The sequence below is a fragment of the Acetobacter aceti genome (assembly GCF_002005445.1).
Classification (GTDB): Bacteria; Pseudomonadota; Alphaproteobacteria; order Acetobacterales; family Acetobacteraceae; genus Acetobacter; species Acetobacter aceti_B.
Window position 1 is genome coordinate 1152865 of sequence record NZ_CP014692.1, and the last position, 115343, is coordinate 1268207.

General features: G+C 56.1%; 91 protein-coding genes, 1 other RNA gene and 3 pseudogenes (2 of these 95 only partly in view). 59 read left to right on the forward strand and 36 right to left on the reverse strand.

What is annotated here, in order from left to right; genetic code table 11:
• From A0U92_RS05275 to A0U92_RS05310, 8 genes are all read left to right on the forward strand, one after another.
• Positions 1-232, forward strand: the 3' portion of a protein-coding gene (locus A0U92_RS05275) for a GatB/YqeY domain-containing protein (protein WP_077812319.1). The gene continues 230 nt to the left of window position 1, outside the view; the window shows 232 of its 462 coding nt (coding positions 231-462); the start codon falls outside the window, past its left edge; it ends in the stop codon at positions 230-232.
• Positions 233-243: 11 nt separating this feature from the next.
• Positions 244-2127 (forward strand): DNA primase, encoded by a 1884-nt coding sequence (dnaG, locus tag A0U92_RS05280; protein WP_077812320.1) that lies wholly within the window; start codon positions 244-246, stop codon positions 2125-2127.
• A 171-nt stretch (positions 2128-2298) separates the two neighbouring features.
• Entirely contained in the window at positions 2299-4293 is a 1995-nt protein-coding gene (rpoD, locus tag A0U92_RS05285; RefSeq protein ID WP_077812321.1) for an RNA polymerase sigma factor RpoD, read from the forward strand.
• A 4-nt stretch (positions 4294-4297) separates the two neighbouring features.
• Positions 4298-4858 carry a GNAT family N-acetyltransferase gene (locus A0U92_RS05290; protein ID WP_077812322.1) on the forward strand — a complete coding sequence of 187 codons (561 nt, stop codon included), beginning with the start codon at positions 4298-4300 and terminating at the stop codon, positions 4856-4858.
• Between the two features lie 217 nt (positions 4859-5075).
• Entirely contained in the window at positions 5076-5537 is a 462-nt protein-coding gene (gene rpsF, locus A0U92_RS05295) for a 30S ribosomal protein S6 (protein ID WP_077812323.1), read from the forward strand.
• A 6-nt stretch (positions 5538-5543) separates the two neighbouring features.
• Complete coding sequence (rpsR, locus tag A0U92_RS05300; RefSeq protein ID WP_077812324.1) at positions 5544-5819, forward strand: 30S ribosomal protein S18; 276 nt, start codon at positions 5544-5546, stop codon at positions 5817-5819.
• Positions 5820-5830: 11 nt separating this feature from the next.
• Positions 5831-6406: a 50S ribosomal protein L9 gene (gene rplI, locus A0U92_RS05305; RefSeq protein WP_077812325.1), complete on the forward strand. Its 576-nt coding sequence runs from the start codon at positions 5831-5833 to the stop codon at positions 6404-6406.
• A 545-nt stretch (positions 6407-6951) separates the two neighbouring features.
• The gene (locus A0U92_RS05310; protein ID WP_077812326.1) at positions 6952-8169 is read left to right on the forward strand and encodes an SAM-dependent methyltransferase; all 1218 of its coding nucleotides are present in this window, start codon (positions 6952-6954) and stop codon (positions 8167-8169) included.
• 320 nt (positions 8170-8489) lie between these two features.
• Here A0U92_RS05310 and ubiG read toward each other — a convergent pair whose 3' ends face one another.
• A complete protein-coding gene (gene ubiG / locus A0U92_RS05315) occupies positions 8490-9284 on the reverse strand; it encodes a bifunctional 2-polyprenyl-6-hydroxyphenol methylase/3-demethylubiquinol 3-O-methyltransferase UbiG (protein WP_077812327.1) in 795 nt (264 codons plus the stop codon).
• Between the two features lie 270 nt (positions 9285-9554).
• Between ubiG and A0U92_RS05320 the strand changes: the two genes are divergently transcribed.
• From A0U92_RS05320 to A0U92_RS05350, 7 genes are all read left to right on the forward strand, one after another.
• Positions 9555-10808: an aspartate kinase gene (locus A0U92_RS05320; protein WP_077814264.1), complete on the forward strand. Its 1254-nt coding sequence runs from the start codon at positions 9555-9557 to the stop codon at positions 10806-10808.
• A 63-nt stretch (positions 10809-10871) separates the two neighbouring features.
• The gene (locus A0U92_RS05325; protein WP_236748342.1) at positions 10872-11915 is read left to right on the forward strand and encodes an NAD(P)H-dependent flavin oxidoreductase; all 1044 of its coding nucleotides are present in this window, start codon (positions 10872-10874) and stop codon (positions 11913-11915) included.
• 39 nt (positions 11916-11954) lie between these two features.
• Positions 11955-13241, forward strand: a complete 1287-nt coding sequence (locus A0U92_RS05330) for a helix-turn-helix domain-containing protein (RefSeq protein ID WP_236748283.1) — start codon at positions 11955-11957, stop codon at positions 13239-13241.
• Positions 13242-13419: 178 nt separating this feature from the next.
• Positions 13420-14580, forward strand: a complete 1161-nt coding sequence (gene ispG, locus A0U92_RS05335; RefSeq protein WP_077812330.1) for a flavodoxin-dependent (E)-4-hydroxy-3-methylbut-2-enyl-diphosphate synthase — start codon at positions 13420-13422, stop codon at positions 14578-14580.
• A gap of 124 nt (positions 14581-14704) precedes the next feature.
• The gene (gene hisS / locus A0U92_RS05340; RefSeq protein ID WP_077812331.1) at positions 14705-15961 is read left to right on the forward strand and encodes a histidine--tRNA ligase; all 1257 of its coding nucleotides are present in this window, start codon (positions 14705-14707) and stop codon (positions 15959-15961) included.
• Positions 15958-17016 (forward strand): peptide chain release factor 1, encoded by a 1059-nt coding sequence (gene prfA / locus A0U92_RS05345; protein WP_077812332.1) that lies wholly within the window; start codon positions 15958-15960, stop codon positions 17014-17016. Before hisS ends, prfA begins: the two co-directional genes overlap by 4 nt.
• Before the next feature lie 106 nt (positions 17017-17122).
• Positions 17123-20119 (forward strand): ligand-binding sensor domain-containing diguanylate cyclase, encoded by a 2997-nt coding sequence (locus tag A0U92_RS05350; protein WP_149026381.1) that lies wholly within the window; start codon positions 17123-17125, stop codon positions 20117-20119.
• Positions 20120-20403: 284 nt separating this feature from the next.
• Here A0U92_RS05350 and A0U92_RS05355 read toward each other — a convergent pair whose 3' ends face one another.
• Positions 20404-20832, reverse strand: a complete 429-nt coding sequence (locus A0U92_RS05355) for a DUF4167 domain-containing protein (RefSeq protein ID WP_077812334.1) — start codon at positions 20830-20832, stop codon at positions 20404-20406.
• 641 nt (positions 20833-21473) lie between these two features.
• Here A0U92_RS05355 and A0U92_RS05365 point away from each other — a divergent pair.
• The 3 genes and pseudogenes from A0U92_RS05365 to A0U92_RS05375 all read left to right on the forward strand — a co-directional run bounded on the left by A0U92_RS05365 (position 21474) and on the right by A0U92_RS05375 (position 25427).
• Positions 21474-22231, forward strand: a pseudogene (locus A0U92_RS05365) (IS5 family transposase).
• A gap of 1051 nt (positions 22232-23282) precedes the next feature.
• Positions 23283-24779: a carbohydrate porin gene (locus A0U92_RS05370; RefSeq protein ID WP_077812335.1), complete on the forward strand. Its 1497-nt coding sequence runs from the start codon at positions 23283-23285 to the stop codon at positions 24777-24779.
• A gap of 147 nt (positions 24780-24926) precedes the next feature.
• Entirely contained in the window at positions 24927-25427 is a 501-nt protein-coding gene (locus A0U92_RS05375; RefSeq protein ID WP_077812336.1) for a DUF2721 domain-containing protein, read from the forward strand.
• Positions 25428-25550: 123 nt separating this feature from the next.
• Here A0U92_RS05375 and A0U92_RS05380 read toward each other — a convergent pair whose 3' ends face one another.
• On the reverse strand, positions 25551-26021 hold the full coding sequence (locus A0U92_RS05380) for a DUF3465 domain-containing protein (protein WP_077812337.1): 471 nt from the start codon (positions 26019-26021) through the stop codon (positions 25551-25553).
• Between the two features lie 93 nt (positions 26022-26114).
• Positions 26115-27095 (reverse strand): N-acetylmuramoyl-L-alanine amidase family protein, encoded by a 981-nt coding sequence (locus A0U92_RS05385; protein ID WP_077814265.1) that lies wholly within the window; start codon positions 27093-27095, stop codon positions 26115-26117.
• A 561-nt stretch (positions 27096-27656) separates the two neighbouring features.
• Here A0U92_RS05385 and A0U92_RS05390 point away from each other — a divergent pair.
• Together A0U92_RS05390 and uvrB are read left to right on the forward strand one after the other, a co-directional pair.
• Positions 27657-30464, forward strand: coding sequence for an Rne/Rng family ribonuclease (locus A0U92_RS05390; RefSeq protein ID WP_077812338.1), 2808 nt, complete (start codon positions 27657-27659; stop codon positions 30462-30464).
• A 105-nt stretch (positions 30465-30569) separates the two neighbouring features.
• Entirely contained in the window at positions 30570-32783 is a 2214-nt protein-coding gene (gene uvrB, locus A0U92_RS05395; protein ID WP_077814266.1) for an excinuclease ABC subunit UvrB, read from the forward strand.
• A gap of 400 nt (positions 32784-33183) precedes the next feature.
• On the opposite strand, the gene A0U92_RS05400 is transcribed toward uvrB, so the two are convergent.
• Both A0U92_RS05400 and recG read right to left on the reverse strand, forming a co-directional pair.
• Positions 33184-34860, reverse strand: a complete 1677-nt coding sequence (locus tag A0U92_RS05400; RefSeq protein WP_077812339.1) for a GGDEF domain-containing phosphodiesterase — start codon at positions 34858-34860, stop codon at positions 33184-33186.
• A gap of 150 nt (positions 34861-35010) precedes the next feature.
• A complete protein-coding gene (recG, locus tag A0U92_RS05405) occupies positions 35011-37137 on the reverse strand; it encodes an ATP-dependent DNA helicase RecG (RefSeq protein WP_077814267.1) in 2127 nt (708 codons plus the stop codon).
• A gap of 116 nt (positions 37138-37253) precedes the next feature.
• On the opposite strand from recG, the gene A0U92_RS05410 reads away from it, so the two are divergent.
• The 4 genes from A0U92_RS05410 (at position 37254) to mfd (ending at position 43447) form a co-directional block, all read left to right on the forward strand.
• Positions 37254-37565 (forward strand): FAD assembly factor SdhE, encoded by a 312-nt coding sequence (locus tag A0U92_RS05410; protein ID WP_077812340.1) that lies wholly within the window; start codon positions 37254-37256, stop codon positions 37563-37565.
• 372 nt (positions 37566-37937) lie between these two features.
• Entirely contained in the window at positions 37938-38699 is a 762-nt protein-coding gene (locus tag A0U92_RS17690) for a Tle-like phospholipase domain-containing protein (protein ID WP_475638753.1), read from the forward strand.
• Positions 38690-39541: an ankyrin repeat domain-containing protein gene (locus A0U92_RS05420; RefSeq protein ID WP_077812342.1), complete on the forward strand. Its 852-nt coding sequence runs from the start codon at positions 38690-38692 to the stop codon at positions 39539-39541. Before A0U92_RS17690 ends, A0U92_RS05420 begins: the two co-directional genes overlap by 10 nt.
• A 414-nt stretch (positions 39542-39955) precedes the next feature.
• On the forward strand, positions 39956-43447 hold the full coding sequence (mfd, locus tag A0U92_RS05425; protein ID WP_077814268.1) for a transcription-repair coupling factor: 3492 nt from the start codon (positions 39956-39958) through the stop codon (positions 43445-43447).
• A 104-nt stretch (positions 43448-43551) separates the two neighbouring features.
• Here mfd and A0U92_RS05430 read toward each other — a convergent pair whose 3' ends face one another.
• Complete coding sequence (locus A0U92_RS05430) at positions 43552-45627, reverse strand: TonB-dependent hemoglobin/transferrin/lactoferrin family receptor (protein ID WP_236748284.1); 2076 nt, start codon at positions 45625-45627, stop codon at positions 43552-43554.
• Between the two features lie 447 nt (positions 45628-46074).
• On the opposite strand from A0U92_RS05430, the gene A0U92_RS05435 reads away from it, so the two are divergent.
• The 5 genes from A0U92_RS05435 to hmuQ are packed head-to-tail and all read left to right on the forward strand — an operon-like array spanning position 46075 to position 49514.
• Positions 46075-46395, forward strand: coding sequence for an antibiotic biosynthesis monooxygenase family protein (locus A0U92_RS05435; protein ID WP_077812343.1), 321 nt, complete (start codon positions 46075-46077; stop codon positions 46393-46395).
• Positions 46396-46422: 27 nt separating this feature from the next.
• A complete protein-coding gene (locus A0U92_RS05440) occupies positions 46423-47358 on the forward strand; it encodes a heme/hemin ABC transporter substrate-binding protein (RefSeq protein ID WP_077814270.1) in 936 nt (311 codons plus the stop codon).
• Entirely contained in the window at positions 47355-48380 is a 1026-nt protein-coding gene (locus A0U92_RS05445) for a FecCD family ABC transporter permease (RefSeq protein ID WP_077812344.1), read from the forward strand. The genes A0U92_RS05440 and A0U92_RS05445 overlap by 4 nt, the downstream gene beginning before the upstream one ends.
• Positions 48377-49177, forward strand: a complete 801-nt coding sequence (locus A0U92_RS05450) for an ATP-binding cassette domain-containing protein (protein WP_077812345.1) — start codon at positions 48377-48379, stop codon at positions 49175-49177. Before A0U92_RS05445 ends, A0U92_RS05450 begins: the two co-directional genes overlap by 4 nt.
• A gap of 16 nt (positions 49178-49193) precedes the next feature.
• Complete coding sequence (hmuQ, locus tag A0U92_RS05455) at positions 49194-49514, forward strand: heme-degrading protein HmuQ (protein WP_077812346.1); 321 nt, start codon at positions 49194-49196, stop codon at positions 49512-49514.
• A gap of 326 nt (positions 49515-49840) precedes the next feature.
• On the opposite strand, the gene A0U92_RS05460 is transcribed toward hmuQ, so the two are convergent.
• Positions 49841-50644, reverse strand: coding sequence for an SDR family NAD(P)-dependent oxidoreductase (locus A0U92_RS05460; RefSeq protein WP_077812347.1), 804 nt, complete (start codon positions 50642-50644; stop codon positions 49841-49843).
• 184 nt (positions 50645-50828) lie between these two features.
• On the opposite strand from A0U92_RS05460, the gene A0U92_RS05465 reads away from it, so the two are divergent.
• Positions 50829-51632 (forward strand): carbon-nitrogen hydrolase family protein, encoded by an 804-nt coding sequence (locus A0U92_RS05465; RefSeq protein WP_077812348.1) that lies wholly within the window; start codon positions 50829-50831, stop codon positions 51630-51632.
• Positions 51629-53062, forward strand: coding sequence for an APC family permease (locus tag A0U92_RS05470; protein WP_077812349.1), 1434 nt, complete (start codon positions 51629-51631; stop codon positions 53060-53062). Before A0U92_RS05465 ends, A0U92_RS05470 begins: the two co-directional genes overlap by 4 nt.
• Positions 53063-53068: 6 nt before the next feature.
• Here the strand turns inward: A0U92_RS05470 and A0U92_RS05475 are convergent, their stop codons facing one another.
• The 4 genes from A0U92_RS05475 to A0U92_RS05495 form a co-directional block, all read right to left on the reverse strand.
• Positions 53069-53878: an IS5 family transposase gene (locus tag A0U92_RS05475; protein WP_077812350.1), complete on the reverse strand. Its 810-nt coding sequence runs from the start codon at positions 53876-53878 to the stop codon at positions 53069-53071.
• A 44-nt stretch (positions 53879-53922) separates the two neighbouring features.
• Positions 53923-54701, reverse strand: a protein-coding gene (locus tag A0U92_RS17195) for an IS5 family transposase (protein WP_222927851.1) whose coding sequence is annotated in 2 segments (ribosomal slippage) — positions 53923-54374 and positions 54374-54701 — 780 coding nt in all. Because the reading frame shifts where the segments join, the coding sequence is not laid out codon by codon here.
• A 342-nt stretch (positions 54702-55043) separates the two neighbouring features.
• Positions 55044-55652 carry a YceI family protein gene (locus A0U92_RS05490; protein WP_077812353.1) on the reverse strand — a complete coding sequence of 203 codons (609 nt, stop codon included), beginning with the start codon at positions 55650-55652 and terminating at the stop codon, positions 55044-55046.
• Between the two features lie 28 nt (positions 55653-55680).
• Positions 55681-56496, reverse strand: a complete 816-nt coding sequence (locus A0U92_RS05495) for a DODA-type extradiol aromatic ring-opening family dioxygenase (protein WP_077814271.1) — start codon at positions 56494-56496, stop codon at positions 55681-55683.
• A gap of 107 nt (positions 56497-56603) precedes the next feature.
• Between A0U92_RS05495 and A0U92_RS05500 the strand changes: the two genes are divergently transcribed.
• Positions 56604-57515: a LysR family transcriptional regulator gene (locus tag A0U92_RS05500; protein ID WP_077812354.1), complete on the forward strand. Its 912-nt coding sequence runs from the start codon at positions 56604-56606 to the stop codon at positions 57513-57515.
• A gap of 213 nt (positions 57516-57728) precedes the next feature.
• Here A0U92_RS05500 and A0U92_RS05505 read toward each other — a convergent pair whose 3' ends face one another.
• From A0U92_RS05505 to pdxH, 3 genes are all read right to left on the reverse strand, one after another.
• The gene (locus A0U92_RS05505) at positions 57729-58607 is read right to left on the reverse strand and encodes a universal stress protein (protein ID WP_077812355.1); all 879 of its coding nucleotides are present in this window, start codon (positions 58605-58607) and stop codon (positions 57729-57731) included.
• Between the two features lie 263 nt (positions 58608-58870).
• Positions 58871-59317: a GNAT family N-acetyltransferase gene (locus A0U92_RS05510; RefSeq protein WP_077812356.1), complete on the reverse strand. Its 447-nt coding sequence runs from the start codon at positions 59315-59317 to the stop codon at positions 58871-58873.
• 28 nt (positions 59318-59345) lie between these two features.
• Complete coding sequence (pdxH, locus tag A0U92_RS05515) at positions 59346-59984, reverse strand: pyridoxamine 5'-phosphate oxidase (RefSeq protein ID WP_077812357.1); 639 nt, start codon at positions 59982-59984, stop codon at positions 59346-59348.
• Positions 59985-60109: 125 nt separating this feature from the next.
• On the opposite strand from pdxH, the gene fabI reads away from it, so the two are divergent.
• The 7 genes from fabI to A0U92_RS05550 all read left to right on the forward strand — a co-directional run bounded on the left by fabI (position 60110) and on the right by A0U92_RS05550 (position 68968).
• Positions 60110-60946, forward strand: a complete 837-nt coding sequence (gene fabI / locus A0U92_RS05520; protein ID WP_077814272.1) for an enoyl-ACP reductase FabI — start codon at positions 60110-60112, stop codon at positions 60944-60946.
• An 18-nt stretch (positions 60947-60964) separates the two neighbouring features.
• Positions 60965-62041: a chorismate synthase gene (gene aroC, locus A0U92_RS05525; RefSeq protein WP_077812358.1), complete on the forward strand. Its 1077-nt coding sequence runs from the start codon at positions 60965-60967 to the stop codon at positions 62039-62041.
• A 132-nt stretch (positions 62042-62173) separates the two neighbouring features.
• Positions 62174-63838 carry an NAD(P)/FAD-dependent oxidoreductase gene (locus A0U92_RS05530; RefSeq protein ID WP_077812359.1) on the forward strand — a complete coding sequence of 555 codons (1665 nt, stop codon included), beginning with the start codon at positions 62174-62176 and terminating at the stop codon, positions 63836-63838.
• 89 nt (positions 63839-63927) lie between these two features.
• Positions 63928-64950: a zinc-binding alcohol dehydrogenase family protein gene (locus A0U92_RS05535; protein WP_077812360.1), complete on the forward strand. Its 1023-nt coding sequence runs from the start codon at positions 63928-63930 to the stop codon at positions 64948-64950.
• A 147-nt stretch (positions 64951-65097) separates the two neighbouring features.
• On the forward strand, positions 65098-66048 hold the full coding sequence (locus A0U92_RS05540) for a glycosyltransferase family 2 protein (protein WP_077812361.1): 951 nt from the start codon (positions 65098-65100) through the stop codon (positions 66046-66048).
• Positions 66049-66094: 46 nt separating this feature from the next.
• Positions 66095-67507: a DUF2142 domain-containing protein gene (locus A0U92_RS05545; RefSeq protein WP_149026384.1), complete on the forward strand. Its 1413-nt coding sequence runs from the start codon at positions 66095-66097 to the stop codon at positions 67505-67507.
• 90 nt (positions 67508-67597) lie between these two features.
• Positions 67598-68968, forward strand: a complete 1371-nt coding sequence (locus tag A0U92_RS05550; RefSeq protein WP_077812363.1) for a DUF2142 domain-containing protein — start codon at positions 67598-67600, stop codon at positions 68966-68968.
• A 111-nt stretch (positions 68969-69079) separates the two neighbouring features.
• Here A0U92_RS05550 and A0U92_RS05555 read toward each other — a convergent pair whose 3' ends face one another.
• From A0U92_RS05555 to A0U92_RS05570, 4 genes are all read right to left on the reverse strand, one after another.
• Positions 69080-70153, reverse strand: coding sequence for an alkene reductase (locus tag A0U92_RS05555; protein WP_077814273.1), 1074 nt, complete (start codon positions 70151-70153; stop codon positions 69080-69082).
• A 120-nt stretch (positions 70154-70273) separates the two neighbouring features.
• The gene (locus A0U92_RS05560; RefSeq protein ID WP_236748285.1) at positions 70274-71278 is read right to left on the reverse strand and encodes an aspartyl protease family protein; all 1005 of its coding nucleotides are present in this window, start codon (positions 71276-71278) and stop codon (positions 70274-70276) included.
• A gap of 3 nt (positions 71279-71281) precedes the next feature.
• Positions 71282-72241 carry a prolyl aminopeptidase gene (gene pip, locus A0U92_RS05565; protein WP_077812364.1) on the reverse strand — a complete coding sequence of 320 codons (960 nt, stop codon included), beginning with the start codon at positions 72239-72241 and terminating at the stop codon, positions 71282-71284.
• Positions 72241-73212, reverse strand: a complete 972-nt coding sequence (locus A0U92_RS05570; RefSeq protein WP_077812365.1) for a tyrosine recombinase XerC — start codon at positions 73210-73212, stop codon at positions 72241-72243. Before A0U92_RS05570 ends, pip begins: the two co-directional genes overlap by 1 nt.
• 60 nt (positions 73213-73272) lie before the next feature.
• On the opposite strand from A0U92_RS05570, the gene A0U92_RS05575 reads away from it, so the two are divergent.
• Positions 73273-75513, forward strand: coding sequence for a primosomal protein N' (locus A0U92_RS05575; protein WP_077812366.1), 2241 nt, complete (start codon positions 73273-73275; stop codon positions 75511-75513).
• Between the two features lie 595 nt (positions 75514-76108).
• Here the strand turns inward: A0U92_RS05575 and A0U92_RS05580 are convergent.
• Together A0U92_RS05580 and A0U92_RS05585 are read right to left on the reverse strand one after the other, a co-directional pair.
• Positions 76109-76996 carry a response regulator gene (locus A0U92_RS05580; RefSeq protein WP_077812367.1) on the reverse strand — a complete coding sequence of 296 codons (888 nt, stop codon included), beginning with the start codon at positions 76994-76996 and terminating at the stop codon, positions 76109-76111.
• Complete coding sequence (locus A0U92_RS05585) at positions 76993-80340, reverse strand: hybrid sensor histidine kinase/response regulator (protein WP_149026385.1); 3348 nt, start codon at positions 80338-80340, stop codon at positions 76993-76995. Before A0U92_RS05585 ends, A0U92_RS05580 begins: the two co-directional genes overlap by 4 nt.
• Positions 80341-80498: 158 nt before the next feature.
• Between A0U92_RS05585 and urtA the strand changes: the two genes are divergently transcribed.
• The 6 genes from urtA (at position 80499) to A0U92_RS05615 (ending at position 86743) form a co-directional block, all read left to right on the forward strand.
• Complete coding sequence (gene urtA, locus A0U92_RS05590; protein ID WP_077812369.1) at positions 80499-81824, forward strand: urea ABC transporter substrate-binding protein; 1326 nt, start codon at positions 80499-80501, stop codon at positions 81822-81824.
• Complete coding sequence (urtB, locus tag A0U92_RS05595; RefSeq protein WP_077812370.1) at positions 81817-83475, forward strand: urea ABC transporter permease subunit UrtB; 1659 nt, start codon at positions 81817-81819, stop codon at positions 83473-83475. The genes urtA and urtB overlap by 8 nt, the downstream gene beginning before the upstream one ends.
• Positions 83472-84596, forward strand: coding sequence for an urea ABC transporter permease subunit UrtC (gene urtC, locus A0U92_RS05600; RefSeq protein ID WP_077812371.1), 1125 nt, complete (start codon positions 83472-83474; stop codon positions 84594-84596). Before urtB ends, urtC begins: the two co-directional genes overlap by 4 nt.
• Positions 84593-85333, forward strand: coding sequence for an urea ABC transporter ATP-binding protein UrtD (gene urtD / locus A0U92_RS05605; RefSeq protein ID WP_077812372.1), 741 nt, complete (start codon positions 84593-84595; stop codon positions 85331-85333). Before urtC ends, urtD begins: the two co-directional genes overlap by 4 nt.
• A 12-nt stretch (positions 85334-85345) precedes the next feature.
• Positions 85346-86041, forward strand: a complete 696-nt coding sequence (gene urtE, locus A0U92_RS05610; protein ID WP_077812373.1) for an urea ABC transporter ATP-binding subunit UrtE — start codon at positions 85346-85348, stop codon at positions 86039-86041.
• Between the two features lie 126 nt (positions 86042-86167).
• Complete coding sequence (locus tag A0U92_RS05615) at positions 86168-86743, forward strand: hypothetical protein (RefSeq protein WP_077812374.1); 576 nt, start codon at positions 86168-86170, stop codon at positions 86741-86743.
• Between the two features lie 482 nt (positions 86744-87225).
• Here the strand turns inward: A0U92_RS05615 and A0U92_RS05620 are convergent, their stop codons facing one another.
• On the reverse strand, positions 87226-89790 hold the full coding sequence (locus A0U92_RS05620; RefSeq protein ID WP_077812375.1) for a TonB-dependent receptor plug domain-containing protein: 2565 nt from the start codon (positions 89788-89790) through the stop codon (positions 87226-87228).
• 448 nt (positions 89791-90238) lie between these two features.
• On the opposite strand from A0U92_RS05620, the gene A0U92_RS05625 reads away from it, so the two are divergent.
• The 3 genes from A0U92_RS05625 (at position 90239) to A0U92_RS05635 (ending at position 92587) form a co-directional block, all read left to right on the forward strand.
• Positions 90239-91090: a 23S rRNA (adenine(2030)-N(6))-methyltransferase RlmJ gene (locus A0U92_RS05625; protein WP_077812376.1), complete on the forward strand. Its 852-nt coding sequence runs from the start codon at positions 90239-90241 to the stop codon at positions 91088-91090.
• Positions 91087-92052, forward strand: a complete 966-nt coding sequence (locus A0U92_RS05630; protein ID WP_077812377.1) for an NAD(P)H-dependent glycerol-3-phosphate dehydrogenase — start codon at positions 91087-91089, stop codon at positions 92050-92052. The genes A0U92_RS05625 and A0U92_RS05630 overlap by 4 nt, the downstream gene beginning before the upstream one ends.
• Before the next feature lie 94 nt (positions 92053-92146).
• Positions 92147-92587: a hypothetical protein gene (locus A0U92_RS05635; protein WP_187668874.1), complete on the forward strand. Its 441-nt coding sequence runs from the start codon at positions 92147-92149 to the stop codon at positions 92585-92587.
• 125 nt (positions 92588-92712) lie between these two features.
• Here A0U92_RS05635 and A0U92_RS05640 read toward each other — a convergent pair whose 3' ends face one another.
• From A0U92_RS05640 to A0U92_RS17695, 5 genes are all read right to left on the reverse strand, one after another.
• Positions 92713-93303, reverse strand: coding sequence for an IMPACT family protein (locus A0U92_RS05640; RefSeq protein ID WP_077812378.1), 591 nt, complete (start codon positions 93301-93303; stop codon positions 92713-92715).
• A 6-nt stretch (positions 93304-93309) separates the two neighbouring features.
• Positions 93310-93864 (reverse strand): 16S rRNA (guanine(966)-N(2))-methyltransferase RsmD, encoded by a 555-nt coding sequence (rsmD, locus tag A0U92_RS05645; protein WP_236748286.1) that lies wholly within the window; start codon positions 93862-93864, stop codon positions 93310-93312.
• Positions 93864-94640: a pseudouridine synthase gene (locus A0U92_RS05650; protein ID WP_077812380.1), complete on the reverse strand. Its 777-nt coding sequence runs from the start codon at positions 94638-94640 to the stop codon at positions 93864-93866. The genes rsmD and A0U92_RS05650 overlap by 1 nt, the downstream gene beginning before the upstream one ends.
• The gene (locus tag A0U92_RS05655; protein WP_077812381.1) at positions 94634-95389 is read right to left on the reverse strand and encodes a gamma-glutamyl-gamma-aminobutyrate hydrolase family protein; all 756 of its coding nucleotides are present in this window, start codon (positions 95387-95389) and stop codon (positions 94634-94636) included. Before A0U92_RS05655 ends, A0U92_RS05650 begins: the two co-directional genes overlap by 7 nt.
• 68 nt (positions 95390-95457) lie before the next feature.
• A complete protein-coding gene (locus tag A0U92_RS17695; protein WP_187668875.1) occupies positions 95458-95598 on the reverse strand; it encodes a hypothetical protein in 141 nt (46 codons plus the stop codon).
• A 279-nt stretch (positions 95599-95877) separates the two neighbouring features.
• Here A0U92_RS17695 and A0U92_RS05660 point away from each other — a divergent pair, with 279 nt between their 5' ends.
• Both A0U92_RS05660 and A0U92_RS05665 read left to right on the forward strand, forming a co-directional pair.
• Positions 95878-96312, forward strand: coding sequence for a nucleoside deaminase (locus A0U92_RS05660; RefSeq protein WP_077814275.1), 435 nt, complete (start codon positions 95878-95880; stop codon positions 96310-96312).
• 332 nt (positions 96313-96644) lie between these two features.
• Positions 96645-98189 carry a trypsin-like peptidase domain-containing protein gene (locus A0U92_RS05665; RefSeq protein WP_408736100.1) on the forward strand — a complete coding sequence of 515 codons (1545 nt, stop codon included), beginning with the start codon at positions 96645-96647 and terminating at the stop codon, positions 98187-98189.
• Positions 98190-98268: 79 nt separating this feature from the next.
• Here A0U92_RS05665 and A0U92_RS05670 read toward each other — a convergent pair whose 3' ends face one another.
• From A0U92_RS05670 to A0U92_RS05705, 8 genes and pseudogenes are all read right to left on the reverse strand, one after another.
• Positions 98269-98718, reverse strand: coding sequence for a hypothetical protein (locus tag A0U92_RS05670; protein WP_077812382.1), 450 nt, complete (start codon positions 98716-98718; stop codon positions 98269-98271).
• Between the two features lies 1 nt (position 98719).
• Positions 98720-99454 (reverse strand): hypothetical protein, encoded by a 735-nt coding sequence (locus A0U92_RS05675; protein WP_077812383.1) that lies wholly within the window; start codon positions 99452-99454, stop codon positions 98720-98722.
• Positions 99423-99755, reverse strand: a pseudogene (locus tag A0U92_RS17700) (DUF6525 family protein). Before A0U92_RS17700 ends, A0U92_RS05675 begins: the two are co-directional and overlap by 32 nt.
• A gap of 39 nt (positions 99756-99794) precedes the next feature.
• Positions 99795-100676: pseudogene (locus A0U92_RS05685) on the reverse strand (GTP-binding protein); the annotation flags it as partial.
• A gap of 178 nt (positions 100677-100854) precedes the next feature.
• A complete protein-coding gene (locus A0U92_RS05690) occupies positions 100855-102045 on the reverse strand; it encodes an MFS transporter (RefSeq protein WP_077812384.1) in 1191 nt (396 codons plus the stop codon).
• A gap of 133 nt (positions 102046-102178) precedes the next feature.
• Complete coding sequence (locus A0U92_RS05695) at positions 102179-102418, reverse strand: hypothetical protein (protein WP_077812385.1); 240 nt, start codon at positions 102416-102418, stop codon at positions 102179-102181.
• On the reverse strand, positions 102411-103319 hold the full coding sequence (gene thyX, locus A0U92_RS05700) for an FAD-dependent thymidylate synthase (RefSeq protein WP_077814277.1): 909 nt from the start codon (positions 103317-103319) through the stop codon (positions 102411-102413). The genes A0U92_RS05695 and thyX overlap by 8 nt, the downstream gene beginning before the upstream one ends.
• Before the next feature lie 616 nt (positions 103320-103935).
• Positions 103936-104874 (reverse strand): AraC family transcriptional regulator, encoded by a 939-nt coding sequence (locus A0U92_RS05705; protein ID WP_187668876.1) that lies wholly within the window; start codon positions 104872-104874, stop codon positions 103936-103938.
• A gap of 654 nt (positions 104875-105528) precedes the next feature.
• On the opposite strand from A0U92_RS05705, the gene A0U92_RS18480 reads away from it, so the two are divergent.
• The 5 genes from A0U92_RS18480 to A0U92_RS05735 all read left to right on the forward strand — a co-directional run bounded on the left by A0U92_RS18480 (position 105529) and on the right by A0U92_RS05735 (position 110602).
• Entirely contained in the window at positions 105529-107082 is a 1554-nt protein-coding gene (locus A0U92_RS18480) for a globin-coupled sensor protein (protein WP_149026386.1), read from the forward strand.
• Between the two features lie 227 nt (positions 107083-107309).
• Positions 107310-107636, forward strand: a transfer-messenger RNA (tmRNA) gene (ssrA, locus tag A0U92_RS05720).
• 175 nt (positions 107637-107811) lie between these two features.
• Positions 107812-108342 (forward strand): SspB family protein, encoded by a 531-nt coding sequence (locus A0U92_RS05725; protein WP_077812389.1) that lies wholly within the window; start codon positions 107812-107814, stop codon positions 108340-108342.
• 42 nt (positions 108343-108384) lie between these two features.
• Complete coding sequence (locus tag A0U92_RS05730) at positions 108385-110076, forward strand: fumarate hydratase (protein WP_077812390.1); 1692 nt, start codon at positions 108385-108387, stop codon at positions 110074-110076.
• Between the two features lie 133 nt (positions 110077-110209).
• A complete protein-coding gene (locus A0U92_RS05735; protein WP_077812391.1) occupies positions 110210-110602 on the forward strand; it encodes a VOC family protein in 393 nt (130 codons plus the stop codon).
• A gap of 103 nt (positions 110603-110705) precedes the next feature.
• Here the strand turns inward: A0U92_RS05735 and A0U92_RS05740 are convergent, their stop codons facing one another.
• On the reverse strand, positions 110706-111035 hold the full coding sequence (locus A0U92_RS05740) for a DMT family transporter (RefSeq protein WP_077814278.1): 330 nt from the start codon (positions 111033-111035) through the stop codon (positions 110706-110708).
• A 149-nt stretch (positions 111036-111184) separates the two neighbouring features.
• Between A0U92_RS05740 and A0U92_RS05745 the strand changes: the two genes are divergently transcribed.
• The 3 genes in view from A0U92_RS05745 to A0U92_RS05755 are tightly spaced (at most 13 nt apart) and all read left to right on the forward strand, a layout consistent with a single transcriptional unit that may run on beyond the window.
• Complete coding sequence (locus A0U92_RS05745; protein ID WP_077812392.1) at positions 111185-112573, forward strand: replication-associated recombination protein A; 1389 nt, start codon at positions 111185-111187, stop codon at positions 112571-112573.
• A gap of 13 nt (positions 112574-112586) precedes the next feature.
• Positions 112587-113561 carry an RluA family pseudouridine synthase gene (locus tag A0U92_RS05750; RefSeq protein WP_077812393.1) on the forward strand — a complete coding sequence of 325 codons (975 nt, stop codon included), beginning with the start codon at positions 112587-112589 and terminating at the stop codon, positions 113559-113561.
• Between the two features lie 2 nt (positions 113562-113563).
• A protein-coding gene (locus tag A0U92_RS05755) for an AsmA family protein (RefSeq protein WP_236748288.1) crosses the window boundary here: on the forward strand, positions 113564-115343 show its 5' portion. 386 nt of this gene lie beyond the right edge of the window; 1780 of the gene's 2166 nt are visible here — the first part of the coding sequence; its start codon is at positions 113564-113566; its stop codon lies off the right edge, out of view.

Below are 115343 nucleotides of genomic sequence, written 5' to 3' on the forward strand. Positions count from 1 at the left end.
CGAAGAGCTTGCGGCCAAGGAAGAAGCGGAAATCGAAGTCATCCGTGAATTCCTGCCGCCGGAAATGGACGAAGCGGCTCTCGAAGCTGCTGTCAAAGCTGCTGTCTCCGAGACCGGCGCGGCCACCATGAAGGACATGGGCAAGGTCATGGGCGCTCTTAAAACGAAATTCGGCGCATCCCTCGATCTCGGTCGCGCAAACGGTCTCGTCAAGGCCGCTCTCTCCGCCTAAATCATGGTTGTATGAGCCTTGATGCCGCCTTCCTCGACGAACTCCGCGCGAGAACCCCGCTCGCGCCCCTGATCGGACGTCGCGTCAAGCTCACGCGCTCAGGACGCAACTGGAAGGGGTGCTGCCCCTTCCACGGCGAGAAAACCCCGTCTTTCTACGTCTACGATGACCATTTCCACTGCTTCGGGTGCGGTGCGCACGGCGACGCCATCTCTTTCGTCATGCAGATCGAAGGAAAAGCTTTCCCTGAGGCCGTGGATACCCTCGCCGCCGAAGCCGGGCTCACTGTGCCCAGGCCCAGTCCTCAGGCGCGTGAGGAGGCGGCCCGTCAGAGAACCCTCGGCGACGTGCTCGAAGCCGCCCAGCGCATCTACACCCACGACCTGCATCAGCCTGCCGGACGCCCGGGCCTCGACTACCTCCGTCGACGCGGCCTTACCGATGAGACCATCGCCGCCTTCGGCCTCGGCTGGGCCAGCGATCGCCGCAACGCGCTGGTGGATGCTCTCAAGCCCCACGGCATCACACCCGAAGCCATGGCGGAAGCCGGACTCATGCGCTTTGACGAGCAGGGGCATCCCAAAGGCGAACTGTTCTGGAACCGCGTGACATTCCCTATCCGGGACCGGCGCGGCGACCTCGTCTCCTTCGGCGGTCGCATTCTCGGCGACGGACAGCCCAAATACCTCAACGGCCCCGAAACCGCGCTCTATTCCAAACGCCGTCTCCTGTTCGGTTTCGACCGCGCCCGTCCGGCCTTGCGCGCCGCCCGTCCCAAGGGCGCGCCACCAGTCGAGGCTCTGGTCGTCGAAGGCTATATGGACGTGATCGCGTTGCATCAGGCAGGTTTCACGGGCGCGGTGGCCCCGCTTGGGACCGCCATGACGCCCGAGCAACTCGAAATCCTCTGGCAGGCCACTTCATCCCCCATTCTCTGCTTCGACGGTGATGCCGCCGGTCGTCGGGCCGCCATTCGCGCCGCCGAAACCGCGCTACCCCTCATCTCCGCCGAACGCGGCCTGCGGATATGCCTCCTCCCCGAAGGTGAGGACCCCGACAGTCTGCTCCAGCATCGTGGCCGTGAGGCTGTCGCCACTCTCTTCGATCAGGCGCGTCCGTTGGCGGAGATGCTCTTCGATCTGCTCGCGGAAGGAACGCCAGCGCAGCCGACTCCCGAGCAGCGGGCTGCTCTCCGTGGCCGCCTCACGCAGGCCGCTGCGAAGATCGAGGACAAGACCCTTGGTTCCGAATACCGCTCCTCCTTGCTGGACAGGTTCTTTCAGACCTATCGGCAGAAGCGCCCGTCGTATGGCGGCGGCAAAGCATATGGCGGAGGCAGGTCAGGGAAGGCCGGTCCCGCTCTTCCTGACATCAGTCTCGGAGCACGGGCAGAGATACCTTTCAGTGGCGATCGGGGAAGTCTGGAGAAGCTGACCGATCTGGTGCTGCGTTATCCCTGGCTGGCCGAGCATGTCGGGGATGCCTGGTGTCGCCTGGCGCTCCCGGAGGATCTCACTGATCTGCGGTCTGCGATCATGATGTTTGTGGAGGAAGATCTGGATGCTGAAGGGCGATTCCATCCGGAAGACATGCATGTAAGGCTGATGCAGGTTCTGGCGATTCAGGGGCTCAGCGAGAAAGCGGACGTTGTGATCAGGGCTTCCTGCAGCCCGACAGCAGAACGCCGGCCAGATCCCGCAACGTCCGATGAGTCGCCCGAAATGCAATGGTGGCATTTCTATGCTAACGTGAATCGAGCGGAATTTGAGGCTGATGTCGTGCGGGATACCGAGGCCTGGACAAGAAATGGTATGGACCCTGAAGAATGGGACAGGCTGAAATCCCGAATCGATGCGCTCTCCGGATTGCGTCGGATGGAGGACGGGTCCAGTTGAAAAATCGTGCGTTACGGATACAACGCACAGACAACTTGCCTGTTTGTTGGTGAAGTAGCCTTGACTTCCGGGGTTGGATCGACCACCTCCACGCTGCCTTATTCTTTATGTATGCATTGAGCTGCCTTGTCTTCCTTCTTCAGGGAGCGAGCAGAGGGAGACTATCCAGGGATGGCGACTAAGACTGCAGCCGGGACGACCCCAACGTCTGGTGAACAGGACGGAGATAACGCACTCCTCGACACCCGCTCCGGCGCCGTTAAACGTCTGATAGCCAAGGGCCGTGAGCGTGGGTACATCACGTTCGATGAACTGAATGCGGTTCTCCCGCAGGATCAGATGTCTTCCGAGCAGATCGAGGATGTCATGGCCATTCTCTCTGAGATGGGCATCCAGGTCGTGGAAAACGAAGACAACGACGAAACCGATACAGCGGCTGAAAAGCCTGCTGAAGGTGAGGAAGAGGAAGAGGAAGAGGAGGCCGAAGCCGAGACTGAGGCTGGAGCCGAAAGCGCTACCGGAAATGTCAGCGAAAATCTTGGTCGCACGGATGATCCGGTCCGGATGTATCTGCGTGAGATGGGATCGGTGGAGCTCCTCTCCCGTGAAGGCGAAATCGCCATCGCCAAGCGCATCGAGGCCGGTCGGGATGAGATGATCGGTGGCCTCTGCGAGAGCCCGCTGACTTTCCGCGCCATTATCTCCTGGCATGAGCGCCTCAAGGTCGGCGACATGCTGCTGCGCGACATTGTCGATCTTGAAGCCATGCAGGCCGACCAGAACGGCCCGGAAGGCGTGCCTGCCGAGGGTGAGGACGGCGAAGAGAACAGCGAAGACGACGCGGAAGAGACGGAAGAGGCAGAGGAAGCCGATGGCGCCGAAGGGGAGGGCAGTGGTCTTTCCCTGTCAGCTCTTGAAGAGAAGCTGAAGCCCGACATTCTCATACAGTTCGACGAGATCGAGCCGCTCTATGAAAAACTGCAGAAGATGCAGAACAAGCGTCTTGATGCGCTCGTTGCCGGTGAAGAGACCACCGACAGGATCGAAGCTGACTATCAGGCGCTGCGGCTGGAACTGGTGGCGAAGGTTGAGCAGGTTCATCTGCACAACAACCGGATCGAAGAGTTGGTCATGCAGCTCAAGGAGCTGTTCCAGAGCCTGAACGCCTTTGAAGGCAGAATGCTCCGGTTGGCGGAAAGCTGCAAAGTTTCCCGTGACGACTTCCTGCTGAAATATCGTGGGCACGAGCTTGAGCCGGGCTGGATGGACATGATCACGACGCTTCCGGGCAAGGGCTGGAAAAACCTTGTCACGAAGCACACCGACACCATGAATGACCTGCGGACGCAGGTTGCCGAACTGGCGCAGGACACCGGTCTGTCTGTTGGTGAGTTCCGTCGCGTCTATGCCACTGTCGCCCGTGGCGAGCGTGATTCAGCCCGCGCCAAGAAAGAGATGATCGAGGCCAACCTGCGTCTCGTGATCTCCATCGCGAAGAAATACACCAACCGTGGTCTTCAGTTCCTCGACCTGATTCAGGAAGGCAATATCGGCCTGATGAAGGCGGTGGACAAGTTCGAGTATCGTCGCGGCTACAAGTTCTCCACATATGCGACATGGTGGATCCGTCAGGCCATCACGCGGTCCATTGCGGATCAGGCGCGCACGATCCGTATTCCGGTGCATATGATCGAGACGATCAACAAGCTGGTTCGCACGTCGCGTCAGATGCTGCATGAGATCGGTCGTGAGCCTGCGCCGGAAGAGCTGGCTGAGAAGCTGGGTATGCCGCTGGAGAAGGTTCGCAAGGTTCTCAAGATCGCCAAGGAGCCTATCTCCCTCGAAACACCGATCGGTGACGAGGAAGACAGCCATCTCGGTGACTTCATCGAGGACAAGACGGCCATCATCCCGCTGGACGCCGCCATCCAGACCAATCTGCGTGAAGCGACGACCCGCGTGCTCGCCTCTCTCACCCCGCGTGAAGAGCGTGTCCTGCGTATGCGCTTCGGTATCGGCATGAACACCGATCACACGCTGGAAGAAGTCGGGCAGCAGTTCAACGTGACCCGTGAACGTATCCGTCAGATCGAAGCGAAGGCGCTGCGCAAGCTCAAGCATCCAAGCCGTAGCCGCAAACTTCGGTCCTTCCTCGACGACAACTGAGGCCATGGAGCCTGTTGATCGGGTTGTGGTGGACGTCACCTTTCTGGAGATGATCCACCCCCCGAGGTTTTCTGCGCAGTCTCTGCCACCGGGTTTCCGGATCGAACAGGAGCATGTGCCGACTGTAGCGTTGTATCGCTGGTTACATACGGAAATAGGCGGGAAGCATTGCTGGTGGATGCGTCGGGTTAAATCCGACGAAGAACTGGCGGCTATTCTTGCCGAGCCGAGGCGATCACTCTTTCTGTTGAAAGAGAATGGTGCCGTCCGTGGTTTCTTCGAGTTTGAACTGCACCCCCACAAGACAGTCAATCTCGCTTATTTCGGTCTCGTGCCGAGTATGATCGGCAGGGGAATAGGACGCGTCTTTCTCGCGCAGGTCATTGAAATGGCATGGTCTGCGAACCCGCTTCGCGTGACGGTCAATACATGCACGGCAGATCACCGCAGGGCCCTCCCTTCCTATCTGGCGATCGGCTTTCGCGTGCTGGGCGTCGTGCGGGAAGAGTGGGATATCCCCGTTCGTCTGGGATTGCCCGTGCCGGAGCACCTCGCCAGACTCTGAGGGGCTGCCTGTCGGGCCGTCTGTCCGCATGATGGAAAAGCTGGTGTAAGTACGAAAAACCTTGCTTTTCACGCCTGATCGTGTTTCATCGCCCCTCTTCCCTGCCGGGCGCGTGGCATCGTGTCCGGCTATACCCGTGCGTTGAAGGCTTTCGTGGCCACGCAACATTGTCGGAACGGTTCGCAATGTTTGGGTTGAAGCAATCCGGAGGGACTGCATGCCATTGTACGAAACCGTGCTTATTGCACGTAATGATATCAACCAGCAGCAGGTTGAAGCTGTTGCCGAAGTGATCAAGGGTCTCCTTGAAGCTGACGGTGGCTCCATCAAGAAGCAGGAATACTGGGGTCTGCGTTCACTCGCTTACCGTATCAAGAAGAACCGCAAGGGCCATTACATGCTCCTCGGTCTTGACGCGAAGCCCGAGACCCTGCGTGAAGTTGAGCGTCAGCTGAGCCTGAACGAAGACATCCTGCGCGTCCTGACCCTGCGTGTTGAGGAAATCGACGAGAACCCGTCCCCGGTTCTGTCCCGCAAGGGCGATGACCGTGGTGAGCGTGGCTTCCGTGGTCCGAAGCCTTCCGGTCGCTTTGAAAGCGGTCGTTCCTCACGCCGTTCTTATGACGATCGCGAAGAGTATCGCGCTCGTGACGAGAACGTCGAACCGGCAGCGGAGTAAGGTCGAATGTCCGAAAGCAACGAAATCAATCCGGGCGCCCGTCGCGTAGCTGTTGGTGCGCGTCGTCCGTTCTACCGTCGTCGCAAGGCTTGCCCGTTCTCCGGGGCGAACGCGCCGAAGATCGACTACAAGGACGTCCGTCTGCTGAGCCGCTTCCTCTCGGAGCGTGGCAAGATCGTCCCTAGCCGTATCACGGCCGTGTCCGCGAAGAAGCAGCGTGAACTGGCTCAGGCCATCAAGCGCGCCCGCTTCCTTGCCCTGCTGCCCTACGTTGTGGGCTGAGGGAGAAGATCATGGCTGCAACTGAAGTTATCCTGCTCCAGCGCGTCGAGCATCTCGGCCAGATGGGTGACCTTGTAAAGGTGAAGCCGGGTTACGCCCGTAACTTCCTCCTGCCGCAGGGCAAGGCGATCCGTGCCAATGCTGCGAACCGCGAGCGCTTCGAGCGTGAGCGTATCCAGCTTGAGGCCCAGAATATCAAGCGTCGCGAAGAGGCCGAGCGCCTTTCCGAGCGTATGGAAGGCCTCACCGTTGTCCTGATCCGTCAGGCTGGTGACGGTGGCAACCTTTACGGTTCAGTCTCCACCCGTGACATCGCTCAGGCGACGACCGAGGCTGGTCTGACGATCTCCCGTAATCAGGTGTTCCTCTCGCACCCGATCAAGTCACTGGGGCTGTATGACGTTCGCGTCGCACTGCACCCGGAAGTTTCCATCGCTGTACGCATCAACGTGGCTCGTACGGTTGAAGAGGCTGAGCGTCAGGCTCGCGGTGAAGTGATTGGCGCCGAGGAAGAGACACCCGTTCTCGAACTCGCCGAGGAAGAGACTGCTTCCGAAGCTCCGGCTGAAGAAGAAGCTTCTGCATAAGGCCCTTTGGTCTTATTCGGACTCTGGAAGAAGGCCGGGATGGTTTGCCATCCCGGCCTTTTCTTTTGACCGGACGTCTGATGAAATTCGGACGATTGATACTTGCATAATGTCTGTTTTCGGTTGCTTCAATCAGACTGCAAGACAGGAATGGCATGTCCGGGATCTTCTTTAGGGAGTGGCTGAAAGGTTGATCCATAAATCTGCTGATGGAATTTCCATTAAATCATCAGGAAATTTCGGGAATGTCGTTGTTTTGAAAAAGAATGAAATTAAAATCATTTTTTTATCAGTGGATTGATCTGAAAATACTTTGATGTTGTGATGAGTTTCTGAAAAGCGCGCTGACGTTAACATGGCTCTTCTATGGAAGTATGCGGCCCGTTTCCAGGGCCATATCCATTCTGTCGTGAAGAAAAACAGATCAGATACGTCATGTCGGAACGAGATAAGATATACAGGATAAGGTATAGGAAGAGCCGACCTGTTCGGGATGTGATGTATGGGATTGACGACCGGACATTTTGTTTTGGGAGAGACGATGCATGAAAATCCTACTTATTCCCCTTCTCCGGCGTTTTATTTCAGTGGGCTCTCTGGGTGTTGTCTTTGCTGATGGCTCTTCCACTCTCTTCAAGGGCGCACAGGCGGGCCCTCACGCTGCATTTCGTTTCACAAACTCGGATGCTGAAAAACGTCTGTTGATCAATCCTGGTCTGGGGTTTGGTGAAGCCTATATGGATGGCGGAATACAGCCTGACGGCTGCACACTTTATGATCTTCTGAATGTCATGATGATCAACGCCATGAAGCCGGGCGGTCATATCGGGGAGGCTGTTTCTGCGGCAACACGTTATGCCAGACGGAGCTGGATTCAGTTTAATCCTGAAAGTCGGTCACGCAAAAACGTCGCGCATCATTATGATCTCGATACACGCCTGTATGACCTGTTTCTGGACAAGGATCGTCAGTATTCCTGTGCTTATTTCAGAACAGGAAAAGAAACGCTGGATGAGGCGCAGGAAGCCAAGAAGCGCCATATAGCCTCAAAGCTTTTGCTCGATCGACCGGGGCTGGAAGTGCTCGATATCGGGTGTGGTTGGGGCGGAATGGCTCTGACGCTGGCGCGTGATTACGGCGCGCAGGTAACGGGCGTCACGCTTTCGATCGAGCAGTTGAAGATCGCCCGAGCGCGAGCGCAGGAATCCGGGCTTTCCAGTCAGGTGCGGTTCGAACTGCTTGATTACAGGCATGTTCAGACACGGTATGATCGCATTGTCTCTGTCGGTATGTTTGAGCATGTGGGCATTGGGCACTATGAGGCTTTTTTCAGGAAAGTGCGTGAGTGTCTGAAAGACGACGGTGTCGCCCTGCTGCATTCCATTGGCCGCAGCGATGAACCCGGAACGACCAACCCCTGGATTGATAAATATATCTTCCCCGGAGGTTATTCACCCAGCCTGAGCGAAACATTCGCTGCTATTGAAAAGACGGGATTGTGGGTAACGGATTGTGAAATCCTCAGACTCCACTATGCGAAAACGATATCCATATGGCGGGAGCGTTTTGCGGAGCAGCGTGAAAAAGCCAAAGCTCTGTATGATGAGCGTTTCTGCCGTATGTTCGAATTCTACCTTGCCGGCGCGGAACTTTCCTTTGAAGTGCAGGGACACATGAATTTTCAGATTCAGCTCACTCGCGACATCAATGCAGTTCCACTGACGCGAGATTACATGTTTGAAGCGGAAAGATCACTGAAGTAGCTAAAGCGAGATTTATGCTCGCTTTTCAGCGGTATTGAAAAACTAAAACTATGAATGGAGTGAAAAATTCCAGTATCGCTTTCTCCTCATTGCGAGGTGGAGGGTTTTTAGAACCCTCCAGGTGACGGTGTCACCTCTTTACTGGCTGCTGATGTCAGAGCTGTTTCCAATGCGTGTGCGTGGTGCTCTCATGGGATTGTCCGTGTCTGTATAATGGTTTTTCAATGAAACGGTTTCTTTTCTTTTTCCCGTGCTCCTCCATGCCTCCAGAAAACCAGTTTTTGATCTGATGGTCTTCTCAGCATGCCGCGGCGACCCATTCAGCCTCGTGTAAACGCTCCAATATAATTCACACCCAGATCACGACTTTCCCGCCAGCCGTTGCCCAATAGCGAAGGAGTCATGCCGGCAATATCCTCCAGCCTCAGACCGGCCTGTCGTCCGTACTGTCCCAGTTCGGAAGGTGTCACGAACTTGCGCCAGTCATGCGTGCCGACAGGAAGAAGTCGCATGATATATTCAGCCCCGACTTTCGCGAAGGCGAAGGCGCGCGTGGTGCGGTTCATCGTGGAGACGAAAACCCAGCCGCCCGGTTTCACCAGACTGGCGAGCATCGACATGAAAGCAGTGGGGTCCGTGACATGCTCGATGATTTCAAGGGCCACAACGGCGTCGAACGTCACGCCTTCGGTTACAAGCGCTTCAGCGCTGCCGATGCGGTAGGCGAGGGAGCCGGCCCCTGCGGGTAGCGGGTTTTCCTCAAGATGCTTGCGGGCGGCGGCAATGCCTTCGGCGGACGCATCCATTCCCAGCACGTCGTGCCCCGCCTTCGCCAGAGCCTCGCTGGCCAGTCCTGCGCCGCACCCGAGGTCGAGCACGGTCAGCGGTGACTGTTTTCTGCTTCTCAGCGGCAGATGACGGTCGATCCAGCCTATGCGGAGAGGGTTCATGGCATGCAATGGACGCATTGGTCCGGTCGGATCCCACCATTCACGGGCAATCGCGCCGAAGCGGGCGATTTCTTCAGGCGAAACAGAGGCAGCCGACGCATTGGCCTGTCCGGTTGCTGTTTCCGGCTCTGTTGTCTGCCAGTCACTGTCATGAGCAGAATGCATGAAACGACACCTTTCAGCTGCGTTCCCGGCTGGACGTAAGCCAAGGGCGAGGTTATGTGACGCGGCTTGCACGCCTTGGCAATGGCTCGTCATGCAGTGGATGATCGGCTGATATTTATCAGCCATTCCTATTTGTACACAGACAAACCATCGGCCGGACGTAAGAGATAACACAAGACACGCAGGGTTCAGGTGGCGTTTCTGGCATCTGAACGCCTGTGTGAAAAGAGCAGACCTCCGTACAGACGGGGGATGGAGACAGGTCAGACCATGGAGCGCACTCCACCACGGATTGTCATGAAGTTCGGCGGCACGTCAGTGGGCGACCTCGATCGGATCCGTGCGGTCGCCAGGCGGGTTCAGGCGCAGATCAATGCCGGTTGCGAAGTGGCTGTCGTCGTCTCCGCCATGTCCGGAGAGACCAACAGGCTGGTCGGTTTCTGTGAAAGCCTGTCGCCACTTTATGACCCGCGCGAATATGACGCAGTGGTCGCTACTGGCGAGGAAGTCACCAGTGGTCTGCTGGCGCTCGCCCTGCAGGCGCTGGGAGTGAACGCCCGGTCCTGGCAGGGATGGCAGGTGCCGATCCGCACAGACAGCGCTCATGGCAAGGCCCGGATCGACTCCATCGACGGCGAGGCGCTGTCCGCCTGCATGAAGGAGGGGCAGGTGCCGGTCATTGCCGGATTCCAGGGTGTATCGCCGGAAGGGCGCGTGACGACACTGGGACGTGGCGGTTCCGATACGTCCGCTGTGGCCATTGCGGCCGCCATCAAGGCTGATCGCTGCGACATCTATACGGATGTGGACGGCGTTTATACGACCGATCCGCGGATTGTGCCGAAAGCCCGCAAGCTCGCCAAGATCACCTATGAAGAGATGCTGGAACTGGCATCCGTCGGCGCGAAGGTGCTGCAGACCCGCAGTGTCGAACTCGCCATGAAAGAGCGCGTGCGTGTGCAGGTGCTTTCCAGCTTCGCTGACGAAGCTCCCGCAGAAAATGGCCACCTGCCCGGGTCGCTTGTGGTTGATGAGGACGAAATCGTGGAACAGGAACTCGTTACCGGCATCGCTTACTCTCGCGACGAAGCCAAGATCTCGATGCGCCGCATTCCGGACCGTCCCGGTATCGCGGCCGCCATCTTCGGCCCGCTGTCCGAGAACAACATCAATGTCGACATGATCGTCCAGAGCACGGGCGAAGACGGCATGACCAACATGACCTTCACGACCAGCAAGACTGATCTTGCCCGCGCCATGGCGGTGATCGAGACGGCGCGTCCGGGTATTCAGTATGGTGAGGTCATCACTGACGACGCCGTAGTCAAAATCAGTGTGGTGGGTGTGGGTATGCGCTCGCACGCCGGCGTCGCCAGCACGATGTTCCGCACCCTGTCTGAGCGTGGAATCAACATTCAGGTTATTTCCACCAGTGAGATCAAGGTGTCCGTGCTGATTCCGGCAGACTATGCGGAACTGGCCATCCGCGCGCTGCATACAGCCTACGGGCTCGACGCAGCGTAAGCTGCTTCTACTTTTGACGCGATGATGGAGCCTGCCGCTGTGACGCCCGACTTATCCTCTGACATGACGGCAGTTGCTGTTCAGACCGCCCGTAAGGAACTTGACCAGCTCTGGTCACGCGGTACCGAGTTTCTGGGCACTGAATACGCCATTCTCGCTGGCGCCATGTCCTGGGTGAGTGAGCGCAATCTTGTCGCGGCCATCTCCAACGCGGGCGGTTTTGGCGTGATCGCCTGTGGCGCCATGACACCGGAGTTGCTGGAGAAGGAAATTGCGGGCACGCAAAGTCTGACCAGCAAGCCGTTCGGCGTGAATCTCATCACCATGCATCCCCAGCTTGATGATCTGGTTCAGGTCTGTCTCAGGGCGGGCGTAGGCCACATTGTTCTGGCTGGCGGCATTCCTCCCTCAGCCGCGATTCGTGCCGCAAAGGACGGTGGAGCGAGAGTCGTCGCATTTTCTCCGGCGCTTGTGCTGGCCAAACGTCTGATCCGCATGGGCGTCGATGCGCTGGTGATTGAAGGGGCAGAAGCGGGGGGGCATGTCGGGCCGGTCTCCCTGACCGTTCTGGCTCAGGAGATTCTGCCGCATGTCACGGACGTGCCTGTGTTCGTGGCAGGTGGTATTGCCCGTGGCGATGCGATCGTCGGCTTTCTTGAGCAGGGTGCGTCCGGCGCACAGTTGGGGACGCGTTTTGCGGCGGCGGCAGAGAGCATTGCCCATCCGCGTTTCAAGGAAGCATTTGTCCGGGCTGCTGCCCGGGATGCGATGACTTCCGTACAGCTTGATCCGCGGTTTCCTGTCATTCCGGTCCGTGGACTGGTGAACGAGGGCAGCAGGAGCTTTCTTGTGCATCAGGCTGAAACGCTTCGACGGTTTCAGTCTGAAGAATTGACCAAGGAAGAGGCTCAGCTTGAGATTGAGCATTTCTGGGCTGGCGCATTGCGCCGCGCCGTGATTGACGGTGATGTCGAGAACGGATCGGTCATGGCCGGACAGTCGGTTGGCATGGTAAAGAGTATCCAGCCGGTGAAGGACATTATTGAAGAACTCGTCGGGCAGGCGGTTGGCGCTCTGGTAAAACGGGGCGCTCGTCGGGGAGAGTGAATGGGCGTGGAGACCTCGAAGCGAATCGAGGAAAACACAATGGGAAAGGACGAACCACAGGACACTGCGCAGGTTCCTGATCAGAACACTGATCAGACTGCGGAGGCCTCCCGTGCGTGGTCCAGCCCATTACCTGACTTTCACTCTCTTGGCGTAGGACATGCGCTCAAAATAAGGCGTGAGACCCTTGGCTGGTCCTTGCCCGATGTCGCGGCATGGCTCTGCATCAAGCACTCTTATCTTGAATCCCTGGAACATGATCGGGCGGACAGTATTCCCGCCGGCGCCTATGCGCTGGGCTTTCTTCGCACTTACGCCGCTGCGCTGGGTTTTCCCGCCGAAGCGATGGTCACCCGCTTCAAGCGGGAAGACCGCAATGTCGCGAAAAAGCCCGAGCTGACATTTCTGACTCCCGAGCCCGAACGGACAGTCCCCGCGAGCGCTTTCGTGCTGGCTGGTCTGTTCGTCATCGTGCTGGCCTACGCAGGCTGGTATGAAATGGGTGGTCATGAACCGGTGCATCTGGAAACAGTACCATCAGTCGCCAGTGTGATGCCGGGTGTGAACAGCTCGGCATCACCCTCTCCGCAGATTGCGACGGTGATGCCTGATGCGGCGCCTTCGATATTGAGTGGCAACAAATCTCCCGCACTTCCGACGACGCAGGGTGATTCAGCAGCCGGCCATGTCGGTGCGGATGAATTTGCAAAAGCGGTCAGTATGCTGCCGGAGCAATCCGCCGGAGCCGCGCCCGGATCAGCGGGCTCAGTGTCGCCGGAATCGGCAGTGCCGGGTGCTCCGCCCGCTGTCAAGGAACTCGCTGCCCCTGAGATTGCCGCCATACCGAAAGCGGCGCAAATCAAGGCTACAGCCAAAAGCTGGATTCAGGTCAAGGCTGCTGACGGCAAGGTCGTATATGACCATATCATGGAGCCGGAGGAGGCGTGGGAGTTTCCGAAGGAGGGGGCTCCGTTCACTCTGACCGTGGGAAATGCGGGTGGTGTGGTTCTGGCTGTTGATGATGTGATGACCCAGCCGCTGGGGCGGGATGGGGCTGTCAGGCGCAACATTCCTGTGAGCGAAGAGGCAATCCGTGACGGCAGCGTGGCGGGACTCGCTCCGAAAGCAGCCGATGGTGCGACTGCTGCTCCGGTGGCGTCAGGTGATGATGGCTTTGGGGAAGAGAAAACACCGTTTCCCCTTCCGCCGCCACCTGTGGTAAAGCCACGGGTCACACGCCCCAAACCAGTGCCCCCGGAAGACAAAGAGCTTTCCGCGGATGATCTGAATGCGCGCCAGTTGAAGACTATGGGCGATCCACGTTGATGCGCCTCACAGGAAACAACCTGCCTGTTGTTGTAATGGAATGCGTTCTGCATTCCGGTCCGGGCTTGCGCTCTGGCTTTCGGATGACAAATTTGGCAGGAATACCCGAAACCGAACGGACATTCCCCGAGGCATGCTCTTTCAGCCTCGACCTTCGTCCCGACAGGAGGATTGAACGATGAGTGGCTACAGGCCTTATCAGTATATTGAGCGCCGCAAGTCGCGTCAGATTCACGTCGGCAAGGTCGCGGTCGGTGGGGACGCGCCGATTTCGGTCCAGACGATGACCAATACCCTGACCAGCGATGCGCAGGCGACGATCGAACAGATCCGTCGCGCCGAACTGGCCGGAGTGGACATCGTGCGTGTGTCCTGCCCTGATGAGGAAAGCACGGCGGCTCTTCATGAGATCGTGCGTGAAGTGAATGTTCCCATCGTTGCGGATATCCACTTCCACTACAAACGCGCCATTGAAGCTGCGAAAGCGGGTGCGGCCTGCCTGCGTATCAACCCTGGCAACATCGGCAGCGCCGAGCGTGTCCGTGAGGTTGTGAACGCCGCGAAGGATTATAACTGTTCCATCCGCATCGGCGTGAACGCCGGTTCGCTTGAGAAGCATCTGCTCGAAAAATATGGTGAGCCTAATCCTGATGCGCTGGTCGAAAGCGCTCTGGAACACGCCAAGATCCTTGAGGATCATGACTTCCACGAGTTCAAGATCAGCGTGAAGGCGTCGGACGTCTTTCTCGCGGTAGCGGCCTATCAGCAGCTTGCCGATGCGTGCGACCACCCGCTGCATATCGGTATCACCGAAGCCGGCAGCCGCCGCGCCGGAACGGTGAAGTCCTCCATCGGTCTTGGAAACCTGCTGTGGGCCGGTGTGGGCGATACGATGCGCGTTTCCCTCTCGGCTGAGCCGGAAGAAGAAGTGCTGGTTGGCTGGGATATCCTGAAGTCCCTCGGCCTGCGTCATCGTGGTGTGAAGATCATTTCCTGCCCGTCCTGCGCCCGTCAGGGTTTCAACGTCATCCAGACGGTGCAGACGCTGGAAGATCGCCTTGCGCACATCAAGACGCCGCTGACCCTCTCCATCATCGGTTGCGTGGTGAACGGTCCGGGTGAGGCGCTGATGACCGATCTCGGCGTGACAGGCGGCGGCTCGGGCCGTCACATGGTCTATTCGGCAGGCAAGCAGGATCATACGGTGCCGGGTGACTCGATGATCGAGCATATTGTCGGTCTTGTTGAGGACCGCGTGTCGAAGATCGAGGCGGAGGAAGCCAGGGAAAAAGCGGAAGGCATTACCCTGCCGCTGCCTGACCTCGCCAGCGCGAAATAAATTAATCAGGTCTCGGAGGCTCCTGCCTTCGGGACAGTCTATGAGAGACCCAGTCGCGGCCATCAGGCATTCTCGTCTGATGGCCCGATGGCGTCCTGAGCCAATCTGTCGGAGTCCTGTCCTTATGAGCGCCATCAGACCCGTTCGCGGTACCCATGATCTGATTGGAGAGGACCAGCGTCGTCACGCCCATGTCGTTGAGACGGCCAGACGGGTGACGGCCCTGTATGGCTTTGAGGAATGGACGACGCCTGTTTTTGAGGAGACAGGCGTTTTCTCCCGCTCTCTGGGCGACACGTCGGATGTCGTTTCCAAGGAAATGTACACCTTCGAGGATCGAGGCGGGGATTCCCTGACGCTCCGCCCTGAGGGAACGGCCGCCATCTGCCGGGCGCTTGTCACCAATGGCCTGACACAGTCGCTGCCGCAGAAGGTGTTCTATACGGGGCCGATGTTCCGTTACGAGCGGCCGCAGAAGGGGCGCTACCGCCAGTTTCATCAGATTGGCGCGGAACTGATCGGTCCCGGTGAACCGATCGCGGACGCCGAAGCCATCGCCATGGGACGCGACGTTCTGGCGGCTCTCGGCATTATGGATAATGTCGTTCTTGAGCTGAATACGCTCGGTGACGCGGAAAGCCGCTCTGTCTGGCGTGAAGCTCTGGTGGCTTATTTTTCGGACTTCCGTGATCGTCTTTCCGAAGACAGCCGTAACCGTCTGGAGCGCAATCCGCTGCGCATTCTCGACAGCAAGGCGCCGGAAGACCGCGAGCTTCTGGCGGATGCGCCGATGCTGGCTGCCAGCCTGAATGATGCGTCGCGTCGATTCTGGGATGACCTGCGTGACGGACTCCAGATGTTTGGCGTCGCCTATACGGAAAACCCCCGAATTGTGCGGGGACTGGATTATTACAGTCATACGGCCTTCGAGTTTGTCACAACCAATCTTGGCACACAGGGGACCGTTCTTGCTGGCGGGCGGTATGACGGTCTCGTGGCGGAAATGGGCGGACCTCAGACACCTGCCATAGGCTGGGCTGGTGGCATTGAGCGTCTGGCCATGTTGCTGGAAACCACTCCTCCCGTGCGGCAGCCTGTCGCGGTAATCCCGGTAGGAGAGGTGGCGCAGGAAGCGGCCGTTCGTGCTCTTTCGGCGCTACGTGCTGGTGGTGTCCGGACTGAGATGGCCTACCGTGGCAATCTGAAAAAGCGCATGGAACGCGCCAACAAGACCAATGCGTCCCATGTCGTGATCATTGGAGAAACTGAAGTGGCCAGTGGAACGGTTCAGTTGCGTAATCTCGCCACCGGCCTGCAGGATGAAGTGGCGGCGACTGCGCTGGTTCAGGCCGTCAGGCAGTCAGGAGAAGTCAGCGCGTGAATCTTGACGACCGGCTTGATCGTATTGTTGCCCGGAGTGAGGAACTCGAGGCCCTTCTTGCAAGCGGCGTAACGGGCGAGGACTTTACGCGGGCTTCCCGTGAGTATGGGGAAATCGAGCCTCTGGTTGCGAGGGTGAATGCTCTGCGGGCTGTGCAGGCCGAGGAGCAGGATCTGAAGCTGCTTCTCGATGATCCGGAAATGAAGGCACTGGCCGAAAGCGAACTTCATGAAGTGAAGGATCGCATCGGAGCGCTTCAGCAGGATGTCCGTCTGGCGATGCTGCCCAAGGACGCAGCGGATGAGCGAAGCGCCATCCTTGAAATACGGCCTGCTGCCGGAGGGGATGAAGCGGCGCTGTTCGCTTCGGAGCTGTTCGGGGCGTATCGACGGTATGCTGACCTTCGTGGCTGGAAGTTCGAAGTCATGGAATATGACGAAAGCGAGCTTGGTGGCCTGCGCGAAGGCATTGCGACGATCAGTGGCAAAGGTGTTTTTGCTCGTCTGAAATATGAATCCGGCGTTCATCGTGTTCAGCGTGTGCCGGCGACGGAGAGTCAGGGGCGTATTCATACCTCCACCATCACCGTCGCTGTGCTGCCGGAAGCGGAGGAGGTCGATGTGCAGATTGATGAAAAAGATCTGCGTATCGATGTTTACCGCGCCTCTGGCGCTGGTGGGCAGCACGTCAACAAGACCGAAAGTGCTGTGCGGATCACGCATCTTCCAACCGGCGTTGTCGTGGCGATGCAGGAGGAGAAAAGCCAGCACAAGAACCGTGCGAAGGCGATGAAGATTCTCCGGGCCCGGCTTTATGAACAGCAGCGAGCGAGCCTTCATGAGTCCCGCGCGGCCGATCGGAAGTCACAGGTGGGAACGGGAGATCGCTCCGAACGTATCCGGACTTACAATTTTCCTCAGGGCCGGGTGACCGATCATCGTATCGGGCTGACCCTTCACAAGATTGACCGTGTGATGCTGGGGGAGTTGGATGAGATTGTTGATACGCTGCTTCAGGAAGATCAGGCAGCGCAACTCGCAGCGGCTGGATTATAACCTTAAGAAATCTTTATTGTTTTGCAACAAAAGTCTGATTTAACTCAATACTAACCACTCAGGTCTTAATCTCCTGCATCAGGGTTCATAAAGCAGGTTGATTTCGTTGCGATATTTTACTTGCATGTCAGTAATGCAATTTCAGAAGAAATCCGGTTATTTTCTGTTTTCTTTTACACCAAAGCCGGTTTTCCGGAAGAGCAGAGGGCTGCCTGCCAAACTTTATGGCGTGCTGGTTGCTGCGGTGATCGGTTTTTCCGGGCTCTATCCGGCCTCTGCTCAGGCGCAGACAGTCCGGTTCTTCAATGGCCAGAATGGTCTTTCCGATGCTTCTCTGAACATTTTCGCCCAAAACTCTGAAGGGTTTTTGTATATCGGGAATAAAACGGGACTGTATGTCAGTTCCGGCGGAGAGTTTACACGCGTCGACAAACCCGATGGCTTGCCTTTCAGGCATACGGCTGCGATTGCGGCCGGAACTGACGGCAGTATTCTCATCGCTGCTGATAAGGAATTGTGGCTGAAAACCAGAAGCGGTTTTGAAAAAATGCCGTTCCAGTATGATGGCAGGATATCTCTTGCCGCCTATGGAATGGATTTCATAGTGCTGTCTGGTGAAGGACCCGCTCGAAATGGAGGGATCTGGAGGCTGTTTCGTCACCAGGAGGCAAAGCCTGCATTTACGCCTCTGGTGAAAGACCATACTGACAGCCAGATATCTTCAAGAAACCCTCTGAATGCAGAAGTCTTGTCCGTAATGGTTTCTCAGGAAAAAACGGTCTGGATAGGATGCGGCACAGCGCTTTGCCGCTATCGCGATGGGGGGGTGGATAAATTTGACGAGCGGCAGGGGGTGCCGAGAGAGGTCTGGCACGCTCTGGTCATCTGTCAGGATGGCGCTCTGATTGCCCGAAGCGACAGAAAGCTGGTCATCATTGCTGCTAATGGCGGAGTTCATGTGGAAGAGATTCCATATGAAATTCCAGACTATTTCAGAAAAAACCCATCTGAAATTTTTATGCTTCGGATGGCTGATGGATCTTTGATGACCCCGGGCCATAATTCGCTTGTTGGCCGATCCTCAGCAGGACACTGGGATGAGATGGATTGGCCGTCTGGCTATTCCCCGCAGATGATTTCCAGTGCGTTTATCGATAGGGAATATGGCGTCTGGCTGGATAGTCCAGGGCGTGGTCCTGTCCGTATCGCGGGTTTCCCTTTCTGGAAAAGCTTTCTCCCAGGAAACGATATATCACCGATGCATGTCTCCGATGTAAGGCATGATGTTGCTGGTAATTTATGGATTGCAGCAGAAAATGGCCTGTTCGAATATGCTGCGTCGTCATCTGGTCGTGATGCTGCGCACCTTCTGAAGCATCTGGAACTTGAGAATATCAGCTCTTTGATCCGTACGGGAGATGGGGCGCTGTGGACTGCGGAAAAAGGAAAAGGATTGATCCGGATTGACCCCGTGAGTGGTCAGGTCAGAAAGCTTCCTTCCCCTGAGCAGGTAACTGGTGCGCTGCAGCTTGATAGCGGTGGACGAATATGGGTTGGAACGGTTGCCGGTCTGATACGAATAGATGATCCATTGCGTTATGCTTCGCATTTGCCGACAGTATTCGCATTACAAAATCATCGTATTAACGCCTTGTGTTTTGATCAATTTGGACGACTTCTTGTTTTGACTGATAGCGTTCTGTTTCAGGAAACTGCGGCAGAGAATGTTTTCGATCCGAAGGTCGATCTGGATAGTTTTGATATCGGAGAGGGCAACGCCATGGCGGTGACAATGTCCAACGATATCTGGGTTTTAGGGACTAAAGGAAATATTCGGAAAATCCTTCTTCCGGAAGACGGTTCACCAGTCGTATCCATGCTGGAGGGTGGTCCGAAAAGCGGTGGATTTACAACAATCTTTCGAGATAGCCGGGGATGGGTATGGCTCGGCGGATCTCACGGACTGGATGTTTCGACCCCGAACGGATGGTCGCATTTTGATTTGACGAATGGATTGGTTTCCAGTCACATCCTTCAGGGCGCGATCAATGAAGATGACGACGGATCACTCTGGTTTGGCACGGAAAGTGGATTAAGTCATCTCAGAGAGCCTGGTTCGCTTCCGGTATTGCCCGATTTGCATACAGGTTTTCTTTCAGCCCGCCTGGATAATGTAGACCTTTTGGGAAAAGAGAGCTTCTGGCCAGATGGTGACAGAAAACTTTCTCTTCAGTTTGTTGCGCCAACATTTACCGGAAACAGGGAAATTAAATATCGATATCAGTTGATGGGTATTGATACTGCTGCCACAGAGACATCGGCAAATTTTGTAAATTATGCAAACATAAAAGACGAAAAAATAATTTTTCAGGTTCAGGCGTTGGATCTGTTGAATTATCGTGCTGCCAGTAGTGCTGTTTTATCCGTGCGGTCTGCCGGTCTTAAAGTATCCGGTTTCAAAGGTGACTGGTGGGTTGTATTCCTGCTGTTGTCGTTGGGTTTGATCAGCGCAGTTTCATACAGAAGAATAAGGGCTTTAAGGCAGAAAAATTTCGAAGCCGCTGTGCGAGGTCGTACACGGATGATGGAAGAAATGCAGACGCAGCTCCTGCACCAGTCGCGCGTTGATGGGCTGACGGGTCTGCTCAATCGTCGAAGTGTTCTGGATGAACTTGATGAACTTGTGGCGGCTATTTCCTCGAACGATCTCGTCGCTGTTGCGCTGATTGATATTGATCATTTCAAAACAATTAATGATACGCTTGGGCATCAGGGTGGTGATTATGTCTTGGAACAATATGGGCAACGTTTAAGGCAGTCTGCTGGATCGACTGCTATTTGTGGACGTTACGGGGGGGAAGAGCTCATTGTCGTGTTCACTTCTATTTCTTCCACAGAAGCGTTGCTGTCGCAGGTAACTCGACTGCATGAGCATTTACGTGAACCGATGATTTATGGTGCATCGGAGGTTGTTGCGACGTGTAGCGTGGGTCTTGCCATTATTGTACCGGGGGACACGGCATCCAAATTGATTGGACGAGCAGACCGGGCACTCTACAGAGGTAAAAAACGTGGAAGAAATTGTATTATATTAGCTGAATAAATAATGAAATTTATTTATAGAGAGGTGATGAGGGATTTATTTATAGTGTTGAGTTTTTTTGTTTTAAATAAAATTTCTATTTGTCTGGAGATATTTTTATTTCTTAGAAGTTGATGTGCATCAAAGATCTGTAAAATGAAGTCAATTTATCATATTTAGTATAAAATTCAGATGGTTATAGTATTTCTGCTCTGCGTCATTGATTGACGTAGAGCAGACAATTAGAAGCATAATTTATTACAGACGGAATATCGTGTGTAATAAATTATGTTCTCTTGATAAAGTCAGAAGGATGCGCCTTCAGTGACTGCAAAAGCTTCCGGCTGGCTATCATCCCGGTTTTCTTCATCATCAGAAGCGGCGTCAGAATCCTGTTTATAGGGTGCTCTGGACCGCGCGGAGCGTTCCTGCCTCTCCTGCTGTGCCTGCTGTGCGGCCTGATTCATGACATTCAAGATGCGGAAATAATGCTCTGCGTGTTGAAAATATGCTTCTGCGAGAACTCTGTCACCGCTGCTTGTCGCATCACGACCAAGCTGAAGATATTTCTCAAAAAGCTGTTGCGATGTGCCGCGAATACGAACTTCCGGACCATTGCTGTCGAATACGTGATTACGATTAAGAGGTATCTGGCCATTCTGATGGCGTGTGCCACCTCCGCCGCTACTTCCACTGGGACGATGATTACGGTTGCGCATGCGTTTTATATTCATGGCGTTACCACGATGCCTTCTTGATTTTCAATCGATTTGTCCTCTGGGCAGCTAGCTGAGCCCTGATCTACCCTCATCATCGCTCTAAAGCATATCCGGAGATCGTCCGGAAACATCCAAGGGGTCTAGAGGGACTATTGGTAACTAGCGATACGAAACCGAGTTTCAACCGCTTCCGCCAATGCTCGACATACTTTGAGCATAAGAATGAGAAGGATGCAAGAGCATAAGTTCTTTGTTTGTGATAATATCGTTATAACCGTCAGTTACGTTTAGCTCCAAAAATCAGGAAATTTATAACCATCTGATAGGAAATGAAAAAAATGGGTCATAATCATTCCAAACCCGCAACAACAGCCCAACGCCTTGAGAGAGTCCTGTCTCGGCTCCCAGAAGACTGGGAAGTACGTGTTGAACGTGTAGGTACATCGGGTAGCTGGCGTGCTTTGATTCAGGCACCTGATATGCAGGGAATCTGGTGTGAGGATGAGGCTACTCTGATTGATGCCTTTGAGGGGGCATGGCGACTCAACCGGCTACCATCAATCTCTGGACCAGCTCTAGGACCGATCGACATTCAGGATTCCCTTTTTTTGGAATGAGTGATTCATAGAGCACCGTGTTGGAACACGGAGCGTGGGATGGGGATCAAGCGTTACGAGTTGACCGAGGTGCAATGGCAGAGGATTGCGCCTTTGCTACCCGGCAAGGTCGGTGATGCAGGCCGTAGCGGGACGGATAACCGCATGTTCGTGAATGGCTGTCTTTGGGTTCTGCGCTCCGGCGCGCATTGGAAAGACCTGCCTGAGCGGTATGGCAAATGGAAGACGGTACATCGTCGGTTCAGCCGATGGTGCCATGCCGGGGTGTGGGAAAAGGTTTTCGAGACGCTGACGGCCGATCGGAACAATCAGTATCTGATGCTCGATTCAACCATCGTTCGCACCCATCAGCAGGCCGCGAGCGGAAAAGGGGGGCCAAAGATCAGGCGCTGGGGCGTTCTCGAGGTGGTCTGACGACCAAGATTCATATGCTGGCCGATGCGCTGGGCCGCCCGCTGTGCTTCGTGGTCACGGCTGGTCAGGTTGGCGACGTCACCCAGGCGCCGGCCCAGCTCGCGGGTCAGGAGGGGGCTGCCGTCATTGCCGACAAAGCCTATGACAGCAATGCGTTACGTACCCTCATCGCTCAGATGGGTGCAGAAGCCGTCATTCCTTGTAACCCGACCCGCAAGATTATCATCTCCCACGATGCCATCGCCTACAGGCTACGTAATCGTATCGAGCGGCGCTTCAACCGCCTCAAGCACTTCCGACGCTTCGCTACCAGATATGATCGACGCACCATCCATTTCCTCGGCTTCGTTCACCTCGCCTCAGCCATGATCTGGATGACCTGAATGTCGATCCGTCCTAGAGCGCATGAACCCCACGCCAGATGATGTAGTCAGCGGCAACAAAAATAAGACTCGCAAAAACGGCCTCTAATCGTCCCTGTGTCCTGCACATGACGCGGCCAAATCGACTATCGTGGTAAGTGCCGATAATCCCGCCGAAAAATGGAGAGAACGGCCAGTTCTCAATCCATATAGCCTGACAGGATGTAACTCAGTGCCGCACTGATGCTAAAAACCGCAACCAGAAGAGATGCTGATAGTATTGATGATTGGCATATGCATGAAAGCCATGAGATCTGGCACAGTGAGAAAGTCACCACCAATACCCAAAAATCCTGAAAACAGACCGCTTCCGGTTCCAAAACGGGCGATTTTAAAGACAGTTTTGTTATATTGAAAATTTTACAGAATATACTTTCAACGCTGGCAATATTCTGACCGATTGCAAATTGTCTTCCCAATTTCTCCTGTAGCTTGACGGCCGTAGACAGGTGGTCGGCATGCGTCCAGATGAGGGGGCGTAGTCAGAGCGCTGTCCACTGTGGCAGCTTTCCGCGTGATGGATCATACGTAACATGTGTTGCTGTGAATGTTGTTTTATCGAAAATGTCTGAAAGACTGATCGTAGTTATGGATTAAAAATAGCTTATTTGATTTGGTGCGTTGCGACGGAAAGTATCATAATAGTAACTATAGGATATTCCATTTTATTAAAGTATAAAATTTAATAACATGTAGTATATAATTTTAATTAAATAAAAATACAAAATATTTTAATTGCACATTTTAATTAATATTTAAAATACATAATTCTATATGTATTATTATTTGATATGCTTTTTGGAGAAACTTTGTGTTGTCGCTGTGCAACATTCGCGGGAAATGAGGAAACAGCAGGCGCGCTTATATTGGAGAAGAAGATAAATCGTAGTACGCGCAGGACGGTCAAGGTGAGTTAGTGGTAATGAAAAAAATAAAAAAAATACCCTTCTCCGGTAACCGTGGACCTGTCGTTTCGTATCGGAATAGCCGGGTTTTGTGTGTACCGTTCTGGATGCTTACGTGTAGCCTCACTGTTTCTTCAGAAGTGAAGGTGGCAGAAGCGCAAGTTGTCGTGCAACGACCATCATCGGCGGCAATTGTTCACAAACCAGTTGGTCCTTATGACGCGCCCGCCCATGCGGCGCCGAAAAAAACGCCCATAACGCCCGCCCAGCGGCTGGATGCCCTGTTTGATACGGAAAGCATTTCCGCGCTACTGAACAACGAGGAAGATGCCATTCGCGAGCGTGATCTCTCTGCCGGTTATTATGTGCCCGCGCAGACGTTCGGTAATCTGGTTCCTGAGTTGCAGCCGGGACGTAAATGGTTGCAGGATCGTGGCTTCAGCTTTCAGTTTGCCTATAAGGCGGAAGGGCTTGCCAATATGGCAGGCGGGCTTTCCAAAGGCATGGATTATGCCCATGAACTGACGCTCACTACCCGGTTTGATCTGGGGAAGCTTATCGGATTGAACGGCTGGATGCTGCACGCCGTTATGATGGAGCGTGCCGGTCGTCAGGTTACCACGGATTATGTGGGCGATCACCGGATGCTGCTGTCCGAAGTTTATAGCCTTTCGGGTCACATGGCAGCACATCTTGCTGATATCTATCTTGAGAAATCACTTTTTCATAACAAGATTAATATCAATGTGGGCCGGTTGACGCTGACACATACCTACGCAACGTCTGTTCTGCTGTGCACATTCATGATTCAATGCTCAGCGCCCGTTGCCCTGAAATCGCAGGCTGGCTGGAGTGTGTATCCGAAAGCGACCTGGGGCGGAACGATACGCGTGAGACCGGTGCGTGATCTTACGCTTACGACGGGCGTGTATGCTGCCGGCCCCTTGACATCGAACCCGTCTGGTTGGGCGTGGGGCAGTGAGCAGCATACGGGTGTCATGCTGCCGGTCGAACTGACATGGGAGCCGTTTTTCGGAGAAAAAAAACTTCCCGGTCATTACAAGATAGGATTCGGTCACGATACAAGCCATTACAGCGATATGCTGGGCACTATTCCGGCCGCTTATGCGCATGATTACGCCGGGCATGATGGTGGCCCACGGGATACATTCTACTTTGAAGCGGATCAGATGGTGTACCGTAAGGGCGGAGACCATCAGATGGCAGGTGGATATCTGCTTGCGGGCTATATTCATAATACGCCAAGCGTCTCGGTGTGGTCTGACCAGTTTTATGTCGGTGCGTCTCTCCTCGGTATTCTGCCCTATCGTCCGTTCGATCGTTTTGGTGTGATGTATTCGTACTATCAGATCAGCCACAATCTGACCGAAGGGCAACGTCTGAGGCAGATGGCGGGGATGTCGATGGGGCCGTTCGTTAATGATCCCCAGACGCATGCTGCGACGCTGGAAGCTTATTACGGTATCCCGGTCGTGCCGGGTCTCGTGGTGCAGCCGGTCTTCGAGTATATGATGCGGCCTGGTGAAACTTCGGTTATTCCCAATGCAATTCTGGGTGGTCTGAAAATTCTCGCTGCGCTGTGATAAGAAACTCCCCAGCTTCCTGTTCAGGAGGCTGGGGAGGGTGTCTGTGAAAGGCTGTTTCCCAGACATCCACGACCAGCATTGTTTGAATTTTCATGTTGTTCTCTGTAGGGAGTAAGCTCTTCTTTGTGACTGCGTGGTTCAATCATGGCTCTCCCTCTTTCCGCTCTGGCATCTGATTCTGCAGGTGATGTTGCGCATTTAATCGAGACGGCTCTTACGCCGGTTTTTATGTTGTCCGGCGTGGGAACGCTCCTCAATCTCCTGAATACACGTGCAGGCCGTGTCGCGGATCAGATTGAAAAAGCCTCTGATCTTCTTGCTGACGAGGGGGATGAGAAGGCGAGGCATAAACTTCAGAAGCATTTTATGCGCTTACAGAGGCGCGTTATGGTTCTCGATATGGCCATAATGTTTGGTGGTCTTGCCGGAGCCATGACATGCGGCGCTGCATTTGTACTTTTTCTTGGTACAGTAAGGGATGCTTCCATTGCATTGTGGCTGGTCGGTCTTTTTGGGGCGGCTTTGCTTTGTACAATCGCCTCACTGGCATCCTTTCTGGGAGATTGTTTCCTGTCCTGGGATACTTTGAAAAAAGTTGGCACCCTCCCAAAGAATGTTAAAAAAACAGAAGAAAAAACCAGTTAGTTCCGTACATAAAGAAATCTATGAATCATAAGAAGATATAGAGAAAATACGCTCTTTTAACAAGGCATATTTTGAAAACAGCTTTTTCTTCTGGCAGTCATGAAGAAAAAGCTGTTGTGGATTTCAGTCGAACCGTTTGCCATTGATGATGACATAACCCGGAATATCCCAGGAACCACCAGTGCCTTTATGTGTCCAGTCGATCCCCTGACGGCGGGGAGAGTCATAATAATAGCGTCCTACAATGTCCGCCATGTCGCCATCCCGCACCCACGGCCATTCCGGTGCGTTGATCTCGTCGAGGTTGCTGACAACGCGGATTGAAATTCCCTGTCCGACATTCACGTAAAAATAGCCATGCCAGCCACTGCGTGTATGTTTGGCTTTTTCTGAAACAGCTACAACCTGTCCACAGATATGAACAGGAACATCCTGTTTCTGTCCGCCGTTCTCGAAAGCCTGCTGAGCCTGAACGAAGCTGCTGTTATCGCAGGTGGATGAGACACTTCGTGCGAAAGATGATGTGCCGCCAAGTGTCAATGCCAAAAAGAGTCCAGCGATAAGTGAACCTGACGGTCTGGATAATGCGATCATGAAAGTCCTCTTGTGACCATTGGATGAAGCGTATGGACATTGTTGTGCCCGTTGATGGCGCAGATGAGGCGGCATGTATGGCATGGAGGTTTTTTAACCCACGCCGAGACGAGTGGTGGCGAAGTAGCGATCCACTGCATCCCGCATGGCGCCAGCCACCATGGCTCTATGGCCTGCCTGTCGGAGTGCGGCCTCATCACTGCGGTTGGACATGAACCCCATTTCCACGAGTACTGAGGGAATGTCCGCCGCTTTGAGAACAACGAAAGCGGCGTGACGGTGTGGATGCGACAGCAGCGAAAGACGCGACTGGAAGGACGAGACAACCTGATTGGCAATATGAGTGGATCCCCGGCGTGTTTCTTCCGAAACCAGACTGGCCAGTATCTGTTGCACTTCCGGGGACGTTGCGTGGACATGCGGGCCACCAAAGAGATCGGCGCTGTTCTCGCTCTGGGCAATCATGGCTGTCTGTGAATCTGATGCGGCTCCGGCAAGCGTGTAGACACTCGCACCTCGTACGGTCGGGTCGTGCAGCGCATCGGCATGCATGGAAATGAACAGGGAGGCTTTGTGTGCCTGCGCCATCTCCACTCTGCCTTCCAGTGGGATGAAGCGGTCGCTGGACCGGGTCAACGCGACACGGTAGCGTCCTGTCGCCAGTAATTGCCGCTCCAGTTCTGCGGCTGCGGCCTCCGACACATGCTTCTCATACGTCCCCGAATAGCCGATGGCTCCCGGGTCTTTGCCGCCATGGCCAGGGTCCAGCATGACGAGCGGCGGCGGCGGTGCGGCCCCTCTGATAATGGCAGGCGCGTGTACCGTGTTGTGGAGATGTGAAGACGCGGAAGTATGTGCGCCCGTTCCCGTGCGGGCGAAGGCGACCTCGGAAAGCAGGGGGGCGAGGCTGGCGATAAGGGCCGTCCTGCGATGAAGAGACACGCCCATCAGTCCTGATGTCGCACTGGCAGGTAGCGGATCAGCTGCTTTTGCGGCGCAACCCTGTCGGAAGGAGTTGCCCGGAAGTATAGGGTCGTTCGGCAATTTATCTCCATTATCCAGATTCTGGGCCATGAACTGCGTCCTGAAAGAGGCTTTTACGATTTTGCCATGCTGACGTTTGGAAGTCATTAATGAACGATGATTATGTCAGGAGAGTGTGGGGTTCGTTGCGGCTGCATTCACTCCCGGTTACATACAGTTGTATCCGATGGCTTGCGTACTCTGCTGGTTTCGGCCATGTTTGCGAGCATGTGGCCCGTCTGTGACGGTTATCCACTCTGCCCGGACCAAGGCAAGTCGCTTCTTCATCATCCAGAAGGCGGCCGAGTTTTGGGTCAGGCCTAATTTGTAATGATCGACAAGGGCGGATGAGAGCAGGTCTGGACACACTGGCGGAACAAGGGAAGGGCAGGGAGCGCAAGTGTCCTCTTCATGCCCCATTTCCGCTGTCAGTGATGGACTGTCATGCCGGCATCACTGTCTCCCGAAGGTCGCTCACGTCCGTTATCCCCGATCATATAGTCGATTTTCCCGCAGCGCTCCCGCGCGGCGCCCATGTCCATTTTGGTTTGTTCCAAGCTGGTTGGCTGCGCCCGTCTGGACGAGCGCCGGGACACCGGAGTTTCCTTTTTTATGAACAAGCGTATGCTGATAGACGCAACGCACGCGGAAGAAACCCGCGTCGTTGTGATGGACGGAAACCGTCTTGAAGATTACGATGTTGAAGCTGCCAATCGCAAGCAGCTCAAAGGCAATATCTATCTTGCCAAGGTCATTCGCGTCGAGCCCAGCCTTCAGGCGGCCTTCGTAGAATACGGCGGAAACCGCCACGGTTTCCTCGCTTTCAGCGAAATCCACCCAGACTACTACCAGATTCCGGTTGCAGACCGTGAAAAGCTCTTGGCTCTTCAGGAAGAAGATGCGGCCGAAGACGACCTGATGGATGAAGCCGCCGCGTCCGAAGCCGAGGATGCAGAGCAACCTGAAGAAGCAGCCCATTCTGAAGAAAGCGGCGAGGGTTCCTCGTCCGAGCAGACTCCTGACTTTGTCGGTGGCGAGACCGACACCGGCGAAGAAGCCATGGTGCAGAAGCGCATGGCCCGCTTCCTGCGCAGCTACAAGATTCAGGAAGTTATCCGCCGCCGTCAGGTTCTGCTTGTACAGGTCGTCAAGGAAGAGCGCGGCAATAAAGGCGCGGCCCTGACCACCTACGTCTCGCTGGCCGGTCGCTACTGTGTGCTGATGCCGAACGCCCTGCGTGGTGGTGGCGTGTCCCGCAAGATTACCTCCGTCACGGATCGCAAGCGTCTGAAAGACATCATCGCGGATCTGCAACTGCCTCGCGGCATGGCCATGATCGTGCGTACGGCCGGTGGTCAGCGCCCCCGCCCTGAAGTGATGCGCGATTGCGAGTATCTGCTGCATCTGTGGGATGAAATCCGCGAACACACCCTCAATTCGGTCGCGCCGGCTCTGATTTACGAGGAGGCCAGCCTCGTCAAACGGGCGATCCGTGACGTCTATACCCGTGATATTGACGAAATTCTTGTCGATGGTGAGCCGGGCTGGCGTGCAGCCCGTGATTTCATGCGGATGCTGATGCCGCAGAGCGCGCAGCGGGTGAAACTGTGGCGCAAGGAAAATCAGCCGCTCTTCAGTCATTATCAGGTCGAAGGCCAGCTTGACGGGATGCTGTCGCCAACGGTGCAGCTCCGTTCCGGTGGTTATCTGGTCATCAACCAGACAGAAGCGCTGGTGGCGATCGACGTGAACTCGGGACGCGCCACACGCGAGCGCAATATTGAGGAAACAGCGGTCAAGACCAACCTTGAGGCCGCTGATGAAGTGGCGCGTCAGCTCCGCCTGCGGGATCTGGCCGGTCTGATCGTCATCGATTTTATCGACATGGAATCCCGGCGTCATAATGCTCAGGTCGAGCGGCGTCTGAAGGACGCCCTGCGCCATGACCGCGCCCGTATTCAGGTGGGAGGTATCTCTCATTTCGGGCTGCTGGAAATGTCCCGCCAGCGTCTGCGCCCTTCCGTCGCTGAATCTGCTTTCGTGCCATGCCCGCACTGTCAGGGCACCGGTATTGTGCGCGGCATCGAGAGCTCGGCTCTCCATGTGCTGCGTGCCGTCGAGGATGAGGGCGGTCAGCGTCGAGCAGCGGAAATTGTCGTGCATGTCGCCGGTGAGATCGCGCTTTATATCCTCAACAACAAGCGCGACTGGCTGACAGCCATCGAGACGCGCCACAAGATGCAGGTCATCTTCTCGGCGGATCAGTCTCTGCCTGCGCCGCAGATCCGGATCGAGCGTCGTCGTGCGCAGACGGCCCGTTTCGATGCGCCTGAAATTGCAGCGTCGGTTGAGGACGAAGGTTCGTCGTCGAGCCGTGCTCCATCACCACGAAGAGATGAATCCACGCCCGCAGAGACACGGGCGAAGGTCATCGCGATCAGTGATGAGCCACCTGCGACGTCGGGTGAAGCACGGGATTATCCTGAGGCGCAGGAAGAAGAGCGGAGCGAAAGCGACAGCACGGGTCGTCGCCGTCGTCGCCGTCGTCGCCGTCGCGGACCAAGAGAAGACGGTGCAGTTGATACGCGTAATGCAGAAGGCGTTTCTTCTGAAAGCACAGGCGATCGTCCCGTTGCCGGGGAAGACCCCTATGCAGAAAACGTGCTTTCGCCTGCTGCGGAACCGAATGAAAATCTGGTTCCGGGCCGTAACCGCACCCGTTATTCCCGCAAGACGCCGTCTTCTCAGGCCGATACAAAGCCGATGGTCGATCAGCGTCCCGTGAGTAACAGGAACCAGTCTGTCAAAACGTCCGCTCCAGCGACGGCGTCAGGCTGGCGTGGTCCGACACCGGCTGACCCGTTTGGCGGAAGTTTCGACATCTTCGACATCATGGATCAGGCTGATTTCGAAGCATCCGTTGAGACCAAGGCGCCTCCGGCACCCAGACCTGCTGCTCAGAGGCATGAGCAGCGTTCTGTTGAAGCTGAGTACGTGGCTGACACGTCAGTGAAGGCGGTTGAGCCTGATGTGACTGTGGTAGCAGAGGTTGTGCAGGAAGAGCGTCCGGCCCGTCGTCGCAGTCGTGGACGTCGGGGTTCAGGTGCTTCCCGCAACACGGTGGAGACAGCATGGGACGGTCATGTTGAAGTGGAGGCTCCAGCAGAACCCGCATCCGCGCCTGTACCTGAAGCGGAAGCAGTCGCAGAGGAAAAACCTGCTCCTCGCGGCCGTCGCCGGACGCGCAGAAACCCGGAAGCGGATACTGTTGCGGAAGCGCCTGAAGCAGTGGCGCCTGAAGCAGAGCCGAAAGAGGAAGACACTCCAAAAAATGATCGGAAGCCGGTTTTGGTCGAGCCGAAAATCATTGATGAAGACACACCAGTGGCCAAGCCACGCGCAGGATGGTGGCGTCGTTAAAATCTTCTTCTGAAGATTGTATAATGGAAACGGGGACGGAGCAGATTGCTTCAGTCCCCGTTTCTGTCTCTTGCGGGTTGAGCGATGAACGCCCATGTTCACGAAATGGCCACTCGCTCCCGATCCTCCCTTGAGGGAAATCCCGCACTCCTGTTCCAGCCTGAGCGCCAGCCTCCGAAGGAGAAACGCTTCCGCATGGAAGTGGTGTCGGAGTATGAGCCTGCGGGCGATCAGCCGACAGCAATCCGTGAACTGTCTGAGGGTGTACAGGAAAATCTGAGAGATCAGGTTCTGCTTGGAGTAACTGGTTCGGGCAAAACCTTCACCATGGCCAAGGTCATCGAGGCCACGCAGAAGCCCACGCTCATTCTTGCGCCTAACAAGACACTTGCTGCCCAGCTCTACGGGGAGATGAAGCAGTTCTTTCCCAACAACGCGGTCGAGTATTTCGTCAGTTACTACGACTATTACCAGCCGGAAGCGTATGTACCGCGGTCTGACACGTACATAGAAAAAGACAGTCAGATCAATGAACAGATCGACCGGATGCGGCACGCGGCTACTCAGGCGCTGCTTGAGCGGAACGATGTCATCATCGTGGCGTCGGTTTCCTGCATCTATGGTATCGGATCGGTTGAAACCTATTCCCGCATGGTGGTGCGTCTGGAGGTCGGGGGTGAAATCGATCGTGACAAACTGATCAAGGGATTGGTGGAGCTCCAATATCGACGCAATGATGCGGCGTTCGTGCGTGGCGCGTTCCGTGTACGCGGAGAGAGCATCGACATCTTTCCGTCCCAGAACGAAGACCGTGCCTGGCGGGTATCCCTGTTTGGCGATGAGATCGATCAGATCATCGAGTTTGACCCGCTGACGGGTGAAAAGACCGCTGATCTTCAGGAAGTCAGTCTCTACGCCAACAGCCACTATGTCACGCCGCGTCCCACGCTCAATCAGGCGATCGTCGGGATCAAGCAGGAGCTGAAACAGCAACTCGCGAAGTTCATTGAGGAAGGCAAATTACTGGAAGCGGAGCGCCTCCAGCAGCGTACGACCTTTGATCTTGAAATGCTGGAAACAACCGGCGTCTGCAAAGGGATCGAGAATTACTCACGCTATCTGTCAGGTCGAGCGGCTGGTGATCCTCCTCCAACGCTGTTTGAATATCTGCCGGAAGACGCCTTGCTGATTGTGGATGAAAGTCACGTCACAGTTCCGCAGATTGGCGGCATGGAGCGGGGAGACCACGCACGAAAATCCGTTCTTGCCGAATTCGGGTTTCGCCTTCCGTCCTGTCTCGACAATCGACCGCTGAAATTTGAAGAATGGGAGACCTATCGTCCCCAGACGCTTTTTGTCAGTGCGACCCCCGGTCCATGGGAGATTGAGAGGACAGCGGGTGTTTTCAGCGAGCAGGTCATTCGGCCAACCGGCCTGATTGATCCCGTAACTGAAGTACGTCCCGTCGAACGGCAGGTGGATGATCTTCTTGCCGAATGTCGGGAGACAATCGGCAAGGGCGGGCGTGTGCTGGTCACGGTGTTGACCAAGCGCATGGCCGAGGATCTGACGGAGTATCTGGATGAGGCAGGCATCAAGGTTCGTTATCTGCATTCCGATATTGATACGCTCGAACGGATCGAGATCATCCGTGACCTGCGTCTTGGTGCGTTCGATGTGCTGATTGGCATCAACCTTCTGCGTGAAGGTCTGGATATCCCCGAGTGCTCGCTCGTTGCGATCCTTGATGCTGACAAGGAAGGTTTTCTGAGATCGAAGACATCTCTGATTCAGACCATTGGCCGTGCTGCCCGTAATATTGATGGTCGCGTGCTGCTGTATGCAGACCGCATGACCGACAGTCTGCGGTACGCCATTGAGGAAACAGCGCGGCGTCGTGAGAAGCAGTCTCTCTGGAATACGGAACATGGCATCACGCCGCAGGGTGTACGCAAGCAGATCGGCACTATTGTCGGTTCCGTGTTCGAGCAGGATTATGTGACCGTCACACCGATGCAGGGTGCTGTGGCCGATGAATTTGTCGGCAAGAATCTCGATCAGACGATTGCCGAGCTTGAGAAAAGGATGAGGACGGCAGCAGCTGATCTTGAGTTCGAGACGGCGGCTCGTCTTCGTGACGAAGTTAAACGGCTTGAAGCCCTGCAGTTGGGTCTCGAACCGCCACCGCCGACATCACCTCGCCAGAGACCGGGAGGGAGTAAGAAAAACAGTGGGCCTGTGCCGCTTGGTCCGGGTGGAGGAGGTTACGATCCTGAGAAGAAACGTGGGCGGGCGAGGGGGCGCGGCAAGGCGAAATGAAAACCTTAACGTCGTTGTGACCGGGCCAGATGTAATATCCGGCGTGGATTTGAAAAGTTTCCTTACGGAAACGGGCCTTATCGCCCTGATTCTGCCTTAAATGAAGCTTCTTGTGGAGAGATAAACTCGCCTCTGTCCCGCCATGGGGGCGGGTAGACGGACACAAGGGGAAAATTCCTCATGCATCACATAACGGATCAGGAAAATGCGGACCTGTCGGTCAGGACATTTTCTGGAATGATGCGTTTTCGACGCAATACAGCCCGCTTCTGTGCGACCTGCGCCATGGGAGCATGGGTTGTGCTCGGCGCGGTCCCGTTTCTGATCATGCTGATCGAACTGATCTGAACAAAACCTGAGACCTGACGGGCAGGTTCCGGTTTCTGGAAAATAAGGCTTTTCAGTCTGTCAGGCTGTCTGGCTGCCGCAGTGTAGGCTGTCCGATCAGATAACCCTGAATTTCTTCGCATCCATGGGCTTCCAGAAAGCCAAGCTGCTCTTCCGTTTCCACACCTTCCGCGCAACAGCTCATGTTCAGGGCGTGGATCATGTAAAGCGTGCAGCGAAGAACCGTCTCGACACGACTGTCCACTCCGACGCGGCATACGAACGCACGGTCCAGCTTAACCTGATCGAACGGATAGTTGGTCAGACGTTCGAGCGCGCCGATGCCCGTACCGAAATCATCCAGAATGAGCCTGACGCCCATGCCCCGGATTCTCGCGAGTTCCTTTCTGGCAATGTCCAGCGGGCCGAAATCGCTTCTCTCCGAGAATTCGATCTGAAGGCGGAGCGGGTCCAGACCGCTCTCCTTGAGGGCCGATCTGATGGTCGTGGCGACGCGCTCTGTCGCCAGCCAGGAGGGAGAGACATTCACACTAAGACCAAGCGGCTCTTTCCAGCTCTGTGCCTGACGACATGCGGTGTGCAGCACCCATGAGTCGATATCTTCGATCAATCCGGCCGTTTCGGCACAGCGCAGGAAGAGCGTCGGATCAACATCACCGTGACCCGGACGCTTCCAGCGGACCAATGCTTCAAACGTGACAACATGTTCTGTCCCCGTCTCAAGAACAGGGAGCCAGTTCAGAGTGAAGGCATTGTCGATCAGAGACTGTCGCAGGTCGCTTTCCATACCGATTTCGTCAGCATGAGCATGAGCGATTTCGGGCGCAACCCTGTTGATATGCGGTCCTGCGCGAAGCCCCCGAATACGGGCGAGCGCTGCATTGGCGAAGCCGATCAGCGTGTTTGCATCCGGCGCATCAAATGGATAGCAGGCCCAGCCGATATAAGGTTCGAAAGGAAAACCATCTCTGGGTATCGCGACGTCTTCCTGCATGCGTCTGACGAGATCTTCTGCAAGAGCTTCCGCCTCGGACACATCTTTTTCGACAGGAAGCACGATGGCGAAACTACCGCCGCCCAGGTGGACGGTAAAACAGTGGGATGGGACAAATTCGCGGATCAGCGTGTTGGCCCGGTCGATGAGGGCATCGGAGGCAGGCCAACCATCCCGATCGTTGATGGGGGTGATCCTGCCGAGATCAAGCCGGAGAAGGGCGAGCGGGGTTGAGGATGAAATTTCCGATGGCGAGATACGCGTATCAAGATAGCGGGCCAGATCAGATATTCCGGAAACGGACCGGCCTGTCTGGCTGCTCTTTTTTCTGGTTTCAGACGGTGTTGCGTTGGCTGTCAGCGTAGCCAGTCTGGTCAGCGAGGGGGATGGGAAAGGATCCGCGCTGCTGTTCAGGCACAGAACCAGCACTGCATGACCGTCCTTCGACCCGATGGGCTTGCTGGCCCACGACCGGAAGCCGCTGATCTGCTGGGGGAAAAGGCCGGCATCCACGCCCCCTTCGGCAGATAGTCTTTCTGTGGACAGCATCATCGCATCAATCAGTGACTGAGCGACGAAAGTCTCCTCATGACCAGAGCTGGTGCTGAGGATTCGGGGAGAAGCGCCTTTTTCAAGAATGATGGCAGCTTCACAAGGCAAAAGCTGCGGCAAGAGATGGCACAGCACGTTGCAGGACACATCCGGGCCGTTTTTGTCTGCCTTGTTATCAGTCATGGAAATCCACTGCCTTGTTCAAAATAAGACTGACGAAGAAGAGCGGCTCCCCGTATGCCTCTTTATGTGGTTCTCCCTGTAGTATCAGCGGCCTGTAAATCTAAAATTAATGACGCAATAAGCAAAAATTGAATGAATTTGCCGGAGGTGTCATGCCTGCAGAATGGAAGCAAAATTACTTTTATTGAACAAGGCAAGGAGGCAGAGAATATTTTCGGAAGTATCCAGGTTTTTTTTCATCTGATCAAACAGGGTTTCCGCTGTCTGGCGGGCGAGAACAAGAAGAGTCCCAATATCCATCTCGCATTTTTCCGGGTCAGCCAGTCTGAATCCCGGGAGGCCTGACTGACGGTTTCCGGTGACATCACCCCCACCACGAATACGAAAATCCTCATCCGCTATAAGGAACCCATCTTCGGTTTCCCGCAGCAGGGTGAGGCGCTGACGGGCGACCTGTCCCATTTCACTCCCATGCAGCAACAGGCAGAACGACTCCGCCGCCCCGCGTCCCACACGTCCGCGCAACTGATGCAGTTGCGCGAGTCCGAAGCGCTCGGCGTGCTCGATGACCATCACGGTGGCGCTGGGAACATCCACGCCCACTTCGATGACCGTCGTGGCCACCAGAAGCTTTGTGCGTCCTTCAGAAAAATCCGTCAGGGCCGCCTCACGCACGGCGATATCCTGCTGGCCATGCGCCAGACCAACGCCAAACCGCTCGCCGAACTGCTGCTCCAGGGAAATATGACGCGCCTCGGCGGCTGCGATATCCAACGCCTCGCTTTCACTGACGAGCGGGCAGACCCAGAAAATCCGTGCGCCCGACTTCAGCGCCCGTTCCAGACCGGCCAGCACGCCGGCGAAGGAGTCCGGTCCGTGAACCGAGGTCCGGATGGGCTTGCGACCGGCGGGCTTGCTGTCCAGACGGCTGACGTCCATTTCGCCCCACTGCGCCAGAAGCAGCGTGCGGGGAATGGGCGTGGCCGTCATGACCAGCATGTCCACCGCCTCCCCTTTGGAGCCGAGAGTGAGCCGCTGCCCAACCCCGAAACGGTGCTGTTCATCCACCACCGCCAGAGCGAGATCATGGTAATGAACGGCGTCCTGCACGAGCGCATGCGTGCCGACAATCAGAGAGGCGGAGCCATCCGCGATGGCGGCAAGGGCCTCGCGACGCGCCTTGCCGCGCACAGAGCCGGAGAGAAACACGACCGGGACGGGAGAGAGGCGTTCGAACGTCGCATAATGCTGGCGGGCGAGGATTTCCGTTGGGGCCATGATCGCCGCCTGCGCTCCGGCTTCGGCGGCACGCAGCATCGCCAGAAGGGCGACCAGCGTCTTGCCTGCACCCACATCGCCCTGAAGCAGACGCACCATGCGTCGAGGGGCGGCCAGATCGAGGTCGATTTCCCTCAGCGCCTTTGACTGGGCGGAGGTCAGGGGATGACCGAACCGGGCGAGCGCCTCCCTTCGCAGATGGTCATCGCCTTTCAGGGACCGTCCGGGACGCGACCGGTTGGCTTCACGCGCCATAAGGGTGGCGATCTGATCGGCAAGCAGTTCATCCGCCGCCAGTCGCTCCCGCGCCTTGCGACGGCTTTCCCGCCATACCTCGCCATCCTGAAACTCCGGCACATCGCCGGGAAAGTGGGTCCAGAGGAGTGCCGTCCGAAAGTCAGGCCATCCGCGTTTTGTGATCACGGCCTGTTTCTGCCATTCGGGCAGATCGTTCGGCAAGCGGGTAAAGGCGCGGCGCATCGCGGTTCGCACCTGTCCTCCGAACAGACCTGCGGTCAGGGGCCAGACAGGATCGAGCGACGGGATGTGATCGTCCGCCGACACGAAATAGTCCGGCGTGTTCATGACCCTGCGTCCGTTGAACAGTTCCGTGCGACCGGACACCTGCATGGCGGCATTCAGGACCGCACGCTTTGCCATCCATTTCGAGAAGAAGGCGATATCGAGTGTGCCCGTATCGTCGGCGAGCGTGACGGTCCAGGGCTGCCGTCTGTGCGCCGGTTCGGAGATCCGTGTGACTGTTCCCGTCAGCGTCACGATCTGGCCGGGTTCCAGGGCTGCTATCGTGGAGCGACAGCGCCGGTCGATGACATTTTCCGGCATCAGAAACAGTAGATCAACGATCCTGTTACCGCCAGCGACCCGTGACAGCAACCTGACCGTCGCCTCGCCAATGCCGGGGAGAGCAGTCAGGGGTTCCAGAAGCGGCGCGACACAGGCGGGCGGCTGTAAGGCCTCCGTTTCCTGCGAAGCAGGCATGACCTCACCCGCCCGTGAGCGGTTCTCCGGGCGAACTGGTCTGGACATGGGCGGCGCAACGGCCTTTCTTGTCGGGCTGACAGGCATCAGTCATGAGGCTATAGGACACCACGGCCATGGAACAAAACGAAACCGTATCTGCCCCGGAATCGACTCAGGGCTCCGAACCCGATCTTGAGACACGGCGGCGACGTCTCGTCTTCCGTGCACGTCATCGCGGTACTTTCGAGACTGACATCCTGATCGGTGGTTTTGTCGATCGGAATGTGGACAGGATGGACGCCGCAGCCCTCACCGACATGGAAGCCGTGCTGGAAATGCCCGACCCTGACCTGTCGGACTGGCTGTTCGGGCGTCTGCCTCTGCCGAAAGAACGCGAGACGCCCATGCTCAGGGCGATGATCGACGATGCTCATCATCGCCGCTGAGAATGCGAGGTGTCGCGGCGCAGCCGTGCACCTCTTTTTTTGAGATGTGTTTTTTTTTAAGGATTTTTCTGTAATTCGGTGGGATGTGGGCGAAAACGGCAATCTGACAGAGTATCGGAGTGTTGCCTGTCACGACCCTGATCTTCAAGACTGCAGGATTTGCGATGATTTCGTTGATTCCTTTGACATTCTGCTGTTACCTGAAAAATAACGATATTTCCAGCCATTGTTACTTATACTGGGTTCAACTGAAAGAGATAATTGATGGGTGGCTCGTCTGAACTCCGGAGTTCTCCGCAAGCTATGCCTGTTGTGGTGAAACTTGCGGGAAAAGAAATGGCTTAGTGCCGGGCGCTTGCTGACGCCGAAGTTCTGGCTCAGTTAAGTAACCTGGCTTATGGCGGAGAGGGGGAAGTTCCGGTCGGTTTTCAGAATATAACAGAACGTAATGAGAAACTGATACCGATTGAATTAACGAACTCCATTATTCAACCGACAAGAGAAAGCTCTCACCTACGCTGTCGTGTCTACTGGGCCATATCACTACTCGGTGGATATTATGTTATTGCTTTTGCTGGAACGGCCAACATGCAGGATGCCTTTGAAGACGTTGCTCAGGGCGGTGCTGGCGTTCCTACTGACCAGTATAGACGAGCTCATCAGATTGGTGTTCTTGTTGGAAAAGCACCGAGATCGATCGCCATCATCTTTACAGGACATTCGCTTGGAGGAGGTCTGGCTGCTGAAGCGGCGATGGTTGCAGGGCGTCCTGCCGTTACATTCAATGCTGCCGGTGTTAATCAGTTTAACATTCCACAGCATTCGGAGCGTGCCACCATTGATGCCTACAGCACCTATGGTGATCCACTGACCTTTCTTCAAAACAGTCGCCGCATTATCATTGCTGGAATTGGTTCAACCCCTTTTATGCCTGCCAAAGGATTGTCGGCGACTATGCAGCTTCTTGGTTCTCTTCCTCAGGCAATCGGACACCAAGTGGTAATCCCGGACTATGCCGGGCAACATGATAGTGTCTGGGACAATTTCAACCCGCTTTACGACTTTGAACGTCACAAAATAGGTAGGCTGATTCAGAATATTCATATTTATGAGGTCATCTTGAAATGCAAATAGGGAGATATATACTCTACTTTTTTGTGACGTTGATGCTGTTCCCGATTACCGCCGAAGCGAAATGCTACGAGGGTTTTCCAGTGGATGACGTTCCGAATGTCTGTAACTATATCGCTTCTTTTCCTACTGGCAGAGCCCGACAGTTCGCTGAAGCAGTCCTTTCTGGATCTGTCGATAAAACGCTTGAATATGCCTCGATGTTGCGGAATGGTGTTAATACTGTCGGAGCATTCGGACATACTGCTCTCGATATTGCCGCATGGCGCAATGATCAGCCGATGATGGAAGCCCTGCTGAAAGCCGGAGCACGCCCGGATGGAGAAAGGGATATGGCGCCGATCGCCATATTGCCTCAGGATAATACCCAGAAATTTGAAGCATCACTAAGAATGCTTCTTCACGCAGGCGCAAATATAAATGGCACTTACAGAAGAGGTACAGCAACTGACGGGGCTGCCGATGAAGGGAATAATGAGGCTCTTCTGACCTTGATCGCATTGAAGGCTGACATCAATACAGACTATGGATCCGGCCCTCCGATTATCGAAGCTGCTAGAGGTGGATACTGGACAACAGTGAGGATTTTTCTGCAATACGGCGTATCTCTATGGACCACTGATCGTATTGGTGAAACTCTTGGTAATATTGCTATGGACCAGATGAAGCCTGGAGAACTGGCTGCTGTGCTTTTCATCGATCAGGGAAGCAAGAAAGAAAAAGCAGAAAAAGAAGCGCTTGAACAAACAGTTGTAGACCTGAAAAAAGCAGGCTTCCCTTGGCCGGCGCCCGGTTATGAGGAAATAAGAAAAATGCAAGCGGAACATAAATGGCCACCTAAGTAGGGTGTCCTACCAATCTGCACTGCGTAAACCTGTTGAAGGTAAAGCTGGCATGCGATGCCACCTCTCAGGCAAGCAGACTGGCGATCGTAAACGTCTTACCTTGAAATCGACGCGGACGGTTTTTTCCGACTGGTGTCTCGGGCAGTGTAGGTAAGTAGATGGTTTTTCCATTGAAAAACTGCTTCTCGCTCGAGCGTTCTGGCGGTATCGCTCACATTCGATGAAAAGCATATGACAGACGATCCATTGGTCAGAAGGACGTCGCCCGATGGAGCATAATGATGTTTTTTTGGGTCGCGGACTGAAGGCGGAATAGTAACGAACGCCGTCTCATGAAAAAGTCTCTTTACCGAACCGTTGATATTATGGCGGATTTGACCGAAATATGGGCCGGTTGTGAATGGACTGGCGCTGATGGACGTGGATGAACGCTCTCCCAAGACTGCTGCTACCCCGGTAAAAGGCACTGCAATATGGGGTGCGCCTGATGGTTTCGATGCGCTTCTGCTGGTCAAGCGTGCACGGGAGCATAATGGTCCTGTGCTGCATGTCGCCAAGGACGATGCTGCCCTCAATCGGCTTGGCGAGGCGCTGGACTACATGGGGGAGAAGACCGAAGTTCTGCGCTTTCCCGCGTGGGACTGTCTCCCGTATGATCGCGTTTCTCCCAATCCGGTTCTGATCGCCGAGCGTGTCGCCACCCTGACGCGCCTGCTGGAACCGACGAAAGCGAAAGGCGGACGGATCGTTCTTACGACGCCTGCCGCTCTTATGCAGCGTGTTGCGCCCCGCTCGGCGTTTGAAGGTCAGTCTCTCGAGGTCGCGCAGGGCGAAAACCTCGATCAGTCCTTTCTGATCGAACTGCTGGTCGCCAATGGTTACACCCGAACCGACACGGTGATGGAACCGGGGGAATTCGCCTCCCGTGGCGGGATTTTTGACCTGTTTCCCGCAGGGCAGGCAGAGCCGGTCCGGCTTGATCTGTTCGGCGACGAGGTTGAGAACATTCGCTACTTCGACCCCGGCACCCAGCGTTCGACGGGCAAGGCGGAGCGTCTGACACTGCGTCCCGTATCCGAGTTCTCGCTCGATCCTGACAGTATTTCCAGATTCCGCTCTGCATGGCGTGACCAGTTCGGGCAGGCTGCCGCGACCGATTCGCTCTATGAGCATGTGAGCGAAGGACGTCGCTATACCGGAATTGAACACTGGTTGCCGCTATTCCATGGGGACATGGAAACCCTGTTCGACTATCTGAAAAATCCGGCCATCTCCCTCGATCATCAGGTCGATGAATCTCTCGCAGCCCGTATGGAGATGGTGCAGGACCATTACGAGGCGCGAAAGACACCGCCGCGTGAAGGAGAGACACCTTATCGCGCCCTGCCGCCGCATCTGCTGTATCTTGATCGCAAGGGGTGGGACGCCGCGCTGTCACGCTTCCCGGTCACGAAGTTCAGTCCCTTCGCCAAACCGGATGGCGCGGAAGGGATTGATGCGGGCGGTCGCCCCGGCATCATGTTCGCCAAAATGGCGCCGCAGGGTGAGCGCGAGAAGGTCTTCGATCTGATCGCTGATTACGCGCAGCAATGGGCGCAGACGAAACGACGCTGTTTTGTCACCGCGTGGACCAAAGGCTCCCGTGAGCGGATCAAGACGCTGCTCATGGAGCATCGTGTAGCGGTCGAGACCTTCGATAGCTGGGACCCCGCCAGCAAGATGAAGGCGGGAGCGGTCGGGCTGCTGATCTTCGGTATCGAGCGTGGTTTTGTCGGCGACGACATCGCCATCGTTTCCGAACAGGATCTGCTGGGTGAGCGGATTGGTCGCCCGCCGCGTAAACGTCGTCGCGCTGATGAACTGATTTCCGAAGCGGGCGAGATCACCGAGGGTGATCTGGTCGTCCATCAGGATTACGGCATCGGGCGGTATGACGGGCTGGAGACGGTCAGTGTCGGCGTCGCGCCGCATGACTGTCTGCGCCTGCTCTATGACGGTGGGCAGAAGCTGTATCTGCCGGTCGAGAATATCGAACTGCTGAGCCGCTTCGGCTCCGATCAGGCCGGTGTGGCGCTCGACAAGCTCGGTGGCGTGGCGTGGCAGGCCCGCAAGTCCAAGATGAAGGAGCGTATCCGCGATATGGCGGGCGCGCTCATCCGCACGGCGGCGGCGCGCGCGCTGCGTGAAGCGCCTTCTCTGGCGCCACCGGAAGGTCTCTGGGAGGAGTTCTGCGCCCGCTTCCCGTTTGTGGAAACGGACGATCAGGCCCGCGCCATTGCCGATGTGATTGAGGACATGGCGTCCGGCCGGCCGATGGATCGTCTCGTCTGCGGCGATGTCGGGTTCGGAAAGACCGAAGTGGCGTTGCGGGCGGCTTTCGTGGCGGCGATGTCCGGCACACAGGTGGCGGTCGTGGTGCCGACCACACTGCTGGCCCGTCAGCATTTCCGCACCTTTGAGACGCGGTTTGAAGGGTTCCCGATTCACGTCGCGCAGCTTTCGCGGATGGTTACCGCCAAGCAGGCGACGGAGGTCCGCAAGGGCATCACCGACGGCACGGTCAACATTGTGATCGGCACGCATGCGCTGTTGGCGAAGACTGTGAAATTCGCCGATCTTGGCCTGCTGATCATTGATGAAGAGCAGCACTTCGGTGTGAACCACAAGGAAAAGCTGAAAGCCCTGCGCGAGGACGTGCATGTGCTGACGCTCTCCGCCACGCCGCTGCCACGCACGCTCCAGCTTTCGCTGTCCGGCGTGCGTGAAATGAGCCTGATCGCCACACCGCCAACCGATCGTCTGGCCGTCCGGACATTCATCATGCCGTTCGACAGCGTGGTGATCCGTGAGGCAATCCAGCGCGAACGCTTCCGTGGCGGCCAGATTTTCTGTGTCGCGCCGCGTGTGGAAGATCTGAACCGTCTGGCCGAACGGTTGGCTGACATCGTGCCTGATGCGAAAGTCGTGCAGGCGCATGGTCAACTGTCACCAACCGAGCTTGAGCGGGTGATGACGGAATTTGCTGATGGCAAATACGACATTCTGCTTTCCACCAACATTGTGGAAAGTGGACTGGACATGCCGTCCGTCAACACGCTGATCATCCATCGCGCCGACATGTTCGGACTTGGTCAGCTTTACCAGCTTCGTGGGCGTGTAGGGCGCGGCAAGCAGCGTGGTTACGCCTATCTGACATGGCCGCAGACCCATCTGCTGTCCGCCGCCGCGCAGAAACGTCTTGAGATCATGCAGACGCTCGACACGCTGGGGGCGGGCTTCACGCTGGCCTCGCATGACCTTGACCTGCGTGGGGCGGGTAACCTGCTGGGCGATGAGCAGTCCGGTCATATCCGTGAAGTGGGCATCGAGCTTTACCAGCAGATGTTGCAGGATGCTGTGGCGGATCTGCGGGCTGAAAAAGGCAAGGCCAAGCGGGAAGACCGCGACTGGACGCCGAACATCGTGCTGGGTCTGCCGGTTCTCATTCCCGACAGCTATGTCACGGATCTGCCTGTCAGGCTCAGCCTGTATCGCCGGATAGCCTCGCTGGCGTCAGCCGCCGAGGATGAGGCGATGGAGGCCGAACTGGTGGATCGTTTTGGAGCCGTGCCGCCTGAACTGAAAAACCTGCTCGACGTGGTGGCGATCAAGCGGTCCTGTCGCGCCGCTGGCGTCGAGCGCGTGGAGGCGGGTCCGAAAGGGATGGTGATCCAGTTCCGTGGCAATCAGTTCGCCAATCCTGAAGGGCTTATCCGATGGATGGGGAAGTGGACGGATGGTCTGATCCGTATTCGTCCGGACCACAAACTGTCCATCGTGCGTGAACTGCTCAATGCGCAGAGGGTTGGTCTGGCACAGAAGGTAACGACTGTTCTGGCGAAGCTGGCGGCAAAAGTGGAAGGGTGAGGGACGCAACCTGAACTGCCGCAGGTCAGGAGAGATTGTGACATGCTGAATTTCTGCAGGATTCAGCATGTCATGGCTGTAATCTAAATTAACTTCTGACAGATCTAGAAATTTATCAATGCTGTGACTTTGAAGCTGCGTCCCGGCTGTGAGTAATACGCCTTTTTCACTGTGGAACTGTCGGGGATATCGAGGGCGCTGTAATACCGCTTGTTGAACATGTTGTACATTCCTGCCTGTATCTTCATGTTTGGAAAAAAGGTGGGCGAATACCATCCGTTCAGGTCAAAGATGGCGTATCCGGGAGTCTTGTTCAGGGAGGAGGAGGGATCCTGCACCTTGTTTCGGGCAGCGGCAAAAGTCGTGGAGAAATTTGCTCCCCAGCGGTCGGACACATAACCGACTCCAACAATTCCCCTGAATGGCGCGACAGAGTTCAGATGCACATGCTCCTGCTGATCTTTTCCATCGGAGTAGGCAAGGGAGGTCCACGCCAGCCAATGCTCACCAAAGGTCCAGTTTGCACGGGCTTCAACGCCATAAATCCGCACACGCTGACGATTGACGTATTTGAAGACGCCAAATGGAAAGTTTCCGTCAATTCCGGCTGCATCCGCCGTTGTGGTGATCTGGTCGATGAAATTGTGATAATAATTGTCGTAGACAGAAATATTCGCGCCGCGTTTTGAATCTCCGTAACGGACACCGGCTTCCCAACCCCTGCTTGTTTCCGGTTTGAGAGCGGGATTGCCAATTGCAGCATAGGACCCTGTTCCGCCATAGGTCAGATAAAGCTCATTTGCGGAGGGAGCACGAAATGCCGTGTTATATTGGGCGTAAAGCGTGACCTTATCCGCAACACGGACTTCCGCCAGCACCTTGGGAGAAAAATGCGAGGTGCTGGATGCCGCTGGAAATCCGTCGTAAATGGCGTTGGCGGTATAGGACGCTGTCTGCTGTGGTGCGCGTTTATACCAGTCAAAGCGGAATCCCGGTGTAATGTGCAGCCATTCATGTTTCCCGTATCCGATACGGTCCTGCACAATCGCGCCAAGATCCGTGCCATGTACATTCGGCATGTCTGACTGGTTGTTGTGCAGATAGGCGCAGGTCCAGATGGAGGCCGTGCAGTTGTCCCGGCCGGCGGCATATTCACTGGTGTCGGTCAGATAGGCCTCGCCCCCAAGCGTGATTGCATGATGGAAAGGACCGGTAAAGACATTGGATGAAACAGAACCGGTCACGCCGTAGGATGACGTAGTCAGTTTGTCATTCCGGTCATAAATGCCGACTGGCGCGATCAGCCGGTTGGAAGCAGTATTGGCAATGGTGTCGACCTTCTGCCAGTAGGCAATCAGATGTGCCTCACTGATGAAGGCCAGAGGATTGACAGATTTGTAGTCATAGCCGCCAGAAACACGGGAGCGCTTTGTTTCTTCAAGAGTGCGGTAGGTACTGTAGGTGCTGTTGATGTTTGACAGCGTGTTTTCATTGTAATTGCGGTCGAAGACTTCCCCTGTCAGTCCGATCCGATGACCACCCGCAAAATAATGCTGAATTTTTCCAAGGAAATTTCCCTGTGTATAGGAAGCCGGATCCCGTTTCGTCCGCGTGGTTCCGACACCTCCCACGGTTCCCCGGTTGCCTGTCTCGCTACCGTCCTGAAATCCACCCTGGACCAGCATGACGGTGTTATGGTACCGCGCTGCAAAAGCCTGATTGAGATAGGCGCTTTCGCTGGAACCGTCATAGGTCAGCTTTGTCAGGCCTCCGACTGTCTTGCCGGGTTTGAGAATATCTTCCGGTTCAAGAGTGCGCATGGCCACGACACCCCCCAGCGCCCCGGTGCCGAAAAAGCTTGAACTCGCGTTCTTCACCACGTCAATGGCGCTGAGCGAATTGAAATCATAGCCTGAAATACCGCCTTCAAGCCCGCGTGCGCCATTATTGCTCCAGATACTGCGGATACCGTCGATCGTGGTGAGAATACGGTTCTGATCAAGGCCGCGCATGTTGATCGACGAATTGTTCGTATTGAAATTCACCGCCGCATCCACGCGACGGCTGTAATCGGAGATGTTGTCGATCATCCGGTCCTGGAAAGTCTTCATCGTGGTTGTCTGTGTCAGGACACGTGCTTTGCCGACATTGCTGTAATCCGCATCCGGATCGATCTTCATGGAGCCGATGAGATCCGTTGACCGCCCCTGAACCCGGACAGGGGAAAGAGAAATTGGTGATGCTGCTGAAGCCGCAGCGGTTTGCGACGGTGCTGACGGCGCGGTCGTAGGCGACGAAACTTTGATTTTCTTCTTTGGAGAAACTGAAACGGCATCCTGCCCCAAAGCCGCTGATGAGACTGATGTGAGGAGAAATGCAGGAAATGCCAGAAGGAAAGAACATCTTACGGCATGGGCTGACCGAAGGAGAGGCATGACCATTATCTTTCTATTGCGAATTGTTCGCAACAAAAGCGGATTGATCGATAATGTCAAGATAATGATATTGATTCTCATTTGCGTTAATGCAAGACTTCGTTGCTGAGACATCAAAGTCACACTGCTGCAAGCGGGGATCAGAAACGGGTCTCTCGCTGCAACGTGCTGTGTTTATAAGGTTTTTCGCGTATGTTCATTGCTATGAATCGTTTCAAGGTGCGTCCGGATAGCGAAGACATGTTTCTCGCCCGCTGGCTGGATCGCGAGGTCAGCCTGTGCGGCGTGCCTGGCTTTGTTGCGATCCGTTTCATGAAAGGGGATGTGTACGAAACCTATATTCTTTACGCATCGGAAACGACATGGGTCTCTAGGGAAGCCTTCGATGACTGGAAGCAGTCCGACGTGTTCCGGACCGCGCATCGTACTGCGGGCCAGGGTGAAATGCTGACGATCGAGCGGCGGGAATCGAATGGATTCGAGGTTCTGAAAACGGTCAGTGCGCTATCCTGAGTGAAAGATATCATTATGGATATGAAAATGAAGCTGATAACCCGGCGTCTTTTCGGAAAAGGTCTGACTGCGGGTCTTCTCACCGCAGGGAGCGCAACCGGGGCATTCGCCGCCGAAGGGCATGTTGTGACCGACTGTCGGGGGCGTCGGGTCAATCCGGGAAAGGCCCGCCGGATTGTTTCCGTGGGTGGGGCGGTTACGGAAACACTGTATGCACTTGGAGACGCGGCCCGGATTGTCGGGGTGGATTCCACCTCGACCTGGCCAGTGGAAGCGCTGCACGACAAAGCTTCTATCGGCTACATGCGGGCTCTGTCCTCCGAAGGAGTGCTTGCGCTCCGTCCCGACCTTGTTCTCACAATGAATAATGCCGGACCACCAACGGCTCTCGATCAGCTCATGGCGTCTCGTATCCCGGTAATTTTTGTGGATTCCACTCCCTCTATGGAAGCGATCGTGGATCGGACTCGATTTATCGCAGATCTGATGCAGGCTGGAGCAGAGGGGGATCGCCTGTGTGCTGATCTTTCACGGCGTTTCGAGATCCTTACGGCCTGGCGCGCTGCCCATACTCTTAGGCAACGTGTGCTGTTCGTGATGCGTATGACGAACAATCGACCGATGGTCGCTGGAGGAGGAACTGCGGCTGACGCGATGATCCGACTGACAGGCGCTGTCAATGCGGGCGCTGCGATGCAGGGATACAAGATTGTCGATCAGGAAAATCTCATTGCCCTGAAACCTGATGTTATCCTTGTCATGGCGCAGGGAAGTGAGGATATCCGCAAAAACCTTCTGGCCGATCCGGGCTTCCGTCTGACCTCGGCGGGCCGGTCCGGAGCGATCATTTCCATGGAAGGCGAGCGTCTTCTGGGGTTGGGATTGCGCACGCCGGATGCAGCTCTTGAACTCGCGAGGAAACTCGCTGAGATGCCGCTGGGCACGGCTGGGCAGCCCGGATGATGGCGCACCGCTCCATTCTGTTCTGGCTTCTGTTTCTGTTGCCCTCCCTGCTGCTGGTTACGATGGTGCTGTCAGTCAATATTGGCGCGACCGGTCTGCACTTTGATGCGTTGTGGCGTGGGGGAGATGATGCGGACGCCTCGATGGCGTGGCTGGTGCTTACGCAGATCCGGGCGCCCCGCGTGGTCATGGCGAGCCTGACGGGTGCGGCTCTCGGTGCGTCGGGTGCGATCATGCAGGGGCTTTTTCGAAATCCACTGGCTGATCCGGGATTGATTGGCATTTCCGCTGGGGCTGGTCTGGCGGCTGCGTGTGTCATTGTTCTTGGTAGTGCGAGTGGTTTTTCCATTCTTTCCTCGGTGTGGGCTGTGCCAGCCGCCGGGGTTCTTGGCAGTTTTGGCGCGACGTTGACACTATATCTTTTTGCGACACGCGAAGGCATTACGTCCATCACGCACATTCTTCTGGCAGGAGTGGCGTTTGGAACACTTGCCGCTGCACTCACGGGTGTTCTGGTCTTTCGCGCCAATGATACAGCCCTGCGTGATCTGACCTTCTGGACCATGGGCAGTTTCGCTGGGTCGACCTGGCCGCGTATCGGAATCCTGTCTCCGTTTCTCATGGCAGCGACGGCGGGAGTCATATGGCTCGCCGGACCTCTGAATGCGATGTTGCTGGGAGAAGGAGATGCACGGCTGATGGGCTATCCGGTCGAGCGTGTGAAAACGGTTGGCATGCTGACTGTCGCCTGCGCGGTAGGGCCTGCCGTCGCCTTCACCGGCGTCATTGGTTTTATCGGTGTGGTGGTGCCTCATCTTGTCCGGCTGATCACTGGTCCGGACCACAGGCTGGTGCTGCCGGGCAGCGTCCTTCTTGGAGCCGTCCTGCTGACTGGTGCGGACACGCTTGCGCGAACACTGGCAAGCCCGGCCGACGTTCCGGTTGGAATTGTGACAGCCATTCTCGGTACACCGGTTTTCATCTGGCTTCTCGCGCGCACTCATGATGGAGTGGGTGTATGACGATTGCGCTTGAAAACGCCTTCTGGGAGGCAGGAAACCGGGCCATTGTGAACGACGTCTCGGTCGTGTTCGCGCCGGGACAGGTCACGGCGATTGTCGGTCCCAATGGTGCGGGGAAAAGTTCGCTGCTTCGTCTTGCCAGTGGACTTACGTCTCTTTCGAGAGGGAAGGTTCTGCTTGATGATCTCCCTCTCTCTTCCTTCAGTCCGGCAGTCATGGCGGCACGGCGGGCGATGCTGATGCAGGATGGCGTCCTGGCCGCACGCTTTACAGCCCGGCAACTGGTTGCGCTTGGAGCGTCCGTTTCGGCTGCCCACCTGCCGCATGCGAAGCGTATTACGATGGCGGATGAAATTCTGGATCGGGTGGGTCTTCTTGCTTTTGCCGAACGGGATGTGATGAGTCTGTCAGGGGGTGAACGCCAGCGCGTGCATCTTGCCCGTGTGCTGCTGCAGCTTGAAGCAGCGGCGCTTGATACTTCTCCTGGGTTTCTGCTTCTTGATGAGCCGATTTCCGCACAGGATCCAGCACGGCAGGAACTCATTCTCAGGATCGCCAGAGCGCACGCCGAGCATGGAGGCGGGGTCGTAATGGTGTTGCACGATCTGAACTGGGCGGCGGCGTGCGCCGACAGGATCGTGGTCGTCCATGACGGACGGATCTACGCTCAGGGAACACCGCAGACGGTGCTCTCAGGCTCCTTGGTCCGATCGGTTTTCGGGCTTGCGGAAGAGTGCGTGCGCACGCATGAGCGGACAGGAAAACCCTATATGCTTCCGCACGATATCATGCATTGAAAGGAATAATCACATCATGAACAAATACATCGCGATGAACCGTTTCAAGGTGCTTCCGGAAGGAGAGGATGCTTTCCGCAGCCGCTGGCTGGACCGGGAAGTCCTGCTCAAGACGGTTCCCGGTTTCATAAGCTTTCAGTTTCTGAAAGGACCTGAAAAAGACGGATATGTTCTCTACGCATCGCACACTGTCTGGGCATCTTATGACGCTTTTATCGGTTGGACCAACTCGGAGCAGTTCCGTCAGGCTCATGCCGGTGCGGGGCAGGGTAAGCCTCAGACAGCCGGACCGCCAGTTTTCGAAGGCTTCGAGGTGCTTCAGGATATTGAACTCTGAAAAGCGAATGACTGAAGAGGCGAACGCTTTGCTGCCAGCCTGTTGAAGGTTGGTAAGCCCGCATCTGGCCGGAACTACGCTTCGAAGAGTCAATCGTTCTGACGAGCCCGTGTCTGTTGTACAATCGATGGTTTAACGCAGAAATATTCGCCTGGTGATCCGGTTCGGCACTCTGCAGCAGAAGCATGATCTGTCCGCCCGCCTGAACGGTGATGGGTAGATCATGCTCGAACCTTTTCAGACACCCACGATCCCGCACATTCCGTCGAAGCACGCTTCTTGCAAATTTTTGGGTTGGTGTACGAAAACTCGTGTAGAGTAGTTATTCAGGAACTCCAGTTTTTCGCAAAATCAGCATAAAGTGTCAGGCCGCCATCAATATACAGTGTCTGTCCGGTAATATAGGACGCTTTTTCGGAAGCGAGAAACAGGACGGGTTCGGCTATTTCCTCAGGCTTTCCCGGACGTCCCATGGGAATATGTGATGAAACAGTCTTGTATTTTTCGGGGTCATTGACCCAGGCATCATTCATTGGCGTGATAATTGCGCCGGGCGCGACACCGTTCACGCGAATGCCGCGCGATGCGTATTCGAGGCCCCATGTCCTGACCATGTTGCCCACCGCGCCCTTGCTGGCGGAATAGGCCAGGAAAGCAGGTTTCGGAATGATCTGATGAACCGAACTGTTGATGATGATGCTGCCTCTGGCGCCAGTGTCCAGCCAGCGTTTAAGCACTTCCCGCACGCAGAACATGACGCCTGTGACGTTCACGTTCATCACTTTCATGAAGGCGTCGTGCGTGACGTCTTCGGACGGTGATTCCGAGAGGATGCCAGCATTGCACACCAGAACATCCAGCCCGCCGAACTCGCGGAAAGTCTGGTCAATGACACGGATCACAGCCTGTTCATCAGCCACATCGGCGGCACAGGAGAGGTGAGGCCCGGCGTTCACGGTGGGCAGCGTAGGGAGGAAGGCATCCAGTTTTTCCCTGTGACGCCCATTGACGGCAACGCGTGCGCCTTCCCGTGCAAATGCGTGTGAAATGGCCTGTCCGATGCCCTGGTTACCTCCACTGACAAAGACTCTCTTGTTTTCAAAATGTTTTGCAGCAGGCGTGGAGGGCACGGAAATTCTCCTGAACGTGGACGTTCTGGGGAATCAATGTATGAGAAAAGCGGTGGTTGCGCAAAAAGCTGTTTCCGAACAATCAGCTCATGTGCCTGCGCAGGGGCTCCCGTTGAAGTCATTGTGCATCCGTTTTTCTTTCGTGTAGGATTGTTTCACTATCGTAAGAAAAGGGCGGATTGGAATGCGGGTTGCCGGACTTCAGACAGCAGGAACACCCGGCGACGTGGATGCAAACCTGCGGGAGCTTGATCGGGTAGCCGGAGAAGCGCGCAGTCAGGGCGCTGATCTGCTGGTCACACCGGAACTCTTCGTCACCGGTTACGATATCGGTGAACAGCTTTTTGAGCTTGCCAAAGCAGATACTCTTCCCGCGATAAAAGACATTGCGGCCCGTCACGGTCTGGCGATCCTCGCCGGTTTTGCGGAAAGTGCGGCGGAAGGGCTCTATAACAGCGCTGTCATGGTGACGCATGAGGGGCAGGAGGTGCTGCATTACCGAAAGCAGCATCTCTTCGGCGATCTTGATCGTCATTTCTTTCTGCCGGGAGACGCCAATCCGGAAGTTGTGTCATTCATGGGCGTCCGGATCGCCACAATGATCTGCTACGACGTGGAGTTTCCGGAATATGTACGGGCGACGGCGCTGGCAGGGTGTGAACTGCTGCTCGTACCGACAGCGCAGATGGAGCCTTTCACCTTTGTCGCCCGTGAGGTGATCCGTACACGGGCGTGGGAAAACCAGATCTATCTCGCCTACATCAATCATGATGGTCGCGAAGGTAACACCGAATACGTGGGCAACAGTCAGATCGTAGCGCCGGACGCTTCTGTTCTGGCGCGGATCGAGCACGGTGACGGCCTGATCCTGGCCGATGTGGAACCCGGTCTGGTCGCCAGGGCCCAGTACGAGAATCCTTATCTTCAGGACAGGCGGCCAGCCGCCTATGGATCACTGATTTCCAATACACGAAAGGAAAGAGCATGAAGAAGACGGATACAGCTTCGCCGGAGGGCCGCCTTTCCGGTAATCTCGGTGTTGCGGAAATCATTTTCATGGTCGTGGCTGCTGCTGCACCCCTGACGGTAGTCAGCGGCAATGTGCCGCTCGCGATTGCGCAGGGAAATGGTCCTTATGCGTGGACCGGCTTTGTGGCGGCTGCTTTTGTGCTGATGCTGTTTTCCATCGGCTTTGTCGCCATGACACCTTTCATGAAGGAGGCCGGCGCGTTTTTTTCCTATATCCGGGAAGGACTCGGTAAACGTATCGGTTGTGGCGGCGCTTTCGTGGCTCTGCTGACCTATACCGCCATTCAGGTTGGAGTGTACGGGTTTTTCGGCTGGGCGGTTGACGATGCCGTCAGGGAATGGGGTGGGCCTCATCTTCCGTGGTGGCTCTATGCCTTTGGCGTGCTGGCTGTGGTGGGTGTGCTCGGCTACCGTCATATCGAACTCAGTTCGCGTGTTCTCGGTGTTGCGCTGATTCTGGAAATCGGTGTCGTGGTCGTCATGAATGCTGCCATCATGATGCACCCGTCTCCCGTTCCGGTGCCTGTGACGACAGGGCCCGCTGAGCCGATGGGGCCATTTGCCGTGGCGCTTCTGTTCGCCATCACAGGTTTTCTGGGGTTCGAGGCGACGGCGATCTTTCGTGACGAAGCGCGCGACCCGGAGCGGACCATCCCCCGTGCGACGTATGGCGCGGTCGCGATCATCGGTGTGTTCTACGCTTTTTCGTGCTGGTGTCTGATTGAGGCATGGGGCGCGGACTCCGTCACGGCGGTTGCCCGCAAATATCTGGCGGATGGCGGCAATATGGTTCTCGACACGGCCAGCCGATATGTGGGCACCGGCATGCGCAACGTCATGGAAGTGCTGCTGCTGACCAGCCTGTTCGCCTGCCTGCTGTCGTTTCACAATATCATTGCGCGTTATCAGCTTGTTCTCGGCCGTGAAGGCATTCTACCCGCTTTTCTGTCGCAGACCCATTCCCGACATTCCTCACCGCACAGCTCTTCTCTGGTTCAGAGCTTCACTGCAATTGTGCTTGTCACTGTAGCGGCCATGTCCGGGGTCGATCCTCTTGTGACGGTTTTCGGTTCGATGGCCGGTATTTCGACAGTCGGGATCGTGCTGCTGATGATTCTGACATCTGTAGCGGTGGTCATGTTCTTTCGGAATAATCGAGTGAATAAGGCTGGCAGCGTGCAGACAAACTGGTGCCCGGTTCTGTCCGTGTTCGTGCTGGTCAGCGTGCTGTTCATCATTCTCGATAACTTCACGACCATTACAGGGCTTTCCATGGGGATCAGTACGTTTCTGGCTGTGATGCCGTTTGTCACCCTTCTGGGCGGATGGTGTCTGGGTGGACGTAGCGTCAATGTTTCGGGGCGGATGCCGCAGGGGCAGGAGGTCTAGAAGGTGTTATGCACCTTGAGCGAGTATAGCGGCGTTTCTGAGCATGAAGCATGCGAAAGCGACGACATGGAGACTTGCGAGTGTTGAGGCATAGCGCTCGTAATCCTTGACGAGCCTACGGCATCGCGTGGCCCATGCGAAAGATCTTTCGACGACCCAGCGACGAGGTAGCAGAACAAAACCGCGCTTGGCCTCGGGCAATTTGACGACCTCAAGGGCGATACCGTGAGCCCGCGCTGCCTCTGCCGGCCTCTCACCCGTATATCCCTGATCGACATAGGCCAGTTCGACGCTTTCGTCCGTCACTTCCTGAATGGCGGCAGCGAGGCGTCCGACCTCGGCGCGATCGTCCCGATTGGCTGGCGTGACGTGCAGGGCCAGCAGATGGCCAAACGTGTCCACGGCCATATGCAGTTTCGAGCCCTTTTTGCGTTTGGCCCCATCATATCCGGCGCGTGCCCCGCTCTCCGGCGTCGAACGCAAGGTTCGGCTGTCAAGAATAGCCGCCGTGGGTTCCGCCTTGCGGCCTGAGGCCATGCGCAGCACAGCACGCAGGTCAGACGCCAGCGCTTCGAAGCAGCCTGCCTCCATCCAGCGACGGGATTGCTGATAGACCGCCGACCAGGGCGGCAGATCGTTCGGCATGGCGCGCCAGGCGATCCCGTAGCGGATCACGTAGCGCAACCCGTTGAACAGTTCGCGCAGATCATGCCGCCGCTGTTCCGCGTCCTCTCGCATCAGAACCAGATACGGAACAACCAACGACCATTCTTCGTCTGACACGTCAGAGGGATACGGCTTGCGAGCTTGCTTCATTCAGCATTACTGAAACAATCACGCGCGAAAGTACATAACACCCTCTAGGTTCTGTTGACAAAAGACGGTAGCCACAATTTTACGGCTGCGAGGTTAAGAAAGGCGAGGAACGATTTTCTTGTCTTGTCATAGCGTGTGGCGATACGTCGGAACTGCTTCAGCTTGTTGAACATCCGCTCGATACGGTTGCGATCCCGATAACGACGGAAGTCGCAGGGGATATCCTCTGTGCGGTTTGAACGCGGCGGGATAACAGGAAGAATACCTCGAAAAAGCAGGGTCTCCCGTATCCTGTCACTATCATACACCTTGTCGGCCAGAAGTCGGCGCGGTGTCACCACCGGTAGGCCCATCAGGGCGTCAGCGCCGCAGTAGTCAGAAATTTCACCGCCCGTCAGTTCAAAGCCAAGAGGGCGCCCCTGACCGTCAGCACGGGCGTGGATCTTGCTCGTAAAGCCGCCGCGGCTTCGACCAAAGCCTTCCTTATGCGTCCCCCTTTTGCGCCAGCCGCCTGGCTGTGAGCCCGAACGACCGTGCTGTCGATCATGTGCTGCCAGTCATCGGTCAGACCAAGTTCGACCAGCGTTTCCAGAAGAGCGTCCCAGACACCCTGCTCAGCCCATCGACGGAACCGCACATACACCGAGTTCCATTTTCCGTAGCGCTCATGCATGTCCCGCCACGGACAACCAACACGCAGGACATAAAGCATTCCATTGAGAAACAGGCGATTATCCTGCGCCGGCCGTGACCAGCGACCACGTTCAGGCGGCAGCAGGTCGCCAATGATCGCCCATTCCTCGTCCGTCAGGTCGCCACGCATCCACAGGTCTCCGTAAAGACCAGCGTTGAACCACGTCCAAGCCAGCCTGTATAGACCTTTTGTCAACAGAACCTAGAGCATTTCCATCGAAAACCGGTTCGGTGGAAATGCTCTGGTTTATTGTTTTTACGAGCAGATCCCATATTTTCAAATAGGTGGGAGAAGTATGGTTCTTCCCTCTATTGCTTGTGAGGCGGGAGGCAGGGAGAGATATTGTTCTGTGTAGGGTGCCTCAGGACGAAGACTCCTGAACCTCTCAAATCGACCTTGTGCCTCTCCTGAAGACAATAAAAAAGCCGGGCATCTTGCGCCCGGCTCTCCAGTGGCGAACTGACCGGAAACTTACTTTTTCTCGAATGCGCCTGCGATGGTCAGGGTCACATCGTCACCCACCATGGGCACGTATTTACTGACACCGAATTCACTGCGCTTCACTGTGGTCGTGCCTTCAAAACCGATTGTATATGCTTTATCCATTGGGTTGACGCCAGCGCCGATAAAGTGCGCGTGGAGTGTCGCTGGCTTGGTGATGCCGTGCAGGGTCAGGCTTCCGGCGATATCCGCTTCGCCTTCACCCGTTTGAGTGACGCTGCTGGAAACGAAGGTTGCTGTCGGAAACCGGGCTGCATCAAACCAGTCGGATGCTTTCAGCTCATCGGTGAGGCGACTGCTTGTTGTCTGAACGCTGTCGATTTTCAGCGCGACATCAAGCTTCGTTTTGTCGAGGTGCTTCGGATTGAATTTCAGCGTGCCGGACGCATCAGAAAACAGGCCGCTATAATTGGTGAAACCGAAGTGCAGCAGGGAGAAAACGACCTGTGTATGTCCCGGCTCAATCACATACTGGCCCGCCTTGATGTCTGCGGGCAGAGGTGCGGCACTGGCGGTTCCCAGCGCGGCGATCAGGCCGAAAGCGGCGAGAGAGGACGTGAGGAGTGTTCTTTTCTTCATTAACCTTGTCCTTGTCTGAAAATAGAGGTTATCCGAAACGGAAACCCGAAAGGGCTTTTCCCATCACGACGTCGCTGTATGTGCGAACGCCACGATCCTGACCGGCAGCGCCGGCAGCGATCATGAGGGGAAGAAGATGTTCTTCGCGAGGATGGCATATCCGTGCGCCCGGAGCATGTTCCCAATTGGTCAATGCCTGATGCCGGTCGGCGGGAGAGGCTTCCACCGTCTGCGACAGCCATCTGTCGAACAAGCGCGCCATGGCGTCCGTGGCGGGATCACCCGTCATGAACTGTCGGAGATTGTGGTAGCTCATGCCCGTTGCGACAATCAGCACGTTCTCGTCCCGTAAAGGGGCGAGCGCATGACCGACACGGAGTTCTTCGGCGGCATTCATGTCTTCATGCAGAGACAGTTCCACAACGGGAATATCTGCGTCGGGGAACGCAAGCATGAAGGGAATGAAGACGCCGTGGTCCAGTCCGCGACTGTCATCCTCGGCGCTCCGGATGCCAGCCAGTGTGAGCAGCGAGCGTACACGGGCAGCAAGAGCAGGCGAGCCGGGTGCGGGATATTTCAGGTGGTAAGTATGATCGGGAAATCCATAATAGTCATACAGCAAAGAGTGGTTCTCTGCCGTCGTGACTGTCGGCTCGCGGGTTTCCCAGTGACCTGACACCACGAGAATAGCAGAGGGTTTGCGTGGCAACGTAGCGGCTACACCCCGGAGATAGGCTTCCATTTTGTCCCACCCCGCCCAGTCCATGAAAAAGCATGGTCCCCCACCGTGGGGCAGAAACAGAACAGGCTGGCGTTCATGGTCCGTGGCGGCTGCGTCAGTCATCAGGCTTTTCCCTTCGGCCTTGTGCGGCATGGAACAATGGCATCCAACCCAGGTTGTGATAATGCCGGTTTCAGGCAAGATATCTGGAACTGTGAGTGTGAGATAAGATGCTGGATCGTGTGACAAGCATGCAGGTCTTTGTGCGCGTGGTTTCGCAGGGCAGTTTTGCAGCAGCGGCGCGCACCCTGTCTCTCTCCCAGACCATGGTGACGCGACATATCGTTGCGCTGGAAGAGCGTCTGGGTGTGACGCTGTTTCAACGCAGCACGCGTCGTCTGTCGCTGACTGAGGCCGGGCAGCGCTATCTTGCGGGATGTCAGAGGGTTCTGGGCGATCTCGATGAAATGGAACATGAGGTCGCTGCCGAAGGGCGTGAACCACGCGGGAGGTTGCGTCTGAACGCACCGGTGTCTTTCGCCATCCGGTATCTTGGACCGGTTCTGCCAGCATTCAGCCGGCGTTATCCCAAGGTTTCGGTGGAACTGGGTCTGGATGACGGTCTGGTGGATCTGATTGCGCAAGGCTGGGATCTGACACTGAGAATCCGGCGGATGGAAGCGAGCAGTCTGAAGGCGAGAAAGCTGGCCTCCATTCGCTATGTCGTGTGCGCGGCGCCGTCTTATCTCAACCGGTATGGTGCGCCGAAAACAGTGGCCGAACTGGAAACCCACATGTGCCTTGGTTACACGCTGAGTGAAGCTGTGGGGGTCGGGCGGTGGAGTTTCGGCAGGGATGGCGAGGTGACGGTTCCAGTATCCGGGCCGTTGAGCGCAAACAACGGCGACGTGCTGACACAGGCGGCTCTGGCCGGAATGGGCATTATCTACCAGCCCCTGTTCATTGTGGCCGAGGCGGTTCGACGGGGTGATCTGAAAGTTCTTGATCTGGGAATGCCTCTTCTGGAGGGACCGGAACTGCAGGCGGTTTATGCGCCGGGTTTAACGGTGCCGCTCAAGACCCGCGTGATGATTGATTATCTGGTGGAGTGTTTTGGCGAGAGGCCCCCTTGGGAGCTTTAAAAAAAGCCATTGTTCTGCGTGAAACTGACAAAAGGATCTTCTTGGTTGCATGAAGCGCAGGAGTTGAAAGATCAGGTTTTGTAAATCCAGGGATCTCCCAGCACTGTACCCCTACCGGACAAAGTCCCCTTGATCCCGGTTAGTTAAAACAGGTGGGATGAAGGATGAAATCTCTCTTCATCCCCTGTTTGCAAAGGACGTAATCCCCAGAAGTCAGCGGCTCATCAGAACAAGCTGCGTGTTGTTTTCCAGAACGTGGCGTGTCACGCCGCCGAGAATAAGCTGACGCAGCCGGGAATGGGAGTAGGCGCCCATCGCCAGCATGTCGGCGCCGAAATCCTGACAGGCTCCCAGAAGACCTTTTCCGATATCGCGGTCGATGGCCTGAAACTCCTGTCTGTCAGCAGCAATGCCATGCATGGAGAGATAATCCACGACTTCCCGCGCATCCGGACCGCGGCGCTGATAATCCTCGCAGTGAAGAACACGTACTCTCTCAGAAGTGCTGGCCCATGCGAGGACACCGCGCAGAGCCGACGCGGCTTCAGCCGTTCCATTCCAGGCGATGCACACCCGTTTCACAAAGTGAGGCAACGGTATCCGCGGCGCGATGACGACAGGACGTCCGCTGTCGAAAAGCACGGCATGCAGGGCTTCAGAGGAGGAAACTTCGTCTCCACTGTCCGGGTGCGGCACCAGTGTGAAATCGGAGAGGCGGGCATGCCAGGGAACGACTTCGCTTTCGGCTCCCTTGATGACATTGAAACTCATGCTCGGTCGTCCCTGCGGAAACGGAATGCGGGGCGGGACGGCCTCGATGTCGGGTGTCCGGCTGGCGAAATCCTCGAAGGCGTGCTGCACTTCACGGGACCGCTTTCCCCCTTCCTTTTCGGCGGAAGCGATGAGTTCCTCGACCATGCCGCCGGTCAGTCCTTCGCCCGCCAGAGGCGCAATATCGCGTCCGTCAGAGCGGACGTGAAGAACGGCAAGATGCGCTGAAAAGCGACGGGCGAAGTTCGCGCCGGAGACAAAGGCGGCCTCGGCGTTCCGCGCACTGCTGAGCGGGAGGAGGATTTTACTGACCTGCTTCATGATGCGCTCCTGTGTCTGATGGACCGAAAATCTTGACGTTACAGGATAAACGCACGGAGTGGTGCAGAGTTACAGAGCTGTTCGTTATGTGATGAAAAAGAAACAGAAACAGGAGGATTGTTCGCCTCTTGTGCGTTTCTGCTGACAAAATCATGCAGGCGACGACCGCCAATGCTTCGGGGCGTAATAAAAAACAGACGTTTCCTTGGTGTGTATGGTGGAGAAACGCGCTGGAACTGGCCGTATAGGTGCGGCAACACGCCCTACAGATCCATCCGGTAACGAACAAAATCGTCCGCTTTGACGAACTCGTCATAGAGTTTGCGGGCGGGATTGTTCTCACGCGTGTGCCAGTAAAGCCGGGACCAGCCCTGTTTTCGACCCAGATCGACAAGATCCGTGATCAGGGCGCGACCCACACCGCTTCCGCGGGCTTCGGGTGTGACAAACAGATCTTCCAGATAGCAGATCGGTTTCATGACCCACGTACCTTCATGCAGAACACTATTGGTGAAGCCTATGGTTTCACCCGATTTTTCAGCGATGCGGCAGAAGAGAGGGTTGCCCGTGTCAAGAAGCCGCTCCCATGTGCGCCGGGTCACTTCCGGGGGAACGGTCGCTTCGTAAAACCGGTTATAGCCTGCCCATAACCGGTACCATGCGATTTCATCGGAGGCTTCAGCGTCTCTGATGACAAGGGGGGTATTCATTGGAAAGGCTCCAGGGTCGGGAACGGGGTTACGGATACAGTCTCGTCACGTCCCACCCGTCCATGCCATGACGAACCCAGATAGCCCGGTCATGCAGCCGATAAGGGCGGTCCTGCCAGAACTCGAAACGATCTGGCAACAGACGGAAGCCTGACCAGTTGGCTGGGCGAGGAACCTCCTGTCCGGCATATTTCTCTTCCGTCTCATGGATACGTTTCTCGAACGTGGCGCGGTCGGGCAGGGGACGGGACTGATCGGAGGCGATGGCGCCGATCTGCGAGAGGCGTCGGCGTGTGGCGAAATAGGCGTCGGCCTCCTCCGTTGTGACAGGAGTGACGGTTCCCTCGATGCGGATCTGACGGCGCAGGCTTTTCCAGTGGAACAGCAGGGCGGCGACCGGCGTGGCGGTCAGTTCACGTCCCTTGCGGCTCTCGAGGTTGGTGTAGAAACAGAACCCCCTCCGATCCGCTCCCTTGAGCAGGATGATACGGGCGGAAGGGCGTCCTTCCGGTGAGACGGTGGCGAGCGTCATTGCGTTCGGGTCGTTGGGTTCGGATGCTTCCGCATCCTTCATCCATGCGGTGAAAAGATCGAACGGATCGGCGGAGAGATCGATCAACGGCTGTTTTTCAGTATCCTGCTGCGGGATGCTCTCGGGGTGGCTCATGAGCGTTCTCCGTTTCTCTGTCACGAGTGGAAAGGATTCTTGTTCTGTCCGGGCTTGTTCCCGCACGCTTGTTGTGCAACGACCCGTGCCATCTTGTCATCACTCCAGCAGTCGAGGTTTTTGTTATGACTGAGGACACCCTTGCACCGGCTACCGGCACTCTGATGCGCGGAAAGAGGGGCCTTGTAATGGGCGTGGCGAATGATCGCTCCATCGCCTGGGCCATAGCGAAAGCTGTTGCGGCACAGGGCGGTGAAGTGGCCTTCACCTATCAGGGCGAGGCGCTGGGCAAGCGCGTTCGTCCTCTTGCCGACAGTATCGGTTCCAAACTTGTTCTGCCATGCGACGTTTCCGATGACGCCGCGATCGACGAGACGTTCTCGGCAATTGAAAAAGAGTGGGGCGGTCTGGACTTCGTCGTCCACGCTATTGGCTGGGCGGACAAGCAGTATCTGCGTGGCCGTTATGTCGATACGCCCCGTGAAGCCTTTCTCACGGCTCTGGATATTTCCTGTTATTCCTTCACTGCCGTCGCCCGTCGTGCAGCAGCCCTGATGAAAGACGGTGGCTCACTGCTGACCCTGACCTATCTCGGGGCGGAGCGCGTCATGCCGCATTATAATGTCATGGGTGTCGCCAAGGCTGCCCTTGAGGCTTCCGTGCGCTATATGGCTGCCGATCTCGGAACGGACGGTATCCGGGTGAATGCGATTTCCGCCGGTCCGATCAAGACGCTGGCCGCCAGCGGCATCGGCGACTTCCGCTATATTCTCAAATGGAACGAGTACAACGCTCCGCTTGAGCGTAATGTGGCGCTGGAAGAAGTCGGTGGCGCTGGTCTCTATATGCTGTCCGACCTGTCCCGTGGTGTGACCGGCGAGGTGCATCATGTGGATAGCGGCTACCATATTGTCGGCATGAAGAACCCGAAGGCTCCCGATATTTCGGTTGCCGGCGAGTAAGAGCGGGAGCGGTCAGGGATGTCCTACAACACGTTCGGGCATATGTTCCGCGTCACGACCTGGGGCGAGAGCCACGGGCCGTCGATCGGGTGCGTGGTGGATGGCTGCCCGCCGCTGCTGGGTCTGACCGAAGAGGACATCCAGCCGTTTCTCGACAAGCGCCGTCCGGGTCAGTCCTCCTTTACGACCCAGCGCCGCGAGCCGGATCAGGTAAAAATCTGCTCGGGTGTGTTCGAGGGTAAAACTACCGGCACGCCGATTTCGCTGGTGATTGAAAACACCGACCAGCGCTCCAAAGACTATGGCGACATTGCCCAGACCTTCCGGCCCGGTCATGCGGATCTTGCCTACCAGACCAAATACGGTATCCGCGATTACCGGGGCGGCGGTCGCTCCTCCGCCCGTGAAACGGCGATGCGGGTGGCTGCGGGCGCCATTGCGCGCCATGTGCTCGGAGAAAATGTCCGTATCCGTGGCGCTCTGGTGCAGATCGGCAAACATGCCATCGACCGCAGTCGCTGGGACTGGAACGAAATCGATCAGAACCCGTTCTTCTGTCCGGATGCGGAAAGCGTTCCTGTCTGGGAAGAGTATCTGGGTGGCATCCGGAAGGCAGGTTCTTCTGTTGGCGCGATTGTCGAAGTGGTTGCTGAGGGCGTCCCGGCTGGTCTCGGCGCACCGCTCTATGGCAAGCTGGATGCTGATCTGGCCGCCGCCCTGATGAGCATCAACGCCGTCAAGGCTGTCGAAATAGGTGATGGTTTTGAGACCGCCGCCTATGAAGGTCCGGACAATGCGGACGCCATGCGGATGCAGGACGGAGAAGTCGCGTTCCAGAGCAACCATGCGGGCGGTATTCTCGGCGGTATCTCCACCGGACAGCCGATCGTCGCACGCTTCGCTGTCAAACCGACCAGTTCCATGCTGATTCCGGTGAACTCGGTCAATCGTTCTGGTGAAAATGTCGATGTCATCACCAAAGGACGGCATGATCCCTGCGTCGGTATCCGCGCGGTGCCAGTGGGTGAGGCGATGCTCGCCTGCGTTCTGGCGGATCACCTGTTACGACATCGTGGGCAGGTGGGACGTTTCTGACGCTCCGTTTCTGATGCTGCAAGTTCGGGCCATATGGCCCGAAAGCACTGTAACCAAAGCCTCCCTTTGCAAATCGCCTGTCAATCTTCAAGGCGACGCCTTTTCTCTCTTCGTCTCACAGGAACTGGTCTCATGATCCGAGTCAGCGAAATCCGTCTGCCGCTGGAGCATGCTCCGGAAGCCCTGCCGGAAGCGGTGGCCCGGCGTCTCGGGGTAAGCAGGGCTGAGATTGGTCAGTTTTCTGTTGTCCGGCGTGGGTATGATGCCCGGAAAAGGGGGCGCATCGCTCTGGTTTACTCGGTTGACTGCGTTCTTCCGGATGAAGCGGCAGTCCTGAGCAAGCACAGCGATGACCCACAGATCAGGATCACACCGGAGACGCGCTATGAACCGGTGGATGTGGACGTTCCGGCTCTGCTGGCTAAACCGGATTTCCAGCGCCCTGTCGTCGTGGGTGCCGGTCCCTGCGGTCTGATGGCGGCGCTTATCCTTGCGCAGATGGGACTGAAGCCAATCATTCTTGAACGTGGCAAGCCTGTGCGCGAGCGGACAGTCGACACATTCGCTCTCTGGCGGAAATCGGAACTGACGCCGGAAAGCAATGTCCAGTTTGGCGAGGGCGGAGCCGGCACCTTCTCGGACGGCAAGCTTTATACCCGCGTGAATGACGCCCGTCATCTGGGTCGCAAGGTGCTGGAGGAGTTCGTCCGCGCCGGAGCGCCGGAAGAAATTCTCTATCTGTCAAAACCGCATATCGGCACGTTCCGACTGGTTTCGATGGTCGAGCATATGCGTAAGGAGATCGAAGCGGCTGGGGGAACATACCGGTTCCACACGCGGGTTGAGCTACTGCTTCTCGATGAAAAAAGACAGGTGCGCGGCGTCCGTCTGTCGGACGGCGAGGAAATCCTGACCCGCCACGTCATTCTGGCGGTCGGACACAGCGCCCGTGACACGTTCGAGATGCTCCACGCGGAAGGCGTGGCGATGGAAGCCAAGCCGTTCTCCATTGGCGTTCGCATCGAGCATCCCCAGTCCCTGATCGATGCTGACCAGTTCGGTCCGCAGGCCGGGTCGGAGATACTGGGTGCCGCGGATTACAAGCTGGTTCATCGCACGAAAGACGGGCGAGGGGTTTATTCCTTCTGCATGTGTCCGGGTGGCACCGTTGTTGCAGCGACGTCCGAACCGGAGCGCGTCGTCACCAACGGAATGAGCCAGTATTCCCGCGCCGAGCGGAACGCCAATGCCGGGATCGTGGTCGAGCTGAAGCCGGGTGTGGATTACCCCGACGATCCTTTGGCGGGCGTGGCGTTCCAGCGGCATTGGGAAAGTCAGGCGTTTGTCGCAGGCGGTGGCGATTACAGGGCTCCAGCGCAGCGTGTTGAGGATTTTCTGGCGGAACGGCCCTCAACCCATCTGGGAGAAGTCACGCCGTCCTATCGTCCCGGCGTGACCCCCACGAGTCTTGATCGTTGTCTGCCCGATTTTGTCTGTGCCGCGATCCGTGAGGCGCTGCCCCTCTTTGCTCGCAAGCTGTCGAGTTTTGCTCTCGGCGATGCGGTGATGACCGGTGTTGAGACCCGTACGTCTTCGCCTCTTCAGATCCCGCGCAAGGATGATGGTGAGAGCCTCAATACACCCGGACTTTTCCCGGCAGGCGAAGGGGCGGGCTATGCCGGCGGCATCATGTCGGCGGCGATGGACGGTATCCGTATCGCAGAAGCCGTGGCGCTGGCGCTGGCCGGACGTCAGGCCAACGGGTTGCTGCGCGGGAAATCCGACAGTCTGGTCTGAGTGTGTGGCCGGACTTGCGGAGTGGGCGGGTTTGGGCTGTTGTGACGAAAAGTCGGCCGGTATCATAACCGGCGGAAAAGGAGCCACCCATGCGCGCCGTTGGTTATCAGAAATCACTGCCAGTGACAGACGAGAACGCTCTCGTTGACATCGAGCTTCCGGATCCTGTGGCCACGGGTCACGATATTCTGGTCGAAGTGAAGGCGGTTTCAGTCAATCCGATCGATACCAAGGTGCGGATGCGGGCAGAACCTCCTCCGGGTGAGTGGAAAGTGCTGGGTTGGGATGCTGCCGGTATCGTGCGGGCTGTCGGCCCTGAGGTGAAGCGTTTCCGTCCCGGTGACGAGGTCTGGTATGCCGGTGCGGTCACGCGACCGGGTTGCAACAGCCAGTTGCATCTTGTGGATGAGCGGATTGCAGGCAAGAAACCTCGCTCGCTGAGCTGGGTCGAGGCGGCGGCCATGCCTCTGACCGCAGTGACGGCGTGGGAAATGCTGTTCGACCGGCTCGATATCACACGGCCCATTCCAGGTGTGCCTCAGGCGCTTCTCATTATTGGCGCAGGCGGTGGAGTAGGGTCCATGGCGGTCCAGTTGGCCCGTCGTCCGGGGAACGTGACTGTCATTGGCACGGCCTCGCGTCCGGAAACGGCTGACTGGGCAAAATCACTGGGCGCGGAGTATGTGCTCGACCACAGCAGACCGCTTGCACCCCAGACCGAGGCGCTGGGACTACTGGGCGGTCCGGGCTATGTCTTTTCGATCACCCAGACCGATAAGCATTTTACGGATGTCGTGAAGCTGATCGCGCCTCAGGGCCGGTTCGGACTTATTGATGACCCTTCCTCTCTCGATATCATGCCGTTCAAGGCCAAAAGCGTTTCGACCCATTGGGAACTGATGTTCACACGTTCCACTTTCCAGACGGCGGACATGATCCGTCAGGCGGAAATTCTGGAAGAAGTGTCCAATCTTGTGGATGCGGGTGTGCTCAAGACGACCTTGAGCGACGTGGCTGGGCCGATCAATGCCGCCAATCTTCGGCGTGCGCATGCTCTGCTGGAGAGCGGGACGGCGAGGGGCAAGATCGTGCTGGAGGGTTTTGGGGAGTAAGCGCCTCGGTCTTTTTCCCCTGCTTTGAGGGGAGGAAGACAGTCCGTTTCATGTGCGTCTCGTCAAGGCAGTAATCTTTGCAAAAACACTGTTTTGCTATAGGAGCGGCGTTATTCACTTTCTGCGATATGGTTAAGAGACTGTTCAATGATGGAAATAGATAAGATGTCGATTGAGCCGTCTCCTCGTATTGCTGTTCTGGTGCCGTGTTACAATGAAGAAGTAACGGTTGGTACGGTGGTGCGTGATTTTCGGGCTGCGCTCCCTTTTGCTACGGTCTATGTTTACGATAACAATTCCCGTGACAAAACACAGGAAGTCGCACGAGCTGCGGGAGCTGTTGTTCGACAGGAGCTCCTGCAGGGAAAAGGCAACGTAATCCGCCGTATGTTTGCTGATATTGAAGCGGACTACTATGTGCTGGTTGATGGGGATGCGACGTATGAGGCTGCTGCTGCACCCCGGATGTTGCAGGAATCAATAGATAATTTTCTCGATATGGTAACAGGATTGAGGGTTACGGATCGCAAGGCGGCATACCGTCCCGGCCATGTTCTGGGAAATAAGATTCTTACCTCTCTGGTTCAGAATTTTTTCGGACGCGCTACAGACGACATGCTGTCGGGTTATCGTGTGTTTTCACGTCGTTTTGTAAAATCTTTTCCAGCTGCGTCTTCGGGCTTTGAAACAGAGACGGAATTTACAGTCCATGCGCTTCAGTTGTGCATGCCGATCGGTGAAGTGCCGACACGTTACATTGAGCGGCCAGAGGGATCGACCTCCAAACTGAATACCTGGAGTGACGGAATGCGGATTTTGACCACAATCATTCAATTGGTCAAACAGGAACGCCCTCTGTTGTTCTTTACCGTTATAGCCTTTTTCCTGTCTTCTCTGGGTATAATTCTTGGTTTGCCGGTTGTGGCGGATTATATGCGATCCGGATTTGTTCCTCGGTTGCCAACTGCTGTTCTGGCAATGGGCTGTGAAATATTGGCCGCGTTGTCTCTGGTTTGTGGTCTGATCCTGAATAGTGTGGCTGTGGGTCGTCTGGAAGTAAAGCGTTTGGCTTATCTCTCGCAAATTAGATCTATATAAATTCAAGTTCATTTTTCTTGGAGATATTGAGGTGATTTTTTTTAAATTGAGTAGTATTTCTAATTCTTTTCATGAATGTGATGTTTCATCACGTCTGATTGGTGTTTTCTATCTGTGTTCTGTCATGGTGGTTTCGCTGCTGTTGGCGATAGTAGTGCCACCTTTTGAAAATTCTGATGAATTCAATCATTTCAACCGCGTCTACCAGATATCGTCTGGAGAAATGATTGCCTTCAAAACCGGGCAACCGGCGCAATCCGGAGGGGTGGTTGATCTGGGTATCAATGAACTTGATGATATTTATGGGTCTATAAGATTTCATGCCGACAAAAAAGTTACCAGTTCAATGGTGGAGCATGGCAATTCTGTTTTGATGGGAAGAAAAGGTTTTCAATCTTTTTCCAATACTGCGATTTATTCTCCACTTCTTTATTTTCCAGCGGTTGTGGGGCTGGATATGGCGCGACTGTCGGGTGTCCATCATGTCAAATGGGCGCTCATTGCCAGTCGCATGATGATGTCCATCGTGTGTGTCAGCCTGGCCTCTCTAGCTATTGTATTTTCAGGGAGGGCTGCAATATTTATCGCTGTTGTTTTGTCGTTGCCGATGACGATTTCTCTTTTTTCTTCTGTTAGTCAGGATGGACTTATTATTTGTTTTTCTGCTTTTTCTTTTGTGTTTCTTGCCCGATTTTTAAATTTTATTCCTTCTCAGCTCAAAGAAAATAAAAATATTGCTCTTTTTTATTGTTTTTTGTCACTGTGTGTTTTGGGGCGTCCTGCTTATGCACCGCTTTTTCTTCTTCCGTTTTTCACAAAAAAATTATCAAATGTTAAGTTCGTTGCTGCTTGTTTTTGCCTGTCCGTAAGTTTCGTGGCTTTGTGGACACTGGTCGTTCATTTTTTCGTTATGATTCCAATGTGGAATCAGGCTTCTCCCGGTCGTCAGTTACATAATTTAATTTTTAGTCCATGGCTGTTGCCTGAATTGGTCAAGCACGCTTTTACAGATCATCAGGGTATGGAAGGTTTGCCTTTCTGGAAGGAAATGATTGGTGTTGTAGGTTGGATTGATACGGTTATGCCTGCATGGTTCTATAATTTTTCTTTGACTGTTCTTGGTCTCTCTTTATTTATGATCGGGAATTTTAATTTTAAAAAAGATATTCATATAATTTTTCGTTTTGGTGTTTCTTTTTCGTTGATTTCTTCTGTTTTGCTTATATTTTTTCTTGAGTATCTAACATTTACTCCTGTGGGGCAGGATTACGTGGTTGGTGTGCAGGGGCGTTACTTCTTGCCTCTCCTGCCATTCCTTCCTTTCCTTGTTTTGGGATATGATGGATCTATATTAAAAAAGTATCGCCGAGATGCAGTTCTTATGCTTTCTCCAATGTGGATTGTAATTTCCTCTGTGATTTTATTGTACTCTGTTTTAAATCGATACTATGTAATGTGATATTTTATTTGTAATTATTATGAGGGGAGGTGACGAGCTTTCCTTGGGAAGAGACGGTGTTTACTACTATCTTCGTATGGGTGTTTTACGGTGAGTCATAAACATTTTTCTTTGTTTTCATTGGCATATATAGCATTTTCTTTAATATCGATTTTGGTGAGTATTCTGCTGACTCCTCCGGGGCAGGTCGTAGATGAAATGCCCCATTTTGCACGGGCTGCTTTTCTTGCCGAAGGAAAGGTTGTCGGGCGTCGGCTTTCTCCAGTCGCCAGCGGAGGGCTTTTGCCTTGTAATTTCAACTTGGTATATCTGGATTTCGAGAGGCCGCCTTCGAAGAGAATTGAGCCGGGAAAGCCTAATACATTTACCGATAGGCCCTGGAATGAGGAACTCTGTTTCGTCGGATTTCCTAATACGGTTATCTATGCTCCGTTCACTTATATACCGGCTGCCTTGACGATATGGGGAGCGCGGCATACCCATATGACGATAATTCAGACAGGCTATGCAGTCAGAATTATGAATGGATTTATTTCAGTCTTACTTTGTGCGGCGGGAATAGTTTTGGCCCGACGTGGCGTTCTGTTTCTGGCAGCTATTGCCAGTATGCCGATGACTATAACCCTTGCCGGGTCCTGTTCGCAGGATGGCATCCTGATAGGACTCACGGTTCTGGCGGCAGGCATTCTTACACGCTTTAATCGTTTTACCGAAATCAATCTACGAAATTGGATTTTTCTGAGTATCCTTTTTGCCCTGCTTGCTGTCAGCAAACCGCCGCTGCTCATGTGTTCAATGATTCCGGTTGCGTTTATGTTCAGGAAACATAAATTTCTGGCTCCATTGCCTGTTATCTTAAGTGTAATTTCTGTCGGGTTCTGGAGTAAAATTGCTATTAAGCCCGTTAAGATACAGTTTCTTCCTGATGCGGGCGTGTCTGATGGTGAGCAGGTTCACTGGGTCATGACACATCTTCTGTCTGTTCCAGATCTGCTGGCTCATACAATAAAAAATAATATTTTTACTTATTTAACAGAATGGATTGGTGTTCTTGGTTGGCTGGACGCACCCCTGCCTCATCTTTTTTATTATTTCACTTCTGTTTTCGTGTTCTGCACTTTGATTCTTTCAGCTTGCCCTTTCCAAAAAGGTAAAGTCGTCGCTCAAGAGAGAGGTGTCACGATCACCACGCTTTTTTGTACGCTGGCTGCTTCGGCGGCCGTTTTTCTGGCACTGTATATTATCTGGACCAAAGTGGGTGATCCGATCGTGAATGGTGTGCAGGGCCGCTATTTCCTGCCTATAGCGCCATTCCTTGCGCTTGTATTTCCACAATTGAAACAGGGAGAGCCTATAGCGTCATCTCCTGTTGTGAATCAGACGGTGATTATCGCATTTTGTGCTTACTGGATTGTGGACGCGGTGACGATCATGAATGTGTTGTTTGTAAGGTACTGGTAAGAACTTTATCAGGCACATTCACGATCGGGATCAAAGTGGCCTCAAGACGGGCTTACGACGGCTGGTTCGCCGAAGCGGAGTCCGGCGAACCAGAAATGGACCAAGTCCACATCACCTGGCGAGCGGGTAATCCGTATAACCCTCGCGTCCCTGCGAGTACCAGGTGCGGATATCGTCCTTGTTCAGGGGCAGATTGTCTTCCAGGCGACGCACCAGATCCGGGTTGGCGAGAAAGGGCCGGCCAAATGCAATGGCGTCCGCGACACCGGTTGCGACTGTCTCGATCGCTTCATCCCGTGTGTAGTCCTGATTCAGAACCAGTGGCTTCTTGAAGACCTCGCGGATCGGGCCATGCAGCTTTGGCTGATCGGTTTTGCCGAATGTGCCATTCGGACCCGGCTCGCGCAGTTCCAGGAAAGCGATATTCAGGTCGTTCAGCAGTTTTGCCGCCGGGACAAAAACCTGCTCGGGATGACTGTCGATGCAACCTTGTGAGTCGCCATTAGGCGAGAGACGCACGGAAGTTTTGTCCGCGCCAATGGTGGCGATCACGCGTTCTGTGACTTCACGCAGCAGGCGAATACGGTTTTCCGGTGACCCGCCATATTCGTCTGAACGATGATTGGTGCCGTTCCGGAGAAATTCGTCGATCAGGTAACCATTGGCGGCATGAATCTGCACACCGTCAAAACCGGCTGCCAGAGCATTACGGGCTGCATTTTCATAATCGTTGAGAATACGCGTGATATCCTCTTTCGTAAGGGCGCGCGCTTCTTCCGGAGCCTGCTTTCCGTCGTAAGTATGGATCTGGTCAGGGGCTGTGGTCGCTGAAGCCGAGACAGGCTGCTGACCGGTCACGCTGGAATGCACCATACGCCCCATGTGCCAGATCTGGGCCACGATCTTGCCGCCCTTTGCATGGATTGCGGCGGTGATCGGCTTCCAGGCTTCCACCTGCTCCTGAGACCACAGGCCCGTCGCATAGGGCCAGCCAAGACCTTCACGACTGATTCCGATTGCTTCCGAGATGATCAGACCAGCCCCGGCCCGCTGTGCGTAATATTCGGCCATGACGGGAGTGGCCACATTCTCGCGGGTGCCTCGGGCACGTGTCAGCGGCGCCATAAGAATTCTGTTTCTGGCGTGGATGCTTCCAAGTTCGATCGGTTCAAACAGGCTGGGCATGACGACTTCTTTCTTCAAAACTTTATCTGGATGAAGTGGGACGCCTGATACCAATTGCAATGGGTGACTAAACTTCGACCTGAAGAATCCCTGAATTATTCCATATAAATCAATATATTATTATAGAAACTTTTTCGTTTCCTTTTTATCGGACACCGATGGACCGCTGCGGGATTTTGCTTTTTCATCTTTCCTGCCGGTTGTCGTACTGTTCACGAAAATTCGTCCGTGTCTGTAAAAAATCCAGACATGACGGGTTGCGAACCAGTCGGAGCCGAGCAGCATATCAACGGATTGCTCGGATACGGCAGAGACGGTCAGCACCGGATTATACTCGGTTTCCTGTCCAATCGTCAGGCTGTGAAACTTGTGCCACCGGTAGACCGATTCTTTCCCGTCCACACCCGCCGTCGTGCCTCCGGGATCTGTGGCAAGCTGTTCTTCTGTCAGTCCCATTGCTTCTGCGGCGCGGCGGGAGAGGATGCGGGATCGTGCCCCGCTGTCCAGAAGAGCCGTCAGGTCGTGACCATCCAGTCTGACGCGGAGAACCATCCGATGACCGCGTTCCTCGGCGTCAAGGCTTTGCCATGCGACGCCGGGTAGAGGAGGCGGCTCTACAGAACAGGCATCAGTCTTGCGACCGGGAGCGTTCCACATGGCGACACGACCATGCGGCGCGTCGATCTCCAGCACGTCCTGCGCCAGCACGTCGCCACCAAGCAGACCTTCAACAGGAGGGGTGATATTCGGGCGGCTGGGCAGAAACCCGAGCGGCATGGAAACCGGTCCAAATCCTGAACTGCCAACTTGCAGGCTGGGAATGATGACATTCGGCACAACGCCGGCCGAGCCGCCAGTGCCGCTGACATGAGTCAAGGCGTTCGGGTCTTCCGGCAGTTTCATGAACCGCGCGAACCACGGCGAAATCAGACTGCCTTCCGAACCCGTATCGACAATGAAGCTGACAGTCCGCCCGGCGACCGTCACGGGCGCGGACAGAAAGCCCAGATCATTCCGTAAAGGCGCTTCCATGACCGGTGTCAGTGGACAGGGCGCAGCGCAAGCCGTTGATACTGCGAGCGCCTGTAAAGCAAGGCCTGTCAAAAGGGAGTGGAGGCGCGTCATGCTTTAACCCAGATGCTCCGCAAAGCGATCCGTGGCGTGGATAAGCGCTGACAGGATACCCGGTTCGGACAGCGCGTGCCCGGCGTCGTCGATCAGTTGAAAATCCGCTTCCGGCCATGCCTTGTGCAGATCCCATGCTGTCCGCACAGGGGTGGCGATGTCGTAGCGGCCCTGCACAATGACTGTCGGAATATGACGGATACGGTCTACATCGCGGATCAGTTGGCCTTCCGCCAGCCAGCCTGCATTGACGAAGTAATGGTTCTCGATGCGGGAGAAGGCGAGGGCGTAGACCGGGTCTTCATGCTGTTTCACCATATTCGGATCGGGCAGCAGGGTGAGAGTGGACCCCTCCCAGACCGACCATGCAATGGCTGCTTTTTCGCGTTCGACCGGATCATCACCTGTCAGGCGGCGGTTATAGGCCGCCATGAGGTCGTCACGTTCCTCTTCGGGGATAGGAGCGAGAAATGCATCCCATTTGTCCGGGTAAAGCCATGCGCCGCCGCCCTGATAATACCAGAGCAGTTCTTCGCGTCGCAGTGTGAAGATGCCGCGCAATGCCAATGCTTTCACGCGATCAGGATGCGTCTCCGCATAGGCCAGCGCCAGCGTCGATCCCCACGATCCGCCAAAAACCACCCATTGCTCGACGCCGATCATCTCCCGCAGGCGTTCGATATCGGCGACCAGATGCCATGTCGTGTTGTTCTCAAGGGAAGCATGGGGCGTCGAGCGCCCGCACCCACGCTGGTCGAACAGCAGGATGTCATAACGTGCCGGGTCGAACATGCGGCGCTGCATCGGCGAGCAGCCACCACCGGGGCCGCCATGCAGGAACACGACGGGCAGGCCGCCCGGCGTTCCGCACCGCTCCCAGTAGACCAGATGACCTTCACCCGTATCGAGATGACCGTGTGCGTAGGGCTCGATGGGCGGATAAAGAGTGCGGGTGGCGGTCATCATCGGTCTCCGGCAGTTTTCGAGGCGCGAGGGTGGGCTTTCTGCCAGACATCCAGCAGAAGGGCTTCATCGGCAAGGGTATAGCGTTGCGTCGTGGACAGGCTGGCGTGGCCAAGCAACTCCTGAATCACACGAAGATCCGCGCCACCTTCCATCATATGAGTGGCGAAGGAGTGGCGCAGCGCGTGAGGTGTGGCGTGCTCGGGCAGACCTTCACTTTTCCGCCATTGCCGCATGGCTTTCTGTGCGACGGCGGCGTTCAGGCGTCCGCCACGCACGCCGGGAAACAGTGGTTCGTTCCGGGATGGTGAAGGGTGAAAGCCTCGCCAGCGTGTCAGGGCTTCGGATACGCGCGGGAGCAGTGGCACAAGTCGCTCCTTGTTGCCTTTGCCGCGGATGCGGAACACGCCGGTCGAAAGGGCTTCGTCAAAATCTCCGACATTCAGGCCGAGTCCTTCTGAAATCCGCAGGCCGCCACCGTAAAGCAGGAGAAACAACGCCTTGTCCCGCTCCTGCGCCATGCTGTTCACTTCCAGCATGCCGATTCCTTCGCCAGCTTCCAGCGCCTCGGCGACGGGAAGCGGACGAGGCAGCGGTTTTTTGGTGCGCGGCGTGGCGAGCAGGCTTGGCGCGGGGTTTTCCACGCCTTTATGCCGGGCGAGAAAGCGGAAGAAGGAACGCAGCGCCGAGACCCGGCGGGAACGGGTGCGCGCCGATTTGTCGCGGGTCGTCGGACGCTGGCCGGGGCGGGGCGTCAGTGCCTGTGTCTGCTCATGCGCCAGCCAGGCACGCAGATCGGAAAGGCTGGCTGCGCCAAGGGTGGCGAGCGTGGGTTCCTCGCCATGATGGGTGGTCAGAAAGCCGAGAAAACGGGACAGGTCGCCCTGATAGGCGTCGATGGTGTGCTGTGACGCACCGCGTTCGGCGGTCATCCACGCGAGAAACTCTTGCAGGGCGTCATGGGCCTTCAAAGCACATTTCTCCGAAGGAGGGCGAGACAGGACGCCGTGAAGAAGGTAGAGAGAGCCATCATGGTGCAGAGCAGCCTACTGGAACCTTTGCCTTCGCGAAAGCGCGTGTCTGTCCTGCTGCCACTGCCGTTTCCCTGTGCGCTGGATTATGCCGTTCCGCAGTCGCTGGCTGACACGCTCGCTCCCGGCGATGTGGTGGTCGTGCCGCTCGGTGGACGGCGGGAAACCGGCGTGGTCTGGGAAGAGACGGCGCTTCCCGTCGACCTCGCGCCGCCGCCGCCGCCTGAAATTGCTGCGTCCCGTCTGCGCCCGATCAAGGAACGTCTCGATCTGCCGCCGCTGTCCGCAGAACTCCGGCAGTTTATCGACTGGGTCGCAGCCTATACGCTTGCGCCGCCGGGCATGGTGCTGGCAATGGCGCTGCGTTCCCATCTGCGCGGCGAGCAGACAGCGCCTGCTGTGGGGTGGGTGCGTGTTGGAGAGCCGCCTGAGTCGTTGCGGATGACACCGGCCCGACGCGCTGTGCTGGACGCCCTGCCGCAGGGTGCTCCGCCGGTGACAATGGCGGAGCTGACGGAGAAGGCTGGTGTCGGTGTGTCGGTCGTGCGTGGTCTGGCGGATGCTGGCGTTCTGAAAAGCATGCTGATGGGGCCGGTCTCTCCTTTTGCGGAACCAGATCCTTTTCATAATCCGCCCGTTCTGGAGGGCGATCAGGCAACTGCGGCTACCGGGTTGCGGGCGCGGGTCGAGGAGCGTGTATTTTCCGCGACCCTGCTCGAGGGCGTGACCGGCTCCGGCAAGACCGAGATCTATCTGGAAGCGGTGGCGGAATGTCTGGCGCAGGGGCGGCAGGCGCTGGTTCTGCTGCCCGAAATCGCTCTGTCAGCCCAGTGGATGGACCGTTTCGCCCGACGGTTCGGTGTGCGCCCGGCGGTCTGGCATTCCGAGATCGGTCAGAAGGCCCGTCGTCTGACATGGGCGGCCTGCGAGGATGGTTCGGCCAGGGTTATTGTTGGTGCGCGATCGGCTCTGTTCATGCCGTTCCGCGATCTGGGTCTTGTGATTGTTGATGAAGAACACGAGGCTGTTTTCAAGCAGGAAGATGGCGTCACCTACAACGCCCGCGACATGGCGGTCGTGCGGGCACGACTGGCGAAGGCTCCGATTGTGTTGGCTTCGGCAACGCCAAGCCTTGAGACACTGAACAATGTCGAGACCGGACGCTATCGGCATCTGGTTCTGACAGCGCGGCATGGTGGTGCGTCCATGCCGGAAACGCATCTGATCGACATGCGGGAAAATCCGCCACCGCGAGGGCTGTTTCTCTCACCTGTGCTGGTGGAGGCAGTAAAAGCACGGCTCGGGCGTGGCGAGCAGGCCATGCTGTTCCTGAACCGTCGTGGTTATGCGCCGCTGACGCTGTGCCGGACCTGTGGCCATCGGATGGAGTGCCCACATTGCACGTCATGGCTGGTCGAGCATCGGAAAAAGCGCGTTCTGGCCTGTCATTACTGTGAACATACCGAACCTGTTCCCCATGCCTGTCCGACATGCGGGGCAGAGGACAGCCTGACAGCCATCGGTCCGGGGATCGAGCGGATAACGGAAGAGGCCCGCAGCGAATTTCCCGATGCGCGGATCATGGTGATGGCCAGCGACACGATCAGCGGCCCTGCCGCCACGGCGGAGGCTGTCGGCAGGATTTCTCGCCGGGAAGTGGATCTCATCATTGGCACGCAGATTGTCGCCAAGGGCTGGCATTTTCCGCATCTGACGCTTGTGGGGGTGGTGGATGCCGACCTTGGGCTTGGTGGCGCGGATCTAAGGGCAGGGGAGCGGACGATGCAGCTTCTGCATCAGGTCGCCGGGCGCGCAGGACGTGCGGAAGCGCCGGGCGAGGTGCTGCTCCAGAGTTTTACGCCGGAACATCCGGTCATGCAGGCATTGGTTTCGGGTGACTTCGCCGCGTTCATGGCGGAAGAGGCCGATCAGCGCAAACCGGGCTTCTGGCCACCTTTTGGTCGTCTGGCGGCGCTGATCGTCAGTTCGGAAAACGCCGATGCCGCCGATAATGCCGCACGGCAACTCGGTGTTTCCGCGCCGCATGGCAACGGGGTCGAAGTACTCGGTCCAGTTCCTGCGCCGATTGCCGTATTGCGCGGTCGGCATCGGCGGCGGTTGCTGCTGCGGACGCACCGGAATATCGCCGTGCAGCCAATCCTGCGCCGCTGGCTGGGTCAGGTGACGTTGACGAGTGCGGTGCGTGTGGACGTGGATGTGGACCCGATTTCGTTTATGTGAAGCATGATAATTCTCACATCCGTCAAAAAATTTAATAATTAAAAATATTATTTATTAAAGTTTTCGCGAATTTATAGTCTGGTTTACTCCTATAGAAGCGAGATAGGGGAAAAGTTTAGAGCTAAGTTTTTCAGCTAAATTTGAAAAATCACATGTACCATAATCTATATCTTTCTTGAAATAACGGTAAATCCCGAGGCTATAGACACAATTAATAATACATTGATTAATTATATCAAGGTCCTTGTCTTTTAAATTGAAAATTATTTTTTCATCTTTTTTTACTATAGGGGATACATAAATAGCGCAGGATGTCTCAAATATTTCTTCTATAGATTAGCAAATAAGCATCTCTACTTCTCCAACGGAGATATTTTGAAAAATGATGGCGATAAGAAACTGTCTTAATGATACAGCCTCATCGCAGGTTAGATGCAAATCCATGGTTAATATATCCGTTTATATGCTGCTCTGATCTCGCAAGAATTGAACGATACTTGTGATAACAATGTCAATGATTTTATTTAATATGTTTTCGATTATGTATTTATAAGTGACAAATAAGCAGAGTCAAATTGCGTTATTTTATGAGCATTTATTCCACATCCCCCAATAGCCGTGAAGCGGCCGCCGCTGCTGCTGCCCGTCCACTGAAACCCGCCTTGTTATAAAGCTGTTCCGTATGTTTATCGATCGTGCGAGGGCTGATACTGAGGATTTCAGCAATATCACGGCTACTCTTGCCACGGCTGATCCAGAGAAGCACTTCCGCCTCCCGTGCGCTGAGACCGAATTTTTCCTGTAGAATCTGCTCTGGCCGATCCAGCTGAAAGGCGATGGAGAACAGCCATTCCTGCGGCCCATCTCGTCCGATAAACGTGACGCGTAGAACACCATTCTGGTAAGGACTGGTGAAAATGACCTGTCCGGGTTCCGATTTTTTTCTGACAAATTCAGAGAAACTCTCGGGAGAAGATAACTGCGCCAGAAATTCTGCGGCTTTGGGGGTGGACCAGAGTAGTTCACCGCTGTCATCCAGAGCGAAGAAGCGTCTGCCCACGCTATCCAGTGCCGCATGAGCAGTCCGGATACGACGTGCTGCAATCAGGTGAATTTCAATGCGTGCCAGAACTTCCGCGAAATGAAATGGTTTGGTCACATAATCAGTGGCGCCAGCTTCAAAAGCCCGTAGGACATGTTCGATTTCTGTCAGGCCGGTCATGAAGATGACGGGTAGAGCGTTGAGTGTGGCATCTGCTTTCATGCTGCGGCAGACATCCCATCCACTCAGTCCCGGCATGATCGCATCGACCAGTACGAGATCGGGGAGGGTCCGGTTCATGACTTCAAAGGCGCTGTCACCGGATTGCGCCAGAAGAACCGAGTAACCGGCATTTGTCAGAGCTTCATCCATCATGCCGAGAGCGGCAGGATCGTCATCAATCACGAGAAGAGTGGAGCGGGAGGATGTTTCACGTGTCATGCGGGAAGGTCCTCCAGTAAACGTCTGACAGTCTCAAGTTGATAAGTGCGGGCTGCTTCCTGAATAGGGGCAAGAGTCGTGACAAGATGGGGGTGACTGTTGCAAAGAAGGTCAAGTTTCTGTCGTAAAAGACGGACGTTTCCTGAATTGATCAATTCAGTGAGTTCCATTTTCTCATCGAGCGTCAAGGGAGTGTCCGATACAGCGGATAGCCGGGTGTTTTCAGAATGAAGCACAGCTTCATCTTCTGCTGTCGATATTGGAAGAATTTCACCTGAAAGATCATTATTTTCAGAATCGAAAATCCATTTGATATCCAGAAGCCGTCCGATTTCATCGAGGAGAGTCTGAAAGTCCACGGGTTTCGGCAGGACCGTGCAGTCATCCAGAGAGGGAACGCGCCGTGACGCCAGTTCGGTGACATTGCCGGTGAGAAAGAGCAGGGGAAGATGGCCTGCGCTGGTTTCCCGGATACGCAGCGCCAGTTCCCGTCCATCCATGCCCGGCATGGAAAGATCGAGAATGATCAGGTCCGGTAGGTCTGCTTTCAGAAGTTCGAGACATTCAATGCCGCCTGAGACATCGCGGACGTTGAAATGTCTGGAGCCAAGAAATTCATGCATCATGCGCCGGTGGGCAGCATTATCATCGACCACGAGTATGGTTTTACATGAGCCTTCATAGCCTGATGGCAGCCCCTGAAGAGCCGGAGCTGCATCTTCAGCCCGATCGGACAGGAGCAACCGCACTCGGAAACGTGTTCCGTGTCCCACTTCACTCATCAGGGTGAGTTCTCCTCCCAGAATGTGGGTGAGAAGCCGTGTGATGGTCAGCCCAAGACCTGTGCCCGGCACGGCGTCTCCTGCAGCTCTTTCGAAAGGCTCGAAAATCCGTTCCTGATCAACGAGCGCAATTCCGGGGCCTGTATCTTCAATGATGAATTCAGCAATCTGGCCGCGCCAGTTTACCGTGAATGTTACCGAGCCTGACTGGGTGAATTTTACGGCATTGGAAAGCAGGTTCAGCAGGATCTGACGCAGACGATGCTCATCTCCCATCACTACAGGTGGCAGATATCCAGGATGATAATGGAAATCCAGCTTTTTGGCGCGTGCTTGTGGCCGCACCATCTGCACAACGGTATTGAGAAACTGGCTCAGAGCGATCCTGTCGCTATAAAGCTCGATGCGACCGGCTTCAATTTTGGAAATATCGAGAAGTCCTGTCAGAAGTCCCGTCATATGCTCACCACTTTCCCGCATGGTGCGTAGAACGTCCTGCCGGTCTGTAGGAATGCGATGATCGTTCTGAAGGATCTGCGTGTAGCCCATGATGGTGTTCAGGGGGGCTCTGATTTCGTGACTGATTCCACTCAGATAACGGGTTTTTGCAAGGCTGGCGGCCTCGGCCTTTTCCCGCGCCCGTTTGAGGGCTTCATCCGTGCGTTGGTGGGCACGGATCTCGTTCATCAGCAGATGAGTCTGGCGACGGGTTTCTTCACCTGCGGCCTGTCGTCCATCCTGTCCGAGGACGACGAGCCAGGATGTCAGAACGACAAGAAAAAACAGAAGGAGATAAGTGTGATTATGAGCAAACGAGCTGTCTCCAATCAGCAGCATTGCCGCTGTGCCCAGTCCTGCAAAAAGAAAAAAACGTCCTTTTGTAGATAGAAGAAAACTCTTTATTTTTCTGGGAAACAATTCAAACGGAAGGCTGAACTGTTGTCTCAGATGCGTGACGGGTGGTTTGCAGCGATCATTGCAGCGTGCGTCCAGTGAACAGCAGAGCGAGCAGATCGCCCCTCCATAAGCCGGGCAGCGGGCCATGTCGGTCGCTTCAAAACTATGTTCACAAATCACGCATTTCATGGAGTGGCGTGTGTTCCAGTCGGCAGGCGCCCGGCGTGCGAGATAGGTTCTCCCACCTGTCAACGCTGCAAGAAAGGGTGTCACCAGAAAGGACAGACCTAACGCGATGAACGGTGAAAAAGCTGCGGCATAAGGCCCGAAATAACCGTCAGTGCAGAGAATCCCTGTCACAGCGCCTGTAAGAGCCGCTCCCAGTCCCACGGGGTTGATGTCTGGCAGAAGGGCGCGCTTGAATTCAACAAAAGAGGGGCTGAGTTTGAGAGGTTTGCAAAGCACGATGTCGGCGAGGATGGGGCCGATCCATGCTGCCGCAAGGTCCGCATACAGCACGATGCCGGTCTCAATGGTGCTGACCAGTCCTGCAAGCATGAGAAGGAGGGCAAGAGCTACCGTGAACAGGACATAGAACACCCGTCCTGGATGGGAATGTGTCAGGCGTGAAAAGAAGTTCGACCAGGCGAGAGAGCCGGCATAGGCGTTGGTGATGTTGATCTTGAACTGGGCGACGATGACGAGTGCTGCGGTGGCGAGCGTAGCGAATGGCGGTGACAGAAATGTTCCGTAGGCGAGCCTGTACATCTGTTGCGGCTGCACGGAGCGTTCGGGGGAAAAACCGGCATGAAGAACGGCCCATGCCAGAAAAGATCCGGCGAAAAGTTTTGCGGCGTCAAATACGATCCACCCTGGTCCACCCGCGATCAGTGCACACCACCAGCCAAACCGGTTGTCTCGGGAGAGTGTCGGCATGAAACGCAGAAAATCGACCTGTTCCGCACTCTGGCAGATCAGCACAAACATGATGGACGCCGCACTGCCGATGGCGAAGATATTGACGGGCTGGGTGGAGGCCAATCCCTTGAACTGAACCCAGTCACCAACCCAGTCCGGGTGAGCGTAGAGAATGGCGATCAGCGGAATAAGGTTGAGTGCGAACCACAGGGGCAGGGAGAAGATCTGGAACCGTGCAATAAAACGGAATCCGCCGGTCACCAGTGGAATGACAAGGAGAGCCGCAAGACAGCAGGCGATGGTATGAGAAATACCGGGAATCTGCTCCAGTAACGCAGCCAGAATGGCGGCCTCGATCCCGAAGAAAATGAAGGTGAAACTCGCATAGATCAGCGAGGTGAGGGTCGAGCCGATATAGCCGAACCCCGTGCCGCGTGTAAGCAGATCGATGTCGAGACCGCTGCGCGCGGCGGTGGCGCAGATCGGCAGACTGACCAGAAAGATCACTACGCTGACAAAGAGAATGGCAAGCGCAGTGTTGGAAAAGCCGAACGCCATGGTCAGCGTGCCGCCGATGGCTTCAAGCGCCAGAAAGGAGATGGAGCCGAGCGCCGTCAGGGCTGCCCGCAAGGGTGTCGCAGCCCGGGCGGAACGGGCTGTAAAGCGCAGGGCGTAATCCTCGAGCGACTGGTCGGCTGCCCAACGGTTATAGTCGCGCCGCATGCGTACGATGCGTAATGGCCTCATGGCTGGGCGCCTGGGCACCCGGACAACTGCTCCTGCATCTCTGTTTTCCTTTGCATCTCTCATGCCAGATGCGACATCGTAATAAACTACGCAAGTTTGCGTATGGGAAAATCTGCGCTGATAGGGATGCTTATGTTAGTATCAGAAGGACAGAGGCCATGACGACGTCGCCGCGTTTCTCCCGCCGTGATTTTACGAAATTCAGTCTCGCTGCATCTGCCGCGATGCTCGCCGGTGTGAAAGGTGCCGCTGCAGCCCCGAAAGGCGAGCCGATCCGCATTGGCGTGCTGCATTCCCTGTCCGGAACCATGGCCATCAGCGAGACCACGCTGAAAGACGTCATCCTGATGCTGGTCGAGTTGCAGAATCGTAAAGGCGGCGTGCTTGGACGTCCGCTGGAAGCGGTCGTGGTTGATCCGGCCTCCAACTGGCCGCTGTTCGCGGAGAAAGCCCGTCAGCTTCTTGCCGTGGACAAGGTGGCGTCTGTGTTCGGTTGCTGGACCAGCGTGTCCCGCAAGTCGGTGCTGCCGGTGTTCGAGGAACTCAACGGCATTCTGTTCTACCCCGTGCAGTATGAAGGGCAGGAGTGCAGCCGCAATGTGTTCTACACTGGGGCCGCCCCCAACCAGCAGGCCATTCCGGCTGTGGACTATCTTCTCAGCGCCGATGGCGGCGGAGCGAAGCGTTTCGCATTGATCGGCACGGACTACGTCTATCCGCGCACAACAAACCAGATTCTCCAGAATTACCTGAAATCCAAAGGCATCGCGGACGCCGACATCATGGTGAACTACACGCCGTTCGGACAGTCCGACTGGCAGACCATCGTGTCCCAGCTCAAGGCGTTCGGTTCCGCGGGTAAGAAAACAGCCGTCGTATCCACCATCAATGGTGACGCCAATGTCCCGTTCTATAAGGAACTGGGCGCACAGGGCATCACGGCCACGGATATTCCGGTCATGGCCTTCAGTGTTGGCGAGGAAGAACTGGCGGGTATGGATACCAAGCCGCTCGTCGGCCAACTCGCCGCCTGGAACTATTTCGAGAGCATCGATAGTCCCGCCAACAAGTCCTTCATCAAGGAGTGGCATACCTACACGAAGAACCCGAAGCGCACGACGAACGATCCGATGGAAGCCTCCTATATCGGCTTCAATCTGTGGGTGCAGGCGGTCGAGAAGGTCGGTTCCACCGATCATGACAAGGTTATCGACGCGATGGTCGGTCTGAAGCAGGCCAACCTGACGGGCGGCACGGCGAAGGTTCTGCCAAACCATCACATCACGAAGCCGGTCTATATCGGCGAGATTCAGGATGACGGGCAGTTCAACGTCGTCTGGCAGACGCCGAAGGAAGTGCCGGGCATGGCCTGGTCGCCTTACGTGGCCGAGACGAAGAACCTGATCGGCGACTGGACCAAGCCCATCAACTGCGGAAATTACGACACGGTCAAAAAAGCCTGTCTCGGAGCAAAGCATGGCTGACGTTGCGATGTCGGGTCCGGCAGCTCTTTCCGGCCGGAAACTGTGGAACGGTGCGCGGGGTATCTTCGCCGCCGTCCTTCTGAGCCTGCTTTTCATCCAGCCTGATAGCGCCCGGGCTGATGAAGATGCATTCGCCGGGCTTGCGACAACGCAGTTCAACACCATCGCTTCATCAGTCGATCAGATCGCGCAGCAGGGAGGGCCCAGAGCTCTCCCTGTTCTGCGTGCTCTGGCCGACAAGAAACTTTTTGCCGCCAGTGAAGGCGACGCTCTGTTCATCCGTAAGGGCGACAGTTGGGAGGATGCCCGTTCCGGTGTTCCCGCTACCCCGGATGAGACGACGCTGCGGCCTGTAAGGGTCAATAATCGTGTCAGACTTGCCGTTGCGGCAGCCGAGGCTGAACTGGAACTCGTTTCCGGCACGCCTGCGGAAAGACAGGCTTCCGCAACGGTGTTCTACCAGCGCCACGATCCGGCCATGCTGCCTGCCATCGACAAGGCGCTGTCAAAAACTGATGACGCCACCCTGAAGGATACATTGCTTAACGCCCGTGCGGCGGCTCTGCTCAGTCCCGGCGCTCCGGCGTCTGACGCACAGGCCCAGCAACAGGCTGTCGCCAAACTCAGGGCGGCAGGCGGTCTTGATGCCCGCGGCATTCTGGCTCAGGCCTCAACAGAGGAGACGCTTGACCCAGCAACACGCAAAGCTGCGGAAGAAGCGGTTTCCTCAATCGACTTCGAGCTGAGACTGTGGGGTTTCGGGCAGGACGCCTTTTACGGCATGAGTCTGGGTTCCGTGTTGCTGCTGGCCGCGATGGGGCTCGCCATCACATTCGGCGTCATGGGTGTGATCAACATGGCTCATGGCGAACTGATGATGATCGGCGCCTACACGACGTGGCTGACGCAGAAAGCCGTGCTTTCAGTGGCACCCGCTCTGGGGTCTTTCAGTCTGGTTCTGGCGATTCCCGCAGCCTTTCTGGTGTGCGGTGCGCTGGGGATCGTGATTGAGCGCGGGCTGATCCGCTTTCTCTATGGCCGTCCGCTTGAAACACTGCTGGCGACATGGGGACTTTCCCTCATTCTTCAACAGGTCATCCGCTCCCTGTTCGGACCGACCAACGTGGCGGTGACCACGCCCCCCTGGCTGTCCGGCTCCTTCCATCTGGGCGGTATCGAGGTCACGATTGATCGTCTCGCCATCATGATCTTTGCGGTCGTGGTCATGGCGGGTCTGACGTTGGTGTTGCGCCGTACACCGCTCGGACTGCAAATGCGCGCTGTCACCCAGAACCGGCGTATGGCGGCGTTGATGGGTATCCGCACGGCGCGGGTTGATGCGCTGACTTTCGGCCTCGGGTCGGGTATTGCCGGGCTGGCGGGCGTTGCGGTCAGTCAGATCGACAATGTCAGCCCCAATCTCGGACAGAGCTACATTATCGACAGCTTCCTCGTCGTTGTGTTCGGTGGCGTGGGCAATCTGTGGGGCACTCTGGCGGCGGCGGCCACGCTCGGTATCGGCGGCAAGGCTCTTGAGCCGCTGGTCGGCGCCGTGTCGGGCAAGATCCTGCTGCTCGTCCTCGTCATTCTCTACATTCAGCGTCATCCACGCGGCATGTTTCCGCTGCGGGGCCGGGGAGTGGAATCGTGAACGCATCCCTCTCATTTCGTGGCGCGTCCGTCACCGCGGTCATTGTCGTTCTGCTGACGGGTGTGCTGGCGGTGGGTAGCCTGCTGCCCGCTTCCAGCCCTGTGCAGGTGTCACCGTTCATCATGACGCTCGCCGGCAAGTATCTGGCTTATGCCATGCTCGCGCTTGCTGTTGATCTGGTCTGGGGCTTTGCCGGAATCCTGACGCTCGGGCATGCGGCCTTCTTCGCGCTCGGCGGCTATGCGATGGGCATGTATCTCGTGCGGGAAATCGGCGCACGCGGTGTCTATGGCAATGCGGACCTGCCGGATTTCATGGTCTTCCTGTCATGGAAAAGCCTGCCCTGGTACTGGTGGGGCTCCGACCATTTTCCGGTGGCATTGGCGCTGATGCTGGTCGTGCCGGCCGCTCTGGCCGGGCTGTTCGGCTGGCTGGCGTTCCGTTCCCGCGTCTCGGGCGTCTATCTGTCGATCATCACACAGGCGCTGACCTACGCGCTGATGCTGGCGTTCTTTCAGAATGGCTTCGGGTTTGGTGGTAATAACGGTCTGACCGATTTCAAGGACATCCTTGGATTTGATCTGCACAGCTCTTACACCCGCGCCGGGATGCTGTTCATCAGCGGGCTTATCCTTGCGGGAGCATTGCTGGCAGGCCGCTACGTAGTCGGTGGCCGGTTCGGAAGTCTGCTGATCGCCGTGCGTGATGCAGAGAGCCGGACACGGTTTCTTGGTTATCGTCCGGAACAGATGAAGCTGCTGGTCTGGGTGTTCTCCGCCATCATCGCGGCGATCGGTGGCGCGCTCTACGTCATCCAGGTCGGCATCATCAACCCTGGCGAATTCGCGCCCGCCAACTCCATCGAAGCCGTGATCTGGGTGGCAGTCGGTGGACGCGGCACACTGTCCGGCGCGGTTATCGGTGCAATCCTCGTCAATCTTGGCAAAACACTGTTCACGGCCTGGCTGCCGGAAATGTGGCTCTACGGTCTTGGGGCGCTCTTCATGGCGACCACGCTGTTTCTCCCGCAGGGACTGATGGGGCTGATGCGTCATATACCGAAAAAACGGCCTTCTGAAGTAACGCCTGAAGTGACCAGTCCGGAAGGAGAGGAGGCATGAGCACCGGAACTCTGCTTGAGCTGAGCCATGTTTCCGTCACGTTCGACGGTTTCCGGGCCATCAATGATCTGTCCCTGTCGCTGGCTCCGGGTGAAATGCGGGCTATTGTCGGTCCGAATGGCGCTGGCAAGACCACGATGATGGATATCATCACCGGCAAGACGCGCCCTGATGCGGGTGTGGTCCGGTTCCGCGAGCATGATCTGACGAAACTGGATGAACCCGCCATCGCCCGCATGGGGATTGGCCGGAAATTCCAGAAACCCACGGTGTTCGAAGAACTCACTGTTCGTGATAACCTCTTGCTGTCGCTGAAAGGATTGCGTTCCCCTTTCGCTTTGCTTTTCGCGAAGGAAACAGCGGAAGAGAAAGCACGGATCGACGGTCTGCTGGGTACGATCCGTCTGGGTCGTGAGGCGACCCGGCAGGCCGGTGGCCTGAGCCATGGTCAGAAGCAGTGGCTGGAGATCGGGATGCTTCTTGGACAGGAGCCGGATCTTCTGCTGGTCGATGAACCTGTGGCGGGCATGACGGACGCGGAGACCATGGAGACGGCTGATCTTCTGCGCGAGATCAACCGCACCCGCAGCGTCGTGGTTGTGGAGCATGACATGGAGTTCGTGCGGGCGCTGGATGTCAAAGTCACCGTGCTGCACGAAGGTTCGGTTCTCGCAGAGGGCGAGCTGGATCAGGTGAGCAACGATCCGCGTGTGATCGAAGTGTATCTCGGACGCTGAGGAAACAGACAGATGCTCGACGTTGAGGACATTCAGCTTCATTACGGCGCGGCGATTGCCCTGCGTGGAGTTTCTCTTTCGGCGCGTGCTGGCGCCGTAACGTGCCTGCTGGGGCGCAATGGTGTCGGCAAGACCAGCGTTCTGCGTGCGGTCACGGGGATGCATGCCGTTTCATCCGGCAAGATCATGTGGGAAGGAGAGGACATTACGCGCCTGCCTGCCTATGAACGGGCGCGGCGGGGTATTGCGACTGTTCCACAGGGACGCGATATTTTTCCGTTGCTGACGGTGAAGGAAAATCTGGAAACCGGATTTGGCCTTCTGCCGCGTGGCCAGAGGAAAGTGTCGGACGAGATTTATGACCTCTTTCCCATTCTGGCAAAGATGCGGGACCGTCGGGGAGGCGATCTGTCGGGTGGCCAGCAGCAGCAGCTTGCCATCGGCCGGGCGCTCGTCATTCGCCCGCGCCTGCTGGTTCTGGATGAGCCGACGGAGGGCATTCAGCCGAGTATCATCAAGGACATCGGTTCGGTAATCGGTATGCTGCGGGACCGGGGAGACATGGCGATCCTGCTGGTCGAGCAGTATTTCGATTTCGCCTATGAACTGGCGCAGGATGTGGTGGTTCTGGACCGAGGCAAGGTCGTTGCCAGCGGCGCGGTGGGAGCGCTGGACGCCGAGGATATTCGAGGGCTGGTGGCGATTTGAGGCTGATTTTAGGATTTTCGTTTTCCGTTACGAAAATTCTTGCTTTCTGACAGTCTTGTAAACAGATTGGTAACTGTTTTCGGGCCACGAAACGAGTGACAGATTTTCCTGATGGAGGGTTTGGTGATGCGTTTCTTCAGACAGTCTTTTCTGGTCAGATTTTCAGTGAGTGCTCTGGTTGCCGGCATGGCGGCTGCCGCCCTCTCCTCGCATGCATTGGCGCAGGAGATAATTCGGGTTGTTGACGCTCAGGGGCATCAGATCGGCGTGCTGATCCGTACGCCGTCCGGCATGGCTGAGGACGTTGCTTCCGCGCAGTCGTTTTTTGAGAACATGGACCGCATGCTGGCGCAGCAGATGGCGATCATGCAGAGGTCTGAGCAGCATATGCTGGAGATTGCTCACCAGTCGCCAGCGGACGGCGTGGTCGGCGGAACTTCCTACCAATCTGTCACCAGCATAAGTTGGGGTGGGAGGGGAACAGTTTGCTCCCAAACCATCACAACGAGCCAGAACGGAGAATCCGCACCGGTTGTGCATGTTTCAGGAACGGGAAACGGCACTGGTTGCATGCATGATAGTTCTGCGTCGTCTGCACGAAGTGATCCATCACAGTCGGCGCATCAGCAGGATCTGATCCCGGCGGTTGATGTCGGTCATGTAGAAAAAGAGCCGGCTGAAAAATCATCCAGTCGCATGTGAGTTTGTGAGGGTACATCCCTTGAGTGGGTGTGCCCTTTCGTAGCTCGAAGAGCTTCTGTTGGCATGGCCTTCAAGAGATATTTTTAATATGTCTCCATGGTTTGCGAGCTGCCTTGCATAATCAGAAAAGGACATGAATGTCAGTTCCGGCATGCGTTCAGTCCGCCCATGATCGGGGATGTTACGCTACGGAAAGACGAAACCGGATTTGGTTTGTCTGGCATATCGGCGCAAGAATTTTCGTGAAAATATAGAGTTTGATTGTCTGTTCGGCGAACCAGGCGTAGTTGGAGCGGCTGGCGCGTTCTCAGATATCTTGTTGAGAAATCTTCGACGGTCCTGCGGTATATTCGAGTTCGCGGACTGTATAAAGCACGGGCTTCAGATCCTCTCGGCAGGAATGACTGAAGAGTGTTCGGTCGCGCGGATCGGGTGTATTTCGGAATTGTCTGAAATACACCCGTTACATGCGAAATCCGTGTTCAGAGCGACAGATCTGCGCGTAGGTAGTAAAATCCACCATTCATGCCGAGCTGTGATGTGCTCATGTAATATTGCGGCACACCGAGATAGCGATTGCCATCCGGCACCCGGCTGGGGCGTTTATCGAAAATATTGTTGCCGCCAATCGTGAACGAAAGCTTCGGCATGACGTGATAGGTGACTTCGAGGTTTGTCACGAATTTCGGCGTGTTACGGAACGGCAGAAAGTCCGTGCTTGAAAGTGCGCTGGAATTTGTGGCGCCCGTATAATAGGTCAGTTCCGATGTCGTCTGACCCCAGCGGATTTCGTGAAGCCCGACAGACAGCTTGCCGTCGCCGCTGGTGTAGCGACCTCCCCAGATCATCTTGCTGCGTGGATAACCTGTGGTGATGTAGGCGATGGACTGCGCCGTCAGCAGATTGTTGCCCTGTGCATCAGTGCCCTGATGGGTCAGGCGTGTGCGGTTGAGGTTGATGCCGACATCCCAGTCGATATGCCCATAAACGCCGAGGCTGGTCGGATAGGTGGCGGTGATATCAAGTCCCTGAGTGCGTGTGCTGGCGACATTGGCGAACCAGTGGGTTGAAAGCGAAGCCGAACTCCAGCTCGCCGCTTCGGAAGGTAACTGGAAGCCGTTGGCGTTAAGTGCGGTAATAGCCTGATCGCCATAGACGTTGCCGCCCGGCAGGATCTGATCGCGCAGGTTGATCTGATAGACGTCGGCTGTAATGTGAAGTTTCTTGACGGGTTCAATGATGATGCCACCAGTAGCGCTGGTTGAACGCTCCGGCTTTAGGGATGTGGCTCCGTTCGCCAGTGCGCCCGGCGAGTTCGCACCGATGATACCGCGCGCGGCCGTCGGTGAGAGCGCGACGGAACTGTAATATTCCTGAGCAAGCGTCGGAGCATGGAAACCATTCGAAATGGTGCTACGGAAACCGAGCCAGGGAAGCGGATCATAGCGAAGCGCCGCCTTGCCGGTCTCGGTGTCGGAGACATCCGTATAATGCTCGTAACGGCCCGCCAGATCGAGTTGCAGATTTTTTGCCAGATGCGTGGCGACGTCGATATATCCGCCGACGACGTCGCGGCTGAAATGGCCTGCATTCTGATAGGTGGTGCCGGCGAGCGCATCTGAGCCGGAACCATAGGTTGAAGCGACTGACCCGGTGCCGATCGCGTAACTTTCATAACGGTAGGTTGCGCCACCTGCCACATTGATGGCGTGGGGCCAGCCGTCGATATGAAAAGCCTTGCTCAGATCGAAGGAGTTGCTCCACATCTCGTTGTTGAAGCCCTGCACGGCGAAACGGGTCGGCGTCTGACCTGTGGCAGCCGCCAGTGAGTAATTGGCCGAGTTTTTCAGACCGATATTATCGTAGTCACGGCCATAGACGGAGGAGAGATCCCAGTGCCAGTGGTCGAGATCACCTTTCAGACCGGCTGTCACTTCCCAGTCATTCTCTTCAAGTGTTTCGAGCGGTGAATACCCGTTGGGATAAATTGCGGCATAAGCCGGATATTTCGCGAGAGAGGATGCTGTTCGATAATTCTGATAGCTCTCGGCGTGGCGATGCGCATAAGTGGCGACGGCATAGGCTTCGATGGAGTCAGTCAGATGGTAGCCTGCGGTGATGGACACACTTTCGCGGGTCTGCTCGGGCTGGCCAAGAAGTTTGTTGATCTTGGAGTGGGTGCGCAGGTCATCGGCGCTGCGGTAGGTGTGATCCTGGTGCAGGAAATCGCCACTGATATGCACATAGCCACGCGAGCCGAGCTTGGCTCCACCGTCGAGATAAATGCCCTGCTGGAACCCGTCACCGGCTGCCGTAATGCCCGAGATGGAACGGGCGTGAAAACCGTGATCCGTTTTCTTCAGGATGACGTTGACGACGCCAGCGACGGCATCCGAACCATACTGCGCCGACGCGCCATCTCGCAGAATTTCGACGTGATCGATGGCGGCCAGCGGAATCATGTCGATATCGACAGGCGTTGAACCCTGTTGAGGGCCGGGGTCGGCGTAAATGTTGGCCGTGGTGTGACGACGTTTCCCATCGACGAGCACGAGCGTTTCGTTGGGACTCAGTCCGCGCAGGCTGAAAGAATCCGTCAACGCGCCGGTGTCGAAACCTCCAGTCGGCATTGTCAGAGACGGCAGAAGCTGGGCGAGGGCATTTCTCAGGTCCGGCATGCCGGTCTCGGCAAGTTGTCGGGCAGTGACAATATCGATGGGTGAAACGCTGTCGCGGGCCTTTTTGCCTGTCTCACGTGTGCCAGTCACGATCACCGTTTCTCCGCTGTCTGCCGCCCTGACAGCGGAGACAGGCGCTCTCTGTAACGGTGCTGTGAGAGCCACGGATTGCCTGTTGGCTTCTACAGGGCGAACGGCTGCGGACTTCCGTTTTGTCGCTTTGGTCGTGACCGTTGAGGTCACAGTTGAGGACGCTGCATTCGCCTCGCATGAGGTTGTGTCTGTCAGAATGAATGTGGTGGCCAGCAATCCCATGGTTTTGAAATTGAAGCGCAAAAGTCCGTAGGATCGATTCAGGTCAAAAATCATGACAGGTATTCCGCAGGTGATTGACCTATTCGATATGCGTATAGATTAGAAAACAACAGAACTACATTTAACTATAGTAAAATGTATAATTCAATGTTGCATGATTGCAACGCCGTTGTGTCTGGAGATAACTTTCGTGGTGAGTCATCATTGATTTCTCTGGTGATTGTGAAAGTTTCTTACACAAGAATATTATTTTTAGAGTCATGTCGACAAAAGACATGAAAGGCATTTTTCGGGTGATCAGAGATGATAATAAAGGGATCAGGAAAAATCCTTTATTCAAAACAATATATAAAGATGTATATAAAATAAATCTATTATGGAGAAATCTGAGGTAATGCTGGGGCATATAAATGTTTTACGCTGAATCTATGTCGTCTCTGATACTTCGGTTGCCTGTGTCGGGCGTATTTGAGAGCACGTCACCGACTGCTATAGCGTCGGGATGAACTATCGCCATCTCTATCACGCAGGCAACTTTGCCGATTGCATGAAGCACGCGCTGCTGACAGCCCTGCTGCACGCCCTCAGCCGTAAGAATACGCCGTTTTCCGTCCTCGATACCCATGCCGGCATTGGCCTGTATGATCTGTCCTCTTCACAGGCGGAGGCGACCGGCGAGTGGCGGGAGGGAATTGGTCGTCTGCTTGATCTTCCACCCGACATGCCAGATCTTGAGCCACTGGAAGACTGGCTCGCGCTCGTGCGTCAGGTGATGAAGGAATATGCCGGGAAGATGATGTATCCCGGCTCGCCGGAGATTGTCCTGCGGGCGTTGCGTCCCGGCGACTCTCTGGTCTGCTGCGAACTGCACCCGGAAGACCAGCGGGCTTTGCGACGCCTGTTCCACAATAACTCCACTGTCTCAGTGCATTGCCGCGACGCCTATGAAGCTGTGACGGCGCTGCTTCCCCCAAAAACCGCCAGGCGTGGACTGGTGCTGATAGATCCGCCTTTTGAAGAGCGCTCCGAATTCACCGATCTCGTGAAGGCCGTGACGACAGCACGCCAGCGCTTTCCGAGTGGAATTGTGGCGGTGTGGTATCCGATCAAGCATCGGTCGCCACCAAGAGCGTTTTTCAACGCATTGCAGGATACCGGCCAGCGAAACCTGCTGAATCTGGAGTTGACCATCCGTCCTCCCCTCGATCCCGGATTGTTGAACGGCTGTGGTCTGCTGATCGCCAATCCTCCTTTCAAATTTGATGAGGAAGGCGCTGCCATTCTGTCCGCTCTGTGCAAGTATCTTGGTGACGGAAACACGGAATCCCTTGTGGAGTGGATTGTGCCGGAATGAAGCGGATTGCGGTCATTGGGGCGGGTTCATGGGGCATTGCGCTGGCGCTGCAGGCGGCACGGGCCGGGGCCGCGGTGCAGTTGTGGGCGCGTGATCCGGGGGCAAGGCTGCCAAACGGTGCGATGCCGCGTCTTCCTGATTATCCGCTCCCTGAAGCTGTTACCGTGACAGACAGTCTGGTGATGGACGCGGATATGATCCTGTCCGTCGTGCCGATGAAGCACTTCGCTTCCGTGCTGAAAGATGTACAGACCTCGGCCCCTGTAGCCCTGTGCTGCAAAGGTGTTGAGCCCGATACCTTGCGCTTCCCGCTTGATATTTTGCATGACGCACGTCCTGATCTGAACGCCGCCGTCCTCTCTGGTCCGAATTTCGCGCATGAAGTGGCAGCCGGTCTGCCTGCCGCCGCTGTGATTGCGGCTTCGCAGCCGGGGTTGGCCCGCACTCTGGCCGATCTGCTCGGCACTCCGCGTTTTCGGCTGTACGACAGCGTTGATATCACCGGAGTGCAATTGGGTGGTGCCGCAAAGAACGTGATCGCGATTGCAGCAGGCGCTACCATTGGAGCCGGGCTGGGCGAAAATGCCCGAGCGGCGCTGGTGACACGCGGGCTGGCCGAGATCAGCCGTCTGGCCGGAGCTCTGGGCGGGCAGGCGGTCACGATGGCGGGGCTTGCGGGTGTGGGCGATCTGCTGCTGACCTGCACGGGGGGCTCATCCCGCAATTATCGGGTCGGACTAGCGCTGGGACAAGGCGAGACGCTGGAACAGACAGTCGCAGCTCTTGGTGGTGTGGCGGAAGGTGTTGCGACCGCGCAGGCTCTTTCCATTCTGGCGCGGCGGAAAGGCGTGGCTGTGCCGATTATCGACGCCGTCACGGATCTGGTGGAAGGCAGAGCCAGTCTGGACGTTGTCATGAACTGTCTGTTGATGCGACCTGCTGGTCCGGAAATACATTTCTGACAACTCTGTGAAGCCATTAAATTTTTTTACAAACGCTTTCTGATTTTTTTGATGTTAGCACCAAAGGGAACCTGATCCTGCAAAGGAGGAACCCTTGAAACGATCGCATTACTGGCTGCTTCTGCCTGTCCTCGCTGTTTCAGCCTGCATGTCTGCCCGGCAGGAAGTCGCGCAGAAGGAAGACCATCTGGCGGCGGCAGGATTTATTCTGAAACCGGCCAATACGCCCGCCCGTGCGGCGATGCTGACCCGTCTGCCTCCTCACCGCTTTCTGCGCCGGGACAAGGGCGATATGGTGACCTATGTCTATGCAGATCCGAATGTGTGCGACTGCCTCTATGTCGGTTCGCAACAGGCTTACGCGACCTATCGTGCCGCTCAGCAGGCGCAGTATATGGCTGACGAAAATCGGATGACCGCCGAGGCCTACGAGGATTCCTCGTGGGATTGGGGCTCATGGGGGCCGTGGGGAGGCGGTCCCGGTTATGGTCCGGGATACGGGCCGGGCTGGTGGGGACCGGGAATGGGCTGGTAACCGGCTAGAGCAGATCGTATTTGAATGCGTGCATTCAAATACGTGAAGATGCTCGTAAAAACAATGAATTAGAGCATATTCACCAGTTCGAATGTGTCCATTCAAACTGGATATGCTCTAGCCGTTCAGTCCTTTTCCTCGGTCGCCATGATCCGCCCGCTGGTCATGTCGGCCAGCCGATGGGTGACATCCTCCACCTGCTGAGCCGGAACGGCGACGATATAAGCCGCGCCGGTCGCATCGAACTCTTCGCTTTCGACGACCGCATCCAGAGCGGGCAGGCGTGATCCGACCAGTGCGAGGTCACTGAACGGACAGTGGAATGCCAGCCGGGTGCGTTCGATGACCTCGACCCGTTCAGCCAGTCGCAGGCACTCCGCCGCCGTTCCGCCATAGGCCCGTAACAGACCGCCCGCGCCGAGCTTGACGCCGCCAAACCAGCGTGTGACGACCACGGCGACCTTGTCCAGACCCTGAGCCTCGATCACCTGCAGGATCGGGCGTCCTGCGGTCCCGCCCGGTTCGCCTGCGTCATCGCTGCGATAGCGGGAACCGATCTTCCATGCCCAGCAGTTATGGGTGGCGTCGGGGTGGGAGACATCCCGGATGAAGGCCATGGCGGCTTCTTCAGTCTCGATCGGGAGAGCCATTGCCAGAAAACGGCTTTTCTTGATTTCCTTTTCGAAATCTGCCCGTCCGACCAGCGTCTCAACCATTCCCGATCAACCCTGTCGCCACACCCACAGGCGTGCGGCGCCGTGCGCCCGTTCGGCCAGGATGTCTGCGCTCTCCACCGGCGCCGGCTCATCACGGCCGGTTTCCGTGACGATCAGGGCGCCGGGTGCGATCCAGCCTGCTGACGTGAGGGCAGTGAGCGCCTGCGCGGGGAGAGACTGACCATAAGGCGGATCGAGGAACACCAGAGTGCAGGGTGTTGTAGCCCGTGGGGGTTTCAGAACAGTCGAGGCCTGAACGCGGCTTATGTCCTGCATCTGACAATCGCGCACGTTCGTCCGCAGAGCAGCCAGAGCGGGGCGGTCCACTTCGAAGAATGTGCAGAAATCCGCACCGCGTGATAGCGCCTCCAGACCAAGCGCGCCTGTCCCGGCAAAACCGTCCAGCACATGAGCGCCTTCAACACAGTCCCGCCCACCCCACGGGGCATGAAGCAGCATGTCGAACAGAGCCTGTCTCACACGATCTGCCGTGGGGCGTGTCGCCTTGCCTTCGGGAGCCCTCAGTGTCCGACCACGCCGTATTCCGGCGATAATCCGCATCAGCCGCGCCGCTTGGTGTCGATCTCCACATCGCGTGGAATCTGCGCCTTCATGACGCGGGACGGCACCTCTTCCAGTTCACCCGGTTTCAGCTCTCCCAGAGGAAACGGACCGTAGGACGTGCGAAGAAGACGACTGACATGCAGGTTCAGGGCTGTCATGACGCGACGGATTTCACGGTTTTTGCCTTCACGCAGAGAGACGGTCAGCCACGCATTGTCGCCTTTGCGGGAGTCGAGCGAGGCTTCGATGGGACCGTATTTCACGCCTTCGATGGAGCAGCCTTTGGCCAGTCCGGCGAGTTCACGCTCGTTCACCACACCGAACACCCGCACGCGATAGCGCCGCAGCCAGCCGTTCGAAGGCAGTTCCAGACGACGGGCCAGAGCGCCGTCATTGGTCAGCAGCAGCAGGCCTTCACTGTTCAGATCCAGTCGTCCCACACTGACGACGCGCGGCATACCCTCAGGCAGAGTCTCGAAGACTGTCTTGCGGCCTTCGGGGTCACGGTGCGTCGTCACCAGCCCGTCCGGCTTGTGGTAACGCCAGAGACGGGTGTGCTGTGGGCCTTCGACAATGTTGCCGTTAACGGCAACGACATCGGTGGAGGTCACGAACGTCGCGGGGTGTTCCACCACAACACCATTCAGCTTGATGCGGCGCTCAGCGATCATGCGCTCGATATCGCGGCGGCTGGCTACGCCACTGCGGGCAAGCCATTTTGCGATGCGGTCGCCGCGTGCTTCCGTCGTGTTTTCGTTGTTATCGTCTACCATACACCGTCTCCCGACACTGTTGCGTTCTGTGCGGCTTCTACAAAGGCCGTGAACAACGCCAGATCTCCCGGATCTATAAGAAATTCCGGATGCCATTGCACCCCGACACAGAAGCGTGCCGAGGGATCTTCTATTGCTTCGATAATGCCATCTTCCGCTCGGGCGGACACCCGGCCGCGCCCCGGATCACGGACCGCCTGATGGTGCGAGGAGTTTACCGCCATTGTACCGCGTCCGACAATCTGCCCAAGCAGCGAATAAGGCTCGATGCTGACGATATGTCCGGCCTGATCGCGTGGATTGGGCTGTTCGTGGGGGAGGGCAGTAGGCTGCTCGCTCGCAATGTCCTGAATCAGCGATCCATCGAGTGCGGCGGCAAGAAGCTGCATGCCGCCACAGATGCCGAGCACAGGAATGTCCCGTTTCATTGCGGCTTCAAGGAGCGCCATTTCCGCTGCGGTGCGGCCCGGCTTCAGGGTGGTAGTGGTTTCATTGCGCTCTTCGCCATAGAGCGCCGGGTCGATATCGAATGCACCGCCCGTGACAATCAGGCCATCAAGACGGTCGAGAATCTTCCCGGTCAGACACGGCGCATACGGAAGCGCTACGGGCAGACCGCCAGCCTTGATGACGGCTCCCATATAGTTTGCACGCAGGGCATACCATGGAAATGCGGAGTACTGCCCGGAGCCGCCCGGTTCCTGATCGAGTGTCACCCCGATAAGGGGCATGGGAGCGAATGAATCCATGCCGCTCCCATTAGAGGAAACGCCCTCTGTCGTATATGGCGACCGGCCCGATATTCAGGCCGTTTAAATCAGAACTGTGACTTGTCAGTGTGCTGATGAACGCGCTCAGCCTTGACGTGCGCAGGTTCCTGTTTTGAATGGATATGATCTGATGCTGCGAAAGCCAGGCCAATGGTGGCGGCGGCAAGAACCAGTGTCAAACTCTGCATGACCTTTCCCCCTTCCACGCTTGCCGATGTCTCCGGGACGTCGGTAGCCAGTGATAATTCAATCCGACCGACCCGACTCTCATCCCGGATGAGATGGAGAATTGTTACAGGCCGTGATACGCACTGTGACAGACAAAAAGTCTAGGAATCAAGCTAAAAACGCGCTCTCAGACATTTTTCTGCCACAAAAAATTCCCGCTTGGGTCTCTCTCATTGAAACAGAACGTGATGACAAGCAGTCGCTACAGAAATTTTGGCGGAATTCAGTCCTTTTCAGCCATGGATCTGGCGCTGGCTGAAGCCCATGCCGCCGCGCATAGAGAAGAGGTTCCGGTGGGAGCCGTCGTTCTGTCCGCTAACGGAGTCCCCCTGGCCAGTGCCGGCAATGAAGTCGAGGAACGGAATGATCCGTCAGCCCACGCGGAAATGCTCGCCATGCGAAAGGCGGCTCAGGTCACAGGATCGACACGGCTTGACGACTGCACACTGGTCGTCACGCTGGAACCTTGTCCGATGTGCGCGGCGGCGGCGGTGCATTTTCGTGTGCGGCGAATTGTCTTCGGCGCGTATGACCCGAAAGGCGGCGGGATTGATCATGGACCACGGGTCATCGACCATCCGACCTGCCTGCGTCATATCGAGATTATCGGTGGCGTGAGGGAGCAGGAGAACGGCCTGCTCCTGAAAAATTTCTTCAGGAAGCTGCGTCGATGAGTGCGTCAGGCAGGATGGTGGATACAGTCGCCTGCGCGGCTGATTGCAGGGTGTGACCAAAGTTTAACACTTGCAAGCTGAGTGTCTTTTCTTCCGGACCCGGAATATGCGGAGCCTGCATCCTTTTCTTTCCGCCGTTCTGAGAGAATGCGGCGAGCGGAAGATACGGGCAGGAGGTAACGGACGTTTCATCCAGCCGTATGGTTGGCGTTCGGCAGGTTCAGGCATTTTCCCTTTTGTATCAGGGGACGGATTGCTCTCTCGCCCGTCTCCGACCATCATCGGCTCAGGGTCGCCAGACGGCCCGGTTCAAGGGATTTATCGGAAAAGACATGCCAGTAAAGAATTCGTCGATCCGCCAGACCCGCAAGCGTTTCATGACGACAGCTGCCGTCATGGCGGGTCTCGGTGTCACAGCACTTGCATCACCTCTCGTTCCGGATCTGATTCCATCCGCTCTCGCCGATGCGCCAGGCCCCATCCAGCCGACCAGTCCGAACCGGACTATTCCTGATTTCGTGACGCTGGTGAAACAGGTGAAACCGGCCGTCGTGTCCATCACTGCGATGATCCGTCCCGACCCGGCTGAGGGTGAAGAACAGGGCATGCAGCAGTTGCCCTTTCCTTTTCCCTTCCAGATGCTGCCGCAGCAGCAGCGCCAGGCTGTAGAAGCTCGTGGGTCGGGTTTCATTCTGTCGGCTGACGGTTTTGTCGTGACCAATAATCATGTGGTCAAAGGGGCGACAAAGGTCACGGCGACGCTCGATGACGGCACAACCCTTCAGGCCCGCGTCATTGGTCGCGATCCGAAAACCGATATCGCGCTGCTCAAGCTGAACAGCACCAGAAAGCTGCCGTTTATCGAACTCGGTGAGTCCGACGATGTGCAGCCAGGTGAGTGGGTCATCGCCGTGGGCAACCCTTACGGGCTTGGCGGCACGGTCACGGCGGGTATCGTTTCCGCTCTGGGACGTGACATCGGCGACGGGCCTTACGATAACTTCTTTCAGGTCGACGCACCGATCAACCGGGGCAACTCGGGTGGTCCGCTCATCACACAGGACGGCAAGGTTGTCGGTGTGAATACAGCCATTTTCTCGCCGTCAGGTGGGTCGATCGGCATTGGTTTCGCCATCCCTTCCGACACCGTGAAAACGGTGGTGTCGCAGCTTCAGAAGACCGGTCATGTGACACGCGGTTATCTTGGCGTCGAGGCTCAGGTCATCTCGCAGTCCATGGCGAGCGCCCTGAACCTGAAGCCAGCGACCCCGGATGCGCCACCCGCGGGTGCGCTTGTCGCCAACATCACGCCTGACAGTCCTGCGGCCAAAGCCGGCGTCAAGGCGGGGGATGTGATCGTCAAACTGAATGGCAAAGTGGTTGAGACGCCTCACACATTGGCGGTGAAGGTTGCGGCCATCGCGCCGGGAACGGATGCCACGCTCACAGTGCTGCGGAACGGAACACCGAAAGATCTCACTGTTCACATTGTGAATCAGTCTGCAGCCAGCAATGCTTCATCCGCTGGTGCCGGAGCTCATGGTGAGAAGATCGGTGTGAGTCTGCAACCGCTGACTGGCGATATCCGCCAGCAGCTTGGTCTCGATCATTCCGTGCATGGCGTGGTGGTGTCGGACGTTCAGCCGGGCTCTCCGGCGGATCAGGCTGGTCTGCGTCCCGGCGACCTGATTCAGGCTGTTGGTGAACAGGCGGTCGAGACGCCATCTGCGGCCGTTTCCGCTGTTTCTGCGGCGCTGAAAGCGCGTCATGCCGTGATGCTGCGTATTCTGCGCGATGGTCAGTCGCTGTTTGTCGCTGTGTCTCTGGATGGTAATTCAGATAACAGCGCGCCGTCTTCCGACGACGACGGACAGTAGGAACTTCTGGTCTTCTGTTCCTGCTTTGGCGCAGAAGACCAGCATATCGCGCCGTAATACTTGGTTTGTGTTTATTGATTTATTTTCCAGCCAGTTTAAAAAAATACCATCCTCCCCGATGCGTGGCTTCGTAGTGGTCTAAAACGTAGCCGTTCCAGTGTGCCCAGAGAAACATGGCGGGTGTACCGAAGAGAAAGAAAAAGGCTGCAAAGCAGAGAGAAAATATAACAAGAAATGATTCCACGGGTTGGGATTTTGTGTTGTTTCTTATGGCAGCGATTATAATAGCAAGATAAAATATAGGAAAAAATAGCATACCAATTATTTTTCCATCAAATTGAAACATTTTTATATTAGATATTTTTTTTATAAAAGGAAAAAAATCGCCGTGAATAACAGAGAATACAATCCATGTAAATAAAATAGATAAAGATACGAAAAACAGGTGAATTAACACTTGAGCGGACTTTTTTGTTCCTTTTTTGCCTCTTGGCGCTTTAATAATGACAATTATTTTGTAATTTCTCATTTTATTTTCCAATTGTATAAATAAACTTACCGCTATAAAAGTAAATATACCTACCTTTTTTCTCAAGGTAGATAATAACGTCATTTATTGTCCTGAAATTTTCTCGTTCTTTTACGAAATCTATAGCCTTGGCAGTTTCACCCTGCTGTGAGTCTAAACGGGCCAACACCCAAGCAACACCTAATGATACCACTAATCCAACAGAAAAAGTTACTATTATCGGGATGCCGAATGAACTCAGGATGATTCCAATAGCTGTTCCGACAAAAGTAGCCAAAACAGTTTGAAAGATATCGCTCAGTATCGTGACGCCCAAGCGTGTCATATCCAATTTGTCTTGTAGAAGCTCATGGACGATATCCCAGGCGACAAGGCAGACAATGGAAATTCTGGTCCCTTTCAGAGCTTCGCCGATCATTTCCTTTCTGCCGATAATAAAACCGGCCTCTTTAACGATTGGATGATCACGTAAATAACGTGTTCCCGTCAATTTATCCCGCAATCCGAGGTATCCCTTGAAAATAACGATCTCTTTTCCGGCTTTGGTTGTGGCCAGATAGGCATCGCCCCAGACGCCCAGCAGCATAACCTGTTTTACAGCGCTTTTTGCATTCGAAAAGGCGTCTTTCCAACCTAATATATCTATATAAGTATTGTCCTTAAGTATTTCATTGACCTGATCGACAGTTGAAAAGGGATTGGCTCTATCGCAAAATCGATACACTGGCCGCATCATGGGGCAGCGCCATGCCATATGTTGCGCAATAGCGTGCGGCGAAGGCCTCGCGTTCCAGCCGTTCGCAATAATCGAGATAGCGGAGCAGCGCGCGTTCCGCCCGTGCCGTCCGGCCGTAAATACCCTTATGGTGTCGCCAGAGGAGCATCAGGTTAACCGACCATGCGTCATAGGCATGTTCCGTGACACGCCTGCGGATGCGGGCCGGCAACGCATCGAAAGCCGACCAGTCATCACCGTCATAACGACGTCACATCTCGTGGCGGAGGGTCCGTTCGTTGCTGATGGCGTTTTCAGACATCTTCCAGCGTCTCCTGCTGCTCCCAGATCGGGAAAGGAGCAGCCAGAAATGCTCTTTGGCCCGAATGACGCCCGGCCGTACGCTGTCGATGAAGAATTTGAACCGCTCCGGCACTAACGGACGCCGCGCCCGCCAGACAAAGCTGCTGATCCCGTATTCTTCGGTTTCCGGCACATGGTTCTGAAACTCGAACAGCTCCTTGTACCAGAGTGGATGTTTGTGGACCTTGTCATAATCGAACCGGTGAGTGTCCAGAATCTGTGCACAGGAAACGACGCCGTGATCCGCCTCGACGATGTCAGCATCGGCGTTCAGAGCCTGAATGATCTTGCGGGCCGCATCCCGCTGCTCCGGGGTGGCGCTTGAAACCTTGTTCAGAACCACGACATCAGCGAACTCAATCTATTCAACCAGCAGATCGACCAGAGCCCGCTCGTCGTCTTCGCCTACTGTCTCGCCGCGGTCATGCAGGAAGCCCGTCGAACTGTAATCTTTCAGCAGGCTCACGGCATCCACGACCGTTACCATTATGTCGAGCCGGGCAATGTCGGACAGGCTTTCTCCGGCTTCATCACGAAATTCGAATGTCGCCGCAACGGGCAGGGGTTCTGCAATTCCGGTCGATTCAATCAGCAGGTAATCGAAACGGCCTTCTTCTGAGAGCCGTCGCACTTCCTTCAGCAGGTCATCACGTAGGGTGCAGCAGATACAGCCGTTGCTCATGTCCGCGAGCGTCTCGTTCGTGCGCGACAGATCGCTGCCACCGCGCACCAGATCGGCGTCGATGTTCACGCCGCTCATGTCGTTGACGATCACGGCGACCTTCCGGCCTTCGCGGTTGTTCAGAACATGGCTGAGAAGCGTGGTTTTGCCAGCTCCCAGAAAGCCGGAAAGAACGGTTACCGGAAGTTTTTCGCTCATGACGGCCTGCCTTACCTGGATAGCGATCCAGCGATTATGCATATTATGTTATAATATAATAATTCATGGCAGAATCACGAACAGGGCAGCGTTGGAGGCAGGTAGGTGACTTCTGAAGGAAAGCTGTGAATCCAAATCCAATACCGGTTTGTGGTCACAGCCGGATGGCTCATCCTGGTCAGTGATGATTCGCCAGCTTCCAGGGGAAAGCTTTCGGGCTGACAAGGCCAATTCCGATACCGATGAGCACGACTGCAAGCGATACGGGGGTCAGCACACCGAACCCGGCGAGGGACAGGACCTGACCGCCGGTGGCTGATCCCAGCAGGATACCCACATTGCTTGCGCTGTTGATGGCGGCCCCGGCAACGTCAGCCTGCGTGGCATTGGCGCGAATGGCGCCCGACATCACAAAAGGCACAATGGCTGAAAAACCGATGCACCAGATGGCGATGGCGACGACGCACTCCCATCCAGTCATGATATGTCCGGACATCAAGCCCATGCCGACCAGCATCAGGACGCCTGCACACAGCAGCCCCAGAGCAGGTCGGCGATCCACCATCAGGCTGGCCAGCCACAGTCCGACGATGCTCAGACTGCCCGTGACAAGTAGAACAACGCTGAGATCGTTGTCAGCCACGCCATGTTGCAGCAGAAGCGGCGTCACGTACGTGTAGAGCAGATTGTGGGCAAAGAAGAAGACAACGTCCACAAGCACGACGAGGCCGAAGTTCCGGATCGCCTCGCGGGAGCGGATTGCCGGTACGCCACCCGGCGTGGCAGAGGAGGGGGCTGCGACAGGAGGCAGCTTGATGGCGATGAAGAGCAGAAGCAGGGCCGCCAGTCCTGTCATGATGAACATGGCGATGCGCCAGTTGGCGAAATGACCTATCGCCGCTGAACCCGGCACTCCGAGAATCGCCCCGAGAGACGTGCCGCCGTAGACAAAGGAAATGGCGCGTCCAGTCATGGCTGGTGGCACAAGCCGCGCTGCATAGGCCGCGACGACGGACATCAGCACCGCATGGGCGAGCCCTCCGATCATCCGCCCCAGGCAGAGAACAAGGAATGTGGGCGCTAGCGCGACAACGAGATTGGACGCAATGTAGCCACCGAGAGATAGCAGCACCAGCATCTTGCGGTCCATTTTTCCCGTGACGATGGTCAGCGGCACAGCACCGAACGCCACCATCAGAGCGAAGGCGCTGATCGCCAGTCCTGCCTGCCCCTCCTGAATATGGAAGGCCCGCGCCATATCAAGAAGAAGCCCGACAGGAGCAACCTCACTCGTCAGTGCGGTGAAAGTACAGGCGAAGAGCGCGCACAGACCGACTATCGTCGAACCGGGAAGTGTTTTGAAAAGCATGTCGTCCTTGAAATCAACAGGGCATGTCCTGCACGCACAGGACCATTCTCAGCCATAACTCATAATCAAGAACAATGTTTATATTTTATGCCAATATTGATGCAGCTTTTAGAAAGCTGTTCCGCATGGGGCTCTACTGATGTGGGTCGTTCCCTGTGCTGGCGGACGATGCGGGTTGCAGGGTGTTCTTCAATATCGTTGAGGCCGGGAAATCGACGTATTTGTGTGGAAAAACGAACGTCAGAACACCCCAGACAATGACAAGAAAAGCCGCAGCAAAAATAAACGGCGTAAAAGTCGGCAGCTTTCGGACCGGACGTTTTGCGGGCTCTTTCTTGGGGACAGGTTCGAAAATCGTGGCTTCGTCAGCCATGCAGCACCGTCTGGAACTCGTCCCACTCACGCCGTGACAGACCGGAGTTTTCCTGCGTCACGGTTTCTCCGGTCAGCATCTTGCGGAGCAGGGCGACCATGGTGGCGGAAAATGTCACCGCACCGACACGGTATTCCTTGAACGCGGAAGCCGCGATCGGCACCCATGCTTCGAGCATGGCCAGCATGACTTCGGCATAGGCACGAATTTCGTACTGCGCATGTGGGTCGATGCGCAGGGACAGGAAGTGCATCAGATTGTGTAGATCCACTTTCCAGTACCACTGCGTGTATGTGTTCAGCGTCAGGTTCATCCGTGCCAGCTCACGCGCCAGACCCGGACCATTCTCTGTGTCGAGCAGATTCTCGTAGGTGTCGTAGCAGCGAATGGCGTCATCCCGCAGCAGATTCATGATCTTCGCGGCGGTCTCGGCATCCAGCACGTCGCCGCGGCCCTGACGGTTGCTGACGCTCTGGGCAGCCATGTGCTCGGGGGAGGGGAGATAGAACTCCCTGTCGAGGATCGAGTAGCGCGCGGAATATTCGTTCACGTTGGCTGTGCGATGGCGAATCCACTGGCGCGCGATGAAAATCGGCAGCTTGATATGGAATTTGATCTCGCACATTTCGAACGGCGTCGAGTGCCGGTGACGCATCAGATAGCGGATCAGACCGGTATCTTCCGAGACCTTGCGGGTTCCTCGGCCATAGGAAACGCGGGCGGCCTGCACGATGGCGGCATCGTCGCCCATATAGTCGATGACACGAACAAAACCGTGGTCCAGAATCGGGTGCGCCTTGAAGAGAATCTCTTCCAGCGCGGGTACGGTAGGGCGTTTGGTCGTGGCCGTTGTCTGACCGTGCTCTTCGATTTCGGTGCGCTGGGCGTCGGTCAGGGGCATGGTCATCCGGCCTTGTGTCTTGAAGTCTGAATCGGGTGGCTGCGAGGCCCGCAGCCGTTGGGAATATGGGTCTAGCACAGGCTTTGGGTGACAAGGAAAGGTCATTCAGGAAGTATGATGCTCCTGAAAATTTTCTGGCAGGAAAATGGGGCTGCTGGCTCAATGACTGAAGGAGGAATGCGATGGGGTACTCCATTTCGCGTCAAACAGCTTATCAGCGTGGGAGTTATCCGGGGTGAGATTGTCGAAAAGTGACCCTATCTTCGTGTAAGATGTACTCCAACTGATCGCTGTCAAACCATAGCGCTTATCGACATGTTGCTTTAAAAAATCAGGAAAACTGTTATTAAACGTATTCAGGCAGGGCGATCTTCACACATTAAAACGCTTGATCGACGACAGATTATAGACATTCACTGTCTGATTATCTCAGGGATTTTCCGCATTGACTCCTGAGCCCGATGTCATGAGCAGTGCAAAGATCATTAACAGGCCGTTTCGTCCGACTTTGATCGCGACGCGTATTCCTATTGTAAAAGTTATACTGTTAATAACGTCTTATTTTTAATCCTGATGATTCGTAGTCATACTGTTCGATTGGCGGTGTCAGGCGCGTTTACTGTCTGGCAAGGCGGGCTGGAGAGATACCATAAGCTTCCCTGAAATAGCGGGTGAAGCGCCCGGTATTGGTAAATCCCCAGCGTAGTGCAATTTCCTGAACGGGCGTTCCGGGTTCTCGGCGGATATCCTCCCGTGCCCGTTCCAGTCTGATCTGGCGCTGATAGGCGGTGATTGATAATCCAAGAAACCGGCGGAACCCGGTCTGGAGTGATCGTAGGCTGGTTCCTGTTAGCATGGCTAGCTCAGAGACAGATATGGTTTTCTGAGGATTGTCGCATATGAAATCGGTGGCGAGCTTGACATGCCGTGGCGCGACCACTGGTTGCGGCTGGTTTAAGGCTTTCGAATAACTATTCGGCCAGCTTTCCAGTACGAAATCGATCAGCATTTCATGTACGCGCATGGCCGTCAGCCTTGTCCGGCCTAGTTCATCCGAAAAGCTGGAAGACGTGACGAAAAATAGCATAGATTGTAAGGCGGTCGCGGAGAGGGATTTCGTCGCTATCTGTGATTCGAAAACAAGACTGTTGACGACAGGACGATTCAGCAGACCCGACAAACGTTCGACGAGTAGCGACCGGTGGAAAAACAGCGTATAATGTGTGTAGCCATCCGGAATCTCGAGCAATGGGGTGGACATCATATCAATCGCCACTGCCGTATCGGGTGAGGCGGAAACGGTTTCCCGCCCGGACCGGAAAGTCAGCACATTTTTCAGGGGCAGGCAAAAAAACACTACATCCTGCGGGATCAGGAGAGCGATACGGAAGTGGCCAGAAAACTCTGCCCTGCTGAAACCTACCCCCAGGAGAGAGCCAAAGCGTCCCTGCATTCCAAGTATTTTGTTGTTGGATTCCGTTTCAATTCTTACAGGAGCAAAACGCTGGGTAAAGAACTCTGTAATGCTATCCGCTCCATAAAGTGTGACGTCCATGCCTGTCCGCACTATACATGCATTTTTCCTGTGGACCATGAGAGTGAATCGTCAGTTGGGCCACAAGACACATATAAAATCTTTTAGTGTCATTTTTTTATAATTATCATTCATTTTAAATTCCTGTCGCAATCGTCGTTTGTGTTTCCTGTTCACCGTGAATATGGTGTCTATATTTTGCGCGACTTGCAGGAATATTAAAATACTGACCATCGTGATTATGGATGCGACAACGTAATCTTTGATGGCTGTTTTCACATTTAAGTTCTTTCATCTTATTGCAGAACAGTCCTAGCGTGACATAGGACGATTTGCGCAGAAGTAGAACGATATGCGCAAAATTATTGCTGCGCTGCACTGTGATGGCTTCGGCGTTAAATATTCAAAAATAATTAGCGTTCTAACTGAATAGCGTGGATTGGATCAGTAAGTAAGGACTGTATTTGTATGTATTATTCTAAAAAATCACAGGATTATTTCTGTATTCGAGAGTTCCGCACCATAATATCCCTATGGCAGAAAAAGATCGTTACTGAAATATGCTGGTCTGTTTCTATCCGTAACGATCACCATACCGACCGTCGTTGAGCGACGGCATCGTCACAGTATGTGTGTAATAAACAGCAATCGGAAGTATATCAGGTGAAAAATTTCTTGTCTGGCCAGCATTACGGATCACCAGAATTACATGATGACAATATTGAAAACAGGGTCGTGCGGGAGCGTCTGCGTTTCATGCAGATGTCATCGCAGGACTGTGCAGCCATACGGTCACTGAAACCTTTGGTGGAACGGGAACTGTCAGTAGCTCTCGGTAAATTCTATGCTGAAGTCCGCAAAACGCCGGAAACCATGAAGTTTTTTTCGTCGGAGATGGATATCAGCCGGGCGGCAGCGGCGCAGGCCGGACACTGGGGAAATATTTCCAATGGCGATTTCAGTCAGGATTATGCAACCCGTGCCCAGACTGTAGGTCGAGTACACGCCCGGATCGGTCTGGAACCGCGATGGTATATGGGTGGTTACGCCATTATCCTGGATCATCTCATACAGGCGGCCGTAGCCGAGGTTTTCCCTAAAAGCGGCTTTTTCAATAAGCCGGCGATGACATCAGTCGAATTCGGCAAGGCGCTTGGTAGTCTGGCTAAGGCTGTCCTGTTGGATATGGACCTTGCGATCTCCGTATATATTGATGAGGCTGAGAAGGCGAGGAAGATTGGCGAGGCCAACGCGATTGCGGAGGAACAAAAGCTTGTTTGTGGAAGTTTCGGCAAGGCTATGGCGGCCGTAGCCACAAAGGATCTCACCTGTGAAATAACGGGTGAACTTCCGAAAGCGTATCAGCCTCTCCGTGGCGACTTCAATAATTCTCTTGATATTTTACGTCGTTCCCTTAGCTCTGTTGCGGATGTCGCTATTTCTATTGAGGAAGCGACAGGTAAGATCAGTCATGCTGCCGAAGACCTTGCGCAACGCACAGCGCAACAGGCCTCTTCCATTGAGAAAACGGCTGCGTCTCTGGATCAGATCACGGTCATGGTGCGTGCGACGGCTCAGCGCGCCGAAGATGTCGGTAGTCTGGTTGAGCGATCCAGGCGCGGTGCCGAGCAATCCGAGGCCGTTGTGCAGAAGGCCATGGATACCATGGGTGCAATTGAACGCTCATCTGAAGCGATTGGCAGTATCATGGATATGATGGATGAAATCGCTTTTCAGACAAATCTTCTGGCGCTGAATGCGGGAGTGGAGGCCGCCCGTGCGGGAACGACTGGACGGGGATTTGCTGTGATTGCTACAGAAATAAGAGTGCTGGCCCAGCGTTCGGCTAGCGCAGCCAAAGAGATCAAGACTCTCATTACGCAGTCGCGCGAAGAGGTCCGTTCTGGCGTGACGCTGGTAGGCGAGACTGGCGCTGTTCTGAAATCCATTGTTGGAGATGTAACGGAAATCAACGCTCATATCTCGGCGATTGTGGAAGCTACGTGCGGACAGGCCAAAGGGTTGCAGGACATTAATGAAGCCGTTGCCACGATTGATCATAACACGCAGCAAAACGCGACCATGGTCGAGCAGACTTCAGCGGCCAGTCGTAATCTTGCCGTTGAAGTCAGGGAGCTTAGCGCCATGCTCGGTACGTTTCATCTGATGGATAACAAAACGTCGGAAAAATTCAGCAATATGTTGGAAACGCACGCTCTGTCATTCTGAGAAACAGTGTGTGGAGCATGTTGGTCAGTGCGCAGAAACCAATCGGAATGAGGTAAAGGAAAACAGACTTCGCTTTTATAGCCAATGAGATCCTGTCGAATGATCGTTTTAATGGTTCCGGATTATAGCAAGCCACCACGATCAGCTATGACCAGAGAAAAAAGTTACTCGCAGGCTCCCAATGCGTTTCGGTCATCATTCGGCTTAACAAAGACACGTCGTAGAAAGACCTTGCGGAAGGTGATGCATACCCCTATCTTCATGAGTGCAGGAGGGTTTCGGCCCTTGGCTATGGCGATAAACGGAATTTGGAATAAGCGTTGTGGACCCGGGGGCGGTACCCGGCGTCTCCACCATGAAAACTCCCGGCCAGTCCGGGATTGTGGGGACGAAACAGGCTCGACACGCGTGGTAAAGACTTTCCTTTTGCCCGGCATTGTACCGCCGTCATCGGGCTAACTTACAAGTGCCAACGATAACTCAGAGGTGCTCGCTGTCGCTGCATAAGCGATAAGCGCGGTTCGGGAGGGCACCGGGCAACAGAAGCCCTCCCACCTCGGAGAATAATCCACTCAATGAGCTTCACCTCTCTGTGACCACAGAGTGATGTAGGTGGCTTGCCTTCCTTCTGTCTTTGCCTCATCCATGCCGCCGAGATAATCTTTTACGGGACAGGTGTGGTGCACAGGCGGCACACCCTAAAGCGGGCAGAAGACAGGGGATTTTTCCATGACCGACAATCAGGATGGCAGCGGACCGGGCGGCGACCTGCCGGAGAGCATGCTGCCGTATGACGTCTGGATGGAAGACGCCTACCGCGATGTCATGCTGCGTGCGCTCGAACATGTGAGCCGTGAAGGGCTTGCAGGCGGCCATCATTTCTATCTGTCTTTCCGGACCGACTGGCCGGGCGTGGATATTCCATCGCGTCTGCGCGCCCAGTATCCGCATGAGATGACGATCGTGTTGCAGCACCAGTTCTGGGATCTGAAAGTGGACCGTGAACAGCGCTGCGTCTCGGTTGGACTGTCTTTCGGAGGAGTCGGATCGATACTCACGGTTCCGGTGGCGGCCATGACCGGCTTCGCGGATCCGCATATCCAGCTTTCAATGCGCTTCAACCCCGGAGAAAAAGCGCATGACGAAGCAGAGAACGCGGAAATAGCTCCAGAAGCGGCGCCAGAAGATTTGGCGCCGAACACGGACGCCGCCGTCGTGAGTCTCGATGCTTTTCGTAAAAAGGGTCCAAAGCCGAGCTGAGGTCGCAAACCTCGCCCGGATGCCCGATCGGAGACTGAGACGATGACTGCTGACACCACCGCGCCAAAAGCTCCGGCGCAGAAGGCTGCGTCCAAGACGCCGGCGATCAGGGATTTTTCCTATGCCCCGCTGTTTCAGCTGGGCAGGGATGAAACCCCCTACCGCAAACTCGATATCGGCGGGGTCAGCACATCGAAGATCGGTGACAAGACCATTCTGCATGTCGAGCCGGAAGCCCTGTCCGCGCTGGCGGCGGAGGCCTTCAACGATATCGCCCATCTCCTGCGACCCTCGCATCTCCAGTCGCTCGCCAACATCCTCAAGGATCCGGAAGCATCCGATAATGACCGGTTTGTCGCGCTCGACCTGCTGAAAAACGCCTGCATCGCCGCTGGTGGCGCGCTGCCGATGTGTCAGGACACCGGCACGGCCATTGTGGTCGGCAAGAAAGGCCAGCGTGTCTGGGTCGAGGGCAATGACGACGAAGCCTTCGCACGCGGTGTTTATAAGACCTACACAACCACTGCCCTGCGCTATTCGCAGATGGCGCCGCTGACGATCTTCGACGAGAAGAACACAGGCACCAATCTGCCTGTGCAGGTGGATATCGCCGCCAATCCGGGTGACTATCACCCCGAGGAATACGATCTTCTTTTCGTCGCCAAGGGTGGTGGTTCGGCCAACAAAACGTTCCTGTTTCAGGAAACGCGGGCGCTGATTTTCAACAAGGAGACGCTTCTGAAGTGGCTGGAGACCAAACTCCGCACACTCGGCACGTCAGCCTGCCCACCCTATCATCTCGCTATCGTGCTGGGCGGTATGTCCGCCGAACAGACGCTCAAGACCGTCAAGATGGCCTCCACGCATTATTACGACTCGCTGCCTGAAACGGGTAACGAGAATGGACAGGCGTTTCGTGACAAGGAGATGGAAGCGGAAGTCCTGAAGCTGACCCAGAAGCTTGGTATCGGCGCGCAGTTTGGCGGCAAGTATTTCTGCCACGATGTGCGCGTGGTGCGTCTGCCGCGTCATGGCGCGTCCTTCCCGGTTGGTATCGGCGTCTCCTGCTCGGCGGACCGTCAGGCCAAGGCCAGGATCACAGCGGAAGGCGTGTTCCTTGAGCAGCTTGAGCATGATCCCGCCCGTTTCCTGCCCGAGACGACGGACGAGCATCTGGAAGGCGAAGCGGTCAATATCGACCTCAACCGTCCGATGGACGAGATCCGCAAGGAACTGTCGAAATATCCCGTCAAGACACGCCTGTCGCTGACCGGCACGATGGTCGTGGCGCGTGATATCGCCCACGCCAAGTTCAAGGAACGGCTGGAGAAGGGCGAGGGGCTGCCGCAGTATCTCAAGGACCATCCGGTCTATTACGCCGGTCCGGCCAAAACCCCGGCGGGCATGCCGACTGGCTCCTTTGGTCCGACGACGGCAGGTCGTATGGATTCGTATGTCGCCGAATTCCAGAAAGCTGGTGGTTCCTATGTTATGCTGGCCAAGGGTAACCGCTCCAAGGCCGTAAAAGATGCCTGCCAGACCTATGGCGGCTTCTATCTCGGTTCGGTCGGTGGTCCTGCGGCGCGTCTGGCCAAGGACTGTATCCGCAAGGTCGAGGTGCTGGAATATCCGGAACTGGGCATGGAGGCGGTCTGGAAGATCGAAGTCGAGAATTTCCCTGCCTTCATCGTGATTGATGACAAGGGCGACGACTTCTACGCCGGCCTGACCTGATCTGTCGATAATCCGCTCTGTGCCGGGGGAGGGCTTGCTTTCCTCGGGTAACGCCGTTCAATAGACGCTACGGAAGCGACGCCATGTCCTCGGTGTCGCAAGGCGGATACGCTTCAGAGTAAGGCATTGTCTCATGCGCTTCACCGTTGATCGACTGGACCACGTTGTTCTCACTGTCCGTGATATTGAGGTCTCGGCGTCCTGGTATCAGCGCGTTCTTGGCATGGAACGTGAAGAGTATGGGCGTCATAACCGTACGGCGCTGAAATTCGGTGGTCAGAAGATCAACCTGCGTCCGGAAGGCATGGAGGGGTGGGAGACCGCGCAGTTCGCTTCCTGCGGCACCAATGACCTGTGCTTCATTGCAGCCGTCGCCAGCGAGGATGTCATCGACCATCTCAGGGGGTGCGGTGTGGAGGTCGTCGAAGGCCCGGTTGCCCGTCTGGGAGCGCTTGGTCCGGTGACATCAGTCTACTGCCACGACCCGGACCAGAATCTGGTCGAGATCGCATCCTATCAGGGATAGATCTCGCTGTTTGCGTCTCTGGTGCTGGTTTGTAAGGTTCTGGTTGGGTTTTGCATCCAGTAGGAACGCCGGGAAGACATTCCTTCCAATAACCGGAGAAGAGTCAGTGAGCCGAATTTTTTGAAAACAGGTTGATCACCAGAACACCCGCAACGATCAGCCCCATGCCGACCAGACCTGCTGCATCGAGTTTCTGTCCCTGCACCACCCAGGCGATGATCGTGACCAGTACTACGCCCACGCCGGACCAGATGGCATAGGTCGTACCAGTGGGAATCGTCTGCAGCGCGAGCGACAGAAAATAAAACGCTACTCCATATCCGACGAGCGTCACCAGAGACGGTATAGGCCGACTGAACCCTTCAGCCGCCTTCAGACAGGAGGTGGCAAGCACTTCGGCGCAGATCGCAATGATCAGCTGAAAATAAGGCATGAACCCATCTGCTCCATGATATGACTCTGTAACGATCATGCCTTCTGATGACACTCTCGACCAGTCCCGCTCACAATAACCAGCGCACAAGGTCGCATCCGGATGCCAGCCGCGCTATGAACGAAGGATGAACGGCAGGGAGACCAGTCATGACAGCGCGGCGTGAGCCCCCACCTGAATCAGGCAATGACCTGTTCGGCGGCAGTGTCACGGACACCACCGGATCGGGAAGCCCCCATGCAGGCCGAGGGCACGCCTCCACACAACCTCTTGCCGACAGGCTACGCCCGACCACGCTGGATGATGTCGTGGGTCAACAGCAACTGCTTGGCCCTGCTGGCGCTCTGACGCTGATGCTGGAACGTGGCACGCTGGCCAGCCTCATTCTCTGGGGCGGTCCCGGTGTGGGCAAGACCACGATCGCCAGACTGCTCGCCAAGGCCGCCAACCTGCGTTTTGTTCAGCTTTCCGCCGTCTTTTCCGGTGTGGCGGACCTCAAAAAAGCTTTCGATGAAGCGCGACGCTTTGCCGAAGCCGGACGTGGCACCCTGCTGTTCGTGGACGAAATCCACCGCTTCAACCGCGCCCAGCAGGACGGATTTCTGCCTGTAGTGGAAAACGGCACCATTGTGCTCGTTGGGGCAACGACGGAAAATCCGTCCTTCGCCCTGAATTCTGCGCTGTTGTCACGCTGTCAGGTCATGGTGCTGCGTCGTCTGGACGATCCCGCGCTGGAGGCCCTGCTGGTCCGGGCAGAAGAAGAGACGCAACGTACCCTGCCGCTGACCGAATCCGCCCGCGCCACCCTGCGCGCCATGGCGGATGGCGATGGCCGTTACCTGCTGAACATGGTCGAGCAGATTCTCAGTCTGAAGACGGAAAAACCGCTCGATCCGCAGGAACTGGCGCGCATTCTGGCCAAGCGCGCGGTGCTGTACGACAAGGACCGCGAAGAACACTACAATCTCATCTCCGCTCTGCACAAGTCCCTGCGTGGCTCTGACCCGGATGCGGCCCTTTACTGGTATGCGCGTATGCTCGAAGGCGGCGAAGACCCTCGCTACATTGCCCGTCGCCTGACCCGCTTTGCGGCTGAAGATGTCGGAATGGCCGATCCTTCCGCCCTGCCACTCGCCATTGCCGCATGGGAGACTTACGAGCGATTAGGCTCGCCCGAGGGTGAACTGGCGCTGGCGCAGCTTGTCGTGCATCTTGGCACCGCGCCGAAATCAAATGCCGTCTACAAAGCCTATGGTGCGGCGCGACAGGCGGCGAAAGCCACGGGCAGCCTGATGCCTCCGGCCCATATTCTCAATGCGCCGACCAGGCTCATGAAAGAGATCGGCTACGGAGATGGCTATCAGTACGATCATGACACGGAAGAAAGTTTCTCCGGCCAGAACTACTTTCCGGACGGCATGAAACGGCAGAATTTCTACAATCCGAAAGGGCTCGGCTTTGAACGGGAAGTGCGTCGCAGACTGGACACATGGGCCGGAATAAGGGCAAGCCGCGCAGAAGACGGCAAGCAATCGTGAGGCGCGGAAGAGTATGAGTGTGACCCTGTTGACGGTCAGTGAAGATGAGGCGGACATTCGCCTTGACCGGTATTTCCGTCGCCACTACCCCCATCTGACGCAGGGCGCGTTGCAGAAACTCTGCCGCACGGGGCAGATCCGCGTGGACGGCAAGCGGGCTGAGGCCAGCACGCGCCTCGTTCCGGGGCAATCCGTGCGCGTGCCGCCCATTCCCATGGCCGCCAAGCCTGCCCGCGATGTTCCGAAGACGCTGAATCCCAAGCTGGCCAGCGAAATCCGGAAGATGGTGATCTACTCGGACCCGCAGATCATCGTGCTGAACAAGCCGTCCGGTCTGGCGACACAGGGTGGTCCCGGCATCACACAGCACGTGGACATGATGCTGGACGGTCTGCGTGAGGGTGATGACCCGCGTCCCCGCCTTGTCCATCGTATTGACCGTGACACTTCCGGCCTGCTGCTGCTCGCTCGCACGCCGGGCGTCGCCGCGAAACTGGCGGCGGCTTTCCGTGGTCGCGATGTGAAAAAGACCTACTGGGCTGTCGTTGTCGGGCGTCCTGACCCGATGTCCGGCGAGATCGACCAGCCTCTGGCCCGTCTTGGCGCAGGTCCGGGTTCGATCACCATCGCCGCCGACCGTAACGATGAAGACGCACAGTCCGCCCGCACTGACTATGAAGTGCTGGATTCCGCGGCGCGCAAGTTCTCGTGGCTGGGACTTTCGCCTCTCACCGGACGCACCCATCAGCTTCGTGTTCATTGTGAATCACTGGGCACGCCCATTCTCGGTGATCCGAAATATGGTGGCGACAAAGCGCATGTCGACGGCTTCACCGATCGTCTGCATCTGCACGCACGAAGCCTCGTCCTGCCGCATCCGGCGGGCGGATGGCTGGAAGTCAGCGCCGAACTGCCGCCCCACATGAAAGAAACCTTCCGAGCGCTCGGCTTTACGGCCGGCTCAACCCCGGCTCCCCGCAGGAGATGAGCATGAAATTCAAGACGAAGCTTGGTCTCGCTGTCGGCGGAATCGCCATACTGCTGGGCGGTACGGTTCTGGCCTCGGCGTTCACGGACGCCGACTGGATGCGGACACGTCTTGCCGAGGCCGTCGAACACCAGACAGGCAGGACGCTGCGCATTGATTCGCTGCATGTCTGGCTTCTGCCCTATCCATGGATCAGTGCGCAGGGCGTCGGCCTGTCCAATATCCCCGGCAGCCCGAACCGCGAGATGTTCACGGCCAATGAAGTGCGGGCGCGGCTGGCGATTTCGCCGCTGTTCCATCATCGGGTTGTACTGGACGATGTCAGCCTGTCCGATCCGCATCTGACGCTTGAACGCACACCGGACGGAATCGCCAACTGGATTCTGACGCCGCAAGCCTCCTCAAGCGCGGGTAACGGATCGTCTTCGGGTGGTCAGCAGCATTGGAATCTGGCCGTTGCCTCTCTGCATCTCCGCGATGGAGCGGCGGCGTGGAACGATGAGCGGAACCATATCACCGGTGCGGCTGATCTCGATCGCGTGGACCTGACCGGCCTTGACGGAACGATGTCGAAAATCGACGTGCGTGGTCATCACGGCAAGGGTGGTTTCACTCTCAGCGGCACGACCGGTCCGCTGCCTCCCATCGAAGGACAGCCGTGGCCTCTCAACCTGTCCGCCACCCTGTCGGCAGATAAACGTAAGGCGGGACAGATCCAGATTGGCGGCGTGGTCGCCGACCCTCTGCACGATGCAGGTTACGATCTCCAGATCAACGGCACGATCGGTCAGTTACGTGATCTGGAAACGGTTTTCCCCAACGCCGGTCTTCCCGATGCAACAGCGGTCTCCCTGCAGGCAGGCATTACCGGCAGCGGGCGTGACCCTTCCTTGAGGATGCTGCATCTGCGTGCGGGGCCCACCAGCCTTGATCGTCTGATGAGCGGCCTGAGGACAAGCGCTGTCACTCTTGACGCGGACGATACTGATCAGCGCGTCGCCGTTTCCCTGACTGGTCAGCTGGATACGCAGCCTGTCACGGTGCACGGAACCCTCGGCACACTTGCCCAGACGACGCAGGCGCTTCGCACGCCGGATGTTTCACCCATGCCTGTGACATTGTCACTTGGCCAGGGAGACGCGTCCATTACGGTGGATGGCGTGGCGGGCGGAGGCAAGACCTCTCTCGACGTCCATGGCGCTCTCCCGGCCCTGACATTTGGCGCGGGAAAGCCGGGGTTTCAGGGGCTCAGGGTCGATGGTCATATGACCAGCTCCGCACCTCTGGGCGTGCTGGAAAAAGCTGATCCGGCAGCGCTGCTCAGGACGTCCGACGCGATACTGGATGTCAGCGCCCGGAGAATGAGCTGGCAGTCCGTCGCGTGGGAAGCTGTCTCCGCGCATGTCGTGGTCAGCGGCCAGAAACTGACTATCGATCCCCTGCACGGAAACGGCACCGGCAACACACAGGGCATCGCCCAGTCCGGACGCATCATATATGACGCGTCCGGAGCTGTGCCGCGTCTCACGATCACCGCTGCCCCGTTTGTTTTGCCCACCCAGATGGTGCAGACCTCGACCGGTATGCCTCCTCTCGTCAACGGTTCCATGCAGGTGGTTGGCAGTGTAACGGCTGATGGCGCGGGGCTCGATGAGTGGGAGCAGACCGCGACCGGTCATGCCGGCCTGTCGATGGTTGGCGGCCGGGTGGACGGGAAAGCCCTCGAAGCCATTCTGGGGCGTAATATTCCCATGCGGGGCACCCTCGCTCTCCGCTGCTTTG

Excerpts from the sequence above, each read along its gene's own strand:
- dnaG (WP_077812320.1), top strand. The coding sequence starts at position 244 with ATGAGCCTTGATGCCGCCTTCCTCGACGAACTCCGCGCGAGAACCCCG.
- rpoD (WP_077812321.1), top strand. The coding sequence starts at position 2,299 with ATGGCGACTAAGACTGCAGCCGGGACGACCCCAACGTCTGGTGAACAG.
- A0U92_RS05290 (WP_077812322.1), top strand. The coding sequence starts at position 4,298 with ATGGAGCCTGTTGATCGGGTTGTGGTGGACGTCACCTTTCTGGAGATG.
- rpsF (WP_077812323.1), top strand. The coding sequence starts at position 5,076 with ATGCCATTGTACGAAACCGTGCTTATTGCACGTAATGATATCAACCAG.
- rpsR (WP_077812324.1), top strand. The coding sequence starts at position 5,544 with ATGTCCGAAAGCAACGAAATCAATCCGGGCGCCCGTCGCGTAGCTGTT.
- rplI (WP_077812325.1), top strand. The coding sequence starts at position 5,831 with ATGGCTGCAACTGAAGTTATCCTGCTCCAGCGCGTCGAGCATCTCGGC.
- A0U92_RS05310 (WP_077812326.1), top strand. The coding sequence starts at position 6,952 with ATGAAAATCCTACTTATTCCCCTTCTCCGGCGTTTTATTTCAGTGGGC.
- ubiG (WP_077812327.1), bottom strand. The coding sequence starts at position 9,284 with ATGCATTCTGCTCATGACAGTGACTGGCAGACAACAGAGCCGGAAACA.
- A0U92_RS05320 (WP_077814264.1), top strand. The coding sequence starts at position 9,555 with ATGGAGCGCACTCCACCACGGATTGTCATGAAGTTCGGCGGCACGTCA.
- A0U92_RS05325 (WP_236748342.1), top strand. The coding sequence starts at position 10,872 with ATGACGGCAGTTGCTGTTCAGACCGCCCGTAAGGAACTTGACCAGCTC.
- A0U92_RS05330 (WP_236748283.1), top strand. The coding sequence starts at position 11,955 with ATGGGAAAGGACGAACCACAGGACACTGCGCAGGTTCCTGATCAGAAC.
- ispG (WP_077812330.1), top strand. The coding sequence starts at position 13,420 with ATGAGTGGCTACAGGCCTTATCAGTATATTGAGCGCCGCAAGTCGCGT.
- hisS (WP_077812331.1), top strand. The coding sequence starts at position 14,705 with ATGAGCGCCATCAGACCCGTTCGCGGTACCCATGATCTGATTGGAGAG.
- A0U92_RS05355 (WP_077812334.1), bottom strand. The coding sequence starts at position 20,832 with ATGAATATAAAACGCATGCGCAACCGTAATCATCGTCCCAGTGGAAGT.
- A0U92_RS05370 (WP_077812335.1), top strand. The coding sequence starts at position 23,283 with ATGCTTACGTGTAGCCTCACTGTTTCTTCAGAAGTGAAGGTGGCAGAA.
- A0U92_RS05375 (WP_077812336.1), top strand. The coding sequence starts at position 24,927 with ATGGCTCTCCCTCTTTCCGCTCTGGCATCTGATTCTGCAGGTGATGTT.
- A0U92_RS05380 (WP_077812337.1), bottom strand. The coding sequence starts at position 26,021 with ATGATCGCATTATCCAGACCGTCAGGTTCACTTATCGCTGGACTCTTT.
- A0U92_RS05385 (WP_077814265.1), bottom strand. The coding sequence starts at position 27,095 with ATGGCCCAGAATCTGGATAATGGAGATAAATTGCCGAACGACCCTATA.
- A0U92_RS05390 (WP_077812338.1), top strand. The coding sequence starts at position 27,657 with ATGAACAAGCGTATGCTGATAGACGCAACGCACGCGGAAGAAACCCGC.
- uvrB (WP_077814266.1), top strand. The coding sequence starts at position 30,570 with ATGGCCACTCGCTCCCGATCCTCCCTTGAGGGAAATCCCGCACTCCTG.
- A0U92_RS05400 (WP_077812339.1), bottom strand. The coding sequence starts at position 34,860 with ATGACTGATAACAAGGCAGACAAAAACGGCCCGGATGTGTCCTGCAAC.
- recG (WP_077814267.1), bottom strand. The coding sequence starts at position 37,137 with ATGCCTGCTTCGCAGGAAACGGAGGCCTTACAGCCGCCCGCCTGTGTC.
- A0U92_RS05410 (WP_077812340.1), top strand. The coding sequence starts at position 37,254 with ATGGAACAAAACGAAACCGTATCTGCCCCGGAATCGACTCAGGGCTCC.
- A0U92_RS05420 (WP_077812342.1), top strand. The coding sequence starts at position 38,690 with ATGCAAATAGGGAGATATATACTCTACTTTTTTGTGACGTTGATGCTG.
- mfd (WP_077814268.1), top strand. The coding sequence starts at position 39,956 with ATGGACGTGGATGAACGCTCTCCCAAGACTGCTGCTACCCCGGTAAAA.
- A0U92_RS05430 (WP_236748284.1), bottom strand. The coding sequence starts at position 45,627 with ATGAAGATCGATCCGGATGCGGATTACAGCAATGTCGGCAAAGCACGT.
- A0U92_RS05435 (WP_077812343.1), top strand. The coding sequence starts at position 46,075 with ATGTTCATTGCTATGAATCGTTTCAAGGTGCGTCCGGATAGCGAAGAC.
- A0U92_RS05440 (WP_077814270.1), top strand. The coding sequence starts at position 46,423 with ATGAAGCTGATAACCCGGCGTCTTTTCGGAAAAGGTCTGACTGCGGGT.
- A0U92_RS05445 (WP_077812344.1), top strand. The coding sequence starts at position 47,355 with ATGATGGCGCACCGCTCCATTCTGTTCTGGCTTCTGTTTCTGTTGCCC.
- A0U92_RS05450 (WP_077812345.1), top strand. The coding sequence starts at position 48,377 with ATGACGATTGCGCTTGAAAACGCCTTCTGGGAGGCAGGAAACCGGGCC.
- hmuQ (WP_077812346.1), top strand. The coding sequence starts at position 49,194 with ATGAACAAATACATCGCGATGAACCGTTTCAAGGTGCTTCCGGAAGGA.
- A0U92_RS05465 (WP_077812348.1), top strand. The coding sequence starts at position 50,829 with ATGCGGGTTGCCGGACTTCAGACAGCAGGAACACCCGGCGACGTGGAT.
- A0U92_RS05470 (WP_077812349.1), top strand. The coding sequence starts at position 51,629 with ATGAAGAAGACGGATACAGCTTCGCCGGAGGGCCGCCTTTCCGGTAAT.
- A0U92_RS05475 (WP_077812350.1), bottom strand. The coding sequence starts at position 53,878 with ATGAAGCAAGCTCGCAAGCCGTATCCCTCTGACGTGTCAGACGAAGAA.
- A0U92_RS05490 (WP_077812353.1), bottom strand. The coding sequence starts at position 55,652 with ATGAAGAAAAGAACACTCCTCACGTCCTCTCTCGCCGCTTTCGGCCTG.
- A0U92_RS05495 (WP_077814271.1), bottom strand. The coding sequence starts at position 56,496 with ATGACTGACGCAGCCGCCACGGACCATGAACGCCAGCCTGTTCTGTTT.
- A0U92_RS05500 (WP_077812354.1), top strand. The coding sequence starts at position 56,604 with ATGCTGGATCGTGTGACAAGCATGCAGGTCTTTGTGCGCGTGGTTTCG.
- A0U92_RS05505 (WP_077812355.1), bottom strand. The coding sequence starts at position 58,607 with ATGAAGCAGGTCAGTAAAATCCTCCTCCCGCTCAGCAGTGCGCGGAAC.
- A0U92_RS05510 (WP_077812356.1), bottom strand. The coding sequence starts at position 59,317 with ATGAATACCCCCCTTGTCATCAGAGACGCTGAAGCCTCCGATGAAATC.
- pdxH (WP_077812357.1), bottom strand. The coding sequence starts at position 59,984 with ATGAGCCACCCCGAGAGCATCCCGCAGCAGGATACTGAAAAACAGCCG.
- fabI (WP_077814272.1), top strand. The coding sequence starts at position 60,110 with ATGACTGAGGACACCCTTGCACCGGCTACCGGCACTCTGATGCGCGGA.
- aroC (WP_077812358.1), top strand. The coding sequence starts at position 60,965 with ATGTCCTACAACACGTTCGGGCATATGTTCCGCGTCACGACCTGGGGC.
- A0U92_RS05530 (WP_077812359.1), top strand. The coding sequence starts at position 62,174 with ATGATCCGAGTCAGCGAAATCCGTCTGCCGCTGGAGCATGCTCCGGAA.
- A0U92_RS05535 (WP_077812360.1), top strand. The coding sequence starts at position 63,928 with ATGCGCGCCGTTGGTTATCAGAAATCACTGCCAGTGACAGACGAGAAC.
- A0U92_RS05540 (WP_077812361.1), top strand. The coding sequence starts at position 65,098 with ATGATGGAAATAGATAAGATGTCGATTGAGCCGTCTCCTCGTATTGCT.
- A0U92_RS05555 (WP_077814273.1), bottom strand. The coding sequence starts at position 70,153 with ATGCCCAGCCTGTTTGAACCGATCGAACTTGGAAGCATCCACGCCAGA.
- A0U92_RS05560 (WP_236748285.1), bottom strand. The coding sequence starts at position 71,278 with ATGACGCGCCTCCACTCCCTTTTGACAGGCCTTGCTTTACAGGCGCTC.
- pip (WP_077812364.1), bottom strand. The coding sequence starts at position 72,241 with ATGACCGCCACCCGCACTCTTTATCCGCCCATCGAGCCCTACGCACAC.
- A0U92_RS05575 (WP_077812366.1), top strand. The coding sequence starts at position 73,273 with ATGGTGCAGAGCAGCCTACTGGAACCTTTGCCTTCGCGAAAGCGCGTG.
- A0U92_RS05580 (WP_077812367.1), bottom strand. The coding sequence starts at position 76,996 with ATGACACGTGAAACATCCTCCCGCTCCACTCTTCTCGTGATTGATGAC.
- A0U92_RS05585 (WP_149026385.1), bottom strand. The coding sequence starts at position 80,340 with ATGAGGCCATTACGCATCGTACGCATGCGGCGCGACTATAACCGTTGG.
- urtA (WP_077812369.1), top strand. The coding sequence starts at position 80,499 with ATGACGACGTCGCCGCGTTTCTCCCGCCGTGATTTTACGAAATTCAGT.
- urtB (WP_077812370.1), top strand. The coding sequence starts at position 81,817 with ATGGCTGACGTTGCGATGTCGGGTCCGGCAGCTCTTTCCGGCCGGAAA.
- urtD (WP_077812372.1), top strand. The coding sequence starts at position 84,593 with ATGAGCACCGGAACTCTGCTTGAGCTGAGCCATGTTTCCGTCACGTTC.
- urtE (WP_077812373.1), top strand. The coding sequence starts at position 85,346 with ATGCTCGACGTTGAGGACATTCAGCTTCATTACGGCGCGGCGATTGCC.
- A0U92_RS05615 (WP_077812374.1), top strand. The coding sequence starts at position 86,168 with ATGCGTTTCTTCAGACAGTCTTTTCTGGTCAGATTTTCAGTGAGTGCT.
- A0U92_RS05620 (WP_077812375.1), bottom strand. The coding sequence starts at position 89,790 with ATGATTTTTGACCTGAATCGATCCTACGGACTTTTGCGCTTCAATTTC.
- A0U92_RS05625 (WP_077812376.1), top strand. The coding sequence starts at position 90,239 with ATGAACTATCGCCATCTCTATCACGCAGGCAACTTTGCCGATTGCATG.
- A0U92_RS05630 (WP_077812377.1), top strand. The coding sequence starts at position 91,087 with ATGAAGCGGATTGCGGTCATTGGGGCGGGTTCATGGGGCATTGCGCTG.
- A0U92_RS05640 (WP_077812378.1), bottom strand. The coding sequence starts at position 93,303 with ATGGTTGAGACGCTGGTCGGACGGGCAGATTTCGAAAAGGAAATCAAG.
- rsmD (WP_236748286.1), bottom strand. The coding sequence starts at position 93,864 with ATGCGGATTATCGCCGGAATACGGCGTGGTCGGACACTGAGGGCTCCC.
- A0U92_RS05650 (WP_077812380.1), bottom strand. The coding sequence starts at position 94,640 with ATGGTAGACGATAACAACGAAAACACGACGGAAGCACGCGGCGACCGC.
- A0U92_RS05655 (WP_077812381.1), bottom strand. The coding sequence starts at position 95,389 with ATGGATTCATTCGCTCCCATGCCCCTTATCGGGGTGACACTCGATCAG.
- A0U92_RS17695 (WP_187668875.1), bottom strand. The coding sequence starts at position 95,598 with ATGCAGAGTTTGACACTGGTTCTTGCCGCCGCCACCATTGGCCTGGCT.
- A0U92_RS05660 (WP_077814275.1), top strand. The coding sequence starts at position 95,878 with ATGGATCTGGCGCTGGCTGAAGCCCATGCCGCCGCGCATAGAGAAGAG.
- A0U92_RS05665 (WP_408736100.1), top strand. The coding sequence starts at position 96,645 with ATGCCAGTAAAGAATTCGTCGATCCGCCAGACCCGCAAGCGTTTCATG.
- A0U92_RS05670 (WP_077812382.1), bottom strand. The coding sequence starts at position 98,718 with ATGAGAAATTACAAAATAATTGTCATTATTAAAGCGCCAAGAGGCAAA.
- A0U92_RS05675 (WP_077812383.1), bottom strand. The coding sequence starts at position 99,454 with ATGATGCGGCCAGTGTATCGATTTTGCGATAGAGCCAATCCCTTTTCA.
- A0U92_RS05690 (WP_077812384.1), bottom strand. The coding sequence starts at position 102,045 with ATGCTTTTCAAAACACTTCCCGGTTCGACGATAGTCGGTCTGTGCGCG.
- A0U92_RS05695 (WP_077812385.1), bottom strand. The coding sequence starts at position 102,418 with ATGGCTGACGAAGCCACGATTTTCGAACCTGTCCCCAAGAAAGAGCCC.
- thyX (WP_077814277.1), bottom strand. The coding sequence starts at position 103,319 with ATGCCCCTGACCGACGCCCAGCGCACCGAAATCGAAGAGCACGGTCAG.
- A0U92_RS05705 (WP_187668876.1), bottom strand. The coding sequence starts at position 104,874 with ATGGACGTCACACTTTATGGAGCGGATAGCATTACAGAGTTCTTTACC.
- A0U92_RS05725 (WP_077812389.1), top strand. The coding sequence starts at position 107,812 with ATGACCGACAATCAGGATGGCAGCGGACCGGGCGGCGACCTGCCGGAG.
- A0U92_RS05730 (WP_077812390.1), top strand. The coding sequence starts at position 108,385 with ATGACTGCTGACACCACCGCGCCAAAAGCTCCGGCGCAGAAGGCTGCG.
- A0U92_RS05735 (WP_077812391.1), top strand. The coding sequence starts at position 110,210 with ATGCGCTTCACCGTTGATCGACTGGACCACGTTGTTCTCACTGTCCGT.
- A0U92_RS05740 (WP_077814278.1), bottom strand. The coding sequence starts at position 111,035 with ATGCCTTATTTTCAGCTGATCATTGCGATCTGCGCCGAAGTGCTTGCC.
- A0U92_RS05745 (WP_077812392.1), top strand. The coding sequence starts at position 111,185 with ATGACAGCGCGGCGTGAGCCCCCACCTGAATCAGGCAATGACCTGTTC.
- A0U92_RS05750 (WP_077812393.1), top strand. The coding sequence starts at position 112,587 with ATGAGTGTGACCCTGTTGACGGTCAGTGAAGATGAGGCGGACATTCGC.